The sequence below is a fragment of the Enterobacter sp. SA197 genome (genome assembly GCF_054131575.1).
The window spans coordinates 4316343-4431685 of the sequence record NZ_CP096393.1; the positions used below are offsets into that span (position 1 = coordinate 4316343).

The following is a 115343-nucleotide window of genomic DNA, read 5'->3' on the forward strand; positions in this document are numbered from 1 at the left end:
AAGACAAGATCTTTTTTAGATAGCCAGAAGCAAAAGCGCACGGGATGCCAAAATGCAAATAAAATATCAATAAAAACAATATAATATAAAAAACACCATCTTTGCCATTGCCTGTTTTAAAAATTTAGATATAAATTAGATATATCAAATTACAGGAGGCAACCATGCGACACTCTCATTCAGCCCCAGGCTGTAATCATCACGATGCGGAACACGAACACGGCGAACATCGCCACGGACGCGGTGGCGGTAGCGGACGTCGTCAGCGCTTCTTCGGCCACGGTGAACTGCGGCTGGTGATCCTCGACATTCTCACCCGCAACGCCAGCCACGGTTACGAACTGATCAAAGAGATTGAAACCCTGACCCAGGGCAATTACACCCCAAGTCCGGGCGTGATTTACCCGACGCTCGATCTGTTACAGGATCAGCAGTTGATTTCGATTAGCGACGAAGATAGCGGGCGCAGGAAAATTGCCATCACGGAGCAGGGCCAGGCCTGGATGGAGGAGAACAAAGCGCATCTGGAGCATATTCAGGCGCGCATCAAAGCCCGCAGTGTGGGCTGCCAGCTACGCAAGGATCCGCAGATGAAACGGGCGCTGGAGAATTTCAAAGCCGTACTGAATCTGAAGGTTAATCAGGAAGATATCAGTGCCGCGCAGCTCAAACAGATTGTTGGCGTTATCGACCGCGCGGCGCTGGAGATTTCACAACTGGATTAGGCTGGCTGCCCACCGTTACTGAGGCGGAAGACCTGTACGAGACCCAGCAGATGTTCCGCCTGCTCATTCAGGGAGGCCGCTGCCGCAACGGACTCTTCCACCAGGCTGGAGTTTTGCTGCGTAGTGGAGTCTATCAGACCAATGGCGCTGTTAATCTGCGAGATACCGTCCGTCTGCTCGCGGCTCGCCTGACCAATTTCACGCAGGATGACATTCATCTCCTGAACGTTACTCACCATGCCATTGATGAGGTTACCCGCTTTTTCGACCAGCGCCATCCCTTCACGGGTCTGGCTGGTGGAGCTCTCAATCAGCTGACGAATATCGTTTGCCGATGAAGCACTTTTCTGCGCCAGCTGGCGCACTTCCCCGGCCACCACGGCAAAGCCACGCCCATGTTCACCGGCTCGCGCTGCTTCCACCGCCGCGTTGAGCGCCAGGATGTTGGTCTGGAAAGCAATGGCATCGATCAGGTTGATGATGTCGGACATCCGGTTAGAGGTCTCATTGATCACCCGCATTTTTTCGGTAACCTGCCTCATCATCTCACCATTATTTTTCACCACGGTGGCGGCATCCGCAGAGAGGGTGGTCGCCTCGTGGGTATGCTCGGCGGTGTTTTTCACCGTCGCGGTAATCTGTTCCATTGATGAGGCCGTTTGTTCAACAGAACTTGCTTGCTCTTCGGTGCGCGCGGCCAGATCCTGATTACCGGCAACAATCTGTGCCGCCGCGCTGGAGATATTCTGCGAACCAAACTGCACTTCCTGCACGATATCCACCAGTTTGATCTTCATCTCCATCAGTGAACGCAGCAGTACGCCAGTCTCATCACGAGAGTGGGAGTGAATAGAGCCTGTCAGATCGCCACCGGCAATGGCACCAGCAAACGCAACGGCTTCCCCCAGCGGACGGGTGATCATTCGCATGATATACCAGCCCATCAGGCTGCCAATGCCGATGCTGAACACCGCCAGCAGTATCAGCAGTAAGCGGTTAGTGGTGAAATCTCCGTTTACCTGCACGCCCGCCGCACGCATGTGCGCATCCTGAATCGCAATCAAAGAGAGGACGTTCTCTTTGTAGGCTTTCTGGATAGGCACCATATTGGTCATCATTTCGTTGACGGCCGCGGCCCGATCGTTATTTTTAATGGCCTCAAGAATGCGGAAACGGGAATTAAGGTATTGCTGGCGGACCTCTTTGATCCCCGCAAGAATGTTCTGTGATTCCTGATCGGGCAGGTTTTTGCTGAGGTCTTCGAGGAGGAGAGTAATGCGGGCGCTAATATCATTAAGCTGCTTCTGGGATGCGTCACGCCATTTTCCATCAGTATCCAGTAGCATCATCTGTTGGGTGCTGACAAAGGTCTGAAACTGATCGATAAGCTGATTCGCTTTCACCGTGGTCGGATAATCGCGGTGAACAATATTTTGCATTCCGTTATTTGCGCGATTCAGGCTGAAAAGCGAAAGACAAGAACTGGCTATCATTAAGACGATAAAGAATCCGAACGCCAAAAATAATTTGGTGCCAATTTTTACATCATGTAAAAACATATATTCCCCATGTATCTGATTATAGTACTAATAAAAAAGCACGCCCACACAAGGCGTTAGATGCAGAGATGCAATGGAGCTGATTAAAATATCGTCTCCATTGCTGGTTATCGGTAACGTTGGAAGTAACTTTATGAGTTTGATCGTTTTTTTATTTTAGCATTTATTATTCTGATAGTTACAAACGATCAATTTAGTGCTATTGATCGTTATATTCTCCGACAGCAAAGTTGCGCAACAAATATTATTATCGCTTAACTTTATTTAATTAATAATTAAAACTATTAATAGCAGGGATATTAACTGGCGAGAAATTGATCGGTATTTAATATAATTGCAACAATTAAAGCGGAATTAACTTACAAAATAAAATCAATTTAAATCAATGGAAATCGTAAGGTTATTTTCCCCTTCCGACGGTGGTGAAAGGGGAATAAAGCGATTAATGCAAGACCGAGACGGCATCCTGCAAACGGCCAGCGCGATGCTTCACCATTGCCGATACGCTGGCACTCTCCTCAACCAGACCCGCGTTTTTCTGGGTGATAGCTTCCAGTTCCGCCACCGCACGGGTTAACTCCGTCAGCCCCTGCGCCTGTTCGGATGTAGAGTGGCTGATCTGGCCGATAAGAGAGGTGACATTTTGCACCTGCGTAACAATATCATCCATCGTGCGCCCTGCCGCATGAACCTGATCGTAGCCCGACTGCACTTTACTGGCGCTGGCATCAATCAGCTTACGGATGTCATTGGCGGCGCTGGCACTGCGGCTTGCCAGATGGCGTACCTCCCCTGCCACTACCGCAAAGCCTTTACCCTGCTCCCCCGCTCTCGCCGCTTCAACCGCCGCATTGAGCGCCAGAATATTGGTCTGGAAGGCAATATCATTAATCAGTGTGGTTATCGAGCCGATGCGCTGGGTACTGTCGGCAATCTCATCCATCGTCTTCACCACGGTTTCCATGGCATCACCGCCCTGCGTGGCTGCGTCGCTGGCCGCGCTGGAAAGCTTGTTTGCGGCTGAGGCCGTCTCTGAATTGTTCTGCACCGAGGCCGCCATCTGGCTCATGGTGGCTACGGTTTGTTGCACGTTGACGACGGTCTGGCGGGTGCGTTCATTCAGCGCATCATTGCCTTTCGCCAGGGTCTCACTACCATTACGTACATTGCTGACCTGGCTGGAAACATCATTAATCAGCCAGCGGCACATTAACCCCAGCTGACCCACCGCACGCAGCGTCAGCCCCAGCTCATCGCTACGGTTAAGGTGCGCTACGCTGTTTTGCTCACCTGTTGCCACGCTTAGCGCCTGGCGAGCGACGCCTTCAACCGGCCGCACAATCTGCCACTCATAACATGCGCATCCCGCCAGCATCACCAGAGTACTCAGCAGCATGGGCGCAACACCACTGTTCATCGCCCACAGCCCTGCCATCTCGACAAGCCACATAAGCGTCACAACGCTTCTCGCCCGCCAGCGCAGCGGTAACGAAGGCAACCGCCCCCACCAGCCACGGCTTACCACCAGGCCTTTATGGATCCGTTTTTTCGCCCGCCCCTGCTGTAGCGCCTTGTAAAGCGGCGTCACGGCGGCAATCTCTTCAGGGGTCGCACGGGTACGAATCGACATGTATCCCGTCACCTTGCCATTGCGCACCATCGGCGCGGCATTGGCGCGTACCCAGTAGTGGTCACCATTCTTGCGACGGTTTTTTACAATCCCACTCCAGGGTTCGCCCTGCTTTAAGGTGAACCACATGTCTGCAAAAGCCGCTTTAGGCATATCAGGGTGGCGCACAAGATTATGCGGCTGGCCAATCAGTTCCGGCAGAGTGAAACCGCTGACCTGGGAGAAGGTATCATTAGCGTGGGTGATGTAGCTTTGCAGGTCGGTTGTCGACATCAGAGTGGTGTCATCGTCAAGGGTGTACTCCCGTTGCGTGACAATTGGAGGAGAAGCCATGTTAGCGTCCTATGCAGGTTATTTAACTGTTAAATTGCAGGCGAATGTTATTTCGGCGCTAACCAATTTATCTTTAGTTGTTAAATTTGATTTAGATCGCAAAACGACACAAAACCGCATTTTTTGTATGTCATATAACCCACTGATTTATATAGTCACCCTTCGAAATCACCCACCATATCTCATCAATCCTGCGCCATTTCGGAGCAATAAATGCACTGTTTTGGCGCAAAAATGCAGCTATTCACTAACAAGCTGTTTACTTTTTCATCTATTTGCCCTGCGCCTGGGTGGTTTTTTTGGGATCTAATTTCGCATAATTCAGCTTCCGCCTGGCGTTTATCCTGATTTCAGGTTGCGGCTTCGATGTGGCGCAATCCCTGCAATACTTTACTCAGTATCATGTGATACGCCCCGCCCAGGAGCTTATTTTGAACAGGTTACCTTCCAGCGCATCGGCATTAGCGTGCAGCGCTCACGCACTGAATCTCATCGAGAAGCGAACGCTTGATCAGGACGAGATGAAGGAGCTGAACCGAGAGGTCAGAGAGTATTTCAAAGAGCATGTGAATCCGGGTTTTCTTGAGTATCGGAAATCTGTCACCGCTGGCGGGGATTACGGAGCCGTAGAATGGCAGGCGGGAAGTCTGAATACGCTTGTCGACACTCAGGGGCAGGAGTTTTTAGATTGCCTGGGTGGATTTGGCATCTTCAATGTGGGGCACCGTAATCCAGTCGTTGTATCCGCCGTACAGAACCAACTCGCAAAACAGCCCCTGCACAGCCAGGAACTTCTCGACCCGTTAAGGGCAATGCTGGCAAAAACACTGGCCGCACTCGCCCCCGGTAAACTGAAATACAGCTTCTTTAGCAACAGTGGCACCGAGTCGGTTGAGGCCGCCTTAAAACTGGCTAAGGCTTACCAGTCACCGCGCGGTAAATTCACCTTTATTGCCACCAGTGGCGCATTCCACGGGAAATCCTTAGGCGCGCTCTCTGCCACGGCGAAATCCACTTTCCGCAAGCCCTTTATGCCGCTGCTACCGGGCTTTCGTCACGTGCCGTTTGGCGACATTGATGCCATGCGCATGCAGCTTAGCGAATGCCACAAAACCGGTGATGATGTTGCGGCGGTGATCCTGGAGCCGATTCAGGGCGAAGGGGGCGTGATCCTGCCACCGCAGGGCTATCTGCCCGCCGTGCGTAAGCTGTGTGATGAGTTTGGCGCGCTGCTGATTTTTGACGAGGTGCAGACCGGCATGGGCCGCACCGGGAGAATGTTTGCCTGCGAGCATGAGAATGTTCAGCCGGACATACTATGCCTTGCCAAAGCACTTGGCGGCGGCGTAATGCCCATTGGGGCGACTATCGCCACCGAAGAGGTATTCTCCGTGCTGTTCGACAATCCTTTCCTGCACACCACGACCTTTGGCGGCAACCCGCTGGCCTGTGCGGCTGCGCTTGCGACCATTAACGTGCTGCTGGAAGAGAACTTACCGGCCCAGGCCGAACAGAAAGGCGACATGCTGCTGGACGGTTTCCGCCTGCTGGCACGTGAATACCCGGACCTGGTGCAGGATGCACGGGGCAAAGGCATGCTGATGGCGATTGAGTTTGTGGATAACGAAATCGGCTACACCTTTGCAAGCGAAATGTTCCGCCAGCGCGTGCTGGTTGCCGGGACGCTTAACAACGCAAAAACCATCCGTATTGAGCCTCCTTTAACGCTGACCATTGAGCAGTGTGAACAGGTACTCAAAGCAGCGCGCACGGCACTTGCGGCGATGCGCGTGGCGGTAGAAGAAGCGTAAATCAACCCTCACCCCTGCCCTCTCCCTAAAAGGGAGAGGGTGAAAATCAAGGCCCCAGCCCGTACTGACCTTTTTCTCTCCATTCGGGCGCAGGCTGCGCTCACCTTCCAGCCAGCTCAGTCGCTCCCCGCCCTTTTGAAGCAGTGTAAACACAGATCGCACGCCCGCCTTCCAGCCAGCTCAGTCGCTCCCTTGCCCTTTTGAGGCAGTGAAAACACAGATCGCACGCTCACCTTCCAGCACGCTCAGTCGCTCCCTTGCCCTTTTGAGGCAGAGAAAACGCAGATCGTACGCTCACCTTCCAGCACGCTCGATCGGTTCCCTCGCCCCTTTGGGGAGAGGGTCAGGGTGAGGGGAACAACCCGCACCACACCCACTACTCCGGCATCAGCCCCACAAACGTTCGCTTCTTACGCGGTTCCGACATCAGTTCCTCCAGCTTTTCCACGCAGGCAAGGTAGTGCGGCGTCTTCTTATGCGCCAGCACCGCCGCCTCATCCTTATAGGCCTCGTAGATAAAAAACCGGGTTTTGACGTCGCTATCCTGCAACACATCAAAACGCAGGTTTCCCGGCTCCTGAATTGCGCCCTCGTGGTTGGCACGAAACACCGTAAGAAACTCATCGATCTTGTCGGGCTTGATGTTGATCTCCACCATAGTTACGTTCATTTCTCTTCTCCCTGTTTCTCTTCCTGCCAGAACTGCCAGGCCTCACGGGCGCTCATATTCTCATGTACTACCTTCTTCACCGCTTTTAGCATGGCAAGCGGCGCACTGGACTGGAAGATATTCCGCCCCATGTCCACGCCGGACGCCCCCTGGTCGATGGCGCGAAAACACATCTCTAACGCCTCAAGCTCCGGCAGCTTTTTACCTCCGGCAATCACAATCGGCACCGGGCAGCTGGCGGTCACTTTTTCAAACCCCTCTTCCACAAAATAGGTTTTGACGAACTGTGCGCCCATCTCGGCAGCAATGCGGCTGGCGAGTGAAAAATAGCGCGCATCCCGCGTCATCTCTTTGCCCACCCCCGTCACTGCCAGGGTCGGCACGCCATAGCGATTACCGGCATCCACCAGTTTGATGATGTTATTGATTGACTGGTGCTCATGCTCGCTGCCGATATAGACCTGGGCTGCCACCGCACATACGTTCAGGCGCAGGGCATCCTCCATCGCCACCGCCACGCACTCATTCGACAGCTCGGTCAGAATTGAGTTGCCGCCTGAGGCCCGCAATACCACCGGTTTATTGGTGGCAGGCGGCACCTGGCTTCTGAGCACGCCACGGGTACACATCAACACATCCGTCTCGCCAAACAGGGGCGCAATGGAGAGGTCAATACGTTCAAGCCCGGTGGTTGGCCCCTGGAAATAGCCGTGGTCAAAGGCCAACATCACCGTGCGGTTACTTTTAGGGTTAAAGATCCTGGCAAGACGCGACTGCATACCCCAGTCCAGCGCCCCGCAGCCTTTCAGCGCAAAAGGCACGTTCTTTTGCGGCCTGTCCAGGCCAAAATCTTTGCCATCTTTAATGTCATCTAAATCCGCCATCATTTCCCCCGTCAGAAGTCGTATTTACCGATATTCTCTTTGGTGAACACCACGCGCTCCGGCAGCAGCACAATGCCATTGCCTTTGGCTTCATACTGATAGCCCTGGACGCTGTTAGGCTCTACTTTCAGCGTGCCGATATCTTTCACCTCAATGCTGTCACCCACGTTCAAATCGCCCTTTTTCAGCAGATGTTCCGCCACGTTTACCGAAATTTTGCCCTGCTGCACCACGTCCCACAGACCAAAGGCTTTCACCGTGCCGCGCTCGACATACGGGCGCATCACGTTCGGCGTACTGAAGCCGACAATCGCCACCCCTTCACGTTTGAGGTTTTCCGCCGCCTGCGCTGCCGCTGGCAGGGCGTTGGCATCCGGGGCGATGACAGCATCCAGATCCGGGTAGGCTTTTAAGATCCCCTCAGCGGTTTGCAGCGATTTTGTCGCATCGTTATAGCCAAACTGGGTGGTGACGATTTGCCACTGCGGATGATCCTTCTCGATTTTGGCTTTCGCCTCTTTCACCCACTGGTTCTGGTCAGTGACGGTCGGGCTTGAATAGAAGAAGGCGACTTTGGCATTGGGTTTGGTTACCTGCTTGCCTGCCATTTCCACCAGCAGGCCGCCCAGTTGTTCCGGGGTGCCCTGGTTGATATAAATGCTGCGGCACTCGGGCTTGGTGTCAGAGTCCCAGGTCAGAATTTTCACCCCGCGCTGCATTGCGCGCTTCAGCGCCGGGCAGAGGCCATCCGGGGAGACCGCCGAGACGATAATCGCCTTGTAGCCCTGGTTCACGAAGTTATTGATGAGCTGTACCTGGCCGGAGACGCTCGGCTCCGTCGGTCCGTCGTAGGTTACGTCGACCCCCAGATCTTTACCTGCCTCTTTCGCGCCGTTGCCGCCGCTGGTAAAGAAACCCACGCCGACCAGCTTAGGAATAAAGGCGATGCGATCCGCTGCCTGCGCCGCTATGACGCTGCCAGCCAGCGCCAGCGCGCTCAGTTGTACTATCAGTTTCATCTTCATGTTGAACTCCGCTTATTAACGCGTTAGAACCCGACGCCATGCCATACGTAGCCACTCCCTGTGCAGGCTTAGCGAACGCCCCATCACCACCACCACTAATAGCGCACCCGACAACGCGCTCGACACCTGGTTGGGGATGCCGACCATCTGTAACCCCTGCTGTAAGTACCCCACCAGCAACGCTGCCAGCGCAGTACCCAACACCGAACCCGAGCCGCCATAAATATTGGCGCCGCCCAGAACTGCGGCGGTAAGCGCGGGCATTAATAAATCACGTCCAAGATCCGAACGCGCCGAACCGAAATAGGAGACCAGCACCACGGCAGCAATGGCCGATGCCAGCCCCACCAGGCCATAGAGCGCATAGGGCATGCCATTGACCGGGAGGGCGGCATAGCGCGCCGCACGTGGGTTTTGTCCGAGTAAAAAGAGGTGGCGACCAAAGCGCCCCCGGTGGGTCAGCAGCCAGAAACAGAAGGTGATCGCCGCAAACAGCACCAGCGGGATGGGTAACCCCAGCACCGTCAGGTTGGCAAAAGCGGTGAAGCTGTCGGGAAAACCGCTGATGCCTTCATAACCGGTTGCCCCCGCCATGCCGGAGAGGAGCAGCGCCCCGCCGCCGTAGAGATAGAGCGTGCCGAGGGTAATCACCAGCGGGCTAATGCCGGTGTAATGAATCAACGCGGCGTTCACCACGCCACACATCACTCCGAGCAGCAAGGTGAGCACAATAGCGAGACTCATGGGCCATCCCGCCTGCATCATCACCCCCAGCGCGATGGCGCACAGGCCGATGGTCGAGCCGAGCGAAATATCAATGCCGCCGCTGATGATAACGAGCGTCAACGGCAGGGCCACAATGCCAATGCAGATAAAGTCGCTGGTGCTGAACAGCAGCATATTGACGTCCAGCATGCGCGGATTGAGCGCACCAAAGAAGAGGATCTCCAGCACCAGTATCAGCAGCAGCGCGCTTTCCCAGTTGAGCTTCATTTACGCCACCTCTTTGTTTTTACGTTTCGGAAAGCGGGCAACGTTTTTACCCCTCTTATTACCGGGCATAAAACGGCTGTACTTCAGCGCACGCTGATGACGAGCCAGCGCCTGGCGCAGGCGGCCATCGAGTACCAGCACACCCAGCAGCACCAGGCCTGCAATAAAGTCGTTCCACCAGGCCGGTAGCCTGAACAGCACCAGCACGGTGTCGATTTGAGTGAGGAAGAAGGCACCGAGAAACGCACCAACCAGCGTGCCCGTACCGCCCAGTAGAGAAATCCCGCCGAGCACGCAGGCGGCAATGGCCTTCATCTCAAGGCCGCTGCCGGTCTGGTTCGGCACAAAACCAATCTGCGAGGCAAACACTATTCCGGCACACGCCGCCAGCACGCCGTTTAAGGTAAACGCGGTCATACGGGTACGGTTCACCGCTACCCCCAACTGGCGCGCGGCGGCAAGGTTATCCCCCACGGCATAAAAGTCGCGGCCAAACGCCGTGCGCGCGAGCACCCAGGTTCCTGCGCCCAAAAGCATCAGCACCAGCCATCCGAGCGGCGACACGCCGGTCACGCCCGCTGCTGACAGTGCCTTGAGACTGGCGGGCAGTCCTTCTATCCATTTACCTTCTGTCCAGAGCAGCATGGCACCGCGATAGAGCCCAAGCGTGCCGAGGGTTGCCACGATCGCCGGGATCTTAAGCCCCACCACCAGCAGGCCGTTGAAAGCGCCTGCCAGCGCACCGATCGCCAGCGAAAAGAGGATCGCCACCGGCAGGCTATAGCCGCTATTGAGCGCGACCCCGACGGCAATGGCACACAGGCCCACCGTCGATCCGACCGAAACATCAATATTGCGGGTCAGCATCACCAGCGCCGCACCGAGAGCCAACAGCATCAGGATCTGACTGCTGGCGAAGATCATGCCGACGGTTTGCAGGCTGAAGAACGCAGGGTTAAGCGCCACCAGCACAATAAAGAGCGCGAGGATCGCCAGAAAGGCGCTCAGCTCGCGGTTTTTGAGTAAGGTTTTCATGCGTGCCCTCCGCCAAATGCCAGCGTCATCATCCGATCCACACTGACCGCATGGCGTGAAAGCTCACCGCTGAGCCGCCCCTGATGCATCACCAGCACCCTGTCTGCAAGGCCTGGGAACTCATCGAGATCGCTTGAGATCATCAGTACCGCCACGTTTTGCGCCGCCACGCTTTTGATAAGCTGGTAGATATCCGCCCTTGCCGCCACGTCCACGCCGCGCGTTGGTTCATCGACGATCAACAGCAGCGGGTTGGCCTCCATGCAGCGCGCCAGCAGCACTTTCTGCTGATTGCCGCCGGACAGGGTGCGCACGATCTGATCTGCATTGTTAAGTTTGATGCCGAGCGCCCGGTGATAACGTTCCACCACTGCCGCTTCACGCTTACGCTGCTGCCACAAAGAAGGTTCGTTGAGCGTAACCGTGTTCCAGCGCACCGGCGCGTCCAGAAACAGCCCGGAGACCTGGCGATCCTCCGGCAGATAAACCAGACCGCGATCCAGCCTTGCCCGAATCGGATCGGCGTTAATAACACGGTTTTCCAGCCAGATACGCCCCGCGCGCACCGGGCGCAGGCCATACAGGGTTTCGGCAAACTCGGTGCGCCCGGAACCGACCAGACCCGCCAGGCCGACGATCTCCCCGGCGTGGATCTCAAGGCTTAAATCGATAAAGCCCTCGCCGGTCAGCTCTTCAACGCGCAATACCGGAAAATCCTGCGGCTGGGTACGACGGTTGCCCGGCAGCGACAGCCACAGTTTTTGCGTGTCGCTCAGGCCCCGCTCGCGGCTGACGGGCGTCATGGCACTAATCAACGCATTGTCATCCAGCTCCCCGATGGCAGCGCTGAGCACAACGGCACCGTCACGCATGACCGAAACATGGCTGGCGAGGGCGCGGATTTCCGGCAGTTTATGGGAAATAAAGACAATGCCGACCCCCAGTTCCTGTAGTGCCCGAATCTGGCGGAACAGACGCTCGGTTTCGCCAGGGGTGAGCGAAGCCGTTGGCTCGTCGAGGATCAGGATTTTCGCGTCGCGCATCAGTCCACGCAGGATCTCCACCATCTGTTGATCCGCCACTTCCAGAGTGCTGGCGGCGGCCTGCAGATTAAGCTGGCAGTTAAGCTGTTGCAGTTTTTCCGCAAGCAGCGCCTCCTGGGCGCTATTACGCGGCAGGCGAAACAGAATGTTCTCCCGCACGGTCAGGTTCGGAAACAGCATCGGCTCCTGTGGCACCAGGTAGATGCCAAGCTGATGTGCCTGATTCGGCTTCAGGCGCGTAAACGCCCTGCCGCAAATAAAAAGTTCGCCGCTGTCAGGGGTTTCCACCCCGGCGATGATTTTCATCAGTGTGGATTTACCGGCACCGTTACCGCCCATCAGCGCGTGCACCTGGCCTGAACAAAGGGTGAAATCAATGGCTTTCAGGACGCTTACGCCTGAGAACTGCTTACTGATGCCCCGTGCGTCAATCAGTGGATTCATGCTCGCTCCGCTATTGAACAAATGATTTTTTGATTCAATAATGTTCAAAAGCGTAGACGGTGAACTATATTTACAACCGTGCAGTGATCACACTTTTATGCATTTGGATCATCACAAATCCAAGGGCTTCAGCAAAAGATCGGTTTTGCCGGGCGGCTCACATTTTCACCGCCAGCAAGTACGAACATATGATCTAAATTTTTATAAGAGTTCATCTATGAGCGAAAAAAAAGCACTGGAAGAGGGACGTTTTGCCGGGCTGGCGCTGGCAGAAGAAGAACTGGTGGCGCGCGTGGCCTGGTGCTATTACCACGATGGCCTGACGCAAAACGATATTGGTGAGCGGCTTGGCCTGCCACGCCTGAAGATCTCCCGTCTGCTGGAGAAAGGACGTCAGTCAGGGGTTATCCGGGTACAGATAAACTCCCGCTATGAGGGCTGCCTGTCGCTGGAGACAGAGCTGCAACGGGTCTTTGGTTTGCGGGTAGCCCGTGTGCTGCCAGCGCTTAACACGCCGCCGATGAACACCCGTCTGGGCGTGGGCGCGGCGCAGACCCTGATGGGGGTGCTGGAACCGGGCCAGCTGCTGGCGGTGGGGTTTGGCGAGGCGACGATGAGCTGCATTCAGCACCTGAGCGGCTTTATCGGCTCGCAACAGATCCGCCTTGTGACCCTATCCGGTGGCGTTGGCCCCTATATGACCGGCATTGGCCAGCTGGATGCGGCCTGTAGCATCAGCATGATCCCCGCGCCGCTACGGGTGTCATCCCCGGAAGTCGCAGAGATCCTGAAAAAGGAATCCAGCGTGCGGGATGTGATCCTGGCGGCGACAGCCGCAGATGTTGCGGTGGTCGGTATCGGGTCGGTGAATCAAAAGCGCGATGCCACTATTTTGCGATCCGGCTATATCAGCGAAGGCGAACAGTTGATGTTTGCCCGTAAAGGAGCAGTTGGCGACATCCTTGGCTACTTCCTGCAGGCCAACGGCGAGCGGGTGGAAGGTCTGGAGATCCACCGGGAACTGCTCGGCGTGACCCTTGATGAGCTGGCGCAACTGCCCACCATCGTAGGCGTCGCCGGAGGGACGGAAAAAGCAGACGCGATTTATGCCGCACTCAAAGGTTGCCGTATTAACGGCCTGGTGACGGAAGAGACGACAGCACGCGCGGTTCTGGCGCTGGCGCAATAATGCGCCTCTGGCCTTGCCGCGTGGACAACAGCGAGGCAAGCCCATGAGTTACCTTTTAGCGTTAGATGCAGGGACAGGCAGCATTCGTGCAGTGATCTTCGACTTATCCGGGCGGCAAATCGCCGTCGGCCAGGCGGAATGGAAACACCTCAGCGTGGAAAATGTCCCCGGCTCAATGGAATTTGACCTCGATACTAACTGGCAGCTGGCCTGCCAGTGCATTCGACAGGCGCTGACCGGCGCCGGGCTCGGCGGTGCTGACATTAAATCTGTCGCCTGCTGCTCCATGCGCGAGGGGATCGTGCTTTACGATCGCAACGGTGAGGCTATCTGGGCCTGCGCGAACGTGGATGCCCGCGCAAGTCGCGAAGTCGCCGAGCTTAAAGAGATCCATGACGACCAGTTTGAAGCGGAAGTCTATGCCGTTTCCGGTCAGACCCTGGCACTGAGCGCCATGCCCCGCCTGCTGTGGCTGGCCCATCATCGTCCTGACATTTACCGCAACGCCGCAACGATAACCATGATAAGCGACTGGCTTGCCGCCCGGCTCTCCGGCTGGCTGGCGGTCGATCCTTCCAACGCAGGCACTACCGGTATGCTCGATCTCTTTACCCGCGACTGGCGACCCTCCCTGCTGGATATGGCCGGGCTGCGCGCGGATATGCTCTCGCCGGTGAAAGAGACCGGCAGCGTGCTGGGCGAGGTCACTCAACAAGCAGCACAGGAGAGCGGCCTGCGTGAAGGCACCCCTGTGGTGATGGGCGGCGGCGATGTGCAGTTGGGCTGCCTGGGACTGGGTGTGGTGCGAGCGGGACAAACGGCGGTGCTGGGCGGCACCTTCTGGCAACAGGTGGTCAACCTGCCGCAGGTGCGTACTGATCCTGAGATGAACATTCGCGTGAATCCGCATGTGATTCCAGGCATGGCGCAGGCCGAGTCCATCAGCTTCTTTACCGGCCTGACCATGCGCTGGTTTCGCGACGCCTTTTGTGCGGAAGAAAAACTGATTGCCGAGCGGATGGGGATGGATGCCTACTCCCTGCTTGAAGAGATGGCAGGTCGCGTGCCCGCAGGCTCGCACGGCGTGATGCCAATTTTCTCGGACGCGATGCACTTCAAGCAGTGGTATCACGCGGCGCCGTCGTTTATTAACCTCTCCATCGACCCGGAAAAGTGCAACAAAGCGACGCTGTTCCGTGCGCTGGAGGAGAATGCCGCCATTGTTTCCGCCTGCAATCTGGCGCAGATCTCGCGCTTCTCAGGGGTGACTTTCGACAGCCTGGTGTTTGCCGGTGGCGGCGCAAAAGGGGCGCTGTGGAGCCAGATCCTCAGTGACGTGACCGGGCTGCCGGTACGTGTGCCCGAGGTAAAAGAGGCGACAGCGCTGGGCTGTGCAATTGCAGCCGGCGTCGGTGCCGGGTTGTATGACGATATGGCAGCAACCGGCGAAAGGCTGGTGAAATGGAACCGGGAGTTTACGCCTAACCCAGCACACCGGGAGCTTTATGACGGCATGATGCAAAAATGGCAGGCGGTCTACGCCGATCAGCTTGGTCTGGTAGACAGCGGCCTGACGACCTCGATGTGGCAGGCGCCGGGGCTGATACGTTCCCCCTCACCCCGACCCTCTCCCTGAGGGAGAGGGAGAAAAGAGAGCCGCCGGTTCGCTCGATCAGTCCCCTCCCCCCGTGGCAGAGGGCCAGGGTGAGGGCATCAGGCCGCACTTAACCGTTCCCTCTCCCCGTGGCAGAGGGCCAGGGTGAGGCCATCAGGCCGCACTTAACAGTTCCCTCCCCCTGTGGCAGAGGGCCAGGGTGAGGGCATCAGGCCGCACTTAACAGTTCCCTCTCCCCGTGGCAGAGGGCCAGGGTGAGGGCATCAGGCCGCACTTAACAGTCCCCTCACCCCGTGGCAGAGGGCCAGGGTGAGGGCATCAGGCCGCACTTAACCGTTCCCTCTCCCCGTGGCAAAGGGCCAGGGTGAGGGCATCAGGCCGCACTTAACCGTTCCCTCCCCCCGTGGCAGAGGGCCAGGGTGAGGGCATCAGGCCGCACTTAACCGTTCCCTCTCCCCGTGGCAGAGGGCCAGGGTGAGGGTATCAGGCCGCACTTAACCGTTCCCTCACCCCGTGGCAGAGGGAGAATGAGTCCCCTCCCCCCGTGGCAAAGGGCCAGGGTGAGGGTATCAGGCCGCACTTAACAGTCCCCTCACCCCGTGGCAGAGGGAGAATGAGTCCCCTCCCCCCGTGGCAAAGGGCCAGGGTGAGGGTAGCAGGCCGCACTTAACAGTCCCCTCGCCCCTTTGGGGAGAGGGTTAGGGTGAGGGGACCAGGCCGCACCATTCTTTGAATCGCATCACAATCACCACATTCCCGTTTTCCACTTTCCTCTGCACCAGCTAAATTACAACTCATCCGACCACATAACAATAATTTTACATTGGAAGCCTTATGAGCCATTACCCGTCGCTATTTTCCCCGCTTGAGCTGGGGTTCACCACCCTAAAAAACCGCGTGTTAATGGGGTCGATGCACACCGGACTGGAAGAACACCCGGACGGTGCAAAACGGCTGGCGGCCTTTTATGCCGAGCGCGCGCGCCACGGTGTGGCTCTCATTGTCACCGGTGGCGTGGCCCCGTCTCTTTCCGGCGTTACTATGCAGGGCGGCGCGGTACTCAACGACGAAAATCAGCTTCCTCATCACCGACTGATTACCGATGCGGTGCATCAGGAGGGGGGCAAAATCGCACTGCAAATTTTGCACACCGGACGCTACAGCTACCAGCCTGCGCTGGTGGCCCCGTCGGCCATTCAGGCACCGATTAACCGCTTTACCCCCCATGAGCTGACTCATGATGAGATCCTGGCCCTCATTAACGATTTTGCCCGTTGTGCTGAACTGGCGCAGTTAGCGGGTTATGACGGTGTGGAAGTGATGGGATCCGAGGGCTACCTGATTAATGAATTCCTCGCCGCACGCACTAACCACCGGGAAGACGAATGGGGCGGCGATTATGCCCGTCGTATGCGCTTTGCCATAGAGGTGGTACGGGCGGTACGCGAACGGGTGGGTGCGCATTTTATTATTATTTACCGCCTGTCGATGCTGGACCTGGTGGAAGGGGGTGGCGTCTTTGAAGAGACCGTGCAACTGGCCAACGCCATCGAAACCGCTGGTGCTACCCTCATCAATACCGGCATTGGCTGGCATGAAGCGCGTGTTCCCACCATCGCTACCGCCGTGCCGCGGGCGGCCTTCAGCTGGGTGACCCGCAAGCTCAAAGGCAAAGTGAAGGTGCCGCTTATCACCACCAACCGCATTAACGATCCGCAGGTGGCGGAGGATCTGCTGGCACGCGGTGATGCGGATATGGTGTCTATGGCACGCCCGTTCCTGGCCGATGCGGAGATCCTCTCTAAAGCACAAAGCGGGCGAGCGGATGAGATCAACACCTGCATCGGTTGTAACCAGGCCTGCCTTGATCAGATCTTCGTCGGCAAAATCACCTCCTGCCTGGTGAACCCACGCGCCTGCCACGAAACTAAAATGCCGGTTATCCCTGTCACGCAGATGAAAAAGCTCGCGGTGATCGGGGCTGGCCCGGCGGGACTGGCCTTTGCGGTAAATGCCGCGCTGCGCGGACACCGCGTGACGCTGTTTGACGCGGCTGCCGGGATCGGCGGGCAATTTAACATCGCTAAGCAGATCCCCGGTAAGGAGGAGTTCTACGAAACGCTGCGCTATTACCGGCGCATGATTGAGATAACCGGCGTTGATCTCAGGCTCAATCAATTTGTACTCCCTTCCATGCTGACTGACTTTGAGGAGGTGATCCTCGCCAGCGGCATTGCCCCACGCACGCCGGAGATCGAAGGGATCGCTCATCCGAAGGTGTTGAGCTACCTGGACGTACTGCGTGACAACGTTCCGGTGGGTGAGAACGTGGCCATTATTGGCTGCGGGGGGATCGGTTTCGATACGGCGATGTATCTGAGCCAGCCTGGCGAGCCAACCAGCCAGAATATTGCCGAGTTTTGCGTAGAGTGGGGAATAGACACCAGCCTGAGTCAGGTGGGAGGGTTGCGACCGGAGGGGCCACAGCTGCCAAAAAGCCCGCGCCGGATTGTGATGTTGCAGCGTAAAGCCTCAAAACCGGGTGAAGGGCTGGGTAAGACAACCGGCTGGATCCACCGGGCGACGCTCCTCGCAAGAGGGGTAAAAATGATCCCGGCGGTGAGCTATCAGAAGATCGATGATGCGGGTCTGCACGTGTTGATTGGCGGCGAGCCGCAGGTTTTTGCCGTCGACAATGTGGTGCTGTGCGCAGGCCAGGAGCCGCGCCGGGAACTGCTCGAACCGCTGCTCGCCACCGGAAAACCGGTGCATCTGATTGGCGGGTGCGATGTGGCGATGGAGCTGGATGCCCGTCGGGCGATTGCCCAGGGGACGAAGCTGGCGCTAACCATCTGATTTAAATATTTTTTTAAGAGGATAGTGGCGGGAAGCTTGAGCTACGCTGCACTTTTCTCCCCCTCACCCCTGCCCTCTCCCTCAGGGAGAGGGAGAAAACCCCGGCATGCTCGATCGGTTCCCTCTCCCCTTTAGGGCTGAGGAATCCCCAGTAATATGACGTTTTGCAGCGATATCACGGCGCAATGAGAATAAAACCGTTACCGCGATGACTGGGTCCGGCTGAAAATCGATGAGGCGTTGACGGCTGACCGGGGCCGCCCGCAGGGAAGCGGGCGGAGGGGATAGCCTGCAGGGATGCAGGCTGGTCCCCGACCCGATAGTCAGACGACATAAGCATCATGGACCGCGAAGCGGCGATTTTCCTGGCCGGGAGCCCGGGTCGCCAGGGTGGTGGCGGTGAACCACCCTGGCACGTTCACGGGTTCTGGCGTGACAGAAAAGCAAGGAACATAAGGTGAACGGAATGACCACAAGAGCCGCATGTTCCCCTCACCCTGGCCCTCTCCCCAAAGGGGCGAGGGGACTTTCCGCGCGCGTATTATTTTGTGGGGATCCCTCAGCCCTGAGGGCGAGGGTCGGGGTGAGGGCTCTTACCGTTTTTTGCGCGTTTTCACTGCTTTTAGCACCGCAAACTTACCTGATGCCCCTACGTTGCTGCAGTTACCGAAAATCTTCTTCAGCTTGCGAAAGTAATCCAGATGACGGTTACCCACCACGATCAGCTCACCGCCGTATTTCAGGCTGCGGCGGGCATCATGGAACATCTGCCAGGCGATATGGTCGGTAATGGCGCTCTGTTGATGGAACGGCGGGTTACATAACACGGCGTCAAAACGATCGTGCTCAATACCGGAAAGACCGTTGTTGACCATAAATTCACAGCGGGACAGCGCATCCGGCATGTTCACTTCCACGTTCATCATGCTGGAAGCCACTGCCATGTGCGATTCATCGGTAAAGAGCACGCGGGCATTCGGGTTCTGTGCCAGCAGCGTCAGTCCAATCACACCGTTACCGCAACCCAGATCCGCCAGTTCCCCTTCAATATTTTCCGGCAGGTGCTTCAGGAACAGTCGCGCGCCAATATCCAGCCCACTGCGGGAGAAGACATTCGCGTGGTTATGGATAGTCCAGTCGGTGCCATCCAGTTTCCAGTTATTGGTCTCAGGCGCATCGGCAACCTCAGGCGCAGTAAAGGTACAGTGGATCAGTCGTGCCTTTTTCCAGGCAAGGGTGGTGGTAGTGGGGCCGAGGATCTTCTCGAACAACGCCATCGTTGAGTTGTGAATATCCCGGGTTTTGGCACCGGCGATAATTTGCGTTTCCGGCGTCACCACCCGGCGCAGCGCGTGCAGTTGCTGCTCCAGCAGGGCAAGCTGTTTAGGAATTTTTATAAGAACACGTGCCGGGGCGTCAGGTAACTCGCTGAGGCTGTCGAGAAATACCACCGCATCTTCATCCAGACCGTTCAGGCTCAGGTTATGGCGGGTGGCCTGCTCGGCAATGAACGAGTCGTTGATGCTAACCGGTCGACAATCTGCCAGCGCGCAGGCAAGCGCACCAAAGCTGTCATTAAAAATGAGCGTAACGCCCGCGGCATCGTTTAACTGATGCAGTAAATATTCATCTGCCGCGTCCCACGCCTGTAATGACGCTTCTTCGGCATTAGGTGGAAAACGCTCTAATGCAAATGACTGTCCGATTAACTCAATCTGGCCCATCGCCCCTCCGGAATGCTAGAATTCGCGCGTTTTATCGCTTAATTAACCGGAGATGTAAACCCCTGGCCATGACAACGCTGACTTATTTACAAGGTTATCCTGAATCGCTGTTAAACCAGGTGCAAACGCTGATTACCCAGAACCGGCTTGGCGAGGTTATTCAAAAGCGTTACCCCGACGCACACGGCATCACCACGGATAAAGCGCTTTACCAGTACACTCAGGATGTTAAAAACCAGTTTTTACGTAATGCGCCGCAAATTAACAAAGTGGCATATGACAATAAAATTCATGTGCTTAAGAACGCGCTCGGGCTGCACACATCGGTTTCCCGCGTTCAGGGCGGGAAGCTAAAGTCCAAAGCGGAAATACGTGTTGCGACGGTGTTTCGTCAGGCCCCTGAGTCCTTTTTACGCATGATTGTGGTGCATGAACTGGCGCACCTGAAAGAGAAAGATCATAACAAAGCGTTTTATCAGTTGTGCTGCCATATGGAGCCAGAGTATCACCAACTGGAATTTGATATGCGCCTCTGGCTTATTTGCAAGGATGAAGGCTGGCTTTAACCTGCAAATAACTCTGCTCCTTTTCGTTTAAGGTTTGTTTATATTAATGTTCGTTCCGGTGTTATTAATGTGAGATCGCAGACACTTATTACGCCACTTCTTCCGGGCAACTTCACCCTGAACATCGTTCTATAACTTTTCGGAAAACAACGCTTTTCTTCGAAAATAAAACGCATTGGATTTAACATCACGCTATACAGCACGCCTTCAGGCTACGCCTTTCCTATTTCTTGAATCATATGATTCAACTTTTGAATTGGACGCAGTACGTTCCAGAAATCATTATGGAGGCGTACTTTTACAGATTATGTGGAAGTATTCTCGAAGCATTTAGATGGCTGGTTTATTTTCCAGGTTGCACCGGGAAAATAAACCCTTTACTCACCATGTATCCCTGGCGGGATACATGGTTTTTTTAGTCAGAGTGACGCTTTGAGGCGCGAAACAGCCTCTTTCAGGTTTTCATCCGTCACTGACACATAAGACATACGCAACGTGGTGTGATCCGGGTTATCGGCATAGAAAAATTCCCCCGGCACGTAGACAACCCCTTTCGCCAGCGTCTGCTTCAGCCAGTCAGTCGCGTTCTTTTCGTAGGTAAACTTCGCCCACAGGAACATGCCGCCCTGCGGACGGTGGAAAGTCAAATGATCGCCCAGTTGAGTTTCAATCAGTTCGCACAGCGTGTCGCACTTCTCTTTGTATGAGGCGCGGATCATCTTAAGCTGCGCCGGCAGACGACCCGTTTGCAGATAATGATAAGTGAGCGACTGGGCGAGCGAACTGGTATGCAAATCCGTGGCCTGTTTCAGGGTCACTATCTGGCGTTTAATCCACTCAGGGGCGATCACCCAACCTACGCGGGCGCCCGGTGCCAGAATTTTTGAAAAGGTTGAGGTGTAGATAACATTGTCGCTGTTATCAATCTCTTTTGCCCACGCCGTTAAGGGCTTGAACCGCTTGTCAGTGAAGTTAATTTCGCTGTACGGATCGTCTTCAATGATGACGAAGTTGTAGCGTTTCGACAGTGCCACCAGTTTTTTGCGGCGCTCATCAGAGAGCGTAACACCGCCAGGGTTGCCAAAGGTGGGCACCACGTATACGGCTTTGATGGTGGTGGTTTGGACCAGCGTTTCCAGCTCGTCAACCATCATCCCTTCACCATCCGTCCCTACCGAGGCCAGGCGTGCTTCCGCCAGCTGAAAGACCTGCAGCGCGGCGAGGTACGTCGGTCTTTCCACTACAATGACGTCGCCTGGATTAATCAGCACGCGGGCAAGCATATCAAGGGATTGCTGGGAGCCGGAGGTGATCACCACGTCATCGAGGGTACAGGTGATCTGGCGTTGCGCAGAGAGCTGGCAAATAGCGTCACGCAGTTCCGGGCTACCTTCACTCAGACCATACTGAAAGGCATCTTTCCAGGATTCTGACAGGACTTTGTCCATCGCCATTTGCAGACCTTCACGGTCGAATAAATCAGGATTCGGAATGCCTCCACCGAGAGAGATTACCCCAGGCATTTTGCTGTGTTTTAATAATTCCCTGATTGCAGAGGATTGTACGTTCTTAACTTTTGTGGAAATTCTCTCGTCTGACATTACCTTACCCTTTATCTGCTGCCGTTCACTCTTATTATGTTGCGATAGTTTTAGTGCTAATCATTTCCGTTATACAACAATCCAAAGGGACCGTAAACGGCGTGCTCTTCCTTGCCAGCACTCGTCATTTACTCTGGAAAAAATATAATTTAAAGTCGCTTACACTGATTTTTAGGTTAATTTTTTGCCATAAACGGCATCTTCATCGAATAATATCAGGATTTACTTCGGCAGGTTGACGCACCCTACGACGGCAACGGCAGGTTACCAAAATGTGCCGCATAACCATACCAGGGGAAAATGCCTCTGGCTTCACCACATCTTCAGCGTCGTGCTCTCAAGGATGCTTGAGAAGATATCAAGCATCTCTTCACGCTCTGGCAAGTCTCTGGCGTGACCACTGTGATACTGGATGAGCCAGTAGATGATCAGACTAAAAATACGCCGGGTCTTGAGTGCAGAGGTGGAAATGGTCTCTGCGACACCCGGAGCCAGCCGGTTGGTAAGCTGCGGTAGTACGCTGGTCAAAGACTCCATTGAAGAATCCAGCACTCGTGCGTAATGTTGCTTAAAACAGCCGGATTGCGACTGGTTCATATAGCGGTAAAAGAGATCGGCCTGCTGCTGGTCTTTATGGCTGGCAAACCAGGCAAGGGTCAGCCGCTCAAGCGTCTGCATGGTGTTATCCAACTCCTGATAAATGATTGCTTGATACATACAGGGCCTCAATGATTGTCATCGTCATGCCTAAAGCAGAAGAGATCGCCTGCAGCGTACCTGAGCATGTATCATGGATATCGCAACACTATGATAGATCACGCTACATTGTGCAATATTATGTTCACTTGAGGATCGAATGTGATTGATTATGATGCATTGCCCGAGCAACGGCAGTCTCTCATCCATCAGATACTGACGGAAACCGGCAGGGTTATCGGTGCAGATATCGCCCGTAAGTTGGGGGTGTCAGAGCACACCATACGCCGCGATCTTCAGGAGCTGGCCCGCCAGGGATTGTGCAAAAAAGTCTACGGTGGCGCGGTCAGTCAGTTTAAGCAGTCGGCCAGTTTCGAAACCCGGATGACGCAGAACATGCCAGAGAAATCGCAGGTTGCCAGGCGGTGTGCGCAGCTTGTCAGGCCGGGGGCATGCGTCTTTATTGATGCAGGTTCCACCTACGTGGCGATGGTTGAGTCCCTGCCTGCGGATATGGAACTGACCGTGGTGACTAACTCTCCGCAGATAGCGTCGGTACTGAGCGGGCGGGTCAATATTGAACTTATCCTGCTGGGTGGAAAAGTAAATGCCCACACCGGCAGTACGCTGGGTTCAGAGCCGGTGAATCAACTCCGTGGCATGATTTTCGATCAGACCTTTATCGGTGTATGCGGTCTTGATCCCCAGGTCGGGATGAGCGCGGTCTATTACGAAGATGCCTGTTTTAAAAAGGAAGTGCTGGCGCAGAGTAACGAAGTCATCGCCGCTGTGACGGCCGATAAAGTGTCTCAGGTCGCACGCTACAAAGTGGTTGCCTGCGAGGAGTTAGATATTGTGGTGGTAAGCCACGATACAAATATGGATAACTTCGGCCACCTCAATATGCATATTGAGGTGGCCGAAGAGTAGTGCTCTTTTCTGCTCGATTCAGAAAAATGAGCAGAAAATTGCATTAGTGCGTCTCGTTCCCCCTCACCCCGACCCTCTCCCTCAGGGAGAGGGAGAAAACCTGCTCGGTCAGTTACCTCGCCCCTGCGGGGAGAGGGAGAAAGCCCCGCCGTGCGCGTACAGGATGAGATAACTCAACCCCGCTCGGGCATTCCCCTCGCCCCTGCGGGGAGAGGGCCAGGGTGAGGGGAAAACCTGGCACCGTGCCGGCCAACTGCTACAACAGCGACCTTGCCACTTTCACCACGTTGTCTGTCGTAAAACCGTACATCGCAAACAACTGCTCCGCCGGGGCAGACTCACCGAAGGTGGTCATGCCAATGACCGCGCCGTTCAGGCCCACGTATTTGTACCAGTAGTCCGCAATGCCCGCTTCAATGGCAACACGCGCAGACACCGCTTTCGGCAGCACAGATTCACGGTAAGCTGCATCCTGCCTGTCGAACGCGTCGGTGGACGGCATGGACACCACGCGCGCCTTCACGCCTTCGGCAGTCAGTTTCTCCCATGCCGCAACCGCCAGCTCCACTTCAGAACCGGTGGCGATGAAGATAATCTCCGGCTGGCCGTTGCTGTCTTTCAGTACGTAACCACCGCGGGCGATATTCGCCAGTTGCTCTTCGGTACGCTCCTGCTGCGCCAGGTTCTGACGCGACAGAATCAGCGCGGTCGGGCCGTCCTGACGCTCCACGCCGTATTTCCACGCAACGGCAGATTCAACCTGGTCGCACGGACGCCAGGTGGACATGTTCGGGGTCACGCGCAGGGAAGCCACCTGCTCCACCGGCTGGTGCGTCGGACCGTCTTCGCCCAGACCGATGGAGTCGTGGGTGTAGACCATCACCTGGCGCTGCTTCATGAGGGCCGCCATACGCACCGCGTTACGCGCGTACTCGACGAACATCAGGAAGGTGGAGGTGTACGGCAGGAAGCCGCCGTGCAGGGCGATGCCGTTGGCAATCGCGGTCATGCCGAACTCGCGCACGCCGTAGTGGATGTAGTTACCCGCCGTGTCTTCGTTAATCGCTTTCGAGCCGGACCACAGGGTCAGGTTAGACGGCGCGAGGTCCGCAGAGCCGCCGAGGAACTCAGGCAACAGCGGACCAAAAGCTTCAATCGCATTCTGCGACGCCTTGCGGCTGGCGATTTTCGCCGGATTAGCCTGCAGTTTCGCGATGAACTCGCTGGCTTTCGCATCAAAGTCAGCCGGCATCTCGCCTTTCATACGGCGGGTGAATTCAGCGGCCTGCTCAGGGAAGGCTTTCGCGTACGCGGCGAACTTCCCGTTCCACGCGGACTCTTTCGCCTGACCGGCTTCTTTCGCATCCCACTGGGCATAAATTTCAGACGGGATGTCAAAGGCCGCGTGTTTCCAGCCCAGCTGCTCACGGGTCAGGGCGATTTCCGCGTCGCCCAGCGGCGCACCGTGGGAGTCGTGGGTGCCCTGTTTGTTCGGCGAGCCGAAACCAATGATGGTTCTGCACATCAGCAGGGACGGTTTGTCGGTGACGGCGCGCGCTTCTTCCACGGCGCGTTTAATGGCGTCAGCATCGTGGCCGTCCACGCCGCGCACCACGTGCCAGCCGTAGGCTTCGAAACGGGCAGCGGTGTCGTCGGTGAACCAGCCTTCAACGTGGCCGTCGATGGAGATGCCGTTGTCGTCATAGAACGCCACCAGTTTACCCAGTTTCAGGGTACCGGCCAGGGAGCACACTTCGTGAGAAATGCCTTCCATCATGCAGCCGTCGCCCATGAACGCGTAGGTGAAGTGGTCAACGATGTCGTGGCCCGGACGGTTGAACTGCGCCGCCAGAGTCTTCTCGGCAATCGCCATGCCCACGGCGTTGGCAATGCCCTGCCCCAGCGGACCGGTGGTGGTTTCCACACCGGCGGTGTAGCCCACTTCCGGGTGGCCCGGGGTTTTGGAATGCAGCTGGCGGAAGTTTTTCAGCTCGGATATCGGCAGGTCATAACCGGTGAGGTGCAGCAGGCTGTAAATCAGCATCGAGCCGTGGCCGTTGGAGAGCACAAAGCGGTCGCGGTCGGCCCAGGCCGGGTTGTTCGGGTTGTGGTTCAGGAAATCACGCCACAGGACTTCGGCAATGTCAGCCATACCCATCGGGGCTCCCGGATGACCGGATTTGGCTTTCTGTACCGCGTCCATCGAAAGCGCGCGCAGGGCATTGGCGCACTCGCGGCGCAATAATTTTGCTGTGTTCATCTTTTTTCCTTGCGGGCGGTTCAGAGCAGGTCGCGGATCATGTTTTCCAGTTTGAGCTGGTCGGCGGCAAACAACCGGATCCCTTCAGCCAGTTTTTCCACCGCCATCGGGTCCTGATGGTGCTGCCAGAGGAACTCAGCCTGGCTCATGGGGCTGGGACGATTTTCGCTCACGCAGCCTGGGTTAAGCTGGCGGGTCATCGGTGCCTCGCAGGCGGCCAGTTCATCCAGCAGCGCCGGCGAGATGGTCAGACGATCGCAGCCCGCCAGCGCCTGAATCTGCTCGATGCGACGGAAGCTGGCACCCATCACCACCGTTTCATAGCCATGCGCTTTGTAATACTGGTAAATCTCCCGTACCGATTTCACGCCCGGATCGGTTTCTGCCACGTATTCCGCCTGCGGCGCGTTCTTCTGATACCAGTCGTAGATGCGCCCGACAAACGGCGATATCAAAAACACCCCCGCTTCAGCACAGGCTCGCGCCTGGGCAAAGGAGAACAGCAGGGTCAGGTTACAGTTGATGCCGCTCTGCTCCAGCTCTTCTGCGGCACGGATACCCTCCCAGGTAGCTGCAAGCTTGATAAGGATGCGTGACGGATCGACGCCATTTTGCTGATAAAGCTGGATGAGCTTACGGGCACGGGAAACACACATGCCGCGATCCCAGGCAAACCGGGCGTCCACTTCGGTTGAGATGCGCCCCGGTACGTGACGCAAGACTTCAGTGCCGATATCCACCGCCACCTGATCACAGGCGTTAATCAGCTGCGTCTCAGCGCTACCGCCCTGGCGACGGGCTTTGCCTATGGCGTCGGCAATCAGTGCCTGGTACTGGGGTAACTGGGCCGCTTTCAGCACCAGCGAGGGGTTAGTGGTCGCATCCTGCGGGGCAAACTTCTTGATTGAGTCGATATCACCGGTGTCAGCCACCACCACGGTAACGGCTTTCAGGGCTTCTAGCTGGTTCATCAGGTTCTCCTTACGCGCCGACGCGTCAGTCTCTGGCATGCTGGTTCTGGTAATAATCAATGCGTTCTACTTTTGCCGCAGAGCCGCCCCCTTCATATTCCGATTCAAGCCAGGCCTGAATAATTTTTTTACCCAGTTCAGGACCAATAACGCGGGCACCCAGGGTGATGATTTGCGCATTGTTACTTTTGCGCGCCCGTTCGGCGGAGAAAGTGTCATGGCACTGTGCGGCGCGAACGCCCGGCACTTTATTGGCCACAATGCTCATGCCAATTCCGGTGCCACACATTAAAATAGCGCGGTCGTGCTCACCCTGTTTAACAGCCATCGCAACGTCATGGGCAACATCAGGATAATAATTCGTGTCCGGGCGTTTATCGCTGCTGTAATCGACAACAGCGATCCCCTGCTCTGCTAAATAGCTGGTAATAGCATCGCGAAACGCGTAGGCCGCATCATCCGCACCAATAGCGATTGTTTTCATAGCAGTGTCCTCAATTAATCACGAGAAATAAAAATCTTATCCCCTGGGAGAATCTGTTGTGGCGTCGGTCCACAGAGATGAACCGTGCCAGGTAATTCGGCGTCAATAGCGCCATCAAAACTCAACGTAATATGACCGAGCTGTTTCAAATTCGCCGTTGCCACCTCACCCACGGCGGTAATTCGGTAGCGGGTGGTATTTATTTTTAACGCAAGGCCGGGTAATAAAACATCCTGAAATTCCCCAGACCGATGGACGGCACAATAGTCAGCAATATCTGGCGGAACAGCTTCAGAAAATAATATTAATTTGTCCTGTTTTAAATATTGCGCAACAAACTCGCCCACGAAGGTTATGTCCAGCTGGTACAACGGCGATAACATTTATTTATTTCCTTTACTGACCGGCGAAGAGAGCGGCAGCGGTTTTTCTTCCACGCCCGGCACCTCTTCTACCACCGGCGAACGCGCCTTCAGGCGTTTATCAAACCAGGCCACCAGCACCGGGGCGGTAAGCATGGTGATGATACTGGCGGTGGCAAGCTGGGCGGTGGCCGCGTCCACATAGACAGCGAGCGACGGGTCCGCCTGGGCAACCATCGCCGGCGTAAGCGCGGAGCTGGCGGCGGTGGTGCCGAGTGCTGCCCCCAGCGCCGTTTTCTTCTTCAGGAACAGGTTATAGAGGAAGTAGAAAATGATGCCGGTGACCGCCGAGATGATCCCCAGCACGATGCCGGACAGACCGGCGGTAAAGACCGTGTTAATGCTGGAGTTTGCGCCAATCGCAAAGGACATGATGATGATGATGAGCGGCTGGGCCGAGGCGCAAAGCTGCTTGAAGCGCTCATCAAGGTTGCCCCACAGCATGCCTATCAGCAGCGGGATAAGCATAGACAGCAGTGCCGCAAACGGAATGTTTGCCAGGCCGCTCACCCCGAGCACCATCATGGTCACGAAGGGGCCGTCTTTTATACAGAATACCGAAATCGCCCCGGCGTCGCTGGCGTCACCGTAGTTACTGCACAGCGCGATGTAGAGCGAGCTGTTGGAGCTGGTCAGGCAGGCGACGAACGCCAGGGTTGAGATCCCAAGGAACCCCACCGGTCCAAACATACTGCCGACCACCCATACCGCCAGCGCACCGGCGATACATTTTAAAATCAGCAGTACCGCACCTTTGTACAGCGGCAGCCCTGCCTGGCGAATATTAATGGAGGTGCCGCAAATCAACAGAAATATCCCCATCATGGCGCTGGAACCCGCTTTAAATAGCGCGGTGGTAGGGCCGCCGATGGTTAACACCTGAGGGGCAAATGTATTTAAAAGAATCGCCACCAGCAGCGGAATAATAATCAACCCACCCGGCACCTTATTCATTTTCTCAAATATATTGATCTTCATAGGTTAACTCGCATACGGATACAGAAGTGAATGAATCACGACGCACTGCCCGAATAATTATTCGCGTCGCATATTATTATTAACCCTAAATAAGTTGCGTTGCTGTCAGGCGACGATGCAGCAAATCCTCGGAGGCTAACGCCAGTAATTAACTGGGGTGAGCGAGGAAAGCTAACGCCCATACAACGTAACGTATGCCGGGTTTTTTTATTGCAGTGATTCTTTATAAATATGTTCAACAATAGTGCTAATAATATCTTCCGGTCCGGTTAATCCGCCTTTGCCCACGCAGACTAATCCGGCATATTCCCCACCGATAATTCTGACCATATCGGTTTGCGGAATAACATAATCAATCATCTCAATACCGGTCGCGCCCAGTTCTTTCAGGACGTTGACCATGGTGTCACCGCCGGTCATATACAAACCTTTAATTTCATCCGGCGCGCAATTGAGGATCTCTTTAACAATGCTGCCGAGCCCTTTATTAATATTCTCCGCCGCCTGACCGTGATCAAGGTTAAAGCGTTGCTCCTCTTCGCGTAGATCGAGCAGCCTGCCGGTCAGGGCCGATTCAAAGACAAAGAGCGCGTTTTTGTGTTCCGTCACGCACTTCTGCGCCTGTTGTACGATGCGGCTGATTTCGATCCCGGCGGCATTTTTACGATCCACCAGCAGTTCCGCATCCACCGGGATATGGCACACGCGATCGTCGTGGGCTATCAAATGGCTGAGCTGTTTTTTGGTCACCGGCGTGGCACTACCGGCGACGATCACCACCGAGCCGCGCTGGGCGCTGCGCGCTAAAGACTGCTGCTCAGGACGTCTTTCTTCCCGCATCAGGCCACGGTGTGCCGCCAGGCTTTCGGTAAAGGGTCCCGGATCCACCGCCAGCACGTTCCAGTTCAGATCAACCACCGCCCTGGCAATGGCGTTGATGTCGTCCAGGGTAATGGCATCCACCACAATCACCCGCGATCCTTCCTGCTGACGCGCCTGTAACTGCTGCTGAATAACCGCATTGCCCTGCATCACCTGCGCCAGCGCAATATGCCCGACAGCATGTTGCGTCTGATTCGCCAGCAGGCCCGGCACCCAGGACTCGGTGACCGGCGTACGGACGTCGCGCGCCACATCGGTACAGGAGAGCGCCACCGAATCAATCACCGAATACCCCCCCACCAGGATACGGCGGGACTGCGGCATCGCAGGCACCACTACGGCAACCGTCTCCTGGGGCAACAGCGCCAGCATGGCGTCAATTTCGTAGCCAATGCCACCTCGCAGGGTGGTATCAATACGTTTGGTGAAGTAATGGGCGCCACGGGCTTTCAGTTGCTGTACGGCGGCGCTCACCCGCTGCTGGGCTTCAGCTTTCGGTAACGGGCGACTGTCGCTGCTGACGACCATCGCCGGGTATTCCACTTCATTGCGGGCGAAGGAGTCGGTATCAAAAAAGGCGGCCGTCTTCAGCCCGCTGCGTGCCAGCAGCACGCCCACCGTGGTGGCGCCGGTCAGGTCGTCAGCCACAATCCCCAGCCTGCCGCCTTCCCCAGCCGGATAGACCATCTCAATACAGGCTGGCGTGACGCCGGAAACGTAGATGCCTTCATGGATGTACTCTGCCAGCGGGCCGCTTTTGCCCGTGGGGTGCAGGTTGATGGTCGGAATACCGCGTTTCGGATAGAGACCGCAGCGCAAGGTGCCGCCGCAGTCGATAACCATGATGCCCATTTCATGTTCCGCCGGTTCCCCGTGTTTGAACACATCGACCGACGGCCAGCCGGTCAGTTCACTCAGACGGTCTACCACGGCGGGGCGAATGCCCCCCGTGATATAGGCGATTTTTTTTGGCGCTCCGAGCGTGACCGTTAACGGCCCGCCCCAGCCCTTACTTCCTTTACTAATTAACAGATGTTTTTCCATTCTCTGCCCCTCAGTATGCAAGACGCCTTAATGCTGTTTCATTTTCCAGTAGCGCGCGGCAACCAGCGTGGACTCCAGCATGCTGACCGTGCCTGCTTTGCCTGTACCGGCAATGTCGAACGCCGTACCATGATCCACGGAGCTGCGCATAAACGGCAGGCCGAAGGTAATAGTGATGGAACGTTCAAAGTCGAGGGTCTTGCAGGCGATATGTCCCTGATCGTGATAGAGCGACAAAATGGCGTCGTATTTGCCAAGTTTGCCGAGGTGGAAAACAGAGTCGGCCGGGACCGGGCCAATCGCATTGATGCCCTCCTGCTGGGCTGCTTTAACCGCCGGGATCAGATTGTCTGCCTCTTCATGACCAAACAGGCCATTATCAGAGCCGTGCGGGTTGAGCGCGGCCACCGCAATTCGCGGATTCTGGATGTTCAGGGCGGTAAACTCATGATGGATCTGCTGCACGCAGGCCAGTACACGCTCCTTGTTGGCGTAATCACAGGCATCTTTCAGCGCCATGTGGCGGCTCACGAAGAAAACGCGCAGGTTGTGCACGTGGAACATGGTCAGGCCGTAGTCGGACCGGGTTTCCACCTGGTAAATTTCGGTATGGCCCGGCAGCTTGCATCCCGCCAGCTTGATAGCCTCTTTATGAATCGGCGCGGTTGAGACCACGTCGATATCTCCTGCCATGCCAAGCTCAATGGACTTCATTACATAATCCAGTGACATCTGCCCGGCCAGCTTCTGCACTTTTCCCCAGACGATGCTGTCGTAGTCATACTCACCGGTTTCCAGCACATCCAGCGTGCCCCAGCTAAATTTTGCCTGGCTGGGGTGCGTGATGCGGTTGATGGGGAAATCGCACCCCTGGATTTTCATTGCCCGTTCAACGATGGGGACGGAGCCGATGAGAAAGGGTTTGCACTCGTCGTATACGCTTTTATCCATCAGGGTGGCGACGGTAATTTCCGGGCCAATCCCGGCAGGATCGCCAATAGTGACTGCTACTACGGGTTTTTTATCTACAGACATCGTCGGACCTCTCGGTAATGAAACACTCGTTCGTTCATATGTTCACTAGTAAATCATATGAACACTAGGCTAACGTATGCGTAATCGATGAGGAGTGATGGCGATCACAGAAAAAAATCAGGTGTTATTTTCGATCGAAAAAATGTGATCTAACATATGTTCAACTACTGAATATATGTTCAATCTGCTCTTTTCAGGGCATAACCTGATATCTAACTGATTGATAAAAAAGGACGCGAAGAAAAACATGAAACGCCTGATGATTGGCACCAGCTGGAAAATGAACAAACCTCTGTCGCAGGCTCTGGCATATTGCGATGCGCTGGCAACCCAACTCCCCCCGCTGTTACACCCGGCTGTACAGCCATTTTTTATCCCGCCGTTTACGGCTATTCATCCGGTCAGCGAGTTTTTCCGACAGCATGATTTACCCTGCCTGACGGGTGCACAGAATATGCATCAGGAGGAGGCGGGTGCATGGACGGGAGAGATCTCCGCCGCCATGATTGCAGAGACCGGTGCGACGCTGGTGGAGATGGGGCACTCTGAACGGCGTGGCGCTTTTAATGAAACCGACGCGGCAATCAATGCCAAAGTCCACACCGCTTTGCGCCACGGCCTGCGTCCACTGGTCTGCATTGGCGACAGCGCGGATGAGAAACGGTGGGGCGTGTCGGCAGAAAGCGTAGTGCGGCAGATGAAAATCGCCCTCTACGGGCTTACTGCGGAACAGGCAAAACGGACGCTTATCGCCTACGAACCCATCTGGGCGATTGGCGAACAGGGCACCCCGGCATCCCCTGAGCAGGCCGCAGAGATCCATCACGCGCTACGGGCGGCACTATGTGAGCGTTATGGTCAGGAAGAGGGACAGCAGATTTCGCTGCTCTATGGCGGTAGCGTTAACCTGCAAAACTGCGTGGCGCTGGTATCGCAGGAGAACATCGACGGTCTGTTTATTGGTCGCTCCGCCTGGGAAGCGGCGGGATATTGCGCAATTGTGCAGCGCGTTGTGCAGGATTTTATCATGAAAGCACAGTAATATTAGGGGGTACGGGTAATGGAAAAACAATGCGATGGCTGAACACGACTCTGAATACGAACTCCTGACGGAAATAGCCGTAGCGTATTACGACCAGGAGCAGACCCAGGAAGAAATTGCTCAACGGTTTGGGATCTCGCGCATCAAGGTGGGCCGACTGTTGAAGAAAGCCCGCCACGAAGGGATCGTTGAGATCAACGTAAAATATCATCCGGTCTTTAGTTCACAGATTGAACAACAGTTCATTCAGAATTTTGATATGAAGCGGGTCTTGATCGCCCTCGATCACCATGATGAAGATGAACAGCGCCAGCAGGTAGCGGCCCTGGTGAGCAACTACCTTGCGACGATCCTGAAAAATGAGATGACCGTGGCCGTGGGCCAGGGGCGCAACGTGGCGGCGGTCGCTAATCATGTAGGGATCTTCCCGGAACGCAACTGCCGCTTTATCTGCGGCATTGGCGGCACCACCCGTGACGGGCAGTTAATCGACGCTGATCACATCAGCCGTAACCTCGCCCGTAAATTTAACGGTCATAGTGAAACCCTTTATGCCCCCGCCTATGTTGAAACCCCGGCGCTGCGCGAAGCCTTTATCCAGAACCGGTTGATAAAAGCCACGCTTGAGCAGGCCAGCAAAGCGGATGTGGCAATTATTGGCCTGGGAGACATGAATGAAAACAGCTTCATGGTGCAACTGGGCTGGTTTACGCCGCAGGAGATCATCACGGCGCGTCAGGAGCAAGGCGTAGTGGGGGATCTTGCAGGCTACAGTTTTTTTAATATCAAAGGTACGCCGGTCGATACGGTGATGAACAACAGGGTCATTGGCCTGAGCCTTGAGCAGCTGCGTGCTATCCCCTGCGTGATTGCCATCGCCTCTGAAAGCACCAAAGCCACCGCCATTCTTGGCGCGCTGCGCACGGGAGTGATTGACGTTCTGGCAACCAGTGCTTCAAACGCCCGTACCGTTATCCATCTGCATAAGGCGCTGTAACAGCCCGTGCGGTGAAGGCGTTGGGCTTCCCGACGCCAAAAAAGCTGATAGTCTGTTAGTCACCCTCTCGTTCCGGTACTGGCGCACATGTACAACATTGATGACTTTGATCTGAAAATTCTGACGCTGCTGCAGGGCAACGGCCGTTTGACCAACCAGGAGCTGAGCGATTTGATTGGCCTCTCCGCCTCTCAGTGCTCACGCCGCCGTATTGCGCTCGAGCAGGCGCAGCTTATTCTCGGCTACCACGCCCGCCTAGCGCCGGATGCGGTAGGACTTGAAATGCTCGGGTTGATTGAAGTGCGCCTGATTAATCACACCCAGGAGTGCGTGGAGAGTTTCCACCGGATGCTCAGTGACGTTGACGCCATTCTCGACGCGTATAAAACCACCGGCGATGCGGATTATTTACTGAAAGTGGCGGTTCCGGATCTCCCGGGGCTGAGTTATCTCATCAGCCATATTCTTGCGCAAAACAAAGGGGTGGCGCATTTAAAAACCTCAGTGGTGTTAAACCGCCTGAAAGAGAACGGACAACTGATGCCCGGTAACGCCCCCATGCCCTGATTTGGGGCATTGCGCCCTTTTTTGGTGCACTGACGCGGCCATTTGATGCATCTCCCCGGCATTACACACACACCTTGCCCGTATATCGCTCGCATAATGCACGGAACATGCATTTTGCTCTTTTCCGACATTTCAAGGTGTTAGCCTCGACACCGTCTATTTTTACACCACTCAATACCCGCCGAATGCCAATCTGGTGCACTTTTTGCAGGATATTTCTTATCTTTAGCAAATGTTGAATTGTACTTTCTTATGGATAACGTCCTGACCCCCAATAAACTTGCTCATACCTGGCTCGAAGATGCGCTGGCGCTGCTGTTTGGCACTCTGATGATCTCTTTTGGCGTGATTCTGTTCCGCCAGGCGGGCGCGCTTACCGGCGGCACCGCAGGTATCGCCTTTTTGATCCACTACGCGACCCATCTGCCGTTCGGCGTGGCGTTTTTCCTGATTAACCTGCCCTTTTACTGGCTCTCTATTCGCCGTATGGGAATGCAGTTTACGTTAAAAACCTTTTGTGCCGTCGCGCTGGTATCGCTGTTTTCCGATCTGCATGGTCGCTTTATCCATTTCGATCAGCTCAACCCCTATTACGCCACCCTGTTTGGCAACATTGTGGTGGGGATTGGTTTCGTGGTGCTGTTCCGTCACAAAGCGAGCCTTGGCGGGGTTAACATTCTCGCGCTCTATCTGCAGGACAAAAGCGGCATCCGTGCCGGCAAATTCCAGATGGTAGTGGATGCCTGCATCGTGACCGCCTCGCTGTTCTTCGTGAGCCTGCCGATGCTCGCGGCTTCTATCGTCGGTGCCGTGATCCTTAATTCCATTATTGCCATGAACCATCGTCCGGGACGCTACACGGTGTAGTGGACTGCACGTTGACTGTTATTTTCAGGAGTAGACTGTGTTCCAGAATGTTGACGCCTACGCGGGCGATCCAATCCTCTCGTTGATGGAGACTTTCCATCAGGACAATCGGGCTGAGAAAGTAAACCTCAGCATCGGTCTCTACTACAACGAGCAGGCCATCATTCCTCGCCTTGAAGCGGTCCAGCAGGCTGAAAGCCGCCTGCAGAGCCTGCCGCAAAAAGCCAGCCTCTATCTGCCAATGGAAGGTTTCGCCCCTTACCGCAGCGCCATTCAGACCCTGCTTTTTGGTGAGAACCATCCGGCGCTTAACGCCGGGCGCATCGCAACCATTCAGACGCTGGGCGGTTCCGGTGCGCTGAAGGTGGGTGCCGATTTTCTGAAACGTTACTTCCCCGATTCTGAGGTGTGGGTGAGCGACCCGACCTGGGAAAACCACATCGCCATTTTCGCCGGTGCCGGTTTTAACGTGCACACCTACCCCTACTTCGATGAGGCCACGCGCGGCGTCAATTTCGAGGGGATGTTAAGCAGCCTGAACGCGCTTCCGGCACGCAGCATCGTGCTGTTGCACCCCTGCTGCCACAACCCGACGGGTGCAGACCTGACTAACGCCCAGTGGGATGCTGTCATTGAAGTGCTGATTGCCCGTGACCTGATTCCGTTCCTCGACATCGCCTACCAGGGCTTTGGCGCAGGCATTGAAGAGGACGCTTACGCCATTCGCGCTATCGCCAGCACCGGCTTACCGGCACTGGTCAGTAACTCCTTCTCCAAAATTTTCTCCCTGTACGGCGAGCGCGTGGGCGGATTGTCCATCGTCTGTGAAGATGCCGACGCCGCAGACCGCGTACTGGGACAACTGAAAGCGACCGTGCGTCGGAACTACTCCAGCCCACCGAACTTTGGTGCGCAGGTGGTCTCGCTGGTGCTGAATGACCCGGCGCTCAACGCGTTGTGGCGTGCTGAAGTGGATGCCATGCGCACCCGCATCAGTGAAATGCGCCAGGCGCTGGTCAAGGTGCTGAAAGCGGCCCTGCCGGAACATGATTTTGACTACCTGCTGACCCAGCGCGGCATGTTCAGCTACACCGGCTTTAGTCCGGCACAGGTAGACGCCCTGCGTGAGGCGTACGGTGTTTACCTCATTACCAGCGGTCGCGTCTGTATGGCCGGGCTGAACCACGGTAACCTTGATCGTGTCGCGAAGGCGTTTGCAGCGGTACAGTAACACTGCCTGCCTGCCTGTTTTCGGCGTTAGCGCGTAACGAAAACAGGCGGTTGCCACGCCGTCACCTCTGGCGGCGTGCCGGCAAACGCCGCTCTCCTGAAGCTTTGGCCGCCTTACCCTGACCGCCCTTTACTCGCACTGGATCGCATCGTCGCACGGCATCTTTTACACCATTACGTGTGGGCTGCGAGGCGGCTTCCACATTCCGGCATCGACCCTTTTTTCCTCTCCGCCCATCGTGTTACATTGCCGGACAGTGCTCAGTCAAAGGAACTCGCTTAATGATACGTTTTGCTGTCATTGGCACGAACTGGATAACCCGCCAGTTTGTCGATGCCGCCCATGAAACGGGCAAATATAAGCTTACCGCCGTCTACTCACGCCGCCTCGAACAGGCGCAGGAATTTGCGAAGGATTACCCCGTCGAACACCTGTTTACTTCGCTTGAGGCGATGGCAAACAGTGACGCAATCGATGCGATCTACATTGCCAGCCCAAACGCTCTGCATTTCCCGCAAACGCAGCTTTTCCTCAGCAATAAAAAGCATGTGATTTGTGAAAAACCGCTGGCGTCAAACCTGCGTGAAGTCGAAGCCGCCATTGCGCTGGCAAAAGAGAATCAGGTGGTGCTGTTTGAGGCCTTCAAAACCGCCAGCCTGCCAAACTTCATGCTGCTAAAACAGTCACTTGAAAAAGCAGGCAAAATTCATAAAGCCTTTTTTAACTACTGCCAGTACTCCTCCCGCTATCAGCGCTATCTGGACGGGGAAAATCCCAACACCTTTAATCCGGCTTTTTCTAACGGCTCGATCATGGATATCGGTTTTTACGTGCTGGCCTCGGCGGTGGCCCTGTGGGGTGAACCGCAACGCGTGCAGGCATCCGCCAGTTTGCTGGCAAGCGGCGTGGATGCGCACGGTGTCGCGGTGCTGGATTACGGCGATTTCAGCGTCACACTGCAGCACTCCAAGGTGAGCGATTCCGTGGTGCCGAGTGAAATCCAGGGCGAGGCAGGCTCGCTGATCATGGAAAAATTGTCTGAATGCCAGAAGCTTTGCTTTGTACCACGTGGGGGTAAAGCACAGGATCTGACGCAACCGCAGCACATTAATACCATGCTTTATGAAGCGGAAACCTTTGCCCAACTAGTGGAAGACAAGGCCGTTGACCACCCCGCGCTGGAGGTAAGTCGTATCACGGCGAAGCTGGCGACCGAGATCCGGCGTCAGACGGGTGTGGTATTCCCGGCAGATACCGCAGAAGCGGCAGTTAACGCGTAAAGGTATGTAAAACAGATGTTACAGAACATTGACGCCATGAATGTTCTGTCATACTTTGTAACGAGCAAAGGGGAGTAACTTCGTTGCCGGTGGGTCGTCATTACGATGCCTGCCCGAAATATTTTTGAGTTCCGGTCTACGCACCTGCAGCTTGAAAGATAACGGGTAGATATGCATCCGGTCGCCGGGCGTCATCCACATGACGTAAGTGAGACCTTGCCGAAAGGCGAGGACCTATTGCATCTGAAGCAAGCGGCTGACGTCTTTCGACGTTGGCCGTTTTCGTTTCAGGTATTAAGGAATCTTGCTATGAATACCGTTGGTACACCACTGCTGTGGGGCAGCTTTGCGGTTGTTGTTGTTATCATGCTGGCTATCGACCTTCTGCTTCAGGGGCGTCGCGGCGTCCATACGATGACCATGAAGCAGGCGGCCGTCTGGTCCCTGGTCTGGGTTAGCCTCTCTCTTCTCTTTAACGCTGCCTTCTGGTGGTATCTGACGCAGACCGAAGGTCGTGCGGTTGCGGATACCCAGGCGCTGGCGTTCCTTACCGGTTATCTGATTGAAAAAGCGCTGGCGGTCGATAACGTCTTCGTCTGGCTGATGCTGTTCAGCTATTTTGCTGTACCGCCAGCACTGCAACGACGCGTCCTGATCTACGGCGTTCTTGGCGCTATCATTCTGCGTACCATCATGATTTTCGCGGGAAGCTGGCTGATAACCCAGTTCGAATGGCTGCTGTACGTCTTCGGTGCCTTCCTGCTCTTTACCGGTATCAAAATGGCTCTGGCGAAAGAGGATGAAACCGGTATTGGCGAAAAACCACTGGTGCGCTGGATACGCAGCCATCTGCGCATGACCGATACCATTGAGAATGAGCATTTTTTCGTGCGCAAAAACGGTCTGCTGTTTGCCACGCCGCTGCTGCTGGTGCTGATTCTGGTCGAGCTGAGTGACGTCATTTTTGCCGTTGACAGTATTCCGGCGATTTTCGCTGTCACCACCGACCCGTTTATCGTTCTGACGTCGAATCTGTTTGCGATCCTGGGTCTGCGTGCCATGTACTTCCTGCTGGCGGGTGTGGCTGAGCGTTTTACCATGCTGAAATATGGGCTGTCGGTGATTCTGGTGTTCATCGGCGTGAAGATGCTGATTGTCGACTTCTACCATATCCCGATCGCCATTTCGCTGAGCGTAGTTGGCGGGATTTTGCTACTGACGCTGGCGATTAATGCCTGGGTGAATCACCGTAATGATAAGCGTGGACGGGTAGAGTAACGCTTTCGGATGCGGCTACATTGCTCAGATGAATAAGCAACTGGCCGCGATGACCTGTCTGGCTGGAGCGAGGGGGAATATAGGGCTACGCGGATCATTGGGTTTCTCTCATGACTCTCGTTACGCTTCGGCCCTGGTAGGTGTGAACGTACCAGGGCTGGGGCGCTCAGCAGCAGATTATCTGCGCCCCCTTTCCCTCTCTGATACTTGTGAGGTTTTATTCTGAATTTATCTGCCTCAGCTCACTCAAATTTTTCCCGCCTCCTTCAATTCCCTATACTCAGTCAGGATTGACCATAAGGCTCCTATAAATCCAAGGAAAAGTATGCAAACACAACCCGCCAACCACTGGTTGCAACGCATCATGCGTGGCAACATCGTCAAACAGATAATCATTGCGCTGATTATCGGCACCCTGCTTAGTGTCGTCTGGCCTGCGGCTGCACTCGCCGTAGGGCTTCTGGGAAATCTTTTTGTCGGGGCGCTGAAAGCCGTTGCCCCGGTGCTGGTACTGATGCTGGTCATGTCCTCCATCACCAGCCATCAGCAAGGGCAGAAAATCTCCCTGCGCCCGATCCTCTTTCTTTACCTGCTTGGCACCTTTACCGCCGCCCTCGCCGCTGTCGGATGCAGCTTTCTTTTTCCCTCGACGCTGAAACTCAGCGCGGCCGCGAGCGACGTTGTTGCCCCCTCGGGTATAGTGGACGTACTCAAAGGGCTGCTCGCCAGTATGGTCGCCAACCCCATTGATGCCTTGCTAAAAGGCAACTACATCGGAATTCTGGTTTGGGCAGTGGGACTGGGGTTCGCCCTGCGCCACAGCAGCGACACCAGTAAACAGCTGGTAAATGACCTGGCAGAAGCCGTTACCTTTATGGTGACGCTGGTGATTCGCTTTGCGCCATTGGGGATCCTTGGCCTGGTGGCCTCTACGCTTGCGACTACCGGCTTTGAGGCCCTCTGGGGATATGCCCAGCTGCTGATGGTACTGGTGGGTTGTATGTTACTGGTTGCTCTGGTCGTAAACCCACTACTGGTGTGGGTGAAGATCCGCCGTAATCCCTGGCCACTGGTGTTTATCTGCCTGCGTGAAAGTGGGGTCACCGCTTTTTTCACCCGCAGCTCGGCGGCCAATATTCCGGTTAACATGGCGCTGTGCGAAAAACTCGGCCTCAATAAGGACACCTATTCGGTGTCGATTCCCTTAGGGGCCACCGTCAATATGGCGGGTGCCGCGATCACCATTACGGTGCTGACGCTGGCAGCGGTGCATACGCTGGGCATCACTGTCGATGTGCCAACGGCACTGCTGTTAAGCATTGTCGCCTCACTGTGCGCCTGCGGGGCCTCCGGCGTGGCGGGGGGATCGCTGCTACTTATCCCGCTGGCCTGTAATATGTTTGGTATCTCCGCCGATGTCGCCATGCAGGTCGTCGCAGTTGGCTTTATCATTGGCGTGATTCAGGACTCCTGCGAAACCGCCATTAACTCCTCCACCGACGTGCTGTTTACCGCAGCCGCATGCATCGCCGAAGAAAAACGCGGCAGTTAAAAAGAGTTTTGCGCATAAGATGCCCCGCTTAGCGTTGTGCGGGGTTCTCTTTATGCATCGCGGTTTCGACCTTAAACGGGTCGATACCGCGTTTCTGCATCCGCCAGAAGCGAATGATGTTCAGGCCATTCATTATCAAAAAACTGCCCTCAATTAACGTACCGCCAATCGAGCCCAGCCATAAATTGTGCGTAACCCAACAGGCGGTGGAGCACCACATGATGCAGCGCACCTTAAGCCCCTGAAGGCGAAACAGCGCCCAGGTACTGGCCACCGTGCCGATAATGGGCAACAGCTCTACCGGATGATGTAGTTTGATCAGGCCAAAAAAGAGCGTGAGGACGATGAATACCGCCATCACCCATAGCCTGCGGGTATGCATGGAGATGAGAGTACGCACGGCGTTGAGTTCTGCGCTCATGCCCGCAGGCAGTGCGCCCATCAGGAAAAAATGCACGCCAATGGTGGCGCTGTAGAGAGAAAGCTGGAGTTTGAAACGCCTTTCGTCACGGTTAATGAACGTGGTGATACCAATGATAAACGCCAGTACACCCACGCCCTGGGCTAACCAGTACGCACTCATGGAAGATCCTTGTTAACAGATAAAAAAGAAACGGCGCTTCATAATATGAAACGCCGTTTTTAATTTCCACTAGCGTATTACCCAACGAGTATCGTTCTGCAGCCAGGCGGCACATTCAGGAAGCCCCGGAAGCTTACTCAGGTAAGTGACCGGGGTGAGTAAATGTTGCCAATACCGGTGCGGGGCGAGAGCCAAAGGGTAACTACAGCGTTACGCCGCTCTTAAAGATAGCCAGCTCACGGAACTCATTGCGTTCGTTACAGGTCTCTTTACCGTTGGCAAAATCAACAATGACATCGACAAATTCGCTCAGCAGCTGCGGCATGGTTTTGCCATGAATCAACTGACCTGCATCAAAATCGATCCAGTGTTTTTTCTTCGCCGCCAGTTCGCTGTTGGTGGCGATTTTCACCGTCGGGACAAACCCGCCGTAAGGGGTGCCGCGACCAGTGCTGAACAGAACCATGTGGCAGCCCGCCCCGGCCAGAGCACTGGTTGCCACCGCATCGTTACCCGGCGCACTCAGTAAGTTGAGACCGCGAGTTTTCAGGCGTTCACCATAACGCAGCACGTCCACTACCTGACTTGCACCAGCTTTCTGCGTGCAGCCGAGGGATTTCTCTTCAAGCGTGGTGATGCCGCCCGCTTTGTTGCCCGGCGATGGGTTTTCGTAAATCGGCTGATTGTGCGCGATGAAGTACTGTTTGAAGTCGTTGACCATAGTCACTGTTTTTTCAAACGTCTCTTCGTCGCGACAGTGGCTCATCAGAATTTGTTCTGCGCCGAACATTTCTGGCACTTCGGTCAGCACCGTGGTGCCACCATTACTGATGAGATAGTCGGAGAAACGACCCAGCATCGGGTTGGCGGTGATGCCAGAGAGGCCATCAGAGCCGCCACACTCCAGACCAAACTTCAGCTCGCTCAGCTTGCCCGGTTCACGTTTGTCGTGACGCAGGGCCTCGTAGAGTTGGTGCATATGTTCAATGCCCGCCTCCACTTCGTCGTCCTGGTGCTGGCAGATCATAAAGTGGACGCGGGACGGATCGTACTCGCCCAGCGTCTCGCGAAACGCATCCACCTGGTTGTTCTCACAGCCCAGACCAATCACCAGCACCGCGCCCGCATTCGGGTGACGTACCATGTTTTGCAGCATGGTACGGGTGTTGACGTGGTCGTCACCCAACTGGGAACAGCCGTAGGTGTGGCTGAACAGGTGAACGCCGTCAATATCTGCCGCGTTATTTGTCTCTTTCAGAAAACGGGTCTGGATCTGACGGGCAATCCCGTTAACGCAGCCGACGGTTGGCAGGATCCACAACTCATTACGGACCCCAACATCGCCGTTGGCACGGCGGTAGATCTGAACGTCACGATCTCCCGCCGGCGCGTATTGATCAACCAGTTCGGGTTGATAGCTATACTCATCCAAATCGCTCAGATTGGTACGCGCATTGTGCGAATGGATATGTTCGCCTGCGGCGATATCCGTTGTCGCATGACCAATTGGCAGGCCGTATTTAACGACATTTTCACCTTTCGGGATGGCCCTGAGGGCAAACTTATGCCCACGCACCACCGCCTGGCGCAGGCTAACTTCATGACCGTCAACAACGACGTCTGTGCCTTCGGCGAGATCCGCCAGCGCTACCGCGACATTATCCAGCGAGTGGATCTTGATGTATTGCATATCAACCTCAAACGGCCTAGTTCAGTTCAATCGCGAAGTAATCACGCGCATTGTTAAAGCAGATATTTCTTACCATCTCGCCCAGCAGTTGAATGTCTGCCGGTGCTTCGCCTGCATGTACCCAGCGACCAATCATCTGGCACAGGATGCGGCGGAAGTATTCGTGACGGGTGTAAGACAGGAAGCTGCGGCTGTCGGTCAGCATACCCACAAAGCGGCTTAACAGACCAAGCTGTGCCAGTTGGGTCATTTGACGTTCCATACCGTCCTTCTGATCGTTGAACCACCAGCCGGAACCGAACTGCATCTTGCCCGGCATCCCTTCACCCTGGAAGTTACCGATCATGGTGCCCAGCACTTCGTTATCACGCGGGTTCAGGCAGTAGAGTATGGTTTTCGGCAGCAGATTTTCTTCGTTCTGTTTGCTCAGCAGTTTAGACAGCTCTTCTGCCAGCGGGCGGTCATTGATGGAGTCGAAGCCCACATCCGGCCCCAGCAGTTTGAACTGACGCAGGTTGTTGTTACGCAGTGCGCCAATGTGGTACTGCTGAACCCAGCCGCGACGTGCATATTCTGCACCCAGCCAGACCAGCACCGCCGTTTTAAACTGCGCCACTTCATGTTCAGTTAAGTTTTCACCAGCCAGACGACGGGTGAGAATGCTGTCCAGCTCGGACTCACTGGCTTCAGCAAACAGCACCACGTCCAGCGCGTGGTCCGACACCTTACAACCGTGCGCTTCAAAGTGATCCAGGCGTTTTGCCAGCGCGGTTTGCAGATCGGCAAAGCGACGAATGTCGGTATCAGACACTTCGCCAAGCTTACTCATGTAGTCGTTAAAGGTTGCCAGTTCAATGTTGAACGCTTTGTCCGGGCGCCAGCTCGGCAGCACTTTGATGGAGAAAGTGGTGTCTTTAGCAACAGAGGCATGGTGTTCCAGAGAATCGATCGGATCGTCGGTGGTGCCGACCATCTTCACATTCATCTGCTGCATGATTCCGCGAGCAGTAAAGTTATCCTGTGCCAGAAGTTCGTTGCCAAGCTCCCAGATTTCATCTGCTGTTGACGGTGAAAGCAGCTTACCTGTAATACCAAATGGGCGACGAAGCTCAAGATGTGTCCAGTGGTATAACGGGTTACCAATGGTATGCGGTACGGTGGCTGCCCAGGCGTCAAACTTCTCGCGATCGCTGGCATCACCGGTGCAAAGACGCTCAGGTACGCCGTTTGTACGCATCGCGCGCCATTTGTAATGGTCGCCTTTTAACCAGATGTCATACAGGTTTTTAAAGCGGTAGTTATCTGCAATCTGCTGCGGTGGCAGGTGGCAGTGGAAATCAAAAATGGGTTCATCTTTCGCGTAGTCATGGTACAGACGGCGTGCGAATTCGGTATCTAACAGAAAATCTTCGGTCATAAACGGGGTCATTATCGTCTTCCTCTCAACGAGTGCGTCTGATGCTTACCTTAATGCTGACAAAGTTATCACACCAATTTCTATAGGCCGAAGACTTTTTCGTGAGTTAGATCAATAAACGATGACAAATTTTTACAGAAGTGGTTGCCAGAACCCCCGCCAGGGCGCGCCATATCTGGCTTTCCCGCCTGAAGTTAAAAACCACACAAAGAAAAACACTTTTGTGATGTCACTCACCTTTTAAAGTTGTATGACAAGTTATCTTGCTGCCGTCGAATACATAAGCCGACGGAATGCATTGCCGAAACATATGAAATCGGCCTTTACGGTATGGATACCGAATTAAGCACGTTGAATAGCTAGGTTCGGGTTGTTCCGGGATTTTTCCGGTTACGCCCTCCCGTTTTCATCTCCTGACTGCAACCAGGAGGTGACCGCAGAAGCGGAATTCCCATAACGATGAGGTTTACATGCGTAAAATTAAAGGGTTACGTTGGTACATGATAGCGCTGGTGACACTGGGCACCGTGCTGGGTTACTTAACGCGTAACACCATTGCGGCGGCAGCGCCAACGCTGATGCAAGAGTTGAATATCTCCACGCAGCAATACTCTTATATTATCGCTGCCTACTCCGCGGCTTACACCATCATGCAGCCTGTTGCGGGCTATGTACTGGATATCCTCGGTACTAAGGTTGGCTATGCCGTCTTCGCCGTAACCTGGGCTATCTTCTGCGGTGCGACAGCGCTCGCAGGAAGCTGGGGTGGCCTGGCGCTGGCGCGTGGTGCCGTAGGTGCTGCTGAAGCTGCGATGATCCCGGCTGGCCTGAAAGCCGCTTCTGAGTGGTTCCCGGCGAAAGAACGTTCTATCGCAGTAGGCTACTTCAACGTCGGTTCCTCTATTGGTGCCATGATTGCGCCGCCGCTGGTAGTGTGGGCAATCGTCATGCACAGCTGGCAGCTCGCGTTCATTATCTCCGGCGTGCTGAGCTTCGCCTGGGCAATGGCCTGGCTGATTTTCTACAAACACCCGCGCGATCAGAAAAAACTGTCTGAAGAAGAACGCGAATACATCATTGGCGGTCAGGAAGCACAGCACCAGACCTTTAACGGCAAAAAAATGTCCGTTCTGCAAATTCTGGGCACCCGTCAGTTCTGGGGTATCGCTCTGCCACGTTTTCTGGCAGAACCGGCCTGGGGTACGTTTAACGCCTGGATCCCGCTGTTCATGTTTAAAGTCTATGGCTTTAACCTGAAAGAGATCGCCATGTTCGCCTGGATGCCAATGTTGTTCGCTGACCTGGGCTGTATTGTGGGTGGTTACCTGCCGCCGCTGTTCCAGCGCTGGTTTGGTGTGAACCTGATTGTTTCCCGTAAAATGGTTGTGACCATGGGTGCAGTTCTGATGATCGGCCCAGGCATGATTGGTCTGTTCACCAGCCCGTACGTTGCGATTGGCCTGCTGTGTATCGGTGGCTTTGCTCACCAGTCTCTGTCTGGCGCACTGATTACCCTCTCCTCTGACGTGTTTGGTCGTAACGAAGTGGCGACAGCGAACGGTCTGACGGGTATGGCAGCCTGGACAGCAAGTACAATGTTTGCACTGGTGGTGGGTGCCCTGGCAGATACCATCGGCTTTAGCCCACTGTTCGCCGTGCTGGCAGTGTTCGACATCCTGGGTGCGGTCGTCATCTGGACGGTGCTGAAAAGCAAGTCGGCCGCGGAGCTGGAAGCGGAAAAAGCCGCAGTTGGCGGCCCTGCCACTCAGAATTAAAGCTACTCCCCTTGCTATGCAGTCCCCCAGCCGCCCGCCATCATCGGGCGGCTTTTTCTTCCTCTGTTGTGGTGAGAAACACGCAAAAGTGGTATAACAAATCTACTATTGCCATATCTTACCTGGAGCGCATATGGAAATCACCGAATCACGACGTTTGTATCAACAACTTGCCGCTGAGCTGAAGAGCCGTATTGAGCAAGGTGTTTACCTCGTGGGTGACAAACTTCCAGCTGAACGCTTTATTGCCGAAGAGAAAAGCGTCAGCCGCACCGTGGTTCGTGAAGCGATTATCATGCTTGAGGTGGAAGGCTTTGTTGAGGTCCGCAAAGGCTCCGGCATCCACGTTATCTCCAACCAGGCGCGCTATTCACAGGCCCCCGATGAGAATCTGGAATTTGCCAATTACGGCCCGTTTGAATTGCTTCAGGCGCGCCAGCTCATCGAAAGTAATATTGCAGAATTTGCTGCGACGCAGGTCACCAAGCAGGACATCATGAAACTGATGGAGATCCAGGATAACGCGCGCAAAGAAAAATGCTTCCGCGACTCCGAATGGGATCTCCAGTTCCACGTGCAGGTCGCCCTGGCGACACAGAACACCGCGCTGGCAGCCATTGTTGAAAAGATGTGGACTCAGCGCACGCATAACCCGTACTGGAAGAAACTGCACGACCATATCGATCTGCGCACGGTGGATAACTGGTGTGATGACCACGATCAAATCCTTAAGGCTTTGATTCGTAAAGACCCTCATGGTGCTAAAGTCGCCATGTGGCAACATCTGGAAAACACCAAACAGATGCTCTTCAACGAAACCAGCGACGATTTTGAGTTCAACGCTGACCGCTACTTATTTGCTGAAAACCCGGTGGTTCATCTCGACGCTGCGGCGAACGGCGTAAAATAGTCACTCTTATTTCAGGCGTACCGCTCCGATGCGCCTGGCGCTCTTTCAGGGTCAGTAAAAAGTATAGAGTGTCAGCCTGTGTAAATACCCTCGCCTCACCCCTCTTGCGCAAGCAAAATCATTTTCTGACAATGCGTAATTTCTCTGACGCAGAACAGCGGCATTTGTTACAATTAGACGCATTTTGTCTCTGCGTGAGTTAGTACTTGCTCACTACGTTAGTCACCAAAAGTCAGACAGCAGATGTGCCACGAGCGACCATAATGTACTGATTAATAATTTCGCCGTGCTGTTTACGGGTAACCGACGTGACGTAAACCGATGTACCAGGAATCTTGAATGGAACTTTTAAGCCAATTACTTCATGCCCTCTGGAGCCAGGACTTTGAGACCCTGGCTAACCCGTCCATGATAGGCATGCTCTATTTTGTTTTGTTTGTCATTTTGTTTCTGGAAAATGGCCTCCTTCCGGCAGCCTTTTTGCCCGGCGATAGCCTCCTGATTCTTGTCGGTGTGCTGATTTCTAAAGGTGCGATGGGCTTTCCGCAGACGGTAATTTTGCTTACTACCGCCGCGAGTCTGGGATGCTGGTTGAGCTATATACAGGGCAGATGGCTTGGCAATACGCGGATTGTACAAAACTGGCTTTCACACTTGCCGGCCCATTATCACCAGCGCGCACATCATCTTTTTCATAAACATGGCCTGTCAGCGCTGCTGATGGGACGTTTTATTGCTTTTGTTCGTACATTGCTACCAACTATTGCCGGGATCTCGGGTCTTAATAACGCGCGCTTCCAGTTTTTTAACTGGATGAGCGGGCTGTTATGGGTGCTGATACTGACAACACTGGGCTACCTGCTGGGGATTACGCCCGTGTTTCGTAAATATGAAGATCAGCTCATGTCCTGTCTGATGCTGCTTCCTGTCGCGCTACTGGTCATTGGGCTGATTGGCTCGCTCGTCGTGATGTGGAAGAAAAAATACGGTAACCGGGGTTAATATGGAATTGCATCGTCCCTTTGTGCGCGGGCTGATTATGGGCCTGTTTGCGGTGGCACTCTTTGGCATGCTGTTTTACGGCTGGGTTACGCTGCAAAACCGGGAATCCACACTGGCCATACGCCCGATAGCACAAAACGTCAGCGTGCCGGATGGCTTCTCTATCTGGCACCACCTGGACGCAAACGGCATTCATTTCAAAAGTATCACCCCACTGAATGACACCTTACTGATTAAGTTTGAGTCCAGCAGCCAGAGCGCTGCGGCAAAAGCAGTGCTCGACCGCACCTTACCCCAGGGTTACATCATTGCGTTGCAGGATGACGACAGTCAGGCCTCAGCCTGGCTGGTACGCCTGCGTGATACGACCCACCGATTCGGTTAATCTTCCAGGATTCTGAATCTTTTCACTCACTTTGGTGCTTTCGCCTTTTACTTACTATGCTTGAGTAAATGGAACCAGAGTTCGCGTAAAACAACGGAATGCTGGCGCTCCCGGTTATCGCCAGCCAACAATGGAAGGTTTCACGATGAAATATCGCATAGCACTGGCGTTAACCCTTTTGTCATTAAGCGCAGCTTCTCAGGCCGTTTCCCTCTGTCAGGAAAAGGAAAACGAGATCCAGCGCGAAATCAGCTACGCCGAAAAGCATAACAATCAGAGCCGTATTGACGGGCTGAACAAAGCGCTACACGAAGTACGTGACAACTGTTCTGACAGCCAGTTACGCGCCGACCATAAGCGTAAGATCACTGAGCAAAAAGAAGAGATTGCTGAGCGTCGCCAGGACTTAGCTGAGGCGAAAGAGAAAGGCGATGCGGACAAAATAAGTAAACGCGAGCACAAGCTGAAAGAGGCCGAGTCTGAACTTAAGGCGCTGGAGGCGCGTGACTACTGATTTAATGGAAGTTAACACTCACTCACCTGGAGAGAACGATGTCTAAAGATACCAATACAGACTATTTGCGCGCTGAGTTGAAATCCCTGGCGGATACCCTGGAAGAAGTGCTGAGCACCTCCGGGGATAAATCGAAAGAAGAGTTGAGTAAACTTCGCGGCAAAGCGGAAAAAGCCCTGCAGGAAAGCCGTTATCGTCTGGGTGAAACCAGCGACATTATCGCCCGCCAGACCCGTGAAGCCGCGGCTAAAACCGACGAATACGTTCGTGATAACCCGTGGACCAGCGTCGGGATCGGTGCAGCCGTTGGTGTCGTGTTAGGCGTGCTGCTGACGCGTCGTTGATTATGGCGGATCTACGACAAACACAAGGGCCTGCCAAAAGCGTTTTGGGCATCGGGCAGCGCATGGTTTCCATCGTTGTTGAAATGGTGGAAACGCGTCTCCGGCTTGCAGTGGTGGAGCTGGAAGAGGAGAAGGCTAACCTCTTTCAGTTGCTGCTGATGGTCGGGTTTACCATGCTGTTCGCCGCGTTTGGCCTGATGAGCCTGATGGTGCTTATCATCTGGGCTATCGATCCTCAATACCGCCTTAATGTGATGATCGGCACCACCGTGGTACTGCTGGTCGGTGCGCTTATTGGTAGTATCTGGACGTTACGCAAAGCCCGTCAGTCTACAATCCTGCGCCATACGCGCCAGGAGCTGGCAAACGATCGTTCGTTGCTGGAGGATGACAAGTCATGAGCACGAAAGCCGAGCGTTTAAAACGTAAAGCCCGGCTGCTCAGTGAAATTCAGCAGCAGCGGCTCGATTTAACCGCCTGTCGCCGCGACTGGCTTGATGCTACCGGTGCTTATGACCGCGGCTGGAATACTTTTCTTAGCCTGCGTTCCTGGGCGCTGGTAGGCAGTAGCCTGATGGCAGTATGGGGTGTACGGCATCCTAACCGCCTGATGCGCATTGCAAAGCGTGGACTTGGCGCCTGGAGCGTCTGGCGGCTGGTAAAATCTACGCTTGATCAACAACGTCGTTAACGCTGGTATCGCCTCTGCAACCTGCTTGCAGAGGTTTTCGCCCTCTTCTCACTCTTCCCCTGAACGCCGCGAAAGCCGAAACACGCTTTTTCGCTTCTTATGCCGTGATAACTCACTCAGAATCTTTGATGAAGTTCGACAGTTTTCCTTGCTAACAATCCCCCTCCGCCCCGTTTACTATCCTCTCCATTGACAGCATACATGCGGCTTTTGCCCATATATGCGCACTTTACAACGGCTGTGGCCACTAAGGTTCCCTGGAGAGAAAGATGAAAAAATTAGAAGATGTTGGTTTGTTAGTTGCTCGTATTTTAATGCCCATTCTGTTTATCAGCGCAGGCTGGGGCAAAATTTCTGGTTATGCCGGTACGCAGCAGTACATGGAAGCGATGGGCGTACCCGGATTTATGCTGCCACTGGTTATTCTGCTTGAGTTTGGCGGCGGTCTGGCCATCCTGTTTGGTTTCCTGACCCGTACCACAGCGCTGTTTACTGCGGGCTTCACGCTGCTGACCGCATTCATCTTCCACAGCAACTTTGCAGAAGGTATGAACTCACTGATGTTCATGAAAAACCTGAGCATCGCGGGCGGTTTCCTGCTGCTGGCCATCACCGGACCAGGCGCTTTCAGCATCGACCGCGTACTGAATAAAAAGTGGTAAGCGCTCTATACTGAAAAGAACAGATTAGAAAGCGAGGAGATCTCTCCTCGCTTTTGCCATTTAAAGGAGAAACAGAATGGGACAACTGATTGATGGGGTGTGGCACGACACCTGGTATGACACCAAATCGACGGGGGGACGCTTCCAGCGCTCGGTTTCGGCATTTCGCAACTGGCTGACGGCGGATGGCAGCGCCGGTCCTTCCGGTGAAAGTGGCTTCGCTGCGGAAAAAGACCGTTATCACCTCTATGTTTCTCTCGCCTGCCCCTGGGCACATCGCACGCTTATTATGCGTACCCTGAAAGGGCTCGAATCCTTCCTGCCCGTCTCGGTCGTCAATCCGTTGATGTTTGAGAATGGCTGGACCTTTGATGACAATTTCCGTGCGGCTACGGGAGATTCTCTTTATCAGCACGAATTTCTCTACCAGCTCTATCTGCATGCCGACCCCCACTACACGGGTCGGGTCACGGTCCCGGTGTTGTGGGACAAGCAGAACCACACGATTGTGAGTAACGAATCCGCTGAAATCATTCGTATGTTCAATACCGCCTTCGATGCCCTTGGTGCGCGCGCTGGCGATTATTATCCTGTGGCGCTGCGCCCGCAGATAGATGAGTTGAACAGCTGGATCTACGACAATGTTAACAATGGTGTCTACAAGGCTGGCTTTGCCACCAGTCAGCAGGCTTACGACGAAGCCGTTGAAAAGGTGTTTGAATCACTGGGTCGGCTGGAACAAATTCTGGGGCAGCACCGTTACCTGACGGGCGATCAACTGACCGAAGCCGATATTCGCCTGTGGACTACGCTTGTGCGTTTTGACCCGGTGTATGTGACCCACTTTAAATGCGATAAGCACCGCATCAGTGACTACCTTAATCTGTATGGCTATCTGCGCGATATTTATCAGATGCCGGGTATCGCTGAGACGGTCAATGTTGAGCACATCCGCAACCACTACTACCGCAGCCATAAAACCATCAACCCGACGGGCATTATTTCTGTAGGTCCGTGGCAGGATCTGAATGAACCCCACGGGCGCGATATGCGCTTTTCATAATCTCCCCATCAGGGCGCTAACCGGCGCCCGAAAAATCTCCCCGCACGCTATTTTTTGCCGTCCGTTTTGCTATTCGCTAAAAAAGAGAGAATACGGCTGGCGTATGTAGGTCAGCAGGAGGCTGGATAAAGAAAACCACTTCGGGCCCATGCCGGAAGCGGCTTTATAAAGGATGAGGTCGGGAGGTTATTTTCCGGAGAACAGTTTTGGAATTTCGCGCAGGCACCACGCCTTCGCTTCCCCCATACTGTCACGTCGCCAGGCCATGATAATGTCCACTTCGCTGGTGTATTCCGGACTGACCACGCGCAATCGCCCTTCAGCGATATCCTGTTCAACCAGCGGATAAGGCATGGTAGCAACACCCAGCCCTGCCAGCAGCGCCTGACGTTTATCTTCGATGGTGCTCACGGTGAGTCGCGGCTGTTTGTCCAGCAGCTGCACGGTCAGTACCGGGCGCTCACGGGCGGTATCCGCCACCGCCACGCCGCGGTATTTCACACGCGTCACCTCAGAGAGTGGTTCCGGCTCCTGGTGAATGGGATGATCCGGGGCCGCGACATAAACATTCAGCACCTTATAGAGCTTGCGGGAGTTTATCTCTGAGGAGGAGCGAAAATGCATATCGGGCGCAATAACAATATCGGCCCGCCCCTGCTCCAGCCGCTCCCAGGCACCTGCCAGCACTTCTGTAATGATTGAAAGTTGCGTGTTCGCTTTGTTAGCCAGCTTCTCAACCAGTGGGTAAATTTCATGCGTAGGCACCAGCGCTTCAGTCACCAGCGTCAGGTGAGTTTCCCATCCGCGCGCCAGGGCTTCAGCATCTGTTGTCAGTTTGTCGGCAGCTTCCAGCAGAACGCGACCACGCTCCAGCAGCATCCGCCCGACATTCGTAAATTTTGTTCGATGACCGGAGCGGTCAAACAGCACCACATCCAGCTCTTCTTCCAGTTTTTGCATGGTGTAACTGAGTGCTGAGGGTACACGCCCCAGTTCATCTGCCGCTGCCGCAAAGCTACCACGTCGGTCGATTGCATCCATCACGCGCAGCGCTTCGAGCGTAAGTGCCCTGTCTTTCGCCATTTTTTGTTCTCATTCAGGAAATTTGAACATACCGGGCAGAATATCTGGCTAACAATGAAGCGTCCATACCTTTACCATTGTTTTAGTGTAAAGAGAGGTCAAGAATTATGATTATTACCCGAACAGCCAAACAATGCGGTCAAGCCGACTTCGGCTGGCTACAGGCCCGCTACACCTTTTCCTTTGGACATTACTTTGACCCGAAACTTTTGGGCTACGCCTCCTTACGCGTTCTGAACCAGGAGGTGCTCGCACCTGGCGCATCGTTCCAGCCGCGAACCTACCCTAAAGTGGATATCCTTAATCTGATCCTCGAGGGCGAAGCGGAGTACCGTGACAGCGATGGCAACCATGTGCAGGTTAAAGCAGGCGAGGCGATCCTGATTGCGACTCAGCCTGGCATCAGCTATAGCGAGCATAACCTGAGTAAGGATAAGTCCCTGACCCGTATTCAGTTATGGCTTGATGCCTGTCCTGAACGTGAAAATTCCACGGTGCAAAAAGTCGCCGTGCATCCGGAGCCACGCCAGTTACTGGCCTCACCGGATGGCAGTGAAAACAGTCTGCAACTACGCCAGCAGGTGTGGGTACACCACATTGAGCTGCAAAAAGGTGAAACGCTGAGTTTTCAGTTACATGGCCCGCGCGCGTACCTGCAATCAATCCACGGCACCGTACATGCGGTAACGCCGTGTGAGGCAAAAGAAGCGCTGACCTGCGGAGACGGTGCATTTATTCGTGATGAAGCTAACGTTACGCTCGTCGCCGATACGCCGCTTCGCGCTTTGCTGATAGATTTACCGGTGTGAGCCGGTCAAAGGAGTAAATATGCACACATTAACCAGCACGCGTCATTCAACGCCCTCCGGGGCCCAGCGGGAAAAAACAAAAACAAGCAAACCCTTTAGCTTTGAAGAGATGTTGAGCGAACTGGAAGCCATCGTCGCTGACGCAAGCCTTAAGCTGGCAGAAGAAGAGAGGGCCTGAAAGGCCCCCTTTTTTATGCGCGCTTCGCGCCCTCCGATGATCGACCAGGCTGCGGAATTAAGAAACCTTCCTCGCCATGATTTCGATTATCTGCCGGTCAGTCTGCAGCATTGACTGGCAGGCCAGCGAGCACAAGTTAGCGATAGACTGCTCAACGTTGCTCGCCACTATCCCTTCGTTGCCGGTGACGGCGGAGTCATCCAGCGCCATCAGCACCGCTTTCCAGGCAGAAGAGGCGCTGGTAGAGACTTTCATTGCGCAACTGTTGGATGCGCCGTCACATATCATTCCGCTGATATCGCCAATCATGCTGCTTATTGCCATAGAGAGGGTGTTGTACCCGCCGCCCATTAGCCATGCCATACCTGCCGCAGCGCCCATGGCTGCCGTTGTTGCCGCGCAAAGCGCGGACAAACGTGGCAACTGATGATGAATATAAATAGCGCACAAATGCGACAGCATCAACGCACGCGCCAGCCGCTCCTCATCCGCGCCAACATGTTCCGCCACTACCATTACCGGCATTGTTGCGACAATACCCTGATTGCCGGACCCCGAATTACTCATCGCAGGAAGCGTTGCCCCACCCATACGGGCATCCGAGGCGGCGCTGGTTCGGATGAGAATGGCAGTGAGCAAATCGTCAGACAACAGGCCGCTGGTGCATTTCTTTTGCAGCGTTGCGCCAATATGCAGCCCCCACTGGCCGCTTAACCCTTCCTCTGAGAGCGCCCCGTTGAGCCTTGCCGCCTCAAGAATAAAGCGGATCGAATCGAACGACACCGCATTGATGAAAGCCAGAATCTCCTCCAGCGAGGTCTGCGACAACACACTGAGCGGCGAAGGCCGGGTCGTTTGCTGGCTACAATTATCGCGGGTAAAAACTACAGCTTTGTTGGTTTCGATCCGCACAACGTTGGTGTGATCGCCAACGATCGTCACGCAGGCCCAACTGCTGGTGCTGTAAACTTTGGCCCGAGAGAAAAGGATATCGTCACAGGGCTCCTGCAATTTGACGGTCACCCGTCCTGCTTTGAGCATCGCTTTCGCTTTCGCAATCTGCTGCTCAGTAGCACTTTTCAGCACCTCCAGTCCGGCTTTGCCATCACCGCCGATGGCACCGAGCGCCGCCGCGACAGGCAAGCCGACCATTCCGGTGCCGGGCACCGTCACGCCCATACCATTTTTCATTAAGTTTGGCGAAACCCAGGCATCAATGCGCTCAATTTCCCCTTCAATTTCCGACGCCGCCACGGCAGCCGCCAGCGCCAGAGAAATGGGCTCCGTACATCCCAGCGCAGGTTTTACTTCCTCTTTGACTGCCAGGATAAAACGCTGCCACAACGGATTCATTGTCGATTCGACCATAACAATAACCTTACTCTCAGGGGATTAAGCGAATGCCAGGAATGGCGAGACGCAAAGCAGCAAACCAGTGAAGATAATCAGATACAGAGAAGCGCCTTTGTATTTATGCAGTGCCGGAACTTTATAGACCAGCCAGGCCGGGATCAGGCATCCCACCATGCCAAAAATGGGGCTACAAATAGAAGTGAAGCTCAGGACAGGTGCATTCAGAACGATAGCGCTCCAGGCCAGCAGGATGGCGAACACCATGATGCCGCGCTGTACCGTTTTTTCTTTAATTTTCTCGACGGGCATATTGCGACGCAGAATATTCATCACAATCCCTTGGGTGGCTTCGCGAAAACCTAAATAGACACCGAAGAATGCCGTCATGACGGCGAAAATATTAAGGATTACGCTGACAACTTTTACCCATCCGGCGCCTGCTCCGCTAATAAACTGCGCGGCAATTGCCAGCGCGGAAATATTCTGCTCGTAGGCTTTTACAGCTTCGTCGTGGCCCATCGCCAGAGTAAATGAAACGGCATAGAAGAAGACGGTGACAAACAGAATGCCAAACGCAACATTCATCGCCCGCAGGGCTTTATGACGAGCAACCTCAATAGATTTCTCACGTGAACGGTAAGAAATCACCATTGGGCTTAGGGTCTGAATAAAGAGGATCGAGGTCAGTGTAAAGGGTAGCGTAATAATGGCATTTTTAATTAGCAGCGCGACTGGTGGCAGCGACCCAATGTTATAGAGATGCCACATACCAATCATTGATAACCCTAATGCCGCAACAACCAGGAGTTTGGTTAATACCATTCCGGTCGAAATTTTAAAAAGTAGTTTTTCGCCGCGTGAGGAGATGGCAACCAGAATGCAGATCAGCACCAGCCCATAGAAGGGGCTATCTGAGAGCAGGCCTTCCGTGACACCGAAGGTTTGCAGATAGGAGGCGCTGTCGTTGGTAATAGCAGTGGAATAGACAAACATCCAGATTACCAGCATGACAAAATAGAGTGCGCCTAACAGAACACCCCAGTTTTTACCCAGATACCCACTAATCACGCTCGGGTAATCTTTACACTCCGGAGATTCCGCCAGGGTATTTATAAATAAACGTTGAAAAAGATACATTGCCGGATAGCCAATAACCGAGGAGAGTAAAAATACCCATAACCCCATTAATCCAACCTGTACCGGAAGAAAAACGATCCCTGCACCAATGGCCATGCCGATACTCATAATAACCCAACCAGTATCAGTGCTGTCGAATTTAATTGCTTCCCGCCATTCACTTTCAGTCATTCCCGCCCGATAAACTGAAGTTGATGCGTTGATAGTTCCATTATTAATTATTGCTTTATCCATAATATTTTCGCTCAAAGTAAAAATAAAAATTTTTATTATTTGTTTCCGCAACAAGGCGATATGCGGCACGAAAAAAATGCAGGCGAGTTATTGGAATGAATAAATCATACGCGCAGGGAAAGAGAAAAACTTCACAATAACGATGCCATACAACGGCAGAATTAATAAAAATTTTCTACAAAATAGAATTTTTAGACCCTTTCATTCTATTTTTGAGCGAGATCACAACGAAAGAACACTCTATTTTCTGTCCCCTGAAAAAGGTGTTACCTATCGATACTCTTCCTGGTGCCACCGTTACTTTAATCCGTGGCGCATCGCTTACGCTTACCTGTAGCGGTCGCCCTCTTCCAGGCTCTCCTCAAAACCATACGGGTTTCGCCGGGACAGTGCGCGCTTTATGGGTTATCCAGCAACGATGTGCCGTAGGAGTTATCGACCGTACATAACCAGCGGCCATCGGCTTCAGCGCGAAAGACATAGGTCGCCCGCCGGGTTGTGTCGACCATGCCGCCTTTCCCGTCCGGGTAACGCAGCAGCGTCTCCATAATGACGAGCGCGTTGCCTGCCCCCTCAATCACCTGCATCTCACCTTGTTCCACCACCAGCGTTCCCTGGAAGTAATCCGCGATGGCGATAAATGCTTTACGGATGTTCTCTTTGCCACGGGCAATCATGCCGGGCCGGATGACCAGAGCAGCATCTTCTGCGTAATAGGTCAGCAGCGTGTCGTAGTCTTTCGCTGAAATCGCCTTATCGCAGGCGTCGATGATTTGCCGTAAAGGGTGCGAGCTCATAGCGGATTCCCGTTTATTACCTGGTGAGGTCAGTAGAACATGGTTGCGAGGAGATGTAACGCCGTGTTGCGCTGAGCTACCGGAAATGGGGAGGATGCGTGCTATGTTCCCCCTCACCCCAGCCTTCTCCCCAAGGGGGCGAATGGGCCCCAGTAATGTCACGTTTACAGCGATAAAACTGCTCAATGAGAATAAAACAGTTACCGCGATGAGAGGGTCCGGCTGAAAATCGACGACGCGTATCCGTAGGGCCGGGGCGACGCGCAGGGATGCGCGGCGAGGGCGGCTTTACAGGGAGGTTTCCTCCGCCCGTCCCCGATAAGCCTGAAGGATTAAGCATCGTGGACCGCGAAGCGGCGATTTTCCTGGCCGGGAGCCCGGGTCGCCAGGGGGGTGGCGGTGAACCACCCTGGCACGTTCACGGGTTCTGGAGCTACAGAGAAGTAAGGAATATAAGGTGAACGGAATGACCATCAGAGCCGCATGTTCCCCTCACCCCAGCCCTCTCCCCAGGGGGGCGAATGGGCCTTCGGGCAACGTTTTCCCCGGACACAAAAGCAAAAAAACCCACCGAAGCGGGTTTTTGCCTGAATAGAGTCGAAACTGACCGATAAGCCGCTTTCTTTTCGTAAAAAACGTCGTTGGACAGCCATTCAACTTTTCAGACGATACAAAAGCAAAAACCCGCCGAAGCGGGTTTTGACCTGAAAAGTTCGAAGCTGACCGATAAGCCGGGTTCTGTCGTGGACAGTCATTCATCTAGGCCAGCAATCGCTCACTGGCTCAAGCAGCCTACCCGGGTTCAGTACGGGCCGTACCTTGTGAACCCCTATTTGGCCTTGCTCCGGGTGGAGTTTACCGTGCCACGGACTGTTACCAGCCGCGCGGTGCGCTCTTACCGCACCCTTTCACCCTTACCTGATCCCACTTGCGTGGGCCATCGGCGGTTTGCTCTCTGTTGCACTGGTCGTGGGTTTCCCCCCCAGGCGTTACCTGGCACCCTGCCCTATGGAGCCCGGACTTTCCTCCCCTCCGCCCGTCTCCCCCGAAGGAGGACGACGACGAAGCGGCGACTGTCTGGTCAGCTTCGGCGCGCAGTATAGAAGGTTTACGCCCTGATGTCACCCCTCAGTCAGCATGCCCACCCGCAAAGTGGCGGCAATATTGCGTGAGGCGCGATAGATGTTATCAAAGGCTCCGCGAAACGCCTCTTCCAGTGTACCGATGCTGGTCAGTACGCTGAACACCGCATCGATACCATACTGGTGAACAACGCCGACATCACGCGTCAGGCTACCGGCAATACCAATCACCGGCTTGTGGTATTTTTTCGCCACATTGGCTACCCCCACCGGCACTTTGCCGTGGATGCTCTGGCTGTCGATACGACCCTCGCCGGTCACCACCAGGGTGCAGTCATGGATATGCTCTTCCAGATTCAGCGCCTGGGTGACAATTTCGATGCCGCTACGCAACTCTGCGCCAAGGAATGCCATTAAGGCCGCCCCCATACCGCCCGCCGCGCCGGAGCCAGGTACATTTTTCACATCGACATTCAGCGACTTTTTGATGACCTCAGCGTAGTGGCTAAGGTTGCGATCCAGTTCGACGATCAGCGCTTCCGTCGCCCCTTTTTGTGGCCCGAAAATACGCGATGCGCCCTGCTCACCGGTGAGCGGGTTGGTTACATCACATGCCACCCGAATAGTGCAGCTACTCAGGCGCGGATCCAGACCGGCGATATCAATGGAGTTCAGGCTCATCAGGCTGCCACCGCCATTACCGATCTCGGTGCCGTTTGCATCACATAGTCTGGCGCCCAGCGCCTGCACCATGCCCGCTCCACCGTCATTCGTGGCGCTGCCGCCAATGCCAATAATGATATTTTTTGCCCCCTGTTCCAGCGCATGCAGAATAAGTTCCCCGGTGCCGCGCGAAGTGGTAATTAAGGGGTTACGTAACTCAGGAGGCACGAGTGCCAGTCCGCTCGCCGCAGCCATTTCAATGAAGGCAGTTTTTCCGTCACCGGAAATGCCCCAGTTGGCGTTAACGGTTTCACCTAATGGACCGGTGACACTCGCGGTTTGCAATGTACCTTTTGTGGCGGCAATCATGGCCTCAACCGTTCCTTCACCGCCGTCCGCGACCGGAACTGAAACGTATTGAGCATCCGGGAAAATTTCCCGAAATCCTTTTTCTATCGCCTGGGCTACTTCGGTAGCAGAAAGGCTTTCTTTATAAGAGTCTGGGGCGATTACGATTTTCATAGTTGATTAGCCTGACATTGCCGCGCAAGGCATACACCCCCCTCTTGTGGCGATACACATCTGTTACCTGCCATGAGGGTGGCGTATAAGAAATCCAGGGCGCGGTGCCGCGCCCGTCTTGTTAGCGAGAGATCTCTACTTTCGCCAGTTTTTCGTAGTAGCACGCGATAGCGCTATGGTCGTCGTTGCCATGACCATCAGCACGCAGCGCCTGCATCATTTCCATCACCGCAGCAGTCAGCGGCAGCTGAGCGCCCACACCATGCGAGGTATCCAGCGCATTGGAGAGATCTTTAATGTGCAGATCGATACGGAAGCCCGGTTTGAAATTGCGGTTCAGTACCATCGGTGCTTTTGCTTCCAGCACGGTGCTGCCTGCCAGACCACCACGGATGGCTTCAAACACCAGCTCCGGGTTAACGCCCGCTTTGGTGGCCAGTGAGAGCGCTTCAGACATGGCAGCAATGTTCAGCGCAACGATGACCTGGTTTGCCAGTTTGGTGACGTTACCCGCACCGATATCACCGGTATGAACCACAGAACCCGCCATCGCTTTCAGCAGATCGTAGTATTTGTCGAACAGCGCTTTGTCACCGCCAACCATCACGGACAGGGTGCCGTCGATAGCTTTCGGTTCGCCGCCACTTACCGGGGCATCCAGCATGTCGATGCCTTTTGCTTTCAGGCCTTCGCTGATTTCACGGCTGGCCAGTGGCGCAATGGAACTCATGTCGATAAGAACAGTGCCAGGTTTAGCCCCTTCCACGATGCCACCCTCACCCAGCGCCACCTCTTTCACGTGGGGGGAGTTTGGCAGCATGGTGATGATCACATCACACTGTTCTGCAATGGCCTTCGCGCTGGTTGCAGATTGCGCGCCAGCGGCAACCAGTTCGGCAACCACGTCGCTGTTGCGGTCAGAGACCACCAGTGAGTAACCTGCTTTAATGAGGTTTTTACTCATTGGTTTACCCATGATACCCAGGCCAATGAAACCAACTTTCATCGTCATAATTGCGTCTCTCTCTTTATTCAATGGTGGTGTGATTATTTTTTAAAGGTATCAGCCAGTCGCTGCGTGCCAGCGCGGAACACGCCCAGATCGCTGCCAACGGCAACAACGGTCGCGCCCCATTCCAGATAACGGCGCGCATCAGCTTCGACAGGGGCCAGGATACCGCTCGGTTTGCCATGTGCTTTTGCACGGGCAAAAATGTGTTGAATGGTGCGCTGGACTTCCGGGTGCGCAGCATTACCGATGTAACCCAGGGTGGCGGCAAGATCGCTCGGACCAACGAATACACCGTCAACGCCCTCGGTTTCGAGGATGGCGTCGAGGTTATCCACGCCCTGCTGACTTTCGATCTGCACGATGATGGTGATGTTCTTGTTCGACTGTGCAAAGTAATCCGGCACGGTACCGAACATGTTGGCCCGGTGAGATACAGACACACCGCGAATACCTTCTGGCGGATAGCGGGTAGCAGACACCGCGCTTGCCGCTTCTTCAGCCGTTTCCACGAACGGCACGAGGAAATTATAAAAACCGATATCCAGCAGACGTTTGAATACAATCGGATCGTTGGTCGGAATACGCACGACCGGCGCGCTTGTACTGCCTTTCAGCGCCATCAACTGCGGTACAAAAGAGAGCACGTCGTTAGGGGCGTGTTCACCGTCCAGAAGCAGCCAGTCAAACCCTGCCAGCCCAAGAACTTCGGTACTGATGTGACTGCCCAGCGCCGACCAACAACCGATCTGAACCTGATTAGCCGCCAGTGCAGCCTTAAATTTGTTCGGGAAAATATCGTTACTCATCTTTTGCACCTTAAAAATTTGTCGTTGCTTACTTTTTCAATTCCATACGTTTGATGTCGCCGACCACGAACAGGTAGCACACCATCATCATCAGGGCCGAACAGCCGACAAAGACCAACGCACCGTTGAAAGAATGCAACTCTTTGACCATGTATCCAATTGCTAACGGAGTAACAATGGACGCCACATTACCGAACACGTTAAACACGCCGCCGCACAGACCGACTATTTCTTTCGGTGCGACATCGGAGATAACAGGCCAGCCCAACGCGCCAAAGCCTTTTCCGAAGAATGCCAGCGCCATCAGCGCGATGACCAGCACGGTGTTATCAGTGTAATTACACAGAATGATGCTGGAAGCCAGCAGCATCCCCAGCACAATCGGCAGCTTACGAGCAACGGTCAAAGAGTGACCGCGCTTGATAAGGTAGTCAGAGAAGAGGCCGCCTAACACACCGCCACCAAAGCCGCAGAGCGCTGGGATGGAGGCAACGAATCCCACTTTCAGAATCGACATCCCTTTCTCCTGCACCAGGTAGATAGGGAACCATGTCAGGAAGAACCAGGTAATGGTGTTCAGGAAGTACTGACCAAAGAACACGCCAAGCATCATGCGGTTAGACAAAAGCTGCTTGATGTAATCCAGTTTCGGGCCTTTCTGGCCGCCGTCGGTTTTCTTGTGATCCATATCGACGACTGCGCCATTGGCTGAAATGTAATCCAGCTCCTCACGGCTCATGCGAGGATGGTCAGTAGGGTTATGCATGTACTTAACCCAGATGGCGGTCAGTACGAAGCCCATTGCACCCATTACGGTAAACACATGTTCCCAGCCCCAGGCAAAGGTCAGATAACCCAGCAGTGGAGAGAACAGCGCCAGAGAGAAGTACTGCGCAGAGTTAAAAATGGCGGATGCCGTTCCACGCTCTTTCGCCGGGAACCAGGCCGCCACAATACGGGCGTTTGCCGGGAAGGAAGGCGCTTCAGAGAAGCCCAGCATAAAACGCATCAGGAACATGGAGATACCAGCCCACGCAATCGGGAAGACATCAACAAAGCCCTGCAGGAAGGTAAAGAGAGACCAGAAAAAGAGGCTATAGGTATACACTCTTTTAGAGCCAAAACGGTCAAGCAGCCAGCCGCCTGGAATCTGCATCAGCAGATAGGCCCAGCCAAACGCAGAAAAGATATACCCCATGGAGACTGAGTCCAGCTGCAACTCCTTCGCCACATCCGTTCCTGCAATAGAAAGTGTTGCACGATCCGCGTAGTTAATTGCTGTTACGATAAATATAATCAGCAATATTAAATAGCGGGTTGGAATACTCCGTTTCACTTCAATGTTATTTTGTACAGACATAGGAACACCTCAGGCACTTCTTAATTTAGAAATTTAATTATTTTAATGTGTGAGTTACCTGACTTATTAATAAGCGTTCGCAGCGAATTATCAGGTAAGGGCATATTCAAATTTATTACTGCTCAGTATAATCATCGTCCAACGCCCGTGCATTGGGTTGTTGCTCAATTTTGACAGGAGAGAACAAGATTATTTTGAGCATATGCACATACGCCTGGGCGCTGATGCACAGATCTTACTATTACCCCCCAGACGGGACGGGCAATCGCAAAAATAAGTGATTTAGATCACATTTTAATATTTGAACTCCTGACATTCTTATTTCATCGAACGAGGTTTTAATTTCTGAAAATTACAGAGTCGTTTCTACTTTATTTCTTTTGAGTAATGCATCGTACAGTTAGCTGGAGATTATCTGACAATGGCCGACATTGAAATTAGACAGCAGTCGCCTACGGCGTTTTATATTAAAGTACATGAGACCGACAACGTCGCGATCATCGTTAATGACAATGGTTTGAAAGCGGGAACACGTTTCCCGGACGGGTTAGAGTTAATTGAACACATCCCGCAAGGCCATAAAGTTGCGCTGGTAGATATTCCACATCACGGTGAGATCATTCGTTACGGTGAAGTCATCGGCTATGCGGTACGTGATATTGCGCGTGGTAGCTGGATCGACGAATCCACAGTTGAGCTGCCCAAAGCACCACCACTGAATACGTTACCTTTAGCGACTAAAGTGCCAGAAGCACTGCCGCCACTGGAAGGCTATACCTTTGAAGGCTACCGCAACGCGGACGGCAGCGTCGGTACTAAAAACCTCCTCGGCATCACCACCAGCGTGCATTGCGTAGCTGGCGTGGTTGACTATGTGGTGAAAATCATCGAACGCGACCTGCTGCCTAAATACCCGAACGTCGATGGCGTGGTCGGTCTGAACCATCTTTACGGATGTGGTGTGGCCATTAACGCTCCGGCAGCCGTGGTGCCAATCCGTACCATTCATAACATTTCGCTGAACCCGAACTTCGGTGGCGAAGTGATGGTTATCGGTCTTGGCTGTGAAAAACTGCAACCGGAGCGCCTGTTGCAGGGCACCGATGATGTGCAGGCTATTCCGGTGGACAGCGCAAGTATTGTGCGTCTGCAGGACGAACATCACGTGGGCTTTCGCTCTATGGTGGATGACATTCTGCAAGTGGCTGAACGTCACCTGGCGAAACTCAATCAGCGTAAGCGCGAAACCTGCCCGGCGTCTGAGCTGGTCGTAGGCACCCAATGTGGGGGGAGCGATGCGTTCTCCGGCGTGACCGCCAACCCGGCAGTCGGTTTTGCCTCAGACTTGTTTGTGCGCTGCGGTGCGACCGTGATGTTCTCTGAAGTGACCGAAGTGCGCGATGCTATCCATCTGCTGACGCCACGTGCGGAAACGGAAGAAGTCGGTAAACGCCTGCTCGAAGAGATGGCCTGGTACGACAACTACCTGGACATGGGTAAAACTGACCGTAGCGCCAACCCTTCTCCGGGGAACAAAAAAGGCGGTCTGGCTAACGTGGTGGAAAAAGCGCTGGGCTCTATCGCCAAATCCGGCAAAAGCGCCATTGTTGAAGTGCTCTCGCCGGGCCAACGCCCGACCAAACGAGGCTTAATTTATGCAGCAACCCCGGCGAGTGACTTCGTCTGTGGTACGCAGCAGGTGGCTTCCGGTATCACCGTTCAGGTCTTCACGACCGGTCGCGGTACACCGTATGGCCTGATGGCGGTGCCGGTCATCAAGATGGCGACCCGTACTGAACTGGCCAACCGCTGGTTTGACCTGATGGACATTAACGCGGGCACAATCGCAACAGGCGAAGAGTCCATCGAGGATGTGGGCTGGAAACTGTTCCACTTCATCCTGGATGTGGCGAGTGGCCGTAAGAAAACTTTCTCGGATCAATGGGGTCTGCACAACCAGCTGGCGGTGTTCAACCCTGCTCCGGTGACCTGATTCATCATTATAAAAATCTCATCGTATTTTTAGCATGGCTCCGGCCATGCTTTTTTTATGGCTGAATCAGCGTTGCAAACAGGCATGGCTGACGAGATACAGATACCTTACTCGCCCTGCTGCTCCAGGGCGTACTTATAGAGCGCGTTTTTCTTCACACCGTGAATTTCCGCCGCCAGCGCCGCCGCCTTTTTCAAAGGCAACTCGGCCTGCAGCAACGCCAGGGTGCGCAGGGCATCGGCAGGCAGTGCTTCTTCTTGCGCTTTATGCCCTTCGACAATCAGCACCATCTCGCCTTTACGACGGTTCTCATCCTCTTTGACCCACGCCAGCAGTTCGCCAACCGGGGCACCGTAAATGGATTCCCAGGTTTTGGTCAGCTCACGGGCCAGAACGACGTAACGCCCTTCCCCCAGCACCGTCACGATATCTTCCAGGCTTTCCAGCAGGCGGTGGGTGGACTCATAAAAAATCAGGGTACGTGGTTCAGTTTCAATGGCTTTCAAGGCATCCCGACGGCCTTTGGATTTAGCGGGCAAGAAGCCTTCGTAGCAGAAACGGTCAGACGGCAAACCGGCAGCACTGAGCGCAGCAATGGCGGCGCAGGGGCCTGGTAGCGGCACAACACGGATGCCCGCTTCGCGGCAGGTGCGCACAAGGTGATAACCAGGGTCATTAATCAGCGGCGTGCCCGCGTCAGAGACCAGGGCAATGTTCTGCCCCTCTTGCAGCTTTGCCAGCAGCGTATCGGCTTTTTGTTGCTCATTATGATCATGCAGCGCGAACAGGCGTGCGTTGATGGCAAAATGCTGGAGCAATAATCCGGTATGGCGGGTATCTTCAGCGGCAATCAGATCGACATCCTGCAATACGGTAAGCGCACGCTGGGTGATGTCCCCCAGATTGCCAATGGGCGTGGGGACAATATAGAGCTGGCCCTGAGAATTGTCCGCTGATTCGTGTTGTTTCATTGTTCTATCCGTATTGCCGATTTAATATTGAGCATTGCGTAAAAAATATCACTGGATACAGAATGCTACCGTCAACATTTCTACGTTCAAAAGCCTTGCGCTGCCTGCCTGTCGTGCTGGCCGCTCTGCTGTTCGCAGGCTGCGGCACCCAAACTCACGACCAGAGCGATGCGCATATGCAGGGCAGCGCGCAAGCCGATTCGGGTTACTACCTGCACCAGATGCAGCAAAGCGCAGATGATAGCAAGACCAACTGGCAATTACTCGCCATTCGTGCACTCATTAAAGAAGGCAAAACTCAGCACGCAAGCGAACTGTTTGCCCAGCTACCGCAGGATCTGGACGATGCTCAACGCCATGAACAATCACTTCTGGCCGCCGAGCTTAAGCTGTCTCAGAAAGATGTTAAGGGCGCACAGGCGCTGCTGGCAAATCTCGATCCCACCAGTCTTGATAACAATCAGCAGGCGCGTTACTGGCAAATTGGCATTACTGCCTCTCAGGGCAGACCCTCTTTAACACTCTTTCGTGCGTTGATTGCCCGGCAACCGCTGCTCACCACCCCGGCGGAAAAACAGAAGAACATCGATGCCACCTGGCAGGCGCTCTCGTCCATGACGTCAGATGACGCGAGGAAACTGGTCATTAACGCTGACGAGAACGTACTGCAAGGCTGGCTGGATCTGCAGCGCGTCTGGTTCGATAACCGTAACGATCCCACTATGCTGAAAGCTGGCATTGCTGACTGGCAGCAACGTTATCCGCATAACCCTGGCGCGCAGATGCTGCCGAGCCAGCTGGCTAACGTGCAAAATTTCCGTCCCGCATCAGTAAATCAAATCGCTTTGCTGTTGCCGTTGAATGGTCAGGCTGCCGTTTTTGGGCGCGCGATTCAGCAGGGTTTTGAGGCCGCGAAAAATGGCGCAACGTCCGTTTCTGGCCCAGCCGTTCCCGTTCAGTCTGCCCAGGCTGCTAATGTGAACGCCACCACCGATGTGGTAAGCCCGGCACAAACCAACGTTAACGATCTCACAAGCCCGCAAACGCAAGAGCCCGTGACCGCACCACAGTCGCAGCAAGCGGAACAAAACGCTCAGCCTGTTCAGAGTGCACCGGCTGAGCCAGCGAATACCGCCCCGGCCCCTCAACCGGCAGCCACGCCGGCCGTTGCGACAACACCTGCTACTACCTCATCGTCGCTGAAAATCTACGACACCAGCAGTCAGCCGCTCAATCAGATCCTTAATCAGGTTCAGCAGGACGGCGCCAGCATGGTGGTTGGTCCGTTGCTGAAAAACCATGTCGAAGAGCTGATGCGCAGCCAGACAAGCCTCAACGTACTGGCACTCAACCAACCTGAAAAGGTCGAGAACAGAGCGAACATCTGTTACTACGCCCTTTCCCCGGAAGATGAAGCGCGTGATGCCGCACGTCATATGCACGATCAGGGCCGTCAGTCACCGCTGCTGCTGGTGCCCCGCAGCAGCCTGGGAGACCGTGTTGCCACGGCCTTTGCGCAGGAGTGGCAGAAACTGGGTGGCGGTATCGTTCTGCAACAGAAACTGGGGTCCCAGGCTGAGCTGAGAATGGGGATCAACGGCGGCTCGGGTATTGCCATGACCGGCAGCCCGGTTACAGCAAGCCTCCCGCAACAACAGGGCGTGACCGTAGGCGGCCTGACTATCCCGGCTCCGCCAACGGATGCGCAAATCACCGGCGGCGGCAAAGTCGATGGGGTTTATATTGTTGCAACCAGGGATGAAATGGCGCTGATTAAACCGATGATTGCCATGCGTACCGGCAGCCAGAGCGGTATTATTCTCTACGCCAGCTCTCGCAGCGCACAGGGTGGAGCGGGCCCGGACTTCCGTCTTGAGATGGAGGGCTTACAGTTTAGCGAGATCCCGATGCTGGCAGGTAGCAACCCGGCGCTGATGCAACAGGCGCTGAGCCAGGTGAATAACGATTATTCGCTGGCGCGTCTCTATGCAATGGGTGCCGACGCCTGGACGCTGGCAAACCATTTCTCCCAAATGCGTCAGGTGCCGGGCTTCGAAATTAACGGCAACACCGGCGATCTTACCGCTACTCAGGAATGCGTGATTAACAGGAAGTTATCATGGCTCAAATACCAGCAGGGGCAAATCGTCCCGGCCAGTTGACCTCTAAACAGACCGGCGACGCGTGGGAAGTTCGCGCGCGTGGCTGGCTGGAGCGCAAGGGATTGCGTTTTATCGCCGCCAATGTGCGCGAGCGCGGCGGCGAGATTGACCTGATTATGCAGGACAGCATAACCACGGTGTTCGTGGAAGTACGTTATCGTAAATCAGCGCGGTTTGGCGGTGCGGCAGGCAGCGTAACCCCGGCTAAACAGCGTAAGTTACTGCATACGGCTCAATGGTGGCTCGCCCGGCATAATGGGAGTTTTGACACTGTGGATTGCCGGTTTGATGTGGTAGCCTTCACCGGAAATGACGTTGAGTGGATACAGAATGCCTTTACTGACCGCTCATAATGACTGAAAGATAGGGAACACTGTGCTCGATAGAATTAAGGTCTGCTTTACCGAAAGCATTCAAACACAAATTGCAGCCGCAGAAGCCCTGCCAGACGCAATTTCCCGTGCCGCCATGACCATGGTCCACTCCCTTCTTAACGGCAACAAAATCCTCTGTTGTGGCAACGGCACCTCCGCCGCCAACGCACAGCATTTTGCTGCCAGCATGATTAATCGTTTTGAAACAGAACGCCCAAGTTTACCTGCTATTGCACTTAATACCGATAACGTGGTCTTAACGGCAATAGCGAACGATCGCCTGCATGACGAGATTTATGCCAAGCAGGTTCGGGCGTTAGGCCATGCCGGTGATATTCTCCTGGCCATTTCTACGCGGGGCAACAGTCGCGATATTGTTAAAGCCGTTGAAGCGGCGGTAACACGCGATATGACGATTGTTGCGCTCACGGGTTATGACGGGGGTGAGCTGGCCGGGCTGTTGGGGCCTCAGGATGTTGAAATTCGTATTCCTTCTCACCGCAGCGCCCGCATCCAGGAGATGCATATGCTAACGGTGAACTGTTTATGCGATTTGATTGATAACACGCTTTTTCCTCACCAGGACGATTAAGGAGTACACATGAAGGCTTTTACGCCCCTCGCAGTCCTTATTTCCGCGCTGCTCTTACAAGGTTGTGTTGGTGCCGTGGTTGTTGGTTCGGCAGCAGTGGGCACCAAAGCGGCGACCGATCCGCGCACCGTGGGCACTCAGGTTGATGATGGCACGCTGGAGCTGCGCGTTAACAGCGCACTGTCTAAAGATGAACAAATCAAGAAGCAAGCGCGTGTCAACGTAACGGCTTATCAGGGCAAAGTCCTGCTGGTGGGACAAGCACCGACAACGGATCTTGCCTCCCGCGCCAAACAGATTGCCGTGGGTGTGGAAGGGGCAACGGAAGTGTTTAACGAGATCCGCCAGGGTCAGCCTATTGGCATGGGAACCGCAGCCAGCGATACGTGGATTACGTCAAAAGTCCGCACCCAGTTGCTGAGCAGCGACGAAGTCAAATCCTCCAACGTCAAAGTGACCACCGAAAACGGCGAAGTCTTCCTTCTGGGTCTGGTCACCGATCGTGAAGGTAAAGCAGCCGCTGACATTGCCAGCCGCGTGAGCGGTGTGAAGCACGTCACCACCGCCTTTACGTTTATCAAATAATGGTCTTTCGCCCGGCAGCGTTCTGCTTACCGGGCTTTTACGCTTCACAAAAGCAGTAAACTTCCTGTTATCGCCCCGCCCAGTGCCACCAGACAGCCGGTCAGCCACAGCGCTTTTGCCGGGAAAGCTTTACGCAGCATGATAAGCGAAGGCAGGCTCACGGCAGGCAGCGTCATCAGCAAAGCCATACCCGGCGCAGCGCCCATACCCGCCAGCATCATGGTCTGTACGATCGGGATTTCCGCCGCCGTTGGAATGACAAACAGGCAGCCGACAATAGCCATCGCAATCACCCACAACAACGTGTTGTCGATAGCGCCATCGGCATGAGGAAAAAGCCAGACCCGCGCCGCGCCCAACACCAGCACCGCGATGATATAAGCAGGAATGGTATTCCAGAATAAGGTCCACAGTGCCCTGCCCCAGCGAGCGAAGAAATGGCCCTGCGGCTCAGGCAGCGTAATCTCTACCGGGGTGTTTTGCTGCATACTGTCTTTCACCAGGTGCTGCACCAGCGTCGCTACGCCCACCACAATAACCAGCCCGGCAATCAGGCGCAGGGCAACGAAGTGCCATCCCAGCACAAATCCCATAAACACCATCGTCGCCGGGTTAAGTAAGGGATTCCCCATCCAGAAGGCCAGGGCACCGCCCATCGACACCTGCTGACGACGCATCCCGGCGGCAACCGGTGCCGCGCAGCAGGAGCACATCATGCCGGGAAGCGAGAAAAGCGTGCCGAATAATGTGCCGCTCAGTCGCTGTTGACCCAGGGTTCGCAGCAACCAGTTTCTGGGGATCAACACCTGAATCAACGAGCCGAGCAGCACACCCAGCACGGCGGCTTTCCAGACGGCAAGGAAATAGACCAGCGCGTAGTCGAGTGCCGCCTGGAAGGGATGCGCATCCGCCCCGGCGAGAATAGATTTACCAATACTGTGGGTTTGTGCGGCGGTAAAGGCTTTGCCGTAATAAGGCTGCCATTTCACGTACCAAAGGCCGACGATGACAACAAGAAAAAAGAGGGCAGGCTTCCACCATTGCACGGAGGTTGCCGCCCGGGATGAAGACTGACCAGTCATACCATTCTCCGGGGATTAATGCGGAATCAATTACCCGGCGAATAGTACGCCTTTGAAATATATTTTAAAACGTTTAATCGGCTGCCAGCGCCCGCAGCTGGGCCGATGTCAGGACCTCCACACGCTCGGCTGAGGAGGTAAACGAAGCCTTAAGCATGGCAGCGGCCACGTCCCGCGCGTCGATAGATTTCCAGTTCCCCGGCAGCCATTTAAACAGTGGAGCAAATAATGATTCGTTAAAACGTTGCTTCTCACGATCCCCCATCAGCATAGAGGGGCGAACCAGGGTCAAACGCTGCCATTCCTGCGCGCGCAGTGCATTTTCCATTTCCCCTTTCACGCGGTTGTAGAAAAAAGGAGAACGCGCGCTGGCACCCATTGCGCTGACCACCAGCATATGCCGCGCTCCCAGCCGTAATCCCGTGAGCGCGGTATCCACTACCAGGGTATAGTCGGCATGAATAAAGGCCTCTTTACTGCCCGCCTCGCGACGTGTGGTGCCAAGGCAGCAAAAGACGGTATCCACCGGGGTGGTCACCTGCGCCAGCGCATCGCTAAGTTGCGGATCATGAGGATTAAAGACGTCTGACGTTGACTCCAGCGGCCGACGCGTGGGGGCTGCAACAGCCGTGACGCGTGGGTCATTAACCAACATGCGCAGTAAATGTCCGCCCACAAGCCCGGTCGCTCCGGTTAACAGTATTCGACTCATTTCCCCTCCTTTTGCAGAAAAGTCTGCCTTGCAATGCCAGCGCCCTGAACCAGGCTTAATAGTCCTGACAGTCATTATTGTTGAAAATGACGAGCCTGAACTGAATAACGGAGGATACATGAGCAAGAAAATTGCGGTCTTGATCACCGACGAGTTTGAAGATTCAGAATTTACGTCTCCGGCCGAGGAGTTTCGTAAGGCAGGCCACGAGGTCATTACCATTGAGAAAGAGGCCGGTAAAACGGTGAAGGGGAAGAAAGGGGAAGCCAGCGTTACCATTGATAAAGCCATTGATGAGACACGTCCGGCTGATTATGACGCCCTGCTGCTGCCCGGCGGGCATTCGCCTGATTATCTTCGCGGGGACGATCGTTTCGTTACCTTTACGCGCGATTTTATCAACAGCGGAAAACCCGTTTTCGCCATTTGCCACGGACCTCAGCTGCTTATCAGCGCGGACGTGATTCGTGGAAGAAAGCTGACGGCGGTGAAGCCTATCGTTATTGATGTGAAAAACGCAGGGGCTGAATTCTACGATCAGGAAGTGGTCGTGGATAACAACCAGCTGGTGACCAGCCGGACGCCGGACGATCTGCCGGCCTTTAACCGTGAAGCGTTACGCTTACTGGGTGCCTGAATCACGTAACCAGTGAAATTTTTTACCAAAGCCCAGCGTGTTGTCAGTAAATTTGAGCTCGTTAAGTCGAATTTCCCACATCGGTGCTGACATCATGCGGGCTACCGGAAAGCGTCGGTTATACCGCATTCGCGGTTCGGCGCTCTCCTCTTCATCCAGTCGCCGTATCTCTCCGGCAAACTGCAGACCACGAATAAGCGCCACGCTTTTCGGCTGACCATTTACCGTACCTGCCACTCTGGCCTGCGAGCCCGTCATCTGCGCATGCCGCGTATGATCTTCGCTCAGAAGATAAAAAGCGACCTTCTGCGGGTCGTAAATATAAAAGGCGTTAGCGCACCATAGCTCACCACCACTTGCCACACACCAGGTGACGACATGCTGTTTCGCCAGCCAACGATTAATGGTCGCAAGCGTTTCCATTTCTCTTCATCCCCATGCTATTTTTCATTCACATTAACACAATGAATAACGCTATGACGCCCTGGTTTCTTTATCTCATCCGCATGGCGGATAACAGTCTTTACACCGGCATTACTACCGATGTTACGCGCCGTTTTAAGCAGCATCAGGACGGGAAAGGGGCGAAAGCTCTGCGGGGAAAAGGCGATTTATCGCTGGTATTTTCAGCCCCGGTAGGAGAGCGCGCGCTGGCGCTACGCATAGAGTATCGAATCAAGCAGTTGACGAAGCGCCAGAAAGAGCGCCTCGTTGCCGGAGATGGGTCATTTGAGCAGTTGCTGAAAACCCTACAGGCTGCTGCCGTCAGAAGCGATTAAACAACGTGTGGTATTCCACCAGACCAGAAACGTCGTTAAAGGCATCCTCTGCCAGCCGGTGCACCTGGAAGGCGCTTTCCGTTCCCGGCCAGCGGCAGTGCAGATCATAGTGAGCGGCAGGCTCGAACCCCAGACGCCCATAAAAATCAGGATCGCCCAGAGTGACGACTGCGGCATAGCCAAATTCATTAAGTGAATCCAGCCCCTCATAGACCAGTTGGCGAGCGATACCCTGATTACGGTAAGCCTCATCCACTGCCAGTGGCGCCAGGCCGACCCATTGCAGGTCTTCGCCTTTCATTGTCACCGGGCTAAATGCGACATAGCCGATAACCTGCCCTTCGTCATCCGTTGCGACCAGGCCTAACGTAATTAAGCCATCTTCGCGCAGATCATGCACCAGCGTCGCTTCGCCCTCATCCGCAAAAGTGCGGCGTAAGAGTGCGTCGATCCCCGGTGCATCAATCCCAATCTCTACTCGAATCAGCATGGTTCACCTACAGAAGGTTGTGATGTTTCAGGCGGCGTCTTCTGGCCGGCTTCAACAAAATCCGCCAGTTGCAGTAGCATGATGCGTAATGCTTTTGGCATCTGCTCAAGTTCAATGGCATCCATCAAGTTCTTCACATAAAGCCCAAGCTCAGTGTCCCCTTCAATGACCAGACGGCGCTGGAAAAAGAGGGTATCCGGGTCCTGCTTGCGTGCCGCAATCATCAGCAAATCGCTGGCATTCGCGCAGAAACTGACATCGGCAGGGGCAGATTCACGCACGATAAGACGTGAATGCTCCACAGAGGTATACCACGTCAGACCAATATCACGAACCTGAATACTTAACCAGCGGCCTTCCAAAAACTCAAGCTCTCCGTCTTCCAGCGCTTGCTGAAACTGCCAACGGAGCACCTGCTCCAGCACCTGACGTTTGATGGCGAAAGGCGCCAGTTTAACCGGCACGCTCAACAACGACGGGCCATAGTGAACGAGACGTGAGCGCAGTTTTTCCAACACGAGCTTTACTCCCTGAGGTAAATGTTGCTGCTATTTTGCCACATCAACCCGATGGCATGGCGGCGTAAATCAACAATTACGTAAGAAGCGTGCAGCGATTATTGATGCCACCAATACACAATTAACTGCCTCAAATCAAAAATTGTCGCAACCAGGTTAACTAGAATCCCAGTTCATTAACAATTTAGCGACCCCAACGGGTTGTCTGGGCCATCGCGCCCCGGATCGCAGGAAATATTATGGAGTTGCTCTGCCCGGCTGGAAATCTCCCGGCGCTCAAGGCGGCTATTGAAAACGGCGCCGACGCTGTCTATATCGGTCTTAAAGACGATACCAATGCCCGCCACTTCGCTGGCCTCAACTTTACCGATAAAAAACTGCAGGAAGCCGTGAGTTTTGTCCACCAGCACAAACGGAAACTGCACATTGCTATTAATACCTTTGCCCATCCTGACGGCTATCAACGCTGGGAGCGGGCGGTGGATATGGCCGCAGAAATTGGCGCAGATGCGCTGATTCTGGCCGATCTGGCGATGCTGGAATATGCTGCTGAACGCTATCCGCATATCGAACGCCACGTCTCAGTGCAGGCATCGGCAACCAATGAAGAAGCCATACGCTTCTATCATCGTCATTTTGATGTGGCCCGTGTGGTGCTGCCGCGCGTGCTCTCTATTCATCAGGTTAAACAACTCGCCCGCGTTACCCCTGTCCCGCTGGAAGTGTTCGCCTTCGGTAGCCTGTGCATCATGGCGGAGGGACGTTGTTACCTGTCGTCCTATCTGACGGGTGAATCGCCTAACACCGTAGGTGCCTGCTCCCCTGCACGATTCGTGCGCTGGCAACAGACGCCGCAAGGGCTGGAATCACGACTGAACGATGTGCTGATTGACCGCTACCAGGATGGCGAAAATGCCGGATACCCGACGTTGTGCAAAGGCCGCTACAGAGTGGATGGCGAGCGTTATCATGCCCTTGAAGAGCCCACCAGCCTGAATACCCTCGAGCTGCTGCCTGAGCTGCTGGCAGCCAATATAGCCTCAGTCAAAATTGAAGGTCGCCAGCGTAGCCCGGCGTATGTCAGCCAGGTGGCAAAAGTCTGGCGTCAGGCCATTGATCGCTGTATGGCCGATCCGCAGACCTACGCGCCACAGGCGACATGGATGAATACCCTCGGCGCAATGTCGGAAGGTACGCAGACCACCCTGGGTGCGTACCATCGCAAATGGCAGTAGGAAATACGATGAAATATTCACTCGGCCCCGTGCTTTATTACTGGTCAAAAGAGACGCTGGAAGGGTTTTACCAACAGGCTGCTACCAGCAGCGCTGATGTCATTTACCTCGGTGAGGCAGTATGCAGTAAACGCCGGGCCACCAAAGTGGGTGACTGGCTGGATTTGGCAAAATCCCTCGCTAACAGCGGTAAGCAGGTTGTTGTATCAACCCTTGCCCTGGTGCAGGCCTCGTCTGAACTCAACGAACTGAAACGCTACGTCGATAATGGCGAATTCCTGCTGGAAGCAAGCGACCTTGGCGTTGTTAACCTTTGTGCCGAGCGCAAACTGCCGTTTGTGGCAGGCCATGCGCTGAACGTTTATAACGCGGTCACCCTGCGTCTGCTGCTCAGACAGGGAATGACCCGCTGGTGCATGCCGGTTGAACTCTCCCGCGACTGGCTTATTGACCTGCTCAATCAGTGCAGCGAACTGGGTATACGCGAGCAGTTTGAGGTGGAAGTGCTGAGTTACGGGCATCTGCCGCTGGCCTACTCTGCGCGCTGCTTTACCGCCCGCTCGGAAGACCGTTCTAAAGATGAGTGCGAAACCTGTTGCATTAAATATCCCAACGGGCGAAACATGCTGTCGCAGGAAGATCAGCAGGTGTTTGTGCTTAACGGCATACAGACCATGAGCGGCTACGTTTATAACCTGGGCAATGAGCTGAAATCGATGGCGGGTATTGTCGATATGGTGCGTCTTTCTCCGTTGGGCGACGAAACCTTTGCCATGATTGATGCCTTCCGGGCTAATGAGCACGGCACGTCCCCGCTACCGCTGGCCGTGAACAGCGAGTGCAACGGCTACTGGCGACGGCTGCCCGGACTGGAACTCCAGGCGTAAAGATACACAAAATCATTTACGTTGCATCAAGGCGGCGAGTCTGAGGATCCCAGGAGCTTACTCAAGTGACCGGGGTGTAAAGATATAGCTGACGCGAGGGCAACTTGCAGGATGAAGTGTAAAAGCTCACTTTGTTAACAACGGTTATCATTTTTTAATGCACTATTAATTAATTCGCCGTCAACAAAGTGAGCTGACATGACTGATAAAACCATTCCGTTTTCGGTGCTGGACCTGGCACCGATCCCGCAGGGCTTTTCGGCGCGAGATGCCTTTGCACACTCTCTGGATCTCGCCCGCCTTGCCGAAAAGCGGGGCTATCATCGTTACTGGCTGGCGGAGCACCATAACATGGTCGGCATCGCCAGCGCGGCGACCTCTGTTCTGATTGGTTATCTGGCAGCCAATACCACCACCCTGCATTTAGGCTCCGGTGGCGTGATGCTGCCCAACCATTCGCCGCTGGTGATTGCCGAACAGTTCGGTACGCTGAATACCCTTTATCCTGGACGTATCGATCTAGGTCTGGGCCGTGCGCCAGGGAGCGACCAGCCCACCATGCGGGCCCTGCGCCGCCATATGAGCGGTGATGTTGATAACTTCCCGCGTGATGTTGCCGAGCTGGTGGACTGGTTTGATGCCCGCGATCCTCATCCACAGGTGCGTCCGGTTCCTGGCTATGGTGAGCAGATCCCGGTATGGCTCCTGGGCTCAAGTCTTTACAGTGCACAACTGGCGGCCCAACTGGGTCTCCCCTTCGCCTTTGCTTCCCACTTCGCCCCCGATATGCTCCTGCAGGCGCTGCATTTGTATCGTACTCAGTTCAGACCTTCGGCGCGTCTCGACAAACCTTATGCAATGGTCTGCATCAACATTATCGCCGCCGACAGCAATCGCGATGCGGAATTCCTGTTTACCTCTATGCAGCAGGCATTTGTGAAATTACGTCGTGGGGAAACCGGACAGCTACCACCGCCAGTGGAAAATATGCATCAGCTGTGGTCGGCCTCCGAGCAGTATGGCGTTCAGCAGGCCCTGAGTATGTCGCTGGTTGGCGATAAAGCGAAGGTACGTCATGGGCTGGAATCGGTACTGCGTGAAACGCAAGCGGATGAAATCATGGTCAACGGGCAGATTTTTGATAATCAGGCTCGCCTGCATTCGTTCGATTTGACCATGCAGGTAAAAGAGGAACTGCTGGGTTAGTGTATTGCCGGGCGACGATGCGCTTGCCCGGTCTACGGTTTTATCCCTCTCCCCTTGGGAGAGGAATTCCCAGCAATATGACGTTTTGCAGCGATATCACGGCGAAATGAGAATAAAACCGTCACCGCGATGACAGGGTCCGGCTGAAAATCGATGAGGCGTTGACGGCTGACCGGGGCCGCCCGCAGGGAAGCGGGCGGAGGGGATAGCCTGCAGGGATGCAGGCTGGTCCCCGACCCGACAGTCAGACGACATAAACATCATGGACCGCGAAGCGGCGATTTTCCTGGCCGGGAGCCCGGGTCGCCAGGGTGGTGGCGGTGAACCACCCTGGCACGTTCACGGGTTCTGTCGCTACAGACAAGCAAGGAACATAAGGTGAACGGAATGACCACAAGCGCCGCAGGTTTCCCCTTACCCTGGCCCTCTCCCCAAAGGGGCGAGGGGACTTTCCATGCTCGTATTATTTTGTGGGGATTCCTCAGCCCTTCAGGAGAGAGGCAGGGTGAGGGTTGCTCTTTCTACCGGTAAACCGGCAGCACATCAAAGCTCGACAGCACATGCACCACCGCATTGCCGAGACCAAACAGCAGAATCAGGACAATCATCGGCGTGCCGCCCCAGACGCGGAACTGTGGGCTACCAAATCGTTTACGCGACGCTCGTGCGAGCAGCGCTGGCACAATTGCTGCCCAGATGGTCGCCGCCAGCCCCGCATAGCCAATGGCATACAGGAAACCGTTCGGCCATAGCAGTCCACCCACTATCGGCGGTAAAAAGGTCAGCAGCGCGGTCTTGAAGCGCCCCAGGGCGGAGTCATCAAAACCAAAAAGATCCGCCAGGTAATCAAACAAACCCAACGTGACCCCCAGAAAAGAGCTGGCTACCGCAAAATTGGAAAACACCACCAACAGCAGATCAAGGCTGCGGCTGTTCAGTACGCCACTTAACGCCTGTACCAGCACATCAATATTGCCGCCTTTGGCAGCGATACTGATAAAGTCAGGGCGTGAAATATTGCCCATTGTGCCGAGCAGCCACACCGTATAAAGCCCCAGCGCCAGCAGTGTGCCGTAAACCAGACAGCGCGTAATGGTGCGCGGATCTTTACCGTAAAATTTCACCAGGCTCGGCACGTTACCGTGGTAGCCAAACGAGGCCAGGCAAAAGGGCAATGTCATCAGCAAATATGGCGTGTAGGAGGGGTTTGCCTCCGCCACGTTAAATAACGTCGCGGGCTTAACGTGCCCCAGCAGACTGCCAAAGGTCAGAAAGAAGGTGATGATTTTAGCGCCGAGAACAATCGCTGTCATACGACTCACGGCACGAGTGGAAAGCCAGACGATAAACGCCACCAGCAGAGCAAATGCCAGCCCGGCGGCTCGCGGGGCAACGTCTAATGACATTTCCGCGAAGGTATGGTGCAGAATAGAGCCACTCGCCGAGATATAGGCGTAGGTCAGGATATAAAGCACAAAGGCAATGGAAAGGCCATTAACCAGGTTCCAGCCACGGCCCAACAGATCTTTAGTAATGGTGTCGAAGCTCGACCCGACCCGGTAATTGAGGTTGGCCTCCAGAATCATCAGCCCGGAATGCAGCATGCAGAACCAGGTGAAAACGAGCGTCGCAAGAGACCAGAAGAACCATGCGCCTGACATGACCACCGGTAATGAAAACATTCCCGCGCCAATTACCGTCCCGCCAATAATCACCACCCCTGCCAGCAACGATGGTGTTGCCTGTGTGGTTGTCAGTGTTGCCATGAACTTCATCTCCTGTAAGGCTTCAGTGCCGCAGCATTGTACCAGTACAAGAGTACAAAACAGATAAAAGAAACCCCGATGGTTTCATCGGGGTTTGTATTTAAAACTTTACAGTTTGTAAAGCTGAACTACCAGTAATTATGCATCACCAAAGCGACGACGGCTGGTGCCTTCTTCACGGCGTGGCGCACGACGCTCACCGCTAAAGCTACGACCTTCACTGCGACCGCCTTCACGACGCTCGCCACCGAAACTACGGCCACCTTCACGACGTTCGCCGCCAAAGCCACGACCGCCTTCGCGACGCTCACCACCGCCACGACGCTCGCCACCACGGTCAGTACGCGGCTGCGCATCGCCCAGCAGTTGCATATTCATCGGTTTGTTCAGAATACGCGTGCGGGTAAAGTGCTGCAGTACTTCGCCCGGCATGCCTTTCGGCAGTTCGATAGTAGAGTGGGTACCAAACAGTTTGATGTTACCAATGTAACGGCTGCTGATATCGCCTTCGTTAGCGATAGCACCCACGATGTGGCGAACTTCAACACCATCATCACGGCCCACTTCGATACGGTAAAGTTCCATTTCACCTGCGTCACGACGCTCACGACGTGGACGATCTTCACCACCACGCTCAGGACGATCGCCGCGAGGACCACGATCGTTGCGATCGCCACGACGTTCGAAACGCTCGTCACGCTCTTTGAACTCACGACGAGGACGCATCGGCGCATCTGGCGGTACGATCAGAGCACGTTCACCCTGCGCCATTTTCAGCAGAGCAGCAGCCAGGGTTTCGATATCCAGCTCTTCGCCTTCAGCAGACGGCTGAATTTTCGCCAGCAGTGCACGGTACTGATCCAGATCGCTGCTTTCCAGTTGCTGCTGTACTTTAGCGGCAAATTTTTCCAGACGGCGTTTGCCAAGCAGCTCTGCGTTCGGCAGCTCTACTTCCGGAATGGTCAGTTTCATGGTGCGTTCGATGTTACGCAGCAGACGACGCTCACGGTTCTCAACGAACAGCAGCGCACGGCCAGCACGACCGGCACGACCAGTACGACCGATACGGTGAACGTAAGACTCGGAGTCCATCGGGATGTCGTAGTTAACAACCAGGCTGATACGTTCAACGTCCAGACCACGTGCTGCCACGTCGGTTGCAATCAGGATATCCAGACGACCGTCTTTCAGGCGCTCCAGCGTCTGCTCACGCAGTGCCTGGTTCATGTCACCATTCAGCGCTGCGCTGTTGTAGCCGCTACGCTCCAGTGCTTCAGCCACTTCCAGCGTCGCGTTTTTGGTACGAACGAAGATGATCGCCGCATCAAAATCTTCTGCTTCCAGGAAACGTACCAGCGCTTCGTTTTTACGCATGCCGTACACAGTCCAGTAGCTCTGGCTGATGTCCGGGCGGGTGGTAACGCTGGACTGAATGCGCACTTCCTGCGGCTCTTGCATAAAGCGACGGGTAATGCGACGAATGGCTTCCGGCATGGTTGCAGAGAACAGCGCGGTCTGATGTTCAGCCGGGATCTGCGCCATGATAGTTTCAACGTCTTCGATGAAGCCCATACGCAGCATTTCATCGGCTTCGTCCAGAACCAGACCCTTCAGGCCGGACAGGTTCAGGGTGCCACGTTTTAAGTGATCGAGCAGACGACCTGGGGTACCCACAACAACTTGTGGTCCCTGACGCAGGGCGCGCAGCTGCACGTCATAACGCTGGCCACCATAAAGGGCTACCACGTTTACGCCATGCATATGTTTAGAGAAATCAGTCATCGCTTCCGCAACCTGAACAGCCAGTTCACGGGTTGGAGCGAGTACGAGGATCTGCGGCGCGCGCAGTTCCGGATCAATGTTGTTGAGCAGCGGCAGCGAGAACGCTGCGGTTTTTCCGCTACCCGTCTGGGCCATGCCCAGTACATCACGACCAGACAACAGGTGCGGAATACACTCTGCCTGGATCGGAGAAGGTTTTTCGTAACCGAGATCGTTAAGGGCTTCAATAATAGAGGTTTTCAGCCCCAGATCGGAGAAAGTGGTTTCGAATTCAGCCATGTAGTACAAGTGCCTCAATGTCAGTGGCGGCCAGTCTACATAACTCATCGTGAAAATGATCTGCAATTTTCATTGAAAAGTGTGAACCGGCTCAAAGTAGATGTATTGACGAACAACAGCGCCCTCACCAGTTAAGGTGATGGCAATCAAAAGATTACGGGCTGATGTCTATGTCGTCAGCTATTGCTGGTCCGATTCTGCCAGGTCGTCTTGCTCCTGGCCCAAGAGCGATAGTTCCAACAATGCATAACGGTGCTCAACGAAGTTGTGTACGTTGTTAGCAACCGCTAATTTGAACAGTGCCGTAGCGCTGTCCTTATCCCCCAGACTTAGGTAGTACTTACCTAAATAGAAGTTGGTTTCACTGAGATGCTCAGCGAGCGAGGTGTTATCCGTTGCGTCCGCCTTCAGGCGTTCCATTAACGTTGCTTCGTTAATGTTGCCCAGGTAGAACTCGACAATGTTCCATCCCCATTGCTCTTTATCCGATTTTTCGAAGCGCTGAGACAGAGCTTCTTTTGCCTGCTTCTCGTCAAGCTTACGCTCAGCGACATAAAGCCACAGGCTACGGAAAGGATCATTGGGATCGTCTCGATAAAACGCTAGCAGATCATCTTGCGCTAATTTATCGCGACCGCCGTAATACAGGGCGATTCCGCGGTTCAAGTGCGCGTAGTTGTAAGTTGGATCAAGCTCAAGTACAGAATCAAACGCTTCATAGGCAGCATCAAAATTGCCTGCCTGCGTTAAGTAAATACCTAAGTAATTGAATACTTCCGGCATATCGGGTCGGATTGCCAGCGCTTGTGAAAAATCATTTCGCGCAAGTGCCCTCAGACCGAGACTATCATACAACACTCCGCGCTCATATAAAAGCTGCGCGCGTTCATCATCGGATAAAGCCCGACTGGCAAGAATTTGTTCCATGCGTGCCAGAATTACTTCCTGCTGTAAAGTCGGTTGCAATGGCACCGCGAGGACTTCGCTCTTACGCCAGGCAGAGTTGCTGCATCCTGCCAGCGTTAAAGCTGTCGCAACGAAACACCAGCGCAAAAAAGGCTTCATTTCCCACTCCCGAAGACAACAATTGGATGAACGTCCTGTCCCCCGGCTGCAAACACGGCGTCCTGCCCGATAATGCGCCCTCCACCGTAGTGGAGGGCAAAACAACCTTACTCGCCCTGCTCTGCTTGCTGCGCTTCCGGCGCACCTGCAGGCTGAGTTTGTTCGGTAGCTTCTTTAATGCTAAGACGGATACGGCCCTGGCGATCAACTTCCAGAACTTTAACCGGCACTTCCTGACCCATCTGCAGGTAGTCTGTTACTTTCTCTACGCGTTTATCGGCGATCTGAGAAATATGTACCAGACCTTCTTTACCGCCACCGATGGCAACAAATGCGCCAAAGTCAACGATACGGGTCACTTTACCGCTGTAGATACGACCCACTTCGATTTCAGCAGTGATCTCTTCGATACGACGAATCGCGAATTTCGCTTTTTCACCGTCGGTCGCTGCGATCTTCACAGTACCGTCATCTTCGATTTCGATGGTGGTGCCAGTCTCTTCGGTCAGTGCACGGATAACAGAACCGCCTTTGCCGATGACATCTTTGATCTTGTCTGGATTGATCTTGATGGTATGGATACGCGGAGCGAACTGAGAAATGTCGCCACGCGGTGCGTTGATAGCCTGTTCCATCACACCCAGGATGTGCAGACGCGCACCTTTAGCCTGGTTCAGAGCAACCTGCATGATCTCTTTGGTGATGCCTTCGATTTTGATATCCATCTGCAGCGCAGAGATACCTTCGCGGCTACCAGCCACTTTGAAGTCCATATCGCCCAGGTGATCTTCATCGCCCAGGATATCTGACAGAACCACAAAGTTGTCACCTTCTTTCACCAGACCCATTGCGATACCCGCAACGGCGGCTTTGATTGGCACACCTGCGTCCATCAGCGCCAGAGAAGCGCCGCAGACAGAAGCCATCGAAGAAGAGCCGTTGGATTCAGTAATCTCGGACACCACACGAACGGTGTACGGGAATTTGTCTGCATCCGGCATTACCGCCAGTACGCCGCGTTTCGCCAGACGACCGTGACCAATTTCACGACGTTTCGGCGAACCGACCATACCGGTCTCCCCTACGGAATACGGAGGGAAGTTGTAGTGGAACAGGAAGGAGTCAGTGCGCTCGCCCATCAGTTCATCGATGTTCTGTGCATCACGCGCAGTACCCAGGGTTGCGGTAACCAGCGCCTGAGTTTCACCACGGGTGAACAGAGAGGAGCCGTGAGTACGCGGCAGTACGCCAGTGCGTACATCCAGACCACGAATCATATCTTTTTCGCGACCATCGATACGCGGCTCACCAGCCAGTACGCGGCTACGAACAACGTTCTTCTCGATAGCATGCAGGATGTCGCCCAGTTCGTTCGCGTCCAGGGTTTCATCTTCTGCCAGCAGAGCAGCAACGGTTTCAGATTTGATGACGTCAACCAGAGCATAACGCTCTTGTTTGTCGGTTACGCGGTAAGCATCGCTCAGGCGAGATTCAGCCAGGGCTGCAACGCGTGCATTCAGCGCGTCGTTTGCCGCTTCCGGCTGCCAGTCCCAACGTGGTTTACCGGCTTCTTTCACCAGGTCGTTGATGTTCTGGATTACAACCTGTTGTTGATCATGGCCGAATACCACTGCGCCCAGCATCTGGTCTTCGCTCAGCAGTTCAGCTTCGGATTCCACCATCAGCACAGCGCCTTCAGTTCCAGCAACCACCAGGTCCAGCTTACTGGTTTTCAGCTCTTCCTGGGTTGGGTTCAGCACGTACTGGTCGTTGATATAACCAACGCGCGCGGCACCGATTGGACCATTGAACGGAATACCTGACAGAGACAGTGCAGCAGAGGCACCAATCATCGCAACGATATCCGGGTTAACCTGCGGGTTTACAGAAACCACGGTGGCGATAACCTGGACTTCGTTAACAAAGCCTTCCGGGAACAGCGGGCGAACCGGGCGGTCAATCAGACGCGCGATCAGCGTTTCACCTTCGCTTGGACGACCTTCACGACGGAAGAATCCACCAGGGATTTTACCCGCAGCGTAGGTACGCTCTTGATAGTTTACGGTCAGCGGGAAAAAGTCCTGACCTGGTTTTGCTTTTTTCTGGCCAACAACGGTTACGAATACCGCAGTGTCATCCATGCTAACCATAACGGCTGCAGTGGCCTGACGCGCCATCATGCCGGTTTCCAGCGTGACGGTATGTTGCCCGTACTGGAACTTACGAACGATCGGATTAAGCAAAGTATTGTCCTTTCTTAATGGATGGCAGCACATCTTTAGAGTGCTGTCGTTAAAACCCGATCCTCTTTGCATCCTCGCGACTAATGACAACCCTAACCCGTGTTCTCCGGGTGAAGCCTCTCATTAGCCGCGCGAACCTCTGCAACGAAGATCATTCTTAGCAACAATACATTATTGTACCGTTAATTGCTGCCGTCTGGTTGAAAAAAGGGGCCTTACGGCCCCTTTCTCTGAAACTCGCCAGACTTAGCGACGCAGACCCAGACGCTCGATAAGCGCAGTGTAGCGTGCAACATCTTTACGTTTCAGGTAGTCGAGCAGTTTACGACGCTGAGAAACCATGCGCAGCAGACCACGACGGCTGTGGTGATCTTTTTTGTGCTCTGCAAAGTGACCTTGCAGGTGGTTGATCTGAGCAGTCAGCAGGGCAACCTGAACTTCGGTAGAACCGCTGTCATTTTCGCCACGACCAAACTCGGAAACGATTTTTGCTTTAGCTTCAACGCTTAGAGACATTTTGAACTCCAGTGATAAAAAAATGAAAGGGTGCCGATCTCTAATTCAGCAACCCCAGTGTAATGCCAACACATTGTTAAACAATTGCCACGGCATTAAGCGGCAATATTCTACTCGTAGTGTCTGTTTATCGCAAGGTGGGGCTCAGGCTGGAGGATACTCAACCACCAGTCGACGTGGCGAGAGACGGCCGTCATTGGTCATTTCACCCATGCCGATAAACTGCGCGTCATCGCCTTCCGACACCCTTACCAGACCATCCAGCGACGTAATATCCGTACGAACTGTCTGACCCAACTTAAAGTAGGCCGCTACCGTAGACGAAATATTAACCATCGGGTAATCCGCCGCCGGACTGTCCATCGGCATCAGCAGTGGATCCAGAAGTTCTGCTGACGGAACAGCTTGCGATTCCGCTTTTTCAACCCGCTCCAGCAGCTGCTCCAGCGTCACCATTCGCTCAGCCGGGTATTTGCTGACGGCAAGACGGCGCAGGAAAATCACGTGTGCACCACATCCCAGTTTTTCACCCAGATCATCAATGATGGTGCGGATGTAGGTGCCCTTTGAACAGTGAATTTCCAGTTCAAGTTCATCGCCTTCATGACGAATAAACAACAGCTCATACACGGTGATGGCGCGGGCTTCACGGGGCACTTCAATGCCCTGGCGCGCATATTCGTACAGCTTTTTTCCCTGATATTTCAGGGCGGAATACATAGAAGGAACCTGCGCGGTTTCGCCCCGGAAGCTCTCCAGCGCAGCAGCCAGTTGCTCAGCACTGAACGTCACCGGTCGCTCTTCAACAATCTGACCATCTGCGTCAGAGGTGTCTGTGCGTTGCCCCAGCCGGGCAATCACGCGATAACGTTTATCTGAATCAAGCAGATACTGGGAAAACTTGGTCGCTTCACCCAAACAGATAGGAAGCATACCTGTTGCCAGCGGATCCAGCGCGCCCGTGTGCCCGGCGCGGTTGGCATTAAACAGACGCTTCACTTTTTGCAGCACGTCATTGCTGGATGCCCCCTGCGGCTTATCCAGCAATAACACGCCATGTATATCGCGACCACGACGACGAGGACGACTCATTAGTCCTCCTTGCTATCGCCGCTTTCATCCGGATTCACACGACGTTCATCATCGTGTTTTACAACGCTGGTCACCAGGTTGGACATGCGCATCCCTTCGACAAGCGAGTTGTCGTAGAAGAAGGTCAGTTCCGGCACGATACGTAGACGCATCGCTTTTCCAAGCAATGTGCGGATAAAACCTGATGCATCCTGCAGTGCACGTATACCGGCCTTTACAGACGCTTCATCCTGATCGTTAAGGAAGGTGACAAACACTTTTGCATAAGCCAGATCGCGGGACACTTCGACGCCGGAAACCGTGGTCATCATGCCCAGACGCGGGTCCTTGATTTCGCGCTGCAGGATAATTGCAATTTCTTTTTGCAGCTCCTGTGATACACGCTGCGGGCGACCAAATTCTTTCGCCATAATAAATTCTCCAGAATAAAGACAAAAAAGGGGCCAAAAGCCCCTTTTTAAATTTCTTGCCGGGTGGCGCTCCGCTTACCCGGCCGACATATTTCCACTTCAGGTTTTAAGCGAAGCTCAAAAGAAGCGGTGGATTAATCGATGCTGCGCTGGATTTCGATGATCTCGAACACTTCGATCATATCGCCAACGCGAACGTCGTTATAGTTCTTCACGCCGATACCACATTCCATGCCGTTACGGACTTCGTTAACGTCATCTTTGAAGCGGCGCAGGGATTCCAGCTCGCCTTCATAGATAACCACGTTGTCACGCAGAACGCGGATTGGGTTGTGACGCTTGATGGTACCTTCGGTAACCATACAGCCTGCGATAGCGCCAAATTTCGGTGATTTGAAGACGTCACGAACTTCAGCAAGGCCGATGATCTGCTGTTTCAGTTCCGGAGAGAGCTTACCGCTCATCGCCGCTTTCACTTCGTCAATCAGATGGTAGATGACGGAGTAGTAACGCAGATCCAGACTTTCAGCGTCAATCACGCGCCGGGCAGAAGCATCCGCACGAACGTTAAAGCCGACCAGAATAGCATTAGATGCAGCAGCCAGGGTGGCGTCGGTTTCAGTGATACCACCTACGCCGGAACCAATGATCTTCACTTTAACTTCATCGGTAGACAGTTTCAGCAGAGAGTCACTGATAGCCTCAACAGAACCCTGAACGTCCGCTTTCAGTACGACGTTCACTTCGTGAACTTCGCCTTCGGTCATGTTAGCGAACATGTTCTCAAGTTTAGATTTCTGCTGACGCGCAAGCTTAACTTCGCGGAATTTACCCTGACGGTACAGTGCAACTTCACGCGCTTTTTTCTCGTCACGAACAACCGTTGCTTCATCACCCGCAGCAGGAACACCGGACAGACCAAGGATCTCTACAGGGATAGATGGACCAGCTTCGGTAACTTCACGACCCAGTTCGTCACGCATTGCACGAACACGACCGTATTCGAAGCCACACAGAACGATATCGCCTTTATGCAACGTACCTTCGCGTACCAGAACGGTTGCAACCGGACCACGACCTTTATCCAGGAAGGATTCGATGACCGCGCCGCTCGCCATACCATTACGAATGGCTTTCAGCTCAAGAACTTCAGCCTGCAGCAGGATAGCATCCAGCAGTTCATCAATGCCGGTACCCGCTTTGGCAGATACATGGACGAACTGGCTTTCGCCGCCCCATGCTTCCGGCATGATGCCGTACTGGGAGAGTTCCTGCTTCACGCGGTCCGGATCGGCTTCTGGCTTGTCGATTTTGTTGACCGCAACAACGACCGGCACCTGCGCCGCTTTCGCGTGCTGGATTGCTTCGATAGTCTGCGGCATCACGCCATCGTCTGCTGCAACGACCAGAACAACGATATCCGTCGCCTGTGCACCACGAGCACGCATAGAGGTAAATGCGGCGTGGCCCGGGGTATCCAGGAAGGTGATCATACCGTTGTCAGTTTCAACGTGGTACGCACCGATGTGCTGAGTAATGCCGCCCGCTTCACCGGAAGCCACTTTCGTTGAACGAATGTAGTCCAGCAGAGAGGTTTTACCGTGGTCAACGTGACCCATGATGGTCACAACCGGTGCACGCGGCTCTGCCGCCACACCCGTATCACGGTCGCTCATTACCGCTTCTTCCAGCTCGTTCTCACGACGCAGGGTGACTTTATGGCCCATCTCTTCAGCAACCAGCTGTGCGGTTTCCTGATCGATAACCTGGTTAATGGTCGCCATGGCGCCCAGTTTCATCATCGCTTTGATGACCTGAGAACCTTTAACGGCCATTTTGTTAGCCAGTTCGCCAACGGTGATGGTCTCGCCAATCACAACATCACGGTTAACAGCCTGCGCTGGCTTCTGGAAGCCCTGCTGCAGAGAAGAACCTTTACGCTTGCCGCCTTTACCGCCACGAACGGCAGCGCGGGCCTCTTCACGATCGGCTTTCGACTCAGCATGTTTATTGCCTTTCTTCGCCGGGCGCGCTGCTTTTGCATTACGGCCACGACCACGACCGCCTTCAACTTCACGATCGTTTTCATCTTCCGCCTGGCGAGCGTGCTGAGAAGTAGTGACATGATAATCGCTCTTATCTTCTTCCACTTTCTCTTGCTCAGCCCAGACGCCAGCATTTTCTTCAGCCATACGGCGCGCATCGTCAGCAACACGGCGAGCTTCTTCTTCAAGCTTACGACGTGCTTCTTCTTCAGCTTTACGTTTCAGCTCAGCAGCTTCCGCTTCGCGGCGGGCTTTTTCAGCATGGGCGGTTTTGGTCATATCGTCGGTTTGTTGATTGCTCACTTTATCTTTTTCCGCAGCTTCACGTTTCGCCTTCTCGGCGGATTCACGTTTCGCTTGTTCTGCGGCCTCACGTTCAGCTTTTTGTTGCGCCTCGCGTTTAGCAGCTTCTTCTGCTTCACGACGGGCCTGCTCTTCCGCTTCACGCTGCGCCTGCTCTTCCGCGGCAAGGCGTTCTGCCTCTTGCGGATCGCGTTTTACAAAGGTGCGTGTTTTGCGGACTTCGATTTGTACCGATTTACTCTTTCCACCGGTACCTGGAATATTGAGAGTACTGCGCGTTTTACGCTGCAATGTCAATTTGTCCGGCGCAGAACCGTTTTCACGGTTCAGGTGCGCCAGTAAAGTCTGTTTCTCTTGTGCGGATACAGAGTCATTCGCAGACTTCGGGATACCTGCATCAGCAAATTGCTGTACCAGGCGATCCACGGAGGTCTGTATCTCTGCAGCCAGCGATTTTACGGTTACATCTGTCATGCTGTTCCTTCCTGCTACAGTTTATTACGCTTCGTCACCGAACCAGCAAATATTACGGGCTGCCATGATCAGCTCACCGGCTTTTTCGTCGTTCAACCCTTCGATATCAGCCAGATCATCAATGCCCTGTTCGGCGAGATCTTCCAGCGTACAAACACCACGGGCAGCCAGTCTGAAGGCCATTTCGCGATCTAATCCTTCCAGATTCAACAGATCGTCAGCTGGTTTGTTATCACCAAGGCTTTCTTCCTGGGCCAGTGCCAGAGTGGTCAGTGCGTTTTTAGCACGCTCGCGCAGCGCTTCAACGGTAGCCTCATCAAGGCCGTCGATTTCCAACAGTTCTTTCATTGGCACATAGGCCAACTCTTCGAGCGTGGCAAAGCCTTCTTCAACCAGTACAGTCGCGAAATCTTCATCGATATCGAGATATTTGGTGAAGGTATCAATGGCTGCGTGTGCTTCAGCCTGATGCTTAGCCTGCAGGTCATCAACGGTCATGACGTTGAGTTCCCAACCACTCAATTGCGAAGCCAGACGGACGTTCTGACCGTTACGTCCAATTGCCTGTGCCAGGTTACCGGCTTCAACGGCGATATCCATGGTGTGCTTGTCTTCATCAACGACAATCGAAGCAACATCCGCTGGCGCCATCGCATTAATCACGAACTGTGCCGGGTTGTCGTCCCACAGGACGATATCAATACGCTCACCACCCAGTTCCGTAGAAACCGCCTGTACACGCGCACCGCGCATGCCTACGCAAGCACCTACCGGATCGATTCGTTTATCATTGGTTTTGACTGCGATTTTTGCGCGAGAGCCCGGATCGCGGGCGGCTGCTTTAATCTCAATCACTTCTTCACCAATTTCCGGTACTTCAATGCGGAACAGTTCGATCAGCATTTCCGGTTTTGAACGAGTGACGAACAACTGCGCACCACGCGCTTCCGGGCGCACGGCATATAGCACACCACGAATGCGGTCGCCCGGACGGAAGTTCTCACGCGGGAGCATATCTTCACGCAGGATGACGGCTTCAGCATTGTTGCCCAGATCGAGCGTAATGTTGTCGCGGTTAACTTTCTTCACCACACCGGTGATGATTTCGCTTTCATGCTCGCGGAACTGGTCAACAACCATTGCACGCTCAGCTTCGCGAACCTTCTGTACGATAACCTGTTTTGCCGTCTGGGTTGTAATACGGTCAAAGGTTACCGATTCAATCTGATCTTCAACATAATCACCAACGTTGAAGCTTTCGTCTTCATAGCGGGCGGCTTCAAGGGTGATCTCTTTAGTAGGCTGGGTTACTTCTTCGACAATAACCCAACGACGGAACGTGTCGAAATCGCCGCTTTTACGGTCAATGCTGACGCGCACGTCGATTTCTTGCTCATATTTTTTCTTGGTTGCTGTAGCCAGAGCACTTTCCAGCGCTTCGAAAATTTTCTCACGCGGCAGCGCTTTTTCGTTAGAAACAGCTTCAACAACAGCCAAAATTTCTTTGTTCATCGGGGGCCTTTCACCTCAATCCAGACTGTTAAAAGTGGGGGACCAGGTTCGCTTTCTGAATGTTGCTCAATGCGAACACTTCATCTTTACCTTCGACCGTAACGGTGATCATCTCGCCATCGACACTTTTGATAATGCCCTGCCACTTACGACGGTTTTGTACCGCCATACGCAGGACCAGTGTCACTTCGTTGCCCGTAAAACGCTCGTAGTGTTCCGCCGTAAATAAAGGACGCTCAAGACCTGGTGAGGACACTTCCAGGTTGTAAGCTACCGTGATGGGATCTTCAACATCCATCACTGCACTGACCTGGTGGCTTACATCAGCACAATCTTCAACAGTGATGCCATTTTCACTATCAATATAGATGCGCAACGTAGATGTGCGACTACGCACAAATTCAATGCCAACCAGTTCATAGCCCAGTGCTTCGACTGGTGCAGTGATCATCTCTGTTAATTTTTGCTCTAATGTGGACAAGCCCACCCCCAAGACATAAAAAAAGGGCATATAGCCCAGTTATTTCGTAGTCAGATAACAAAAAACCCCGATAAATCGGGGCTTTAAATAACTGAACCCTAAAGTCGCAACTGCGACCTGGAGAACCTTCCGGGAGTATTTTTTTCAAATCCAGCGACGAAGGCATAAAGTCTTCATAGTATATTTGAAAAAGAACACTTCGGGAAAGTGGTTGCGGGGGCCGGATTTGAACCGACGACCTTCGGGTTATGAGCCCGACGAGCTACCAGGCTGCTCCACCCCGCGCCTGAAACGTGGCAAATTCTACTCGGTTAGCAGAAGATTTGCAAATAATGCTGGGATTTGGTACCGAAGACGGGACGTAAAATCAGCGTCTATTATATTGATAAACCTCAGTCACTGTCAACCACATGCAGTTTGCCCGTTATGCGCATGGTTTAAGAATCACCTGACCAGGCGCCTTGCTCATTATGCAACGGTAATCCATGCTAATTTAGCACTGAAAATAGTACTCTTCTCTTCCTGTCGCCGTTAAAAGATGTTTAAATGAAAACTCATTTATTTTGCATAACCATTCACTAATATTCTTATCGTGGCTGGTTTAAAAACATCATGGCGTGGCTGTTAAGTCTCTCTCCATAGGTTTATCAAGCAGGGATTTATTTTATGACGACAATTCTCAAGCATCTGCCGGTAGGTCAACGTATCGGTATCGCTTTTTCAGGTGGACTGGATACCAGCGCAGCGCTGCTGTGGATGCGCAAAAAAGGTGCCGTTCCTTACGCCTATACCGCGAATCTGGGTCAGCCGGACGAAGACGACTATGACGCCATTCCTCGTCGTGCGAAAGAATATGGCGCGGAGAATGCCCGCCTGATCGACTGCCGTAAGCAGCTTGTAGCTGAAGGGATTGCTGCCATCCAGTGTGGTGCATTCCATAACACAACAGGTGGCCTGACCTATTTTAACACCACGCCATTAGGACGTGCGGTCACCGGAACGATGCTGGTTGCGGCCATGAAAGAGGATGGCGTTAACATTTGGGGCGACGGTAGCACCTATAAAGGCAATGATATCGAGCGTTTCTACCGCTATGGCTTACTGACCAACGCTGAACTGAAAATTTATAAACCCTGGCTCGACACCGATTTCATTGATGAACTCGGCGGCCGTCAGGAAATGTCCGAATTTATGATTGAATGTGGTTTCGACTACAAGATGTCTGTTGAAAAAGCATACTCCACCGACTCAAACATGCTCGGCGCGACCCATGAAGCCAAGGATTTAGAGTTTCTGAATTCCAGCGTTAAAATCGTTAATCCGATCATGGGCGTTAAATTCTGGGATGAGAACGTGAAGATCCCGGCAGAAGAAGTCACCATCCGTTTCGAGAAGGGCCATCCGGTGGCGCTGAATGGCCAAACCTTCAGCGACGATGTTGAACTGATGATGGAAGCTAACCGTATTGGTGGCCGTCATGGTCTTGGCATGAGCGATCAGATTGAAAACCGTATTATCGAAGCGAAAAGCCGCGGTATTTACGAAGCCCCGGGGATGGCGCTGCTGCACATTGCTTATGAACGTCTGCTGACCGGCATTCATAACGAAGATACGATTGAGCAGTATCACGCGCACGGTCGTCAGTTAGGCCGTCTCCTGTATCAGGGTCGCTGGTTTGACTCTCAGGCACTGATGCTGCGTGATGCGCTTCAGCGTTGGGTAGCAAGCGCAATTACTGGTGAAGTCACACTGGAACTGCGTCGTGGCAATGATTATTCCATCCTGAATACGGTCTCAGATAACCTGACCTACAAAGCAGAACGTCTGACGATGGAAAAAGGTGAGTCCGTCTTCTCGCCAGACGACCGTATTGGTCAGTTGACCATGCGTAACCTGGACATTACCGATACCCGTGAGAAGCTGTTTGGTTACGCTCAGTCGGGCCTGCTTTCCGCTTCTTCAGCAACAGGGCTACCGCAGGTAGAGAACCTGGAAAATAAAGCAAAGTAAGCTTTAAACAAAAACTGGAAAGCCGCGAAAGCGGCTTTTTTTTGGCCTGTAAGTGAGCGGCATTAACAATGCGTTGAACAGGTGCGGTTTGCTAAATGACAGGCAAAAAAAAGACGCTTTTCAGCGTCTTTTTTTCGGAATATTGGTACTGAGGATGGGACTCGAACCCACAAGCCCGTTAGGGCACTACCACCTCAAGGTAGCGTGTCTACCAATTCCACCACCTCAGCACGACTACTTCTTATTTAGGGATATCACTGCTCGGCTGTACCGGAGCGGCTGGCTGACTTTGCTCGACTTTAGCCGGCGCATTCAGCGTTTCCCATTCACTTCCTTTATTGGTTTTGTTGGTATTGATGTTGCCCAACACCAGGCTGATGATGAAGAACAGTGTGCCCAGAATACCTGTTGTACGGGTCATGAAGTTACCAGAACCACTTGAACCGAACAGCGTACCCGAAGCGCCTGCACCAAATGAGGCTCCCATATCAGCGCCTTTACCTTGTTGCAGCATGATCATACCAACCAGGCTAATTGCCACAATAAGGAAAATAACTAAAAGAGCTTCGTACATAATCAACCTGTTCCTTGCGGTGTTGCCGCATCTCAATGCTTCAAACCAATTAAAGCGGGGCTGTTAGCGTTTCCCACTAGAAGCGGGTGTGAATACTAACCAAAGCGAATGACCTTCGCAAGGGCAATTTTAGCGCATTGTATCAAGTGCGGAAAAAAACAGCAAAAACGCTTTGTTTGCGCATAAAAAAGGCGGCAAAAGCCGCCTTTTTAGACACTTAACTTAGGTTAAACGGCCTTAACGGCATCGGCAATACGGTTTGCATAATCCACAACCAGAGCTTCGTCCTCACCTTCGACCATAACGCGAATAAGGGGCTCGGTTCCGGATTTTCGCAGCAGAACGCGACCACGATTTCCCAGAGCCGCTTCCACTTCAGCCGTAACAGCTTTTACGGACTCGGTTTCAAGCGGATCGTCGCTGCCTGCGGTGTAATGTACATTTACCAGAATCTGCGGAAACATTTTCATTCCACTACACAGGTCATGCAATGTCATGTGGTTACGTACCATTGCGGCAACGACTTGCAACCCGGCAACAATGCCATCACCCGTCGTGGTTTTATCGAGCAAGATGACATGCCCGGAATTTTCTGCACCAATGCGCCAGCCTTTTTCCTGCATCTTCTCCATGACGTAACGGTCGCCCACTTTTGCGCGGGTAAAGGGAATGCCCAGCTGTTTTAACGCCAGCTCAAGCCCCATGTTACTCATCAACGTCCCGACAGCGCCGCCACGTAGTTGCCCCTGACGCAACCCTTCACGCGCGATGATGTAGAGGATCTGATCGCCATCGACCTTATTTCCTTCATGATCGACCATGATGACCCGATCGCCATCGCCGTCGAAAGCTATCCCAAGATCGGCTTTCTCTGCAACAACACGAGCCTGTAAGGCGCGAACGTCGGTCGCCCCTACCTCTTCATTGATGTTGACGCCATCTGGCTCGCATCCCATAGCAATTACCTTCGCACCGAGCTCACGGAACACGCTCGGCGCAATGTGGTACGTCGCACCGTTGGCGCAGTCGACAACGATTTTGAGAGCATTGAGGTTTAGCTCATTTGGAAAGGTGGCTTTGCAAAATTCAATGTAACGACCAGCCGCATCAACGATACGGCTTGCTTTGCCAAGCTCTGCAGAATCCACGCAGGTGAGCTCTTTTTCCATTTCGGCTTCAATCGCTTCTTCGACCGCATCCGGTAATTTCGTGCCGTCGATGGAGAAGAACTTGATGCCATTATCATAAAACGGGTTGTGTGAGGCAGAGATAACGATACCGGCTTCAGCACGGAAGGTGCGGGTCAGGTAGGCCACAGCCGGCGTCGGCATAGGGCCTGTAAACGAAGCAGACAGTCCGGCAGCTGCAAGCCCAGCTTCCAAAGCTGATTCAAGCATATAGCCAGAAATACGGGTGTCTTTGCCGATAATGATTTTGCGTGAGCCGTGCCGTGCCAGCACTTTGCCCGCCGCCCAGCCTAACTTTAATACAAAATCGGGGGTGATCGGGGCATCGCCCACGCGACCACGAATGCCATCGGTACCAAAATATTTGCGATTACTCATAGCGTTTCTTTTCCTTCGCTGACAATGTGGCTTCGACCACCCGCATGGCTTCGACCGTCTCTTTTACATCATGAACCCGAATAATATGCGCGCCCTGCATCGCCGCAATCACGGCACAGGCCAGGCTGCCGTTTAGTCGCTCTGTAGGTCCTACGTTCAACAACTGACCTACCATCGTTTTACGCGACATTCCAACAAGCAGCGGTAGGTCAAAATGATGAAATTCAGCCAGACGGGCGAGCAGCGCATAGTTGTGGGAGAGATTCTTACCGAAACCAAATCCCGGGTCGAGCAACAATTTCTCTTTTGAGATACCCGCCTGTTCACAACGTGCAATCTGGTCAATAAAGTACTGGTTTACCTCAGCGAAGACGTCCTTATAGCGAGGTGCCTCCTGCATCGTCCGGGGCTCTCCCTGCATATGCATCAGACAGACGGGCAAACCGGTTTGCGCGGCTGCTTCCAGCGCCCCCGGCTGTGACAATGAACGAATATCATTGATAATATGAGCCCCAACCCTGGCTGATTCTTTGATCACTTCAGGTTTGGATGTATCCACTGAAATCCAGACTTCAAAACGTTGAGCAATAGCTTCAACCACCGGGATAACCCGCTCCAGCTCCTCTTCTACGCTGACATCCGCCGCGCCGGGTCGGGTCGATTCCCCGCCAATATCAACAATCGTAGCGCCTGCATTGATCATCAAATTAGCGTGCTTCACCGCATCAATCAGCGTGTTGTGTGTGCCACCATCCGAAAATGAGTCTGGCGTAACATTCAAAATTCCCATTACGTGCGGATGCGAAAGATCGAGGGCGGTGCCCTGTGCATGAAGTTTCATGGTTGAACCTGGTTTAATAAGTCAAAAAAGAAAAACCCCGGAGCATGCACCCCGGGGTTTCATCAGCAGAACCGATCATCAACAGCGGGTAACTTATTTATCACCCAGCTGTTCTGACATCGTATTACCTGGATTCGGCGTACGTGGTTCATCAACAGGACGTGGCGCACGAGGCGTACCATTACTGTCAGAATTGCTGGTACCGGGATCTTCCCAGCCAGCAGGCGGACGAACGTCACGGCGCGCCATGAGATCATCAATTTGCGGAGCATCAATGGTCTCGTACTTCATCAGCGCATCTTTCATCGCATGCAGGATGTCCATATTGTCATTCAGGATTTGACGAGCACGAGCATAGTTACGCTCGATAAGCGATTTCACTTCCTGATCGATGATACGCGCTGTTTCATCGGACATATGTTTGGCTTTCGCTACAGAACGGCCCAGGAAAACTTCACCCTCTTCTTCCGCATACAGCAGCGGACCGAGTTTGTCAGAGAAGCCCCATTGAGTCACCATGTTACGCGCCAGGTTAGTCGCCACTTTAATATCGTTGGACGCACCGGTAGAAACATGTTCCGCACCGTAGATGATCTCCTCTGCCAGACGACCACCGTACAGGGTCGAAATCTGGCTTTCCAGCTTCTGACGGCTGGCGCTGATAGCATCGCCCTCTGGCAGGAAGAAGGTCACACCCAGCGCACGACCGCGTGGAATAATCGTCACTTTGTGTACAGGATCATGTTCCGGTACCAGGCGACCAATAATGGCGTGGCCTGCTTCGTGATAAGCCGTGGACTCTTTCTGCGCTTCCGTCATCACCATGGAGCGACGTTCCGCACCCATCATGATTTTGTCTTTCGCTTTCTCGAACTCAACCATCGATACCACACGCTTGTTTCCGCGCGCAGCAAACAGGGCTGCTTCGTTTACCAGGTTCGCCAGATCGGCACCGGAGAAGCCAGGCGTACCACGTGCGATGATCGCAGCATCAATGTCCGGAGACAGTGGGACGCGACGCATATGCACTTTCAGGATTTGCTCACGACCGCGGACATCCGGCAAGCCAACCACAACCTGACGGTCGAAGCGGCCTGGACGCAGAAGCGCAGGGTCAAGCACGTCCGGACGGTTAGTCGCGGCAATCACGATAATGCCTTCGTTGCCCTCGAAACCATCCATCTCAACCAGCATCTGGTTCAGCGTTTGTTCACGCTCATCATGACCGCCACCCAGGCCCGCACCACGCTGGCGACCTACGGCGTCGATTTCATCGATAAAGATGATGCACGGCGCCGCTTTCTTGGCCTGTTCGAACATGTCACGCACACGAGATGCACCGACACCAACAAACATTTCCACAAAGTCAGAACCGGAGATGGTAAAGAACGGCACCTTCGCTTCACCCGCGATAGCTTTTGCGAGCAGGGTTTTACCTGTACCCGGAGGGCCGACCATCAGAACGCCTTTAGGGATTTTACCACCCAGCTTCTGGAAGCGGCTTGGCTCACGCAGATATTCAACGAGCTCACCCACTTCTTCTTTTGCTTCGTCACAGCCTGCAACGTCAGCAAAAGTGGTTTTAATCTGATCTTCAGTGAGCATACGCGCCTTGCTCTTACCGAACGACATGGCACCTTTGCCACCGCCGCCCTGCATTTGGCGCATAAAGAATATCCAGACCCCAATCAGCAACAGCATCGGGAACCAGGAGATAAAGATGGAAGTCAGCAGGCTAGGCTCTTCCGGCGGCTCGCCAACCACTTTGACGTTTTTAGTCAAAAGGTTATCAAGCAGTTTCGGATCGTTAACCGGGATGTAAGTCGTGTAACGGTTACTATCTTTCTTGGTAACGTTGATCTCACGTCCGTTGATACGCGCTTCGCGAACCTGGTCCTGATTGACCTCTTGCAGGAAGGTAGAGTAATCCACCTTACGGCCATTAGACTCGCTGGGCCCAAAGCTCTGGAATACTGACATCAGCACGACGGCAATGACCAGCCAGAGTATTAGGTTTTTCGCCATGTCACTCAAGGGATTAACCTCATATTACAACTGTGTTAAAAACAGCGGCAGGTTACTATAGTTTTCGCCCGGTCGCTACAATGTACACTTCGCGTGAACGGGCACGAGAAGAGTCCGGCTTACGAACTTTCACCTTCGTAAACAGAGAGCGAATTTCTCTTAGGTACTCATCAAATCCTTCGCCCTGAAACACTTTCACTAAAAAACTACCGCCTGGTGCCAGCACATCCCTACACATTCCCAGTGCCAGTTCAACCAGGTACATCGACCGGGGAATATCAACTGCCGGGGTACCGCTCATGTTTGGTGCCATATCAGACATGACAACTTGTACTTTATTGTCACCGACACGATCCAGTAACGCTTTAAGGACTAATTCATCACGAAAATCGCCCTGGAGGAAGTCCACACCAACGATTGGATCCATAGGTAAAAGATCGCAAGCGATAATGCGGCCCGTCCCACCGATTTGCGTCACGGCATATTGAGACCAACCGCCGGGCGCAGCGCCGAGATCGACTACGGTCATTCCCGGCTTAAAAAGTTTGTCACTTTGCTGTATTTCATCAAGTTTAAACCAGGCACGGGAACGTAACCCCTTTTTCTGTGCCTCTTGAACATATTTATCGCTAAAGTGTTCCTGAAGCCAGCGACTCGAGCTGGCAGAACGCTTTTTACCTGTCATTTAACATTCCGTCCGGGTTCATCATATACAGCAACGTAAAATTCCACGCAGCGATTTGGTGATATTAGGGAGATGGCGGTAGAATGACCCGTTTTCAATCCCAACGTAAGCAAAATATACGATGAATCTTAGTACTAAACAAAAACAGCACCTGAAAGGTCTGGCACATCCGCTCAAGCCAGTTGTTATGCTTGGCAACAATGGTCTGACCGAAGGGGTGCTGGCCGAGATCGAACAAGCGTTAGAGCACCATGAGCTTATCAAGGTCAAAATCGCTACCGAAGACCGCGAGAATAAAACCCTGATCGTGGAAGCTATCGTGCGCGAAACCGGCGCCTGTAATGTACAGGTCATCGGTAAAACGCTGGTGCTTTATCGTCCTGCTAAAGAGCGCAAAATCTCGCTACCGCGCTAAGGATATCCTTAATTGAACACAAAATCTGTGTAAAACGAGGGGTTTTCGACAGTAGACGAGCAAAATGCCATGCTCATGGAGTTGTTAAAAGGCCGCCATGCGGCCTTTTTCTTTTCTTTACAATACGTCAACAATCAACGAACGCGAAGCGATTACAGGTATTCAACCTTGATAATTTCAAATTCAACATCACCGCCAGGGGTACGGATATTAACGACATCGTCCTGTTCTTTGCCGACCAGACCGCGGGCAATCGGCGAGTTCACTGAAATAAGATTTTGCTTAAAGTCAGCTTCATCATCGCCGACGATACGGTAAGTCTGCTCTTCATCGTTGTCGAGATTGAGCACGGTAACCGTTGAGCCGAAAATAACGCGTCCGTTGTTTGGTATTTTCGAAATATCAATGACCTGAGCGTTAGACAATTTTGCCTCAATATCCTTGATTCGACCTTCGCAGAAACCCTGCTGTTCGCGTGCTGCGTGATATTCAGCATTCTCTTTCAAGTCGCCGTGTTCACGGGCTTCCGCAATGGCGGCAATGATTACCGGGCGACGCACGGACTTCAGATGGTCCAGCTCTTCACGAAGTTTTTCGGCACCACGTAAGGTCATCGGAATAGCTTGCATTTGTATACCTCTTAAACATTCCTGTAGGGAGCAGTTGTTCCGCCCCGGTTGCTATGTCTGACCAAAAAAAGCTCACAGCCCCGGGTCAGAAGCAAAAGAAAACTGACCCGGGGACAAAGCTCCAGGTCAGCGACAATTTTTCAATTTGATACGCATTTTAACCGGAAGTTCACTATGGGTCATCGTTTACTTTCCGGGTCGATGCACCGTAGTATGACGGCTTGTTTCCAGGCTGTTAGCGCGAGATTATGCGATTTTCCAGATTTATCATCGGATTGACCACCAGTATAGCCCTGAATGCCCAGGCCGCGAATGTCGACGAGTACATTAATCAGCTTCCTGACGGCGCGAACCTTGCGTTAATGGTACAAAAAGTGGGTGCCCAGGAGCCGGAGATAGATTATCACGGCAAGCAAATGGCGCTTCCGGCGAGTACGCAGAAAGTCATCACGGCGCTGGCTGCGTTACTGCAACTTGGTCCGGATTTCCGTTTTACGACGACCTTAGAGACTAAAGGCAACGTTAACAGCGGTACATTAAAAGGTGATCTTATTGCGCGATTTGGGGGTGATCCGACGCTAAAACGTCAGAACATTCGCAATATGGTCGCGATGCTGAAAAAATCGGGGATTGATAAAATCGACGGGAACGTACTGATCGATACCTCCGTTTTTGCCAGTCATGATAAAGCACCGGGCTGGCCCTGGAATGACATGACGCAGTGTTTCAGCGCACCACCCGCTGCCGCCATTGTCGATCGCAACTGTTTCTCCATCTCGCTTTACAGCGCGCAAAAAGCAGGGGATTTGGCTTTCATCCGCGTCGCCTCTTACTATCCCGTGAATATGTTTAGCCAGGTCAGGACGCTCGCACGCGGTTCAGCAGAAACCCAGTACTGTGAGCTTGATGTGGTGCCCGGCGATCTTAACCGTTACACATTAACGGGCTGCCTGCCGCAACGTGCGGAGCCACTTCCCCTTGCATTCGCAGTCCAGGACGGAGCCAGTTATGCGGGCGCTATCCTGAAGGCGGAACTCAAAGAGGCTGGCATTACCTATTCAGGCACTCTGTTACGCCAGACGCTGGTCAATGAACCCGGTACGGTCATTGCGACTACGCAGTCCCCTCCTTTACACGACTTACTTAAAATCATGCTGAAAAAATCGGACAATATGATTGCCGATACCGTCTTCAGGATGATTGGTCATGCACGCTTTGGGGTGCCTGGCACCTGGAGGGCCGGGTCAGATGCCGTCAGGCAAATTCTGCGCCAGCAGGCGGGCGTGGACATCGGCAATACCATTATCGCAGATGGTTCGGGCCTATCGCGCCATAACCTGATTGCGCCTTCTACGATGATGCAGGTCCTGCAATACATCGCGCAACACGATAGCGAACTTAACTACATCTCAATGCTGCCGCTCGCCGGCCATGACGGTTCATTGCAATACCGTGCGGGTCTGCACGAAGCGGGGGTCGATGGAAAGGTGTCGGCCAAAACGGGCTCGCTACAGGGGGTGTATAACCTTGCGGGCTTTATCACTACCTCAAGTGGGCAGAGAATGGCGTTTGTACAATACCTCTCTGGTTATGCTGTCGAGCCTGCCAATCAGCGTAATCGCCGCATCCCGCTGGTTCGTTTTGAAAGCCGCCTCTACAAAGATATCTATCAGAATAACTAATAAAAAAGCCGGGTAGCAGTCGCACTGCTTACCCGGCTTTTCATCAGACACTGATAGGATTTACACGTCCGGTATCAGATTAACGCTTATAGATAAATTCGACGCCTTCTTCGTCGTCCTCATCCCAGTCGTCATCGTCCAGATCGTCCTCTTCAATCTCGGCTTCTTCGAGTTGCTGGCGATGGTAATCATCCCACATAAACTCGACTTTCTCAGGCTGTTTGGCTTCCTGCGCTTTCTCCACCGGGTTTTCGATAATGAAGGTCATGACATCCCAGCAGAGCTCTTTCACCCCTTGCTGGCTGGCAGCGGAGATGAGATAAAACTCGCCTTCCCAGCCTAAAGCATCAGCGATCTCTTTTGCTTTTGCTTCCGCTGTCGCTTTGTCCATCAGATCAATTTTATTGAAAACCAGCCAACGCGGTTTAGCTGCCAGTTGCTCGCTGTATTTTTCCAACTCGCCCACAATAATGCGCGCGTTTTCAACCGGATCGGAGCCGTCGATAGGATCAATATCAATGAGATGCAGCAGGACGCGACAACGCTCAAGGTGTTTCAGGAATCGAATACCGAGTCCGGCACCTTCAGCAGCGCCTTCAATCAGTCCTGGAATATCGGCGACAACAAAGCTCTTTTCGTTGTCCATACGCACCACGCCCAGACTCGGAACAAGCGTGGTAAACGGGTAATCAGCTACCTTTGGCTTTGCCGCTGACACGGCGCGAATAAAGGTCGATTTACCGGCATTAGGCATACCCAGCATACCGACATCCGCCAGCAGCATTAGCTCCAGCGCTAATTCGCGTTTATCACCCGGAGTACCCATCGTTTTTTGGCGCGGTGTACGGTTAACAGAGGATTTAAAGCGGGTGTTACCCAGACCATGCCAGCCGCCTTTCGCCACCATCAAACGCTGACCATGGTTGGTCATGTCGCCCATGGTTTCGCCAGTGCCCTGATCAATTACGCGCGTTCCCATAGGCACTTTAATAATGACATCTTTGCCGCGCTTACCGGTGCAGTCGCGGCTCTGACCATTCTGACCACGCTCAGCACGGAAAGACTTTTCAAAACGGTAGTCTATCAGGGTGTTCAGGTTTTCGTCCGCTTCCAGCCAGACGTCACCACCATCGCCGCCATCGCCGCCATCAGGGCCACCATGCGGAATATATTTTTCGCGACGGAAGCTCACACAACCATTGCCACCATCACCTGCCACGACCAGAATGGTCGCTTCATCAACAAACTTCATTTTACTCTCCGTTACTCATTCGCCTGAGCGGGGCAAAGTGGCGATCACTTCACGCTTACGCCATCGTCCCCAGAGACGATGGCCAATGGCGGAATACATCGCTCCCGCAACCACGACAAACGCACCGAGATAACCGATAAGGTTTAACATCGGTCTGGCGAAAAAATCGGGCCAGGCCATTGATAATAAATCTGAAAATAGCAGCGTAAACAGGGGAGTAAGGGTAATTAACGCACTCACCTGCGCTGCCTGCCAGCGCGCCATGGCTTCCGCCAGCGCACCGTAACCTACCAGCGTGTTAAGGCCGCAAAAAATCAGGCATGCCACTTGCCAGCTACTCAGTTGCAAGACCACTTCCGGCTTCGCAAGGGGCAACAACGCTATTGTACACAAAGTGTACAGCAAAAAGAGGATCTGCTGTGAGGCCAGACGACGCAGTAAAATCTTCTGCGCCACCCCATAGCTCACCCAAACCGTTGCAGCACCCACGCCAAAAATTACACCCCATGTGTAGTCGGTCAGTCTGGTAAAAATTTCAATTAAACTGGTATTAAAAAAGAGCAACAGCCCACAAAGCAGCATTGTTGCACCCACCACCTGCGTACCGCGCATTTTCTCTTTTAAAATGACGACACTTGCTATCATCATTCCAACCGGAGAAAGCTGACCTATAACCTGTGATGCTGTGGGGCTCAGATATTGCAGGGAGGAGCTAAAAAGGATGAAGTTACCGAAAAGGCCACCGGTGGCGATTGCCAGCAAGAGCAACCAACGGGGCTTACGGAAAATACGCATGGGAGGCAGCTTGCGTTTACACGCTAAAATAGTACCAAGCCCTATTCCTGCCATTAAAAAGCGATAAAAGACCACCGTAGGAGGCTCCATCACTTCCAGCACTTGCTTCATCGCAATTGGCAATGCTCCCCAGCACATCGCGGTAGTCAGCGCCAAAAGGATACCAATGCCTGCCTGCTGTTTCATGCCCGTATTCCCTGTCAGAATTTCACCGGACTCTTAATGTAAAAAGCCCCGCAACACGTTGCGGGGCTTTAATCCGTTACCGGACCACGAAAAACTTACTCAGCAACAATGCTGATGTATTTACGGTTGTTCGGGCCTTTAACTTCGAATTTCACTTTACCGTCTGCTTTAGCAAACAGAGTGTGGTCCTTGCCGCAACCAACGTTAGAACCAGCGTGGAATTTAGTACCACGTTGACGAACGATGATGCTACCAGCCAGAACTGTTTCGCCGCCAAAGCGTTTTACGCCCAGACGTTTAGCTTCTGAATCGCGACCGTTACGAGTCGAGCCGCCAGCCTTTTTATGTGCCATTTAATCTGCTCCCCTGTCTTAAGCGCTGATGCCAGTGATTTTCACATCAGTGAACCACTGACGATGGCCCTGCTGCTTACGATAGTGTTTACGACGACGAAACTTAACAATTTTAACTTTCTCGCCACGACCGTGAGCAACGATTTCAGCTTTGATTACGCCGCCATCAACGAAAGGAACGCCGATTTTGACTTCTTCACCGTTTGCGATCATCAGAACTTCAGCGAACTCAATAGTTTCGCCAGTTGCGATGTCCAGCTTTTCCAGGCGAACGGTCTGACCTTCGCTTACTCGGTGTTGTTTACCACCACTTTGGAAAACCGCGTACATAAAAAACTCCGCTTCTGCGCACACCTTATGAATGATTAAGAGCGCGCTATAAATATTCACAATAGGGCGCGAATATTACGCAAAACGCGAGCCTTTGACAAGTGCTTGCATCACTCCATGAAGAAAAAAAACACAACCTGTACGGCAACGTTTATCTGTCGCGTTTTTTCAGTACAATCAGCAATACTATTCTAACCCGTAACCCTTCGTTATCCCATTTTGATATGTGGTAAACAGGACTGAAAGCCCGGCTTTTGCGATGAATTTAGAAAAAATCAATGAGTTAACCGCGCAAGATATGGCGGGTGTTAATGCGACAATCCTGCAGCAGCTCAACTCGGATGTTCAGTTAATCAACCAGTTGGGTTATTACATCGTTAGCGGTGGCGGTAAACGCATCCGTCCGATGATCGCCGTGCTTGCTGCAAGAGCGGTGGGATATGAAGGCAATGCGCATGTTACCATTGCTGCGCTGATCGAATTTATCCACACGGCAACGCTTCTTCATGATGATGTTGTGGATGAATCCGATATGCGGCGTGGAAAGGCGACGGCCAATGCCGCCTTTGGAAATGCGGCCAGCGTGCTGGTCGGTGACTTTATCTATACCCGTGCGTTTCAAATGATGACCAGCCTTGGTTCACTTCGTGTACTTGAGGTGATGTCAGAAGCGGTCAATGTCATTGCTGAAGGTGAAGTTCTGCAGTTGATGAACGTCAACGATCCGAACATCACTGAAGAAAATTACATGCGCGTCATTTACAGTAAAACAGCGCGTTTATTTGAGGCTGCGGCGCAATGTTCTGGCATGCTGGCAGCGTGCAGCCCCGCTCAGGAAAAAGCCCTTCAGGATTATGGCCGCTATCTGGGAACCGCGTTTCAGCTGATCGACGATCTTCTGGATTACAGCGCAGACGGCGAGACACTCGGAAAAAACACCGGCGATGATCTTAACGAAGGAAAGCCAACTCTCCCGCTACTTCATGCCATGCACAATGGTTCGCCTGAGCAGGCAGGCATGATTCGTGACGCGATTGAAAATGGCAATGGTCGACATCTGCTTGAACCTGTACTGCAGGCAATGGCGGAGTGCGGTTCTCTTGAGTGGACGCGCCAGCGTGCAGAAGAAGAGGCTGACAAAGCCATCAGCGCCTTGCAGATTTTGCCAGACTCCCCGTGGCGCGAGGCGCTTATCGGGCTGGCTCATATCGCCGTTCAACGCGATCATTAATGCTCCATCAACTTTCCCGTCATCCGACGGGAAAGTTTCAATAAGTTCTCATTAGCAAGCTCTCCGCCTCTTTTTCCACCTCAATATCTGAGCCTTGATAGAATCCTAAATTTAAAAATCTTACATGAACTTTTTAGAGCAATAGCTCTTATATGCGTATAGTAAATGCACAGACTTACTGTCATGTAGTAACAGGTTTTTTCCAGGGAGGAATGATGGAGAGTAAATTCATTGACTGGCACAATGCCGATATCATCGCCGGGCTGCATAAAAAAGGGACATCCCTGGCGGCGGAGTCGCGAAAAAATGGGCTGTCTTCTTCAACGCTCGCCAACGCGTTAAGTCGCTCCTGGCCGAAGGGTGAACTCATTATTGCCCGGGCACTGGAAACAGAGCCCTGGGTGATATGGCCCTCCCGCTATCATGATCCGGTGACGCATGAGTTCATAAACCGAACCAGCATGATGCGGAAAAAAAATATGAAATAAACAATAAAAAGCCCCTGTCAGAATTGAGAGGGGCTCTGTTGCGCGTGAACGATTATTCGCCTTTTACGCGTTCGATGTTTGCACCCAACGCACGCAGTTTGTCTTCAATGCGTTCATAGCCACGGTCGATGTGGTAAATGCGGTCAACAATGGTGGTACCTTCCGCAATACAACCTGCCAGCACCAGGCTTGCAGATGCGCGCAGATCCGTTGCCATTACCTGCGCCCCGGATAATTTTTCAACGCCGTAGCAGATTGCCGTATTGCTCTCGATTTCCGCGTGCGCGCCCATACGAATCAGTTCAGGAATGTGCATAAAGCGGTTTTCGAAAATCGTTTCGGTGATAACACCCGTCCCTTCGGCAACCAGGTTGAGCAGGGTGAACTGGGCCTGCATATCTGTAGGGAACGCCGGATGGGGTGCGGTACGAACGGTGACAGCCTTAGGACGTTTACCATGCATATCAAGGCTAATCCAGTCCTCACCCACTTCGATATCCGCCCCCGCTTCGCGCAGTTTAGCGAGAACGGCATCCAGCGTATCCGGCTGAGCGTTACGACATAAAATCTTGCCGCCCGAAATCGCGGCTGCGACCAGGAAGGTCCCCGTTTCGATACGATCCGGCAGCACGCTGTAGGTTCCCCCACCCAGACGTTCAACACCTTCAATCGTAATACGATCGGTACCCTGACCGGTGATTTTCGCGCCGAGCTCATTGAGGAAGTTCGCGGTATCAACAATTTCAGGCTCACGTGCCGCGTTTTCAATAACGGTCGTGCCTTCTGCAAGCGTTGCCGCAGAAAGAATAGTCACCGTTGCGCCTACGCTGACTTTATCCATCACAATGTGCGCGCCTTTAAGGCGGCCCTGCACGCTGGCTTTAACGTAACCTTCTTCCAGCTTAATCTCTGCGCCTAACTGCTCCAGACCCGTGATATGCAAGTCAACCGGGCGAGCGCCGATAGCACAGCCGCCGGGCAATGAAACCTGACCCTGACCGAAACGTGCGACCAACGGTCCCAGCGCCCAGATGGAAGCACGCATGGTTTTAACCAGATCGTAAGGGGCACAGAAAACATTAACCTTGCTCGCATCGATCCAAACGGATCCATTACGTTCCACTTTCATACCCAGCTGGCTGAGTAACTTCATGGTGGTATCGATGTCTTTCAGTTTCGGAACGTTGCGGATTTCTACCGGCTCTTCAGCCAGCAATGCGGCAAAGAGGATGGGCAGCGCGGCGTTTTTTGCGCCTGAAATTGTGACTTCGCCCTGGAGCCGTGTCGGCCCCTGTACACGAAACTTATCCATTCATCTGTTCTCTGTTAAAAATTCACACGCGCTGCGGGCCCGGGCCCGTAGCTCAAAAACCATTTAGCTTGCGATCGCGCGCCCAGTCCTGCGGCGTATACGTTTTGATCGACAGAGCGTGGATGCGGTTATCCGCAATGTATTCCGAAAGCGGGCCATAAACCGCCTGTTGCTGCTTGACGCGGCTCATCCCTTCGAATACCTCACCCACAGCAATAACCTGAAAGTGACTGCCATCGCCAGAGACGTGGGCTTCCTGGAGAGAGAGTGCATTCATCAGCACTGTCTGAATTTCATGATTTTCCATGGGCGTTAATTTCATCTGATAGTGAAAACAGCCCCACATCTTAGAGGAAAGTGGCGCGGTCTTAAATAAGCAAAAAGCCTCGTTGATAGATCAAACGAGGCTTTAAAGAGTAACGTACTGAAAAAATTAGCGAGGCAATACGTCCAGGGGCAAATTATACAGCTGCGCAAGCGTTCTCAGATTTTCGCTGATACCTTCAAGCGAAACCTGATGCCCCTGCTTTTTACCCAGGTCGATAAGATGGATGAGCAGGGCAACTCCAGCGGTATCAATCCGGGTAACGCCATTCAGGTCGATGCAGGTTATGCCTTTCATCGCCTCAACGCGCGCTTCCCACAAGGGATTTAATACGTCCTGATCAATTTCACCCTGCACGACCAGCTTTTCGCCGTCCCGCGCCCAGCTAAGCGGAGCGGTCATTATTTTTTCTCATCCAGTGTGATTTTCTGACGAGAAATAGACTGTAACTGCGCGGTCAGACCGTCAACGCCTTTGGTGCGTAACAAATCACTCCATTCATTCTGCTTCGTCGTTATCATGCTCACGCCTTCAGCAATCATGTCATAAGCCTGCCAGTTACCCGTTTGGGTATTTTTACGCCACTGGAAATCAAGACGTACAGGCGGTCGACCATTCGGATCGGTAATAGTGACGCGGATAGGAATAATAGAGGCGTCACCGAGCGGTTTTTCTGGTGCGATCTGATAGCCCTGCCCATGATAAAGCGCCAGCGCCTGCCCATAAGCCTGCTTGAGATATTCGCGGAACGCGGCAAAGTAAGCTTCACGCTGCGCCGGGGTCGCCTCTTTGTAATAACGTCCCAGTACCAGTGCGCCGGCATATTTCACCTGCACATAAGGCAACAGCTCCTGATCCACCACATCACGCAGATAGTCAGGGTTTGCGCGAATCTTCGGCTGCTCATTTTTAAGACGATCAAAGGTTTTTTGCGCGGCTTCCTGCATTGCTTTATACGGGTTGCTCTGTTCTACGGCGTTGGCAAGCCCCAGGGGGGCAATGACCAGCATGGCAACCATTAATAGACGTTTAAACATGCGTCAATTCTCCTCGTTAATTCATCGAACCCGCGGACGGTGCGGTAGAAGTATCGTCCTGCTGTTGCGGCTGAGCATCGCCGGAACTCTTATTGTCACTTCCCTTACTGCTGTAAAGGAATTGTCCGATCAGATCCTCAAGCACCATCGCGGATTTTGTATCCTGGATAGTACTGCCTTCTTTAAGCATAGATGTTCCGAGCTCAGGATCTTCAAAACCCACATTCAGTGCCAGATATTGCTCACCCAACAACCCTGACGTACGAATCGCTAATGAGCTGGTGTCCGGGATCTGGTTGTATCGCTCTTCGATATCCAGCGAAACACGAGGCAGATAGGTCTTCGGATCAAGTTCGATGTCTGCAACACGCCCGACTACCACTCCGCCAATACGAACCGGTGAGCGCGCCTTCAGGCCGCCGATGTTATCGAAGGTCGCATAAATACGGTAAGTTGGCTCTGTACGCATCGAGGCAACATCTGCCGCTTTCAGACAGATGAAGAGCGCAGCCAGCAGCGCGACCAAAACAAAAATGCCAACCCAAATTTCACTTTTCTTTGTTTGCATGAACTCAATTCCCAAACATCAATGCGGTGAGCACAAAATCAAGGCCAAGGACAGCCAGTGAAGAATGCACAACGGTACGTGTTGTCGCCCGGCTAATCCCGGCAGAAGTCGGAATCGCATCGTAACCATTGAATAATGCAATCCAGGTTACAGTAATGGCGAAGACGACACTTTTAATCAGACAGTTAATCAGATCCAGACGCCAGTCGACGGCATCCTGCATTGCCGACCAGAAGAAGCCAGAGTCGATTCCTTTCCAGTTGACCCCGACCAGCGAACCGCCCCAGATCCCGACAGCAACAAAAATAATGGTCAACAACGGCAGGGAGATGATACCGGCCCAAAAGCGCGGCGCGATGACGCGGCGCAGCGGGTCCACCGCCATCATCTCAAGGCTGGAAAGCTGTTCGGTTGCACGCATAAGACCAATTTCAGCCGTGAGTGCAGAACCAGCGCGACCCGCAAACAGCAGTGCGGCAACCACCGGCCCCAGTTCACGGAGAAGCGAGAGCGCCACCAGCATGCCAAGGCTGGTTTCTGCGCTGTAGGTTGTGAGCACCAGGTAACCCTGTAAGCCCAACACCATGCCGATAAACACGCCGGAAACCAAAATAATGAGCATCGATAAGACACCCACGTGGTAGAGCTGGCGTACCAGCAACGGCGTATGCTTGCGGAACTCGGGTTTGCCAACGAGGGCATTAAATAACATTAAACCGGCGCGCCCAAACGTCGCGATCGTTTTGATCCCGCGATGGCCAAACGACGCCAGTGCTTCAAGCAGCATGAGTGGCTTAACTCCCTGTCTCTAATAAATCGAATTGATATTGACCAGCGGGATAACGGAAGGGAACCGGCCCATCAGCGATGCCGTCAAGAAACTGACGAACCCGTGGATCGCCATTCTCTTGCAGCCCCTGAGCGCTACCATGAGCAACAATTTTTTTATCCGCAACGATATACGCGTAGTCAGCAATGCTCAGGACTTCCGGCACATCATGCGAGACAACGATACAGGTCACACCCAGGACGCTGTTTAAGTCGGAAATCAGTTTGACCAGCACGCCCATAGTAATGGGGTCCTGCCCGACAAAAGGTTCGTCGAACATGATCAAATCCGGCTCAAGCGCGATGGCGCGTGCCAGTGCCGCACGACGCGCCATCCCGCCGGAGAGTTCTGATGGCATCAGTTTGGCTGCGCCACGTAAGCCAACCGCTTCAAGTTTCATCATCACCGTACTTCTGAGCAGCGGCTCAGGCAGGTTGGTATGTTCACGCAAGGGGTAAGCCACATTTTCAAATACGGTGAGATCGGTAAAGAGCGCGCCGGATTGAAATAACATACTCATTCTTTTTCTTACGGTGAACAGCCGGGAGCGCCCCATCTCCGGAATATTTTCACCATCAAAAAGGATCTCTCCCTTATCGGGGGGGATCTGGCCGCCTATAAGACGTAAAAGCGTCGTCTTACCAATCCCGGATGGCCCCATGATCGCAGTGATCTTTCCACGTGGCACCGTCAATGAAATATCAGTAAAAATAGGACGGTTACTACGTGAAAAACTCACGCCACGGATATCAACGAGGTTCGCCGCTGTCTGGCTCATTCTTTCATCCTTATAAGCCCTGCCGGGTATTGCATCATGGTCGATAACATCAAGAACCCAACATTTTTACAGAATATTACCTGCTTGAGTTAGCGAAAGCTGGCATTTGTTTTACTTTTGAGCCGCATAAAGTCAAAATTAAGACTTCATTACGCCGCTCTACATTCCCGGTTTTCCCGGCGATCGCAGCCTGCGGACCGGCAGATTATACCTTAAGAAAGGATGTTAGATGCTTTTAGCGACGGCGCTATTAATAATTGGTTTACTTTTGGTGGTCTACAGCGCCGATCGCCTGGTATTTGCAGCCTCAATCATGTGCCGAAATCTGGGGATACCACCGCTGCTGATTGGCATGACGGTGGTCAGCATTGGCACCTCTTTACCGGAAATTATCGTTTCGGTGGCCGCGTCCCTGCATGGTCAGCTCGATTTGGCGATTGGCACGGCTATTGGCTCTAACATCACCAACATTCTTCTGATTTTGGGCCTCGCCGCATTTTTACATCCATTTACCGTCCATTCCGATATCTTACGCCGTGAGTTACCGCTAATGTTGATCGCCAGCCTGCTGGCAGGGCTGGTTCTGTTTGATGGGCAACTCTCCAGAACAGAAGGCTTTTTTTTACTGCTTCTTGCCGTGCTCTGGCTGGTATTCATTGTTAAAATCGCCCGTCTGGCCGAGCGTCAGGGGAACGACAGCCTGACACGAGAACAGCTGGCTGAGTTACCGCGCGGCGGTAGCCTGTCGGTCGCGTTTCTCTGGCTGGGGGTCGCGCTGATTATCATGCCTATGGCTACCCGGATGGTGGTTGATAATGCCACTGTCATGGCGAATTATTTTGCCATGAGTGAGCTAACCATTGGCCTGACGGTGATAGCAATAGGTACGGGATTGCCAGAACTCGCAACCGCCATCGCCGGGACGCGTAAAGGGGAAGACGATATTGCCATCGGTAATATCATCGGCTCGAATATATTCAACATCACGTTAGTGCTGGGGCTGCCCGCCTTGATTGCCCCTGGCACATTTAGCCCTCTCGCCTTTTCGCGGGATTACGGCGTCATGCTGCTGGTGAGCATTATCTTCGCCTTTATCTGTTGGCGACGTAAGCAACAGTCTGGCAGAGGGCCGGGGGCACTGTTGTTGGCAGGATTCTTTATATGGCTGGCGTTGTTGTTCTGGGTAACGCCACGGTTGACGGGCTAGGTGGAGACGCATTATGTCGCTTATTGATCTGGAACCAGGGTTTGATTTTCAGCAAGCCGGGCGAGACGTTCTTAACGTTGAGCGTGAAGGCCTTGCGCATCTCGATCAGTACATCAATCAGGATTTTGCATTAGCCTGCGAGAAAATATTCTACTGCAGCGGCAAAGTGGTAGTGATGGGGATGGGTAAATCCGGTCATATCGGCAGAAAAATGGCGGCCACTTTTGCCAGTACGGGCACCCCCTCGTTTTTTGTGCATCCCGGCGAAGCCGCACATGGCGATTTGGGCATGGTTGGCGCACAGGATGTGGTAATTGCGCTCTCTAATTCGGGTGAGTCAAATGAGATTCTTGCCCTTATTCCGGTATTAAAGCGACTGAACGTTTATCTGATTTGCATGACCAGCCGACCGGACAGCAGCATGGGTCGGACTGCGGATATCCATTTGTGCGTAAAAGTACCCAGAGAAGCCTGCCCGCTTGGCCTGGCACCTACCTCCAGCACCACGGCCGCTTTAGTGATGGGTGATGCACTCGCAGTCGCACTGCTGAAAGCACGTGGATTCACTGCCGAGGACTTTGCCCTTTCGCACCCCGGCGGGGCGTTGGGTCGTAAACTGCTTCTGCGCGTTCACGATATTATGCACACGGGTGATGAAATCCCTCATGTGAGCAAAGAGGCATCGCTTCGTGACGCGTTGCTGGAGATTACCCGTAAAAATCTTGGCTTAACGGTCATTTGCAACGACCTGATGAAAATCGAAGGCATTTTTACTGATGGTGATTTACGGCGCGTCTTTGATACAGGTGCAGACGTCCGTAACCTCGGCATCGCTGACGTGATGACCCCAGGCGGCATACGCGTCAGACCTGATATGTTGGCTGTTGAAGCCCTGAATTTGATGCAATCCCGCCATATCACCTCCGTCCTGGTTGCCGATGGCGACCAACTGCTGGGTGTGGTACATATGCATGATTTGCTGCGCGCGGGCGTAGTATAAAAAAGGATGAAATAATGAGTAATGTTGGTGCGTCGCTTGCAACCTGCTACGGTCCCGTTAGCACACAGATTATGGCGAAGGCAGAAAAAATCAGGCTGTTAATTCTTGATGTTGATGGTGTTTTATCTGACGGTCTCATCTACATGGGAAACGACGGTGAAGAGTTAAAGGCGTTTAATGTTCGTGATGGGTATGGCATCCGCTGTGCATTAACGTCAGGCATTGAGGTAGCCATCATTACCGGGCGTAGAGCTAAACTGTTAGAAAATCGCTGTGAAACCCTGGGCATTACACATCTTTACCAGGGGCAATCGGACAAATTGCTGGCGTACCGCGAGCTTTTAACCAAACTTTCCTTACAACCTGAGCAGATTGCTTATGTGGGCGATGATCTGATCGACTGGCCGGTCATGGCGGAAATTGGTCTGAGCGTTGCCGTCGCCGATGCCCATCCGCTTTTGATTCCGCGCGCGGACTATGTCACGCGTATCGCTGGTGGGCGGGGGGCTGTACGTGAAGTCTGCGATTTATTATTACTCGCGCAAGGTAAACTTGATGAGGCCAAAGGGCAATCGATATGAGTAAAACCCGACGTTGGGTCATCATTTTGCTGGCACTTATCGTCCTGGTACTGATTGGTGTGAATCTGGCTGACCGGGAATCTCTGGCGCCGGTGAGCACAAACAGCAGCGATCCAACTTATAAAAGTGAGCACACCGACACGGTGGTATACAGCCCCGAGGGTGCACTGAATTATCGACTGATTGCCGAGCATGTAGAGTATTTTTCTGCTGAAGCCATCACATGGTTCACCCAACCTGTATTGACGACATTTGATAAAGATAAAATTCCAGGATGGTCCATTAAGGCCGATAAAGCAAAGTTAACCAATGACCGAATGCTTTATCTTTATGGCCATGTTGAAGTTAACGCGCTGACGCCAGACGCTCAGTTGCAAAAAATTACGACGGATAACGCCCAGATAAATCTGGTCACGCAGGATGTGACCTCCGATGACCAGGTGACGTTATACGGAACAACATTTAATTCCACCGGCCTGAAAATGCGCGGCAACTTACGCAGCAAAACCGCAGAGCTGATTGAAAAGGTTAGAAGCTCATATGAAATTCAAAACAAACAAACTCAGCCTTAATGTTGTCCTGGCCAGTGCCCTCTTTGCTGCCAGCCTACCGGCGCTGGCAGTGACCGGCGACACCGATCAACCTATTCACATCGACTCGGACCAACAGTCGCTGGACATGCAAGGCAATGTGGTGACCTTTACCGGTAATGTTATCGTCACCCAGGGTACTATCAAGATCAACGCCGATAAAGTGGTGGTGACCCGGCCCGGTGGACAGCAAGGTAAAGAGGTCATTGATGGCTTCGGCAACCCTGCCACCTTTTATCAGTTGCAGGACAATGGCAAACCCGTGAAAGGCCATGCCTCGCAGATGCATTACGAACTGGAAAAAGACTTTGTGATTCTGACGGGTAATGCTTATCTCGAGCAGCTTGATAGCAACATTAAAGGCGACAAAATCACCTATCTGGTGAAAGAACAAAAAATGCAGGCGTTTAGCGAGAAAGGTAAACGCGTGACAACGGTTCTGGTACCGTCTCAGTTGCAGGATAAGAGCAACAATCAGAATCCGGCCCCGGCGCAAAAAAAGAGTAATTAATTCGTTATGGCAACATTAACTGCAAAGAATCTCGCTAAGGCCTATAAAGGCCGCCGTGTTGTGGAAGACGTGAGCCTGACCGTGAATTCAGGTGAAATTGTTGGCCTGCTTGGCCCGAACGGGGCGGGTAAAACCACCACCTTTTACATGGTCGTGGGTATTGTGCCGCGGGATGCTGGCAACATCATTATCGATGATGAAGACATAAGCCTGTTACCGCTGCATGCGCGCGCGCGTCGCGGTATTGGCTATCTGCCTCAGGAGGCGTCTATTTTCCGCCGCCTCAGTGTCTTCGATAATCTGATGGCAGTGCTGCAAATTCGCGATGATCTCAGCGCAGAACAGCGTATGGACAGAGCCAATGAGCTGATGGAAGAGTTCCACATTGAGCACCTTCGCAATAACCTGGGGCAGGCATTATCCGGCGGTGAGCGTCGTCGCGTAGAGATCGCCCGCGCACTGGCGGCCAATCCTAAATTTATTCTGCTGGATGAGCCGTTTGCAGGCGTCGACCCGATTTCCGTTATTGATATCAAACGCATTATCGAGCATTTGCGTGATAGTGGGCTCGGCGTGTTAATTACCGACCATAACGTACGAGAAACTCTGGCGGTCTGTGAGCGTGCTTATATCGTAAGCCAGGGCCACTTAATCGCCCACGGTACGCCGCAGCAAATCCTTGAAGACGAACACGTTAAGCGCGTATATCTTGGGGAAGACTTCAGACTCTGATAGGGTAGAGTTTATTGACGTGTTTAGTCGGAGAAGACTGCTCTGAATATGAAGCAAGGTTTGCAATTAAGGCTTAGCCAACAGCTGGCCATGACGCCGCAGCTGCAACAGGCTATTCGTCTGTTACAGCTGTCTACGTTGGAACTTCAGCAAGAACTTCAGCAGGCGCTGGAGAGTAACCCATTGCTGGAACAAACCGATCTTCATGAAGAAGTGGATACACAACAGTCTCAGGATAACGAAAGTCTCGACACCGTAGACGCACTCGAACAAAAAGAGATGCCCGACGAATTGCCCCTCGACGCCAGTTGGGATGAGATTTACACGGCG

Annotated in this window: 113 protein-coding genes, 2 tRNA genes and 1 other RNA gene (1 of these 116 only partly in view); 50 read left to right on the plus strand and 66 right to left on the minus strand. The window is 53.6% G+C overall.

Translation table 11 applies throughout. The features are described 5' to 3' along the window. Positions 1–164: 164 nt before the first annotated feature. A complete protein-coding gene (locus M1D91_RS20155) occupies positions 165–725 on the plus strand; it encodes a PadR family transcriptional regulator (protein ID WP_437434276.1) in 561 nt (186 codons plus the stop codon). Here M1D91_RS20155 and M1D91_RS20160 read toward each other — a convergent pair. Next, complete coding sequence (locus tag M1D91_RS20160) at positions 722–2284, minus strand: methyl-accepting chemotaxis protein (RefSeq protein ID WP_437434275.1); 1563 nt, start codon at positions 2282–2284, stop codon at positions 722–724. The genes M1D91_RS20155 and M1D91_RS20160 overlap by 4 nt on opposite strands. 442 nt (positions 2285–2726) lie before the next feature. After that, positions 2727–4247 (minus strand): methyl-accepting chemotaxis protein, encoded by a 1521-nt coding sequence (locus M1D91_RS20165; RefSeq protein ID WP_437434274.1) that lies wholly within the window; start codon positions 4245–4247, stop codon positions 2727–2729. Between M1D91_RS20165 and M1D91_RS20170 the strand changes: the two genes are divergently transcribed. Then, positions 4246–4557, plus strand: a complete 312-nt coding sequence (locus M1D91_RS20170) for a hypothetical protein (RefSeq protein WP_437434273.1) — start codon at positions 4246–4248, stop codon at positions 4555–4557. The two genes, M1D91_RS20165 and M1D91_RS20170, sit on opposite strands and share 2 nt — an antisense overlap. A 121-nt stretch (positions 4558–4678) precedes the next feature. After that, positions 4679–6058 carry a putrescine aminotransferase gene (gene ygjG, locus M1D91_RS20175; RefSeq protein WP_437434272.1) on the plus strand — a complete coding sequence of 460 codons (1380 nt, stop codon included), beginning with the start codon at positions 4679–4681 and terminating at the stop codon, positions 6056–6058. A 376-nt stretch (positions 6059–6434) separates the two neighbouring features. Here the strand turns inward: ygjG and lsrG are convergent, their stop codons facing one another. From lsrG to lsrA, 6 genes are read right to left on the minus strand one after another with little or no spacing between them, the layout of a single operon-like run. Then, on the minus strand, positions 6435–6728 hold the full coding sequence (gene lsrG, locus M1D91_RS20180) for a (4S)-4-hydroxy-5-phosphonooxypentane-2,3-dione isomerase (protein ID WP_437434271.1): 294 nt from the start codon (positions 6726–6728) through the stop codon (positions 6435–6437). Further along, positions 6725–7612 carry a 3-hydroxy-5-phosphonooxypentane-2,4-dione thiolase gene (gene lsrF, locus M1D91_RS20185; RefSeq protein ID WP_437434279.1) on the minus strand — a complete coding sequence of 296 codons (888 nt, stop codon included), beginning with the start codon at positions 7610–7612 and terminating at the stop codon, positions 6725–6727. The genes lsrG and lsrF overlap by 4 nt, the downstream gene beginning before the upstream one ends. 11 nt (positions 7613–7623) lie before the next feature. Next, the gene (lsrB, locus tag M1D91_RS20190; protein ID WP_437434270.1) at positions 7624–8637 is read right to left on the minus strand and encodes an autoinducer 2 ABC transporter substrate-binding protein LsrB; all 1014 of its coding nucleotides are present in this window, start codon (positions 8635–8637) and stop codon (positions 7624–7626) included. 15 nt (positions 8638–8652) lie between these two features. After that, positions 8653–9630 (minus strand): autoinducer 2 ABC transporter permease LsrD, encoded by a 978-nt coding sequence (lsrD, locus tag M1D91_RS20195; RefSeq protein WP_437434269.1) that lies wholly within the window; start codon positions 9628–9630, stop codon positions 8653–8655. After that, positions 9631–10665: an autoinducer 2 ABC transporter permease LsrC gene (gene lsrC / locus M1D91_RS20200; protein WP_437434268.1), complete on the minus strand. Its 1035-nt coding sequence runs from the start codon at positions 10663–10665 to the stop codon at positions 9631–9633. It abuts the gene before it with no gap. Further along, positions 10662–12152, minus strand: a complete 1491-nt coding sequence (lsrA, locus tag M1D91_RS20205) for an autoinducer 2 ABC transporter ATP-binding protein LsrA (protein ID WP_437434267.1) — start codon at positions 12150–12152, stop codon at positions 10662–10664. The genes lsrC and lsrA overlap by 4 nt, the downstream gene beginning before the upstream one ends. Positions 12153–12369: 217 nt before the next feature. Between lsrA and lsrR the strand changes: the two genes are divergently transcribed. The 3 genes from lsrR (at position 12370) to M1D91_RS20220 (ending at position 17812) form a co-directional block, all read left to right on the plus strand. Continuing rightward, the gene (gene lsrR / locus M1D91_RS20210; RefSeq protein ID WP_437434266.1) at positions 12370–13341 is read left to right on the plus strand and encodes a transcriptional regulator LsrR; all 972 of its coding nucleotides are present in this window, start codon (positions 12370–12372) and stop codon (positions 13339–13341) included. A 43-nt stretch (positions 13342–13384) separates the two neighbouring features. After that, positions 13385–14977: an autoinducer-2 kinase gene (lsrK, locus tag M1D91_RS20215; protein WP_437434265.1), complete on the plus strand. Its 1593-nt coding sequence runs from the start codon at positions 13385–13387 to the stop codon at positions 14975–14977. Positions 14978–15790: 813 nt separating this feature from the next. Beyond that, entirely contained in the window at positions 15791–17812 is a 2022-nt protein-coding gene (locus tag M1D91_RS20220; RefSeq protein WP_437434264.1) for an oxidoreductase, read from the plus strand. A gap of 593 nt (positions 17813–18405) precedes the next feature. Here M1D91_RS20220 and rlmG read toward each other — a convergent pair. Next, complete coding sequence (gene rlmG, locus M1D91_RS20225) at positions 18406–19536, minus strand: 23S rRNA (guanine(1835)-N(2))-methyltransferase RlmG (RefSeq protein ID WP_437434263.1); 1131 nt, start codon at positions 19534–19536, stop codon at positions 18406–18408. Positions 19537–19604: 68 nt separating this feature from the next. Between rlmG and M1D91_RS20230 the strand changes: the two genes are divergently transcribed. After that, on the plus strand, positions 19605–20102 hold the full coding sequence (locus M1D91_RS20230) for a M48 metallopeptidase family protein (RefSeq protein WP_437434262.1): 498 nt from the start codon (positions 19605–19607) through the stop codon (positions 20100–20102). Positions 20103–20521: 419 nt separating this feature from the next. Here the strand turns inward: M1D91_RS20230 and M1D91_RS20235 are convergent, their stop codons facing one another. Next, positions 20522–21703: an aminotransferase-like domain-containing protein gene (locus M1D91_RS20235; RefSeq protein WP_437434261.1), complete on the minus strand. Its 1182-nt coding sequence runs from the start codon at positions 21701–21703 to the stop codon at positions 20522–20524. A 312-nt stretch (positions 21704–22015) separates the two neighbouring features. Continuing rightward, the gene (locus M1D91_RS20240; protein WP_437434260.1) at positions 22016–22420 is read right to left on the minus strand and encodes a hypothetical protein; all 405 of its coding nucleotides are present in this window, start codon (positions 22418–22420) and stop codon (positions 22016–22018) included. Positions 22421–22561: 141 nt separating this feature from the next. Between M1D91_RS20240 and M1D91_RS20245 the strand changes: the two genes are divergently transcribed. Beyond that, positions 22562–23329 carry a DeoR/GlpR family DNA-binding transcription regulator gene (locus M1D91_RS20245; RefSeq protein WP_437434259.1) on the plus strand — a complete coding sequence of 256 codons (768 nt, stop codon included), beginning with the start codon at positions 22562–22564 and terminating at the stop codon, positions 23327–23329. Positions 23330–23585: 256 nt separating this feature from the next. Here the strand turns inward: M1D91_RS20245 and tkt are convergent, their stop codons facing one another. The 7 genes from tkt to pdxA form a co-directional block, all read right to left on the minus strand. Further along, positions 23586–25589, minus strand: coding sequence for a transketolase (tkt, locus tag M1D91_RS20250; protein WP_457975826.1), 2004 nt, complete (start codon positions 25587–25589; stop codon positions 23586–23588). A gap of 20 nt (positions 25590–25609) precedes the next feature. Then, positions 25610–26560 (minus strand): transaldolase, encoded by a 951-nt coding sequence (tal, locus tag M1D91_RS20255; RefSeq protein WP_437431795.1) that lies wholly within the window; start codon positions 26558–26560, stop codon positions 25610–25612. Between the two features lie 25 nt (positions 26561–26585). Continuing rightward, the gene (locus tag M1D91_RS20260; RefSeq protein ID WP_437431794.1) at positions 26586–27044 is read right to left on the minus strand and encodes an RpiB/LacA/LacB family sugar-phosphate isomerase; all 459 of its coding nucleotides are present in this window, start codon (positions 27042–27044) and stop codon (positions 26586–26588) included. A gap of 14 nt (positions 27045–27058) precedes the next feature. Then, complete coding sequence (locus tag M1D91_RS20265) at positions 27059–27427, minus strand: PTS glucitol/sorbitol transporter subunit IIA (RefSeq protein WP_437431793.1); 369 nt, start codon at positions 27425–27427, stop codon at positions 27059–27061. Next, a complete protein-coding gene (locus M1D91_RS20270; protein WP_437431792.1) occupies positions 27428–28444 on the minus strand; it encodes a 2-keto-3-deoxygluconate permease in 1017 nt (338 codons plus the stop codon). It lies immediately after the preceding gene. Positions 28445–28651: 207 nt separating this feature from the next. Then, a complete protein-coding gene (locus tag M1D91_RS20275; RefSeq protein ID WP_437431791.1) occupies positions 28652–30370 on the minus strand; it encodes a four-carbon acid sugar kinase family protein in 1719 nt (572 codons plus the stop codon). A 27-nt stretch (positions 30371–30397) separates the two neighbouring features. Beyond that, positions 30398–31405 carry a 4-hydroxythreonine-4-phosphate dehydrogenase PdxA gene (gene pdxA / locus M1D91_RS20280; RefSeq protein WP_437431790.1) on the minus strand — a complete coding sequence of 336 codons (1008 nt, stop codon included), beginning with the start codon at positions 31403–31405 and terminating at the stop codon, positions 30398–30400. Positions 31406–31652: 247 nt separating this feature from the next. On the opposite strand from pdxA, the gene M1D91_RS20285 reads away from it, so the two are divergent. The 8 genes from M1D91_RS20285 to sstT all read left to right on the plus strand — a co-directional run bounded on the left by M1D91_RS20285 (position 31653) and on the right by sstT (position 40219). Continuing rightward, positions 31653–32447 carry a triose-phosphate isomerase gene (locus M1D91_RS20285; protein ID WP_437431789.1) on the plus strand — a complete coding sequence of 265 codons (795 nt, stop codon included), beginning with the start codon at positions 31653–31655 and terminating at the stop codon, positions 32445–32447. A 34-nt stretch (positions 32448–32481) separates the two neighbouring features. Then, positions 32482–33444 (plus strand): sugar-binding transcriptional regulator, encoded by a 963-nt coding sequence (locus tag M1D91_RS20290; RefSeq protein ID WP_437431788.1) that lies wholly within the window; start codon positions 32482–32484, stop codon positions 33442–33444. Between the two features lie 87 nt (positions 33445–33531). Continuing rightward, complete coding sequence (locus tag M1D91_RS20295; protein WP_437431787.1) at positions 33532–34011, plus strand: Lrp/AsnC family transcriptional regulator; 480 nt, start codon at positions 33532–33534, stop codon at positions 34009–34011. 252 nt (positions 34012–34263) lie between these two features. Further along, on the plus strand, positions 34264–34878 hold the full coding sequence (locus M1D91_RS20300; protein ID WP_437431786.1) for a YitT family protein: 615 nt from the start codon (positions 34264–34266) through the stop codon (positions 34876–34878). Positions 34879–34915: 37 nt separating this feature from the next. Beyond that, complete coding sequence (locus M1D91_RS20305; RefSeq protein ID WP_437431785.1) at positions 34916–36109, plus strand: amino acid aminotransferase; 1194 nt, start codon at positions 34916–34918, stop codon at positions 36107–36109. Positions 36110–36390: 281 nt separating this feature from the next. Beyond that, the gene (locus M1D91_RS20310; RefSeq protein WP_437431784.1) at positions 36391–37389 is read left to right on the plus strand and encodes a Gfo/Idh/MocA family protein; all 999 of its coding nucleotides are present in this window, start codon (positions 36391–36393) and stop codon (positions 37387–37389) included. Positions 37390–37698: 309 nt separating this feature from the next. Next, a complete protein-coding gene (locus tag M1D91_RS20315; RefSeq protein WP_437431783.1) occupies positions 37699–38667 on the plus strand; it encodes a TerC family protein in 969 nt (322 codons plus the stop codon). Between the two features lie 325 nt (positions 38668–38992). Next, a complete protein-coding gene (gene sstT / locus M1D91_RS20320) occupies positions 38993–40219 on the plus strand; it encodes a serine/threonine transporter SstT (RefSeq protein ID WP_437431782.1) in 1227 nt (408 codons plus the stop codon). Between the two features lie 28 nt (positions 40220–40247). Here sstT and M1D91_RS20325 read toward each other — a convergent pair whose 3' ends face one another. From M1D91_RS20325 to uxaC, 3 genes are all read right to left on the minus strand, one after another. After that, positions 40248–40802, minus strand: coding sequence for a YgjV family protein (locus M1D91_RS20325; RefSeq protein ID WP_437431781.1), 555 nt, complete (start codon positions 40800–40802; stop codon positions 40248–40250). Between the two features lie 202 nt (positions 40803–41004). Continuing rightward, the gene (locus tag M1D91_RS20330; RefSeq protein WP_437431780.1) at positions 41005–42492 is read right to left on the minus strand and encodes a UxaA family hydrolase; all 1488 of its coding nucleotides are present in this window, start codon (positions 42490–42492) and stop codon (positions 41005–41007) included. Between the two features lie 16 nt (positions 42493–42508). Continuing rightward, entirely contained in the window at positions 42509–43921 is a 1413-nt protein-coding gene (uxaC, locus tag M1D91_RS20335) for a glucuronate isomerase (RefSeq protein ID WP_437431779.1), read from the minus strand. 458 nt (positions 43922–44379) lie between these two features. On the opposite strand from uxaC, the gene M1D91_RS20340 reads away from it, so the two are divergent. From M1D91_RS20340 to M1D91_RS20385, 10 genes are all read left to right on the plus strand, one after another. Then, complete coding sequence (locus M1D91_RS20340) at positions 44380–45684, plus strand: MFS transporter (protein WP_437431778.1); 1305 nt, start codon at positions 44380–44382, stop codon at positions 45682–45684. Between the two features lie 133 nt (positions 45685–45817). Continuing rightward, entirely contained in the window at positions 45818–46594 is a 777-nt protein-coding gene (gene exuR, locus M1D91_RS20345; protein WP_437431777.1) for a transcriptional regulator ExuR, read from the plus strand. Between the two features lie 339 nt (positions 46595–46933). Beyond that, positions 46934–47596, plus strand: a complete 663-nt coding sequence (gene yqjA, locus M1D91_RS20350) for a DedA family general envelope maintenance protein YqjA (protein WP_437431776.1) — start codon at positions 46934–46936, stop codon at positions 47594–47596. Positions 47597–47633: 37 nt separating this feature from the next. Continuing rightward, positions 47634–47981, plus strand: a complete 348-nt coding sequence (gene mzrA / locus M1D91_RS20355) for an EnvZ/OmpR regulon moderator MzrA (protein ID WP_457976353.1) — start codon at positions 47634–47636, stop codon at positions 47979–47981. A 145-nt stretch (positions 47982–48126) separates the two neighbouring features. Then, positions 48127–48495, plus strand: coding sequence for a DUF1090 domain-containing protein (locus M1D91_RS20360; RefSeq protein ID WP_437431774.1), 369 nt, complete (start codon positions 48127–48129; stop codon positions 48493–48495). Positions 48496–48533: 38 nt separating this feature from the next. Then, on the plus strand, positions 48534–48839 hold the full coding sequence (locus M1D91_RS20365; RefSeq protein WP_437431773.1) for a DUF883 family protein: 306 nt from the start codon (positions 48534–48536) through the stop codon (positions 48837–48839). A 2-nt stretch (positions 48840–48841) separates the two neighbouring features. Beyond that, on the plus strand, positions 48842–49240 hold the full coding sequence (locus M1D91_RS20370) for a phage holin family protein (protein ID WP_437431772.1): 399 nt from the start codon (positions 48842–48844) through the stop codon (positions 49238–49240). Next, positions 49237–49530: a YqjK-like family protein gene (locus tag M1D91_RS20375; RefSeq protein WP_437431771.1), complete on the plus strand. Its 294-nt coding sequence runs from the start codon at positions 49237–49239 to the stop codon at positions 49528–49530. The genes M1D91_RS20370 and M1D91_RS20375 overlap by 4 nt, the downstream gene beginning before the upstream one ends. Before the next feature lie 269 nt (positions 49531–49799). Further along, a complete protein-coding gene (locus M1D91_RS20380) occupies positions 49800–50192 on the plus strand; it encodes a DoxX family protein (protein WP_437431770.1) in 393 nt (130 codons plus the stop codon). Between the two features lie 76 nt (positions 50193–50268). Next, a complete protein-coding gene (locus M1D91_RS20385) occupies positions 50269–51255 on the plus strand; it encodes a glutathione S-transferase family protein (protein ID WP_437431769.1) in 987 nt (328 codons plus the stop codon). A 186-nt stretch (positions 51256–51441) separates the two neighbouring features. On the opposite strand, the gene M1D91_RS20390 is transcribed toward M1D91_RS20385, so the two are convergent. After that, on the minus strand, positions 51442–52338 hold the full coding sequence (locus tag M1D91_RS20390; protein ID WP_437431768.1) for a LysR family transcriptional regulator: 897 nt from the start codon (positions 52336–52338) through the stop codon (positions 51442–51444). A gap of 107 nt (positions 52339–52445) precedes the next feature. Between M1D91_RS20390 and M1D91_RS20395 the strand changes: the two genes are divergently transcribed. Continuing rightward, positions 52446–53147, plus strand: coding sequence for a pirin family protein (locus M1D91_RS20395; protein WP_437431767.1), 702 nt, complete (start codon positions 52446–52448; stop codon positions 53145–53147). A 19-nt stretch (positions 53148–53166) separates the two neighbouring features. Further along, on the plus strand, positions 53167–53325 hold the full coding sequence (locus tag M1D91_RS20400; protein WP_437431766.1) for a hypothetical protein: 159 nt from the start codon (positions 53167–53169) through the stop codon (positions 53323–53325). A gap of 57 nt (positions 53326–53382) precedes the next feature. Here the strand turns inward: M1D91_RS20400 and M1D91_RS20405 are convergent, their stop codons facing one another. The 8 genes from M1D91_RS20405 to M1D91_RS20440 form a co-directional block, all read right to left on the minus strand. Then, positions 53383–54693: an L-cysteine desulfidase family protein gene (locus M1D91_RS20405; RefSeq protein ID WP_437431765.1), complete on the minus strand. Its 1311-nt coding sequence runs from the start codon at positions 54691–54693 to the stop codon at positions 53383–53385. A 24-nt stretch (positions 54694–54717) separates the two neighbouring features. Further along, a complete protein-coding gene (locus tag M1D91_RS20410; protein ID WP_437431764.1) occupies positions 54718–56049 on the minus strand; it encodes an SLC5/6 family protein in 1332 nt (443 codons plus the stop codon). Between the two features lie 398 nt (positions 56050–56447). After that, positions 56448–56846, minus strand: a complete 399-nt coding sequence (locus tag M1D91_RS20415) for a YybH family protein (protein WP_437431763.1) — start codon at positions 56844–56846, stop codon at positions 56448–56450. 711 nt (positions 56847–57557) lie between these two features. Continuing rightward, positions 57558–57935: RNase P RNA component class A (gene rnpB, locus M1D91_RS20420), an RNA gene on the minus strand. Positions 57936–57967: 32 nt separating this feature from the next. Then, positions 57968–59113, minus strand: a complete 1146-nt coding sequence (gene garK / locus M1D91_RS20425; RefSeq protein WP_437431762.1) for a glycerate 2-kinase — start codon at positions 59111–59113, stop codon at positions 57968–57970. A gap of 121 nt (positions 59114–59234) precedes the next feature. After that, entirely contained in the window at positions 59235–60125 is an 891-nt protein-coding gene (gene garR, locus M1D91_RS20430) for a 2-hydroxy-3-oxopropionate reductase (RefSeq protein ID WP_437431761.1), read from the minus strand. Positions 60126–60160: 35 nt separating this feature from the next. Then, on the minus strand, positions 60161–60931 hold the full coding sequence (garL, locus tag M1D91_RS20435) for a 2-dehydro-3-deoxyglucarate aldolase (RefSeq protein ID WP_437431760.1): 771 nt from the start codon (positions 60929–60931) through the stop codon (positions 60161–60163). Between the two features lie 28 nt (positions 60932–60959). After that, entirely contained in the window at positions 60960–62291 is a 1332-nt protein-coding gene (locus M1D91_RS20440; RefSeq protein ID WP_437431759.1) for an MFS transporter, read from the minus strand. A 421-nt stretch (positions 62292–62712) separates the two neighbouring features. Here M1D91_RS20440 and garD point away from each other — a divergent pair, with 421 nt between their 5' ends. After that, the gene (gene garD, locus M1D91_RS20445) at positions 62713–64284 is read left to right on the plus strand and encodes a galactarate dehydratase (protein ID WP_437431758.1); all 1572 of its coding nucleotides are present in this window, start codon (positions 62713–62715) and stop codon (positions 64282–64284) included. Positions 64285–64391: 107 nt separating this feature from the next. On the opposite strand, the gene rsmI is transcribed toward garD, so the two are convergent. Next, entirely contained in the window at positions 64392–65255 is an 864-nt protein-coding gene (rsmI, locus tag M1D91_RS20450) for a 16S rRNA (cytidine(1402)-2'-O)-methyltransferase (RefSeq protein WP_437431757.1), read from the minus strand. A gap of 62 nt (positions 65256–65317) precedes the next feature. Between rsmI and M1D91_RS20455 the strand changes: the two genes are divergently transcribed. The 4 genes from M1D91_RS20455 to dolP are packed head-to-tail and all read left to right on the plus strand — an operon-like array spanning position 65318 to position 68968. Then, complete coding sequence (locus M1D91_RS20455) at positions 65318–67417, plus strand: penicillin-binding protein activator (RefSeq protein ID WP_437431756.1); 2100 nt, start codon at positions 65318–65320, stop codon at positions 67415–67417. Continuing rightward, positions 67375–67770: a YraN family protein gene (locus M1D91_RS20460; protein WP_437431755.1), complete on the plus strand. Its 396-nt coding sequence runs from the start codon at positions 67375–67377 to the stop codon at positions 67768–67770. Before M1D91_RS20455 ends, M1D91_RS20460 begins: the two co-directional genes overlap by 43 nt. A gap of 22 nt (positions 67771–67792) precedes the next feature. Beyond that, on the plus strand, positions 67793–68383 hold the full coding sequence (gene diaA, locus M1D91_RS20465) for a DnaA initiator-associating protein DiaA (RefSeq protein ID WP_437431754.1): 591 nt from the start codon (positions 67793–67795) through the stop codon (positions 68381–68383). Positions 68384–68392: 9 nt separating this feature from the next. Further along, a complete protein-coding gene (gene dolP / locus M1D91_RS20470; RefSeq protein WP_437431753.1) occupies positions 68393–68968 on the plus strand; it encodes a division/outer membrane stress-associated lipid-binding lipoprotein in 576 nt (191 codons plus the stop codon). Between the two features lie 44 nt (positions 68969–69012). Here the strand turns inward: dolP and M1D91_RS20475 are convergent, their stop codons facing one another. Continuing rightward, positions 69013–70050 (minus strand): permease, encoded by a 1038-nt coding sequence (locus M1D91_RS20475; protein WP_437431752.1) that lies wholly within the window; start codon positions 70048–70050, stop codon positions 69013–69015. Between the two features lie 73 nt (positions 70051–70123). Continuing rightward, positions 70124–70762: an NAD(P)H-binding protein gene (locus M1D91_RS20480; RefSeq protein ID WP_437431751.1), complete on the minus strand. Its 639-nt coding sequence runs from the start codon at positions 70760–70762 to the stop codon at positions 70124–70126. A 118-nt stretch (positions 70763–70880) separates the two neighbouring features. On the opposite strand from M1D91_RS20480, the gene M1D91_RS20485 reads away from it, so the two are divergent. Next, on the plus strand, positions 70881–71399 hold the full coding sequence (locus M1D91_RS20485) for a type 1 glutamine amidotransferase domain-containing protein (protein WP_437431750.1): 519 nt from the start codon (positions 70881–70883) through the stop codon (positions 71397–71399). Here the strand turns inward: M1D91_RS20485 and M1D91_RS20490 are convergent. Beyond that, a complete protein-coding gene (locus M1D91_RS20490; RefSeq protein ID WP_437431749.1) occupies positions 71385–71822 on the minus strand; it encodes a YhbP family protein in 438 nt (145 codons plus the stop codon). The genes M1D91_RS20485 and M1D91_RS20490 overlap by 15 nt on opposite strands. 53 nt (positions 71823–71875) lie before the next feature. Here M1D91_RS20490 and M1D91_RS20495 point away from each other — a divergent pair, with 53 nt between their 5' ends. Next, the gene (locus M1D91_RS20495) at positions 71876–72178 is read left to right on the plus strand and encodes a GIY-YIG nuclease family protein (RefSeq protein WP_437431748.1); all 303 of its coding nucleotides are present in this window, start codon (positions 71876–71878) and stop codon (positions 72176–72178) included. On the opposite strand, the gene M1D91_RS20500 is transcribed toward M1D91_RS20495, so the two are convergent. Beyond that, positions 72165–72668 carry a GNAT family N-acetyltransferase gene (locus M1D91_RS20500; RefSeq protein ID WP_437431747.1) on the minus strand — a complete coding sequence of 168 codons (504 nt, stop codon included), beginning with the start codon at positions 72666–72668 and terminating at the stop codon, positions 72165–72167. The two genes, M1D91_RS20495 and M1D91_RS20500, sit on opposite strands and share 14 nt — an antisense overlap. Next, on the minus strand, positions 72662–73186 hold the full coding sequence (ubiT, locus tag M1D91_RS20505) for a ubiquinone anaerobic biosynthesis accessory factor UbiT (protein ID WP_437431746.1): 525 nt from the start codon (positions 73184–73186) through the stop codon (positions 72662–72664). Before ubiT ends, M1D91_RS20500 begins: the two co-directional genes overlap by 7 nt. 239 nt (positions 73187–73425) lie before the next feature. Here ubiT and ubiU point away from each other — a divergent pair, with 239 nt between their 5' ends. From ubiU to M1D91_RS20520, 3 genes are all read left to right on the plus strand, one after another. Further along, the gene (gene ubiU / locus M1D91_RS20510; RefSeq protein WP_437431745.1) at positions 73426–74421 is read left to right on the plus strand and encodes a ubiquinone anaerobic biosynthesis protein UbiU; all 996 of its coding nucleotides are present in this window, start codon (positions 73426–73428) and stop codon (positions 74419–74421) included. Positions 74422–74429: 8 nt separating this feature from the next. Beyond that, the gene (locus tag M1D91_RS20515; RefSeq protein WP_437431744.1) at positions 74430–75308 is read left to right on the plus strand and encodes a U32 family peptidase; all 879 of its coding nucleotides are present in this window, start codon (positions 74430–74432) and stop codon (positions 75306–75308) included. A gap of 198 nt (positions 75309–75506) precedes the next feature. Beyond that, the gene (locus M1D91_RS20520; RefSeq protein WP_437431743.1) at positions 75507–76514 is read left to right on the plus strand and encodes a luciferase-like monooxygenase; all 1008 of its coding nucleotides are present in this window, start codon (positions 75507–75509) and stop codon (positions 76512–76514) included. 521 nt (positions 76515–77035) lie between these two features. Here the strand turns inward: M1D91_RS20520 and mtr are convergent. From mtr to M1D91_RS20580, 12 genes are all read right to left on the minus strand, one after another. After that, a complete protein-coding gene (gene mtr, locus M1D91_RS20525) occupies positions 77036–78280 on the minus strand; it encodes a tryptophan permease (protein WP_437431742.1) in 1245 nt (414 codons plus the stop codon). Between the two features lie 138 nt (positions 78281–78418). Then, the gene (locus tag M1D91_RS20530) at positions 78419–80341 is read right to left on the minus strand and encodes a DEAD/DEAH family ATP-dependent RNA helicase (RefSeq protein WP_437431741.1); all 1923 of its coding nucleotides are present in this window, start codon (positions 80339–80341) and stop codon (positions 78419–78421) included. Continuing rightward, positions 80334–80414 (minus strand): protein YrbN, encoded by an 81-nt coding sequence (yrbN, locus tag M1D91_RS20535; RefSeq protein WP_437431800.1) that lies wholly within the window; start codon positions 80412–80414, stop codon positions 80334–80336. The genes M1D91_RS20530 and yrbN overlap by 8 nt, the downstream gene beginning before the upstream one ends. Before the next feature lie 107 nt (positions 80415–80521). Continuing rightward, positions 80522–81406: a lipoprotein NlpI gene (gene nlpI, locus M1D91_RS20540; RefSeq protein WP_437431740.1), complete on the minus strand. Its 885-nt coding sequence runs from the start codon at positions 81404–81406 to the stop codon at positions 80522–80524. Between the two features lie 107 nt (positions 81407–81513). Continuing rightward, positions 81514–83649, minus strand: coding sequence for a polyribonucleotide nucleotidyltransferase (gene pnp, locus M1D91_RS20545; RefSeq protein WP_437431739.1), 2136 nt, complete (start codon positions 83647–83649; stop codon positions 81514–81516). Between the two features lie 246 nt (positions 83650–83895). Then, a complete protein-coding gene (gene rpsO, locus M1D91_RS20550; protein WP_004385056.1) occupies positions 83896–84165 on the minus strand; it encodes a 30S ribosomal protein S15 in 270 nt (89 codons plus the stop codon). A 144-nt stretch (positions 84166–84309) separates the two neighbouring features. Beyond that, positions 84310–85257: a tRNA pseudouridine(55) synthase TruB gene (gene truB / locus M1D91_RS20555; protein ID WP_437431738.1), complete on the minus strand. Its 948-nt coding sequence runs from the start codon at positions 85255–85257 to the stop codon at positions 84310–84312. Then, entirely contained in the window at positions 85257–85667 is a 411-nt protein-coding gene (gene rbfA / locus M1D91_RS20560) for a 30S ribosome-binding factor RbfA (RefSeq protein ID WP_437431737.1), read from the minus strand. The genes truB and rbfA overlap by 1 nt, the downstream gene beginning before the upstream one ends. A gap of 134 nt (positions 85668–85801) precedes the next feature. Further along, positions 85802–88489: a translation initiation factor IF-2 gene (gene infB, locus M1D91_RS20565; RefSeq protein WP_437431736.1), complete on the minus strand. Its 2688-nt coding sequence runs from the start codon at positions 88487–88489 to the stop codon at positions 85802–85804. Between the two features lie 24 nt (positions 88490–88513). Then, a complete protein-coding gene (gene nusA / locus M1D91_RS20570) occupies positions 88514–90001 on the minus strand; it encodes a transcription termination factor NusA (RefSeq protein WP_437431735.1) in 1488 nt (495 codons plus the stop codon). Positions 90002–90029: 28 nt separating this feature from the next. Beyond that, positions 90030–90482, minus strand: a complete 453-nt coding sequence (rimP, locus tag M1D91_RS20575; RefSeq protein ID WP_437431734.1) for a ribosome maturation factor RimP — start codon at positions 90480–90482, stop codon at positions 90030–90032. A gap of 208 nt (positions 90483–90690) precedes the next feature. Beyond that, a tRNA-Met gene (locus M1D91_RS20580) sits at positions 90691–90767 on the minus strand. Positions 90768–91148: 381 nt separating this feature from the next. Between M1D91_RS20580 and argG the strand changes: the two genes are divergently transcribed. After that, positions 91149–92492 carry an argininosuccinate synthase gene (gene argG / locus M1D91_RS20585; RefSeq protein ID WP_437431733.1) on the plus strand — a complete coding sequence of 448 codons (1344 nt, stop codon included), beginning with the start codon at positions 91149–91151 and terminating at the stop codon, positions 92490–92492. Positions 92493–92635: 143 nt separating this feature from the next. Here argG and M1D91_RS20590 read toward each other — a convergent pair. From M1D91_RS20590 to rlmE, 6 genes are all read right to left on the minus strand, one after another. Beyond that, positions 92636–92722 (minus strand) — tRNA-Leu (locus M1D91_RS20590). Between the two features lie 11 nt (positions 92723–92733). Continuing rightward, positions 92734–93066 carry a preprotein translocase subunit SecG gene (secG, locus tag M1D91_RS20595; RefSeq protein ID WP_437431732.1) on the minus strand — a complete coding sequence of 111 codons (333 nt, stop codon included), beginning with the start codon at positions 93064–93066 and terminating at the stop codon, positions 92734–92736. A 227-nt stretch (positions 93067–93293) separates the two neighbouring features. Then, positions 93294–94631, minus strand: coding sequence for a phosphoglucosamine mutase (glmM, locus tag M1D91_RS20600; RefSeq protein ID WP_437431731.1), 1338 nt, complete (start codon positions 94629–94631; stop codon positions 93294–93296). Beyond that, positions 94624–95472, minus strand: coding sequence for a dihydropteroate synthase (gene folP, locus M1D91_RS20605; RefSeq protein WP_437431730.1), 849 nt, complete (start codon positions 95470–95472; stop codon positions 94624–94626). Before folP ends, glmM begins: the two co-directional genes overlap by 8 nt. 93 nt (positions 95473–95565) lie before the next feature. After that, positions 95566–97497: an ATP-dependent zinc metalloprotease FtsH gene (gene ftsH / locus M1D91_RS20610; protein WP_437431729.1), complete on the minus strand. Its 1932-nt coding sequence runs from the start codon at positions 97495–97497 to the stop codon at positions 95566–95568. A gap of 55 nt (positions 97498–97552) precedes the next feature. Then, positions 97553–98182, minus strand: a complete 630-nt coding sequence (gene rlmE, locus M1D91_RS20615; RefSeq protein WP_437431728.1) for a 23S rRNA (uridine(2552)-2'-O)-methyltransferase RlmE — start codon at positions 98180–98182, stop codon at positions 97553–97555. Between the two features lie 121 nt (positions 98183–98303). Between rlmE and yhbY the strand changes: the two genes are divergently transcribed. Beyond that, complete coding sequence (gene yhbY / locus M1D91_RS20620) at positions 98304–98597, plus strand: ribosome assembly RNA-binding protein YhbY (RefSeq protein ID WP_437431727.1); 294 nt, start codon at positions 98304–98306, stop codon at positions 98595–98597. Between the two features lie 152 nt (positions 98598–98749). Here yhbY and greA read toward each other — a convergent pair whose 3' ends face one another. Further along, positions 98750–99226 (minus strand): transcription elongation factor GreA, encoded by a 477-nt coding sequence (gene greA, locus M1D91_RS20625; protein WP_437431726.1) that lies wholly within the window; start codon positions 99224–99226, stop codon positions 98750–98752. A gap of 248 nt (positions 99227–99474) precedes the next feature. Between greA and dacB the strand changes: the two genes are divergently transcribed. Then, positions 99475–100908 (plus strand): serine-type D-Ala-D-Ala carboxypeptidase, encoded by a 1434-nt coding sequence (gene dacB, locus M1D91_RS20630; protein WP_437431725.1) that lies wholly within the window; start codon positions 99475–99477, stop codon positions 100906–100908. A gap of 79 nt (positions 100909–100987) precedes the next feature. Here dacB and cgtA read toward each other — a convergent pair whose 3' ends face one another. From cgtA to rplU, 4 genes are all read right to left on the minus strand, one after another. Further along, on the minus strand, positions 100988–102160 hold the full coding sequence (gene cgtA, locus M1D91_RS20635) for an Obg family GTPase CgtA (protein ID WP_437431724.1): 1173 nt from the start codon (positions 102158–102160) through the stop codon (positions 100988–100990). Between the two features lie 15 nt (positions 102161–102175). Next, positions 102176–103141, minus strand: coding sequence for a DMT family transporter (locus tag M1D91_RS20640; RefSeq protein ID WP_437431723.1), 966 nt, complete (start codon positions 103139–103141; stop codon positions 102176–102178). Between the two features lie 95 nt (positions 103142–103236). Next, positions 103237–103494, minus strand: coding sequence for a 50S ribosomal protein L27 (gene rpmA / locus M1D91_RS20645; protein WP_064541895.1), 258 nt, complete (start codon positions 103492–103494; stop codon positions 103237–103239). 18 nt (positions 103495–103512) lie between these two features. Further along, positions 103513–103824 carry a 50S ribosomal protein L21 gene (rplU, locus tag M1D91_RS20650; protein WP_437431722.1) on the minus strand — a complete coding sequence of 104 codons (312 nt, stop codon included), beginning with the start codon at positions 103822–103824 and terminating at the stop codon, positions 103513–103515. A gap of 259 nt (positions 103825–104083) precedes the next feature. Here rplU and ispB point away from each other — a divergent pair, with 259 nt between their 5' ends. Together ispB and sfsB are read left to right on the plus strand one after the other, a co-directional pair. Further along, positions 104084–105055, plus strand: coding sequence for an octaprenyl diphosphate synthase (gene ispB / locus M1D91_RS20655; protein ID WP_437431721.1), 972 nt, complete (start codon positions 104084–104086; stop codon positions 105053–105055). A 215-nt stretch (positions 105056–105270) separates the two neighbouring features. Beyond that, positions 105271–105543 (plus strand): DNA-binding transcriptional regulator SfsB, encoded by a 273-nt coding sequence (sfsB, locus tag M1D91_RS20660; protein WP_437431799.1) that lies wholly within the window; start codon positions 105271–105273, stop codon positions 105541–105543. A 52-nt stretch (positions 105544–105595) separates the two neighbouring features. On the opposite strand, the gene murA is transcribed toward sfsB, so the two are convergent. The 7 genes from murA to mlaF form a co-directional block, all read right to left on the minus strand. Further along, complete coding sequence (murA, locus tag M1D91_RS20665; RefSeq protein WP_437431720.1) at positions 105596–106855, minus strand: UDP-N-acetylglucosamine 1-carboxyvinyltransferase; 1260 nt, start codon at positions 106853–106855, stop codon at positions 105596–105598. A 52-nt stretch (positions 106856–106907) separates the two neighbouring features. Beyond that, the gene (ibaG, locus tag M1D91_RS20670) at positions 106908–107162 is read right to left on the minus strand and encodes a BolA family iron metabolism protein IbaG (protein WP_437431719.1); all 255 of its coding nucleotides are present in this window, start codon (positions 107160–107162) and stop codon (positions 106908–106910) included. A 126-nt stretch (positions 107163–107288) separates the two neighbouring features. Continuing rightward, positions 107289–107582 carry a lipid asymmetry maintenance protein MlaB gene (gene mlaB, locus M1D91_RS20675; RefSeq protein ID WP_437431718.1) on the minus strand — a complete coding sequence of 98 codons (294 nt, stop codon included), beginning with the start codon at positions 107580–107582 and terminating at the stop codon, positions 107289–107291. After that, positions 107582–108217: a phospholipid-binding protein MlaC gene (mlaC, locus tag M1D91_RS20680; RefSeq protein WP_437431717.1), complete on the minus strand. Its 636-nt coding sequence runs from the start codon at positions 108215–108217 to the stop codon at positions 107582–107584. Before mlaC ends, mlaB begins: the two co-directional genes overlap by 1 nt. Positions 108218–108233: 16 nt before the next feature. After that, the gene (gene mlaD / locus M1D91_RS20685) at positions 108234–108785 is read right to left on the minus strand and encodes an outer membrane lipid asymmetry maintenance protein MlaD (protein ID WP_437431716.1); all 552 of its coding nucleotides are present in this window, start codon (positions 108783–108785) and stop codon (positions 108234–108236) included. Positions 108786–108789: 4 nt separating this feature from the next. Next, complete coding sequence (mlaE, locus tag M1D91_RS20690; RefSeq protein WP_437431715.1) at positions 108790–109572, minus strand: lipid asymmetry maintenance ABC transporter permease subunit MlaE; 783 nt, start codon at positions 109570–109572, stop codon at positions 108790–108792. A gap of 7 nt (positions 109573–109579) precedes the next feature. Beyond that, a complete protein-coding gene (gene mlaF / locus M1D91_RS20695) occupies positions 109580–110392 on the minus strand; it encodes a phospholipid ABC transporter ATP-binding protein MlaF (RefSeq protein ID WP_437431714.1) in 813 nt (270 codons plus the stop codon). A gap of 229 nt (positions 110393–110621) precedes the next feature. Between mlaF and M1D91_RS20700 the strand changes: the two genes are divergently transcribed. The 7 genes in view from M1D91_RS20700 to rpoN are tightly spaced (at most 48 nt apart) and all read left to right on the plus strand, a layout consistent with a single transcriptional unit that may run on beyond the window. Further along, complete coding sequence (locus M1D91_RS20700) at positions 110622–111599, plus strand: calcium/sodium antiporter (protein WP_437431713.1); 978 nt, start codon at positions 110622–110624, stop codon at positions 111597–111599. Between the two features lie 13 nt (positions 111600–111612). Then, entirely contained in the window at positions 111613–112599 is a 987-nt protein-coding gene (gene kdsD, locus M1D91_RS20705; protein WP_437431712.1) for an arabinose-5-phosphate isomerase KdsD, read from the plus strand. Between the two features lie 14 nt (positions 112600–112613). Then, positions 112614–113180, plus strand: coding sequence for a 3-deoxy-manno-octulosonate-8-phosphatase KdsC (gene kdsC / locus M1D91_RS20710; RefSeq protein ID WP_437431711.1), 567 nt, complete (start codon positions 112614–112616; stop codon positions 113178–113180). Continuing rightward, positions 113177–113752: an LPS export ABC transporter periplasmic protein LptC gene (lptC, locus tag M1D91_RS20715; protein ID WP_437431710.1), complete on the plus strand. Its 576-nt coding sequence runs from the start codon at positions 113177–113179 to the stop codon at positions 113750–113752. The genes kdsC and lptC overlap by 4 nt, the downstream gene beginning before the upstream one ends. After that, a complete protein-coding gene (gene lptA / locus M1D91_RS20720) occupies positions 113721–114281 on the plus strand; it encodes a lipopolysaccharide ABC transporter substrate-binding protein LptA (RefSeq protein ID WP_437431709.1) in 561 nt (186 codons plus the stop codon). Before lptC ends, lptA begins: the two co-directional genes overlap by 32 nt. A gap of 6 nt (positions 114282–114287) precedes the next feature. Then, positions 114288–115013 carry an LPS export ABC transporter ATP-binding protein gene (lptB, locus tag M1D91_RS20725; RefSeq protein ID WP_437431708.1) on the plus strand — a complete coding sequence of 242 codons (726 nt, stop codon included), beginning with the start codon at positions 114288–114290 and terminating at the stop codon, positions 115011–115013. A 48-nt stretch (positions 115014–115061) separates the two neighbouring features. After that, positions 115062–115343, plus strand: the 5' end (the start) of a protein-coding gene (gene rpoN, locus M1D91_RS20730) for an RNA polymerase factor sigma-54 (protein ID WP_437431707.1). Its footprint extends 1152 nt past the window's final position; 282 of the gene's 1434 nt are visible here — the first part of the coding sequence; the start codon lies at positions 115062–115064; its stop codon lies off the right edge, out of view.

Excerpts from the sequence above, each read along its gene's own strand:
- exuR (WP_437431777.1), top strand. The coding sequence starts at position 45,818 with ATGGAAATCACCGAATCACGACGTTTGTATCAACAACTTGCCGCTGAG.
- rplU (WP_437431722.1), bottom strand. The coding sequence starts at position 103,824 with ATGTACGCGGTTTTCCAAAGTGGTGGTAAACAACACCGAGTAAGCGAA.
- nlpI (WP_437431740.1), bottom strand. The coding sequence starts at position 81,406 with ATGAAGCCTTTTTTGCGCTGGTGTTTCGTTGCGACAGCTTTAACGCTG.
- yrbN (WP_437431800.1), bottom strand. The coding sequence starts at position 80,414 with ATGAAAATTGCAGATCATTTTCACGATGAGTTATGTAGACTGGCCGCC.
- M1D91_RS20700 (WP_437431713.1), top strand. The coding sequence starts at position 110,622 with ATGCTTTTAGCGACGGCGCTATTAATAATTGGTTTACTTTTGGTGGTC.
- dacB (WP_437431725.1), top strand. The coding sequence starts at position 99,475 with ATGCGATTTTCCAGATTTATCATCGGATTGACCACCAGTATAGCCCTG.
- M1D91_RS20285 (WP_437431789.1), top strand. The coding sequence starts at position 31,653 with ATGAAACGCCTGATGATTGGCACCAGCTGGAAAATGAACAAACCTCTG.
- yhbY (WP_437431727.1), top strand. The coding sequence starts at position 98,304 with ATGAATCTTAGTACTAAACAAAAACAGCACCTGAAAGGTCTGGCACAT.
- M1D91_RS20380 (WP_437431770.1), top strand. The coding sequence starts at position 49,800 with ATGAAAAAATTAGAAGATGTTGGTTTGTTAGTTGCTCGTATTTTAATG.
- garL (WP_437431760.1), bottom strand. The coding sequence starts at position 60,931 with ATGAGTAACGATATTTTCCCGAACAAATTTAAGGCTGCACTGGCGGCT.
- M1D91_RS20165 (WP_437434274.1), bottom strand. The coding sequence starts at position 4,247 with ATGGCTTCTCCTCCAATTGTCACGCAACGGGAGTACACCCTTGACGAT.
- M1D91_RS20385 (WP_437431769.1), top strand. The coding sequence starts at position 50,269 with ATGGGACAACTGATTGATGGGGTGTGGCACGACACCTGGTATGACACC.
- tkt (WP_457975826.1), bottom strand. The coding sequence starts at position 25,589 with ATGAACACAGCAAAATTATTGCGCCGCGAGTGCGCCAATGCCCTGCGC.
- M1D91_RS20170 (WP_437434273.1), top strand. The coding sequence starts at position 4,246 with ATGTTAGCGTCCTATGCAGGTTATTTAACTGTTAAATTGCAGGCGAAT.
- lsrC (WP_437434268.1), bottom strand. The coding sequence starts at position 10,665 with ATGAAAACCTTACTCAAAAACCGCGAGCTGAGCGCCTTTCTGGCGATC.
- sstT (WP_437431782.1), top strand. The coding sequence starts at position 38,993 with ATGCAAACACAACCCGCCAACCACTGGTTGCAACGCATCATGCGTGGC.
- mlaF (WP_437431714.1), bottom strand. The coding sequence starts at position 110,392 with ATGAGCCAGACAGCGGCGAACCTCGTTGATATCCGTGGCGTGAGTTTT.
- M1D91_RS20370 (WP_437431772.1), top strand. The coding sequence starts at position 48,842 with ATGGCGGATCTACGACAAACACAAGGGCCTGCCAAAAGCGTTTTGGGC.
- M1D91_RS20375 (WP_437431771.1), top strand. The coding sequence starts at position 49,237 with ATGAGCACGAAAGCCGAGCGTTTAAAACGTAAAGCCCGGCTGCTCAGT.
- nusA (WP_437431735.1), bottom strand. The coding sequence starts at position 90,001 with ATGAACAAAGAAATTTTGGCTGTTGTTGAAGCTGTTTCTAACGAAAAA.
- M1D91_RS20295 (WP_437431787.1), top strand. The coding sequence starts at position 33,532 with ATGTACAACATTGATGACTTTGATCTGAAAATTCTGACGCTGCTGCAG.
- M1D91_RS20530 (WP_437431741.1), bottom strand. The coding sequence starts at position 80,341 with ATGGCTGAATTCGAAACCACTTTCTCCGATCTGGGGCTGAAAACCTCT.
- M1D91_RS20260 (WP_437431794.1), bottom strand. The coding sequence starts at position 27,044 with ATGAAAACAATCGCTATTGGTGCGGATGATGCGGCCTACGCGTTTCGC.
- garD (WP_437431758.1), top strand. The coding sequence starts at position 62,713 with ATGGCCGACATTGAAATTAGACAGCAGTCGCCTACGGCGTTTTATATT.
- M1D91_RS20300 (WP_437431786.1), top strand. The coding sequence starts at position 34,264 with ATGGATAACGTCCTGACCCCCAATAAACTTGCTCATACCTGGCTCGAA.
- yqjA (WP_437431776.1), top strand. The coding sequence starts at position 46,934 with ATGGAACTTTTAAGCCAATTACTTCATGCCCTCTGGAGCCAGGACTTT.
- rlmG (WP_437434263.1), bottom strand. The coding sequence starts at position 19,536 with ATGGGCCAGATTGAGTTAATCGGACAGTCATTTGCATTAGAGCGTTTT.
- M1D91_RS20330 (WP_437431780.1), bottom strand. The coding sequence starts at position 42,492 with ATGCAATACATCAAGATCCACTCGCTGGATAATGTCGCGGTAGCGCTG.
- M1D91_RS20290 (WP_437431788.1), top strand. The coding sequence starts at position 32,482 with ATGGCTGAACACGACTCTGAATACGAACTCCTGACGGAAATAGCCGTA.
- M1D91_RS20405 (WP_437431765.1), bottom strand. The coding sequence starts at position 54,693 with ATGGTCGAATCGACAATGAATCCGTTGTGGCAGCGTTTTATCCTGGCA.
- kdsD (WP_437431712.1), top strand. The coding sequence starts at position 111,613 with ATGTCGCTTATTGATCTGGAACCAGGGTTTGATTTTCAGCAAGCCGGG.
- M1D91_RS20495 (WP_437431748.1), top strand. The coding sequence starts at position 71,876 with ATGACGCCCTGGTTTCTTTATCTCATCCGCATGGCGGATAACAGTCTT.
- rpmA (WP_064541895.1), bottom strand. The coding sequence starts at position 103,494 with ATGGCACATAAAAAGGCTGGCGGCTCGACTCGTAACGGTCGCGATTCA.
- glmM (WP_437431731.1), bottom strand. The coding sequence starts at position 94,631 with ATGAGTAATCGCAAATATTTTGGTACCGATGGCATTCGTGGTCGCGTG.
- M1D91_RS20460 (WP_437431755.1), top strand. The coding sequence starts at position 67,375 with ATGGCTCAAATACCAGCAGGGGCAAATCGTCCCGGCCAGTTGACCTCT.
- kdsC (WP_437431711.1), top strand. The coding sequence starts at position 112,614 with ATGAGTAATGTTGGTGCGTCGCTTGCAACCTGCTACGGTCCCGTTAGC.
- rsmI (WP_437431757.1), bottom strand. The coding sequence starts at position 65,255 with ATGAAACAACACGAATCAGCGGACAATTCTCAGGGCCAGCTCTATATT.
- lsrK (WP_437434265.1), top strand. The coding sequence starts at position 13,385 with ATGAGTTACCTTTTAGCGTTAGATGCAGGGACAGGCAGCATTCGTGCA.
- truB (WP_437431738.1), bottom strand. The coding sequence starts at position 85,257 with ATGAGTCGTCCTCGTCGTCGTGGTCGCGATATACATGGCGTGTTATTG.
- M1D91_RS20415 (WP_437431763.1), bottom strand. The coding sequence starts at position 56,846 with ATGAGCTCGCACCCTTTACGGCAAATCATCGACGCCTGCGATAAGGCG.
- M1D91_RS20235 (WP_437434261.1), bottom strand. The coding sequence starts at position 21,703 with ATGTCAGACGAGAGAATTTCCACAAAAGTTAAGAACGTACAATCCTCT.
- M1D91_RS20220 (WP_437434264.1), top strand. The coding sequence starts at position 15,791 with ATGAGCCATTACCCGTCGCTATTTTCCCCGCTTGAGCTGGGGTTCACC.
- M1D91_RS20500 (WP_437431747.1), bottom strand. The coding sequence starts at position 72,668 with ATGCTGATTCGAGTAGAGATTGGGATTGATGCACCGGGGATCGACGCA.
- rbfA (WP_437431737.1), bottom strand. The coding sequence starts at position 85,667 with ATGGCGAAAGAATTTGGTCGCCCGCAGCGTGTATCACAGGAGCTGCAA.
- lptC (WP_437431710.1), top strand. The coding sequence starts at position 113,177 with ATGAGTAAAACCCGACGTTGGGTCATCATTTTGCTGGCACTTATCGTC.
- M1D91_RS20365 (WP_437431773.1), top strand. The coding sequence starts at position 48,534 with ATGTCTAAAGATACCAATACAGACTATTTGCGCGCTGAGTTGAAATCC.
- pdxA (WP_437431790.1), bottom strand. The coding sequence starts at position 31,405 with ATGTCTGTAGATAAAAAACCCGTAGTAGCAGTCACTATTGGCGATCCT.
- rpsO (WP_004385056.1), bottom strand. The coding sequence starts at position 84,165 with ATGTCTCTAAGCGTTGAAGCTAAAGCAAAAATCGTTTCCGAGTTTGGT.
- M1D91_RS20270 (WP_437431792.1), bottom strand. The coding sequence starts at position 28,444 with ATGAAGATCAATATATTTGAGAAAATGAATAAGGTGCCGGGTGGGTTG.
- M1D91_RS20520 (WP_437431743.1), top strand. The coding sequence starts at position 75,507 with ATGACTGATAAAACCATTCCGTTTTCGGTGCTGGACCTGGCACCGATC.
- M1D91_RS20155 (WP_437434276.1), top strand. The coding sequence starts at position 165 with ATGCGACACTCTCATTCAGCCCCAGGCTGTAATCATCACGATGCGGAA.
- lsrR (WP_437434266.1), top strand. The coding sequence starts at position 12,370 with ATGAGCGAAAAAAAAGCACTGGAAGAGGGACGTTTTGCCGGGCTGGCG.
- M1D91_RS20490 (WP_437431749.1), bottom strand. The coding sequence starts at position 71,822 with ATGGAAACGCTTGCGACCATTAATCGTTGGCTGGCGAAACAGCATGTC.
- ubiU (WP_437431745.1), top strand. The coding sequence starts at position 73,426 with ATGGAGTTGCTCTGCCCGGCTGGAAATCTCCCGGCGCTCAAGGCGGCT.
- folP (WP_437431730.1), bottom strand. The coding sequence starts at position 95,472 with ATGAAACTTCATGCACAGGGCACCGCCCTCGATCTTTCGCATCCGCAC.
- sfsB (WP_437431799.1), top strand. The coding sequence starts at position 105,271 with ATGGAGAGTAAATTCATTGACTGGCACAATGCCGATATCATCGCCGGG.
- M1D91_RS20340 (WP_437431778.1), top strand. The coding sequence starts at position 44,380 with ATGCGTAAAATTAAAGGGTTACGTTGGTACATGATAGCGCTGGTGACA.
- M1D91_RS20455 (WP_437431756.1), top strand. The coding sequence starts at position 65,318 with ATGCTACCGTCAACATTTCTACGTTCAAAAGCCTTGCGCTGCCTGCCT.
- M1D91_RS20440 (WP_437431759.1), bottom strand. The coding sequence starts at position 62,291 with ATGTCTGTACAAAATAACATTGAAGTGAAACGGAGTATTCCAACCCGC.
- argG (WP_437431733.1), top strand. The coding sequence starts at position 91,149 with ATGACGACAATTCTCAAGCATCTGCCGGTAGGTCAACGTATCGGTATC.
- M1D91_RS20485 (WP_437431750.1), top strand. The coding sequence starts at position 70,881 with ATGAGCAAGAAAATTGCGGTCTTGATCACCGACGAGTTTGAAGATTCA.
- ispB (WP_437431721.1), top strand. The coding sequence starts at position 104,084 with ATGAATTTAGAAAAAATCAATGAGTTAACCGCGCAAGATATGGCGGGT.
- lsrB (WP_437434270.1), bottom strand. The coding sequence starts at position 8,637 with ATGAAGATGAAACTGATAGTACAACTGAGCGCGCTGGCGCTGGCTGGC.
- M1D91_RS20395 (WP_437431767.1), top strand. The coding sequence starts at position 52,446 with ATGATTATTACCCGAACAGCCAAACAATGCGGTCAAGCCGACTTCGGC.
- M1D91_RS20160 (WP_437434275.1), bottom strand. The coding sequence starts at position 2,284 with ATGTTTTTACATGATGTAAAAATTGGCACCAAATTATTTTTGGCGTTC.
- M1D91_RS20390 (WP_437431768.1), bottom strand. The coding sequence starts at position 52,338 with ATGGCGAAAGACAGGGCACTTACGCTCGAAGCGCTGCGCGTGATGGAT.
- lsrG (WP_437434271.1), bottom strand. The coding sequence starts at position 6,728 with ATGAACGTAACTATGGTGGAGATCAACATCAAGCCCGACAAGATCGAT.
- garR (WP_437431761.1), bottom strand. The coding sequence starts at position 60,125 with ATGACGATGAAAGTTGGTTTCATTGGCCTGGGTATCATGGGTAAACCA.
- M1D91_RS20515 (WP_437431744.1), top strand. The coding sequence starts at position 74,430 with ATGAAATATTCACTCGGCCCCGTGCTTTATTACTGGTCAAAAGAGACG.
- M1D91_RS20410 (WP_437431764.1), bottom strand. The coding sequence starts at position 56,049 with ATGGATAAAGCAATAATTAATAATGGAACTATCAACGCATCAACTTCA.
- M1D91_RS20475 (WP_437431752.1), bottom strand. The coding sequence starts at position 70,050 with ATGACTGGTCAGTCTTCATCCCGGGCGGCAACCTCCGTGCAATGGTGG.
- infB (WP_437431736.1), bottom strand. The coding sequence starts at position 88,489 with ATGACAGATGTAACCGTAAAATCGCTGGCTGCAGAGATACAGACCTCC.
- mlaE (WP_437431715.1), bottom strand. The coding sequence starts at position 109,572 with ATGCTGCTTGAAGCACTGGCGTCGTTTGGCCATCGCGGGATCAAAACG.
- dolP (WP_437431753.1), top strand. The coding sequence starts at position 68,393 with ATGAAGGCTTTTACGCCCCTCGCAGTCCTTATTTCCGCGCTGCTCTTA.
- M1D91_RS20240 (WP_437434260.1), bottom strand. The coding sequence starts at position 22,420 with ATGTATCAAGCAATCATTTATCAGGAGTTGGATAACACCATGCAGACG.
- murA (WP_437431720.1), bottom strand. The coding sequence starts at position 106,855 with ATGGATAAGTTTCGTGTACAGGGGCCGACACGGCTCCAGGGCGAAGTC.
- M1D91_RS20230 (WP_437434262.1), top strand. The coding sequence starts at position 19,605 with ATGACAACGCTGACTTATTTACAAGGTTATCCTGAATCGCTGTTAAAC.
- cgtA (WP_437431724.1), bottom strand. The coding sequence starts at position 102,160 with ATGAAGTTTGTTGATGAAGCGACCATTCTGGTCGTGGCAGGTGATGGT.
- mtr (WP_437431742.1), bottom strand. The coding sequence starts at position 78,280 with ATGGCAACACTGACAACCACACAGGCAACACCATCGTTGCTGGCAGGG.
- lptA (WP_437431709.1), top strand. The coding sequence starts at position 113,721 with ATGAAATTCAAAACAAACAAACTCAGCCTTAATGTTGTCCTGGCCAGT.
- lsrD (WP_437434269.1), bottom strand. The coding sequence starts at position 9,630 with ATGAAGCTCAACTGGGAAAGCGCGCTGCTGCTGATACTGGTGCTGGAG.
- M1D91_RS20360 (WP_437431774.1), top strand. The coding sequence starts at position 48,127 with ATGAAATATCGCATAGCACTGGCGTTAACCCTTTTGTCATTAAGCGCA.
- ftsH (WP_437431729.1), bottom strand. The coding sequence starts at position 97,497 with ATGGCGAAAAACCTAATACTCTGGCTGGTCATTGCCGTCGTGCTGATG.
- greA (WP_437431726.1), bottom strand. The coding sequence starts at position 99,226 with ATGCAAGCTATTCCGATGACCTTACGTGGTGCCGAAAAACTTCGTGAA.
- tal (WP_437431795.1), bottom strand. The coding sequence starts at position 26,560 with ATGAACCAGCTAGAAGCCCTGAAAGCCGTTACCGTGGTGGTGGCTGAC.
- ibaG (WP_437431719.1), bottom strand. The coding sequence starts at position 107,162 with ATGGAAAATCATGAAATTCAGACAGTGCTGATGAATGCACTCTCTCTC.
- garK (WP_437431762.1), bottom strand. The coding sequence starts at position 59,113 with ATGAAAATCGTAATCGCCCCAGACTCTTATAAAGAAAGCCTTTCTGCT.
- rlmE (WP_437431728.1), bottom strand. The coding sequence starts at position 98,182 with ATGACAGGTAAAAAGCGTTCTGCCAGCTCGAGTCGCTGGCTTCAGGAA.
- M1D91_RS20640 (WP_437431723.1), bottom strand. The coding sequence starts at position 103,141 with ATGAAACAGCAGGCAGGCATTGGTATCCTTTTGGCGCTGACTACCGCG.
- M1D91_RS20480 (WP_437431751.1), bottom strand. The coding sequence starts at position 70,762 with ATGAGTCGAATACTGTTAACCGGAGCGACCGGGCTTGTGGGCGGACAT.
- mlaC (WP_437431717.1), bottom strand. The coding sequence starts at position 108,217 with ATGTTTAAACGTCTATTAATGGTTGCCATGCTGGTCATTGCCCCCCTG.
- M1D91_RS20315 (WP_437431783.1), top strand. The coding sequence starts at position 37,699 with ATGAATACCGTTGGTACACCACTGCTGTGGGGCAGCTTTGCGGTTGTT.
- lsrA (WP_437434267.1), bottom strand. The coding sequence starts at position 12,152 with ATGAATCCACTGATTGACGCACGGGGCATCAGTAAGCAGTTCTCAGGC.
- M1D91_RS20265 (WP_437431793.1), bottom strand. The coding sequence starts at position 27,427 with ATGTTATCGCCGTTGTACCAGCTGGACATAACCTTCGTGGGCGAGTTT.
- mlaB (WP_437431718.1), bottom strand. The coding sequence starts at position 107,582 with ATGACCGCTCCGCTTAGCTGGGCGCGGGACGGCGAAAAGCTGGTCGTG.
- M1D91_RS20400 (WP_437431766.1), top strand. The coding sequence starts at position 53,167 with ATGCACACATTAACCAGCACGCGTCATTCAACGCCCTCCGGGGCCCAG.
- mzrA (WP_457976353.1), top strand. The coding sequence starts at position 47,634 with ATGGGCCTGTTTGCGGTGGCACTCTTTGGCATGCTGTTTTACGGCTGG.
- lptB (WP_437431708.1), top strand. The coding sequence starts at position 114,288 with ATGGCAACATTAACTGCAAAGAATCTCGCTAAGGCCTATAAAGGCCGC.
- uxaC (WP_437431779.1), bottom strand. The coding sequence starts at position 43,921 with ATGACCCCGTTTATGACCGAAGATTTTCTGTTAGATACCGAATTCGCA.
- M1D91_RS20275 (WP_437431791.1), bottom strand. The coding sequence starts at position 30,370 with ATGGAAAAACATCTGTTAATTAGTAAAGGAAGTAAGGGCTGGGGCGGG.
- secG (WP_437431732.1), bottom strand. The coding sequence starts at position 93,066 with ATGTACGAAGCTCTTTTAGTTATTTTCCTTATTGTGGCAATTAGCCTG.
- M1D91_RS20310 (WP_437431784.1), top strand. The coding sequence starts at position 36,391 with ATGATACGTTTTGCTGTCATTGGCACGAACTGGATAACCCGCCAGTTT.
- mlaD (WP_437431716.1), bottom strand. The coding sequence starts at position 108,785 with ATGCAAACAAAGAAAAGTGAAATTTGGGTTGGCATTTTTGTTTTGGTC.
- lsrF (WP_437434279.1), bottom strand. The coding sequence starts at position 7,612 with ATGGCGGATTTAGATGACATTAAAGATGGCAAAGATTTTGGCCTGGAC.
- M1D91_RS20325 (WP_437431781.1), bottom strand. The coding sequence starts at position 40,802 with ATGAGTGCGTACTGGTTAGCCCAGGGCGTGGGTGTACTGGCGTTTATC.